Consider the following 113,630-nt stretch of genomic DNA (forward strand, 5'->3'; position numbering starts at 1 on the left):
GATGAAAAACGAGATCGCCCGCCACGGCAGGGAGAGCGTTGAGCAAAATATGGCGAAAATATGGGAGACCATGAGAAACGCCATTAACCGGGGGATGAATACGGAAGGTATTTTACCGGGGCCGCTGAAGGTACCGCGCCGCGCTTCTGCGCTGCACCGCGTACTGGCGCCGCAGAGCCAGTCGATTACGCCGCTGAGCGCGATGGATTGGGTCAATATGTTCGCCATGGCGGTCGGAGAAGAGAACGCGGCAGGTGGGCGAGTTGTGACCGCTCCGACCAACGGCGCCTGCGGCATTGTCCCGGCGGTGCTGGCCTATTACGATCGTTTTATCAAAGAGGTGACGCCGGAAATCTCTATGCGCTATTTCCTGACGGCGGGCGCGATAGGCATTCTGTACAAGATGAATGCCTCCATTTCCGGGGCAGAGGTCGGTTGCCAGGGCGAAGTGGGCGTGGCCTGCTCGATGGCGTCTGCCGGACTGGCCGAGCTGCTGGGGGGCAGTCCGGAGAAGGTGTGCATCGCCGCTGAGATCGGTATGGAGCATAACCTCGGCCTGACCTGCGATCCGGTGGCCGGCCAGGTGCAGGTGCCGTGCATCGAGCGTAACGCGATTGCGGCGGTGAAGGCGATAAACTCGGCCAGTATGGCGATGTACCGTACCAGCGATCCGAAAGTCTCACTGGATAAAGTTATCGAAACGATGTTTGAGACGGGCAAAGACATGAACGCCAAATACCGTGAAACCGCCCGCGGCGGTCTGGCGATTAAAGTCGCGGTGTGTGAATCCTGAGTCCCATAAAAAACGCCTGTTTAACGACAGGCGTTTTTTCTTTCCCCGGCGGTGCAGGCCCTACAGTTTAGGGCTTTTTTTTCTCTCCGTCAGGCGGCTGGAAAGACCATACCACGCTGTTAGAAGCCGATGAGGTGTACCATTCGTTAATGGTGGCGTTTGACTCGCTGGTCTGCGCCGCGGCGGCCTGCTTCTCTTTTGGCTGATGCGTTTTTTTCCGAATGCGGATACGGGAAGGGGCCCCGGAATTGATCTGCGCTTTAAAGGTGCGCATATGTGAATCGAATAAAATCGACTCCAGTTGATGTAGTCGGTCGAGGCCGCGCAAAATACCAATCAGCGTACTGAGAGTGACGGACTCACCTAGTTCAACGCGTTTAATGGTTGCCGCGCCGACCTGCGCGCGTTCGGCAAGCTCAATCTGTGATAGCCCCAGTTGTATACGCGTTTCTTTAATTCTTCGGCACAGTTCAGAAATAATTTCACTGTCAGGCATAGTACTGAAACGCATCTTAATTCCTCTACTGCGTAATAAATCCTGACTAATTATTTAGCAAGCCAATTTATAAATAAAGCGAATAATTTCTCTTTTGCGATAGCGGCGACAATGTTTTTTGCCAATGCCATCAAAGAGTTGGGTAGACGCTCGTTCCTGAGAATCCCACGGTTTCAGGCGCCAAATAAAGAGACTTCGGATCAATCGCCTGGGGCGATGCTCCGTGGCGCAGGGATGAGTCTCCGTCTCTGCCATAATGCAATTACGGCGAATTATGGTTATATATATCCCTTTCTGCGGCCCGGTTTCGCCGCAGCCACTCTTACGGATGATAACGATACGCCATGAATCTTCGTGAAAATATTGTGAGCCAATTCAGCCTGCTGTCGCCCGAACTCCAGCGCGCGGCGGAATTTTCCCTGCAAAATGCCAACCAACTGGTGGTGCAATCAATGCGCGCCTTCGCCGCGGAAGCCGGCGTTAAGCCTGCCACGCTGCTACGCCTGGCGCAGCGTCTGGGCTATAACGGTTGGCGGGAGCTGAAAAGTGCATTTATCGACGATCTCGGCTTAGGAAATGATACATATGTATCTAAGGCTGAAAAATTGATCGCGAAAGGAACGCAGCCCGCGCTGTACGAAGAGGTGTTCCTCGCGCATCAGGCCAATCTGGCATTCACTCAGGCAGAGAATCAACACGCTATGCAGCAAGCGGTTAGGTTGCTGGATGAAGCGAAGCAGGTCTATATTTGCGGCTTCCGCGCCAGCTTTCCTATCGCCTGGTCGTTGTTTTATGTCTATCGATTGTTCAATCGCCAGGTGTCGCTGATTGACGGGCTGGCAAGCAATATCGAAGTCTTCACCCGTGAGATCAACGCGGAAGACTGCCTGCTATTGACCAGCTTTTCTCCCTATTCCCGCGAATCTCTCGACGTTCTCAATGCTGCCAGGCAGGCCGGGGCACGGATTATCGCCATCACCGACTCACCGGTTTCGCCGCTGGCGCAAACGGCGGACTGCACGCTGCTGTTTTCCCTCAGCAGCCCGTCTTTTTTCCCTTCGATAGTGTCCGGTATGGGCGTTGCCGAGTGTTTGCTGGCGATGCTGGTTGCCCGCCACGGTAGGGAGGCGGTGAATAAAATTGAGAGCGCAGAACGTTATCTGCAACGCTCCGGGGCGTATGTGATGCCCGATAAATCCTGATAAATGATTCATTTGCTTTTATCATAAGAAAATTAAATACATTTGAATCATTATTGAATTGACGAGATTCAAATGGATCCTGCATGATGCTTTCAACTTACGCGAAAGCGATTTCTAAAGCAGGATAAAAGCATGAGTCAAATCATTCACCGCAGCCTACGTACCACCCCGGCAGTGGCAGTCAGTGCCCAGGGCGCTTACATCACCGATGCCAGTGGTCAACGCTATCTGGACGCCTGCGGCGGGGCGGCGGTTTCTTGTCTGGGTCACGCCCATCCGGATGTGCTGGCGGCGATGCACCGGCAGATCGATCGGTTGGCCTATGCCCACACCAGTTTTTTCACCAGCGATACGGTGGAACAACTGGCAGAGCAGCTTGTCCGCACCGCGCCCGGTTCCCTGAACTATGCCTATTTCGTCTCCGGCGGATCGGAAGCGGTTGAAACGGCGCTGAAGCTGGCGCGCCAGTATTTTGTGGAGATCGGGCAGCCGGATCGCACGCTATTTATTGCCCGTAAACAAAGCTACCACGGCAATACGCTGGGTGCGCTGGCCGTTGGCGGTAACGAGTGGCGCCGCCGCCAGTTCGCGCCGCTGCTGATGGATGTGGTGCGCGTGTCGGCCTGTAATGAGTACCGCGACCGTGAGGCGGGTGAAAGCCAGCAGCAATATACCGAGCGCTTACTTGGCGAACTCGAAGCGGCAATTCTGGACGCCGGGCCGGAAAAAATTATCGGCTTTATCGCCGAAACGGTGGTTGGCGCAACCACCGGCGCAATGCCGCCTACGCCGGGTTATCTGCAAGGCGTTCGTCGGCTGTGTGATAAATACGGCATTCTGTATATCGCCGATGAGGTGATGTGCGGCATGGGCCGTACCGGCACGTTGCACGCCTTTGAACAGGATGGCGTTGTCCCTGACATCGTGACCATCGCAAAAGGTTTAGGCGGGGGTTATCAGCCTATTGGCGCAGTGCTGGCCAGTGAGCAAATCGTCGCCGCGCTGCAAGCCGGTAGCGGAATGTTCCAGCATGGTCACACCTACATCTGTCACCCGACCGCCGCAGCGGCTGCGCTGGCCGTACAGCAGGTTATCGAGCGAGATCGTTTGCTCGAGCAGGTGCAGCAGCAGGGCGCGTATTTGCAGCAGGCGCTGCATGATGTGCTGGGCGGATTACCGTATGTTGGTGATACGCGCGGCCGCGGTTTATTCGCCGGCGTGGAGCTGGTATGCGATAAAGAGCGCAAAACGGCATTCGATCCGCTGCTGAAGCTACATGCCGCTATTAAAGCGCAGTGCATGGGGCACGGGCTGCTGGTCTATCCGATGGGCGGAACCATTGATGGCCAGCGGGGCGATCATATCCTGATTGCGCCGCCGTTTATTGTCAGCCGGTCCGAACTCGATTTTGTAGTAGATACCCTGCACAAAGTCATCAGCGAAGAGACGCATAAACTGATGAGACATCAGCCATGAATCGTTTACCTGCGCTGACAGAACAGCAGTGGAGCGATGAACAACGCCAGCTTGCGGAGGAGATTATCAACGGGCCGCGCGGCGCGCTGCTGCCGCCGTTTGAACCGTTGTTGCGCAGCCCGGAACTGATGGCTCATGCGCAGCGAATGGGGGAGTATCTGCGCTACCGTAGCGCGCTGGGGCAGCGGTTGTCGGAACTGGCCATCCTGCTGACCGCGCGTCACTGGTCGCAGCCGGTTGAATGGGCCATTCATGCGCCAATAGCCAGGGAAAAAGGGATCCCGGCACAGGCGGTGCAGGCAATTAATGAACAGCGTCAACCAGAGTCGCTGGAGGCTGATGAATGGGTGGTTTACCATTTTTGCCAGCAGCTGCATCAGCATAAAAAAGTCAGCGATGATATCTGGCAACAGGCAATCGATCTCTGGGGGGAAAAGGGCGTTGTCGATCTGATAGGCATCAACGGTTATTACAGCTTTCTTTCAATGATTATGAACGGCGCGCAGACGCCAGTACCCGACACCAGGGATTTTATTCTTCCCGCATAAATAATTGGCACGCCTTGATTTTTATATTGCGTGCGAATGTAGGGATACTGTTTTTATTCTCAATGCCAATATCAGTTTTAGGGTATTGCGCGAAAACTTCTGTCTGCTGTCTTAATTACGCTGAGGATTATTATGTCTGCATTATTGAAAAAATTAAAGATTACCCTGGCACTGGTTGCCTGTTCGGCGAGTTTTGCCGTCATGGCACAAGATAAAATATTAGTCGGTGTGGATACCGCCTTCGTACCCTTTGAATTTAAGCAAGGCAATAAATATGTTGGTTTTGATATCGATTTATGGCAAGCCATTGCGAAGAAAATGAATGTCAGTTACGAATTACGTCCTATGGATTTCAGCGGTTTAATTCCTGGGCTGCAGTCGCGTAATTTAGATGTGGCAATGGCCGGGATCACCATTACCGATGCCCGCAAACAGGTCGTTGATTTCAGCGACGGTTACTACGATGCGGATCTCTTAATGGCGGTGAAAAGTGGTGATGATTCCATCACCAAATTCAGCGAGCTGGCCGGTAAAAAAGTGGGGCTGAAGCAGGGCACCGCCGCGGCCAGTTTTATGAAATCCAAATATAAAGCCAACTATGTCGAATTCCCTAATATTGATAACGCCTATCTCGACCTGCAGGCCGGCAACCTGGACGCGGTCGTTCACGACTCCCCAAACGTGCTCTACTATGTGAAAACCGCAGGTGGCGGTAAGGTAAAATCGACCGGGGAAACGGACAGCATTCTGCCGCAGAAATACGGTTTTGCCCTGCAGAAAAACAGCAGCCTGACGCCGAAGGTCGATGCCGCGTTAAACGCATTACGCGCGGATGGCACCTACGACAAGATTTATTTCAAATGGTTTAACAAGCAACCTAAATAACCCCCGCCGGGCCGGGTAGCCCCGGCCAGAACCGAGAGTAATAGACCGCATTATGAATTTCGAAACGAAATATATATGGGAATCGCTGCCGCTATTATTACAGGGGCTGCAGCTGACAATATTGATCTCTATGGTCGGTTTGGCGGGCGGCTTTATCATCGGTCTGCTGGCGGGAGTTTGTCGTGCACTGGGAGGCGGCATCGCGAAAACGTTATCATTAATTTTTGTCGAACTTATTCGCGGTACGCCAATTATGGTACAGGTGATGTTTATCTATTTTGCCTTGCCAATGATTCTGCCTGTTCGTATCGACCCCATCACGGCCGCGATGGTCACCATTATTATTAACTCCGGCGCGTATATTGCGGAAATTACGCGCGGCGCAATTTTGTCCATCAATAGAGGATTTAAAGAAGCCAGTCTGGCGATGGGATTATCGCAGCGCGCAACGCTATGGCACGTGATTATGCCGCTGGCCCTGCGCCGCATGATCCCGGCGTTGGGCAACCAGTGGATTATCAGCATTAAAGACACCTCGCTGTTCATTGTTATCGGCGTCGCGGAATTAACGCGCCAGGGGCAGGAGATCATCGCCGGGAACTTCCGTGCCCTTGAGGTCTGGACAGCGGTTGCCCTGATTTATCTTGCCGTCACCCTGTGCCTGAGCTTCCTGCTGAAGCAACTGGAGAAAAGGATCCATATTTTATGAGCATGGTTGAATTTAGCGCGGTCGCTAAACATTTCGGCACCACCCAGGTGCTGCACGATATCAATCTGAAAATTGATGCCGGTGAAGTGGTCGTGATTATCGGTCCTTCAGGTTCAGGTAAATCGACGCTGCTGCGTTGTATCAACAAGCTGGAAGCGATCTCCTCCGGCACCTTGCTGGTTGCCGGGATGCACTTGACCGATCCCCACGTCAACGAGTGCGAAATCCGCCGCGAAGCGGGGATGGTATTCCAGCAATTTCATCTGTTTCCGCATCTGACGGCGCTGGAAAATGTGATGTTTGGGCCTATTCGCGTACGCAAAATGAGTCAAGCGGCAGCCCGCGAACAGGCGCTGGCGCTGCTGGAACGTGTCGGCCTACGCGAACGGGCCGAGCACTATCCGTCGGAGCTTTCTGGCGGCCAGCAGCAGCGCGTGGCTATCGCCCGCGCGCTGGCGGTGAAACCGAAAATGATGCTGTTTGATGAGCCAACCTCTGCGCTCGATCCGGAGTTGCGCCATGAAGTATTAAAAGTGATGCGTTCACTGGCGGATGAAGGGATGACCATGATTATAGTGACGCACGAGATTGGCTTTGCACGCGATGTGGCCTCTCGATTGATTTTTATCGATGGTGGAACCATTGCTGAAGATGGCCCACCTGATATCCTGCTGAATGCCAGTAGCAATCCGCGCCTGAAAGAATTTTTACAGCACGTTTCCTGAACATAAGTGAATCCATCACATGAAGAAAATCGACATCAGTGGTTCCCCGTTTGAGATTGGCCTGCGCCTTGGCGAGCTTGGCCGTGAAGCATGGCATCAGAAACTGAGGCTCACGTCATTGTGGCAAACGGTGATGGCCCTGCAGGCATCCCCTGAGACCCGGTTAATGCGCGCCGAGGTGCAGCGGCATTACCCGCACATCTGGCAGGAGTTGGAGGGGTTGGCGCAGGGGCTGGAGGCCACTGTTGATCAGGTCTTTGCCTGGAACTGCCGTGGCGATCTGGTGCGCTCAACGTCGGATGGCTGTACGACGGTGGCCGGGGTAAACGCCGCAGGCGAGCGGATTATCGCGCACAATGAAGACGGTTTTCCTCAGTTACGGGATGAATGCTTGCTGGCTACCATTACTCCGAGTCGCGGACTGAGCTTTACGAGTTTTGCCTATCCGGGGTCGATTTGCGGCCACACCTTTGCGGTGAATGAAAAAGGTATCGTTAACACGGTGAATAACATCCGTGCAGTGCATCGTCCGCAGGGATTACCGCGTCAGATCCTGGCTCGCGCCTCTCTGAATGCGAACACCCTCGACGAGGCAATCACTATACTTACCGGCCAGCCGCGATCCGGGGCGTTTCACCATACGCTCGGGCAACTGGGCGATGCGCGGCTGTTCAGCGTTGAGGCCACCGGTCAAGGCTGTTCCGTTCTACCCCTGACGACGGTAACCGGGCATGCCAACCATCTGGTGCATGCGGCACTGGCTGGCGTTGAGCAGATCGTTACCGACAGCTCAGCGTCGCGGCAGTTACGCCTCGTGCAGTGGCGGGAAACACAACCTCCGTTTGACGCCGCGGCGGCAAAAGCCATTCTCTCAGATACCCATGACGCCAAACTGCCAATTTACCGGCTGGCTGCCGACGATCCGGATGAGGAGAACACCCTCGCCACGGCAGTCTTCACCCTCGATGCCAACCACGTCAGGTGGCAAATTTTCGACATTAACCGCGACGATGTTAAATTTCAGGGAGAAGTGCGTGGGTGAGATAGCCGGTCGTCAGTCATAAAGGGCAGGGTAGTACCGTTGCCCCGGCGTTCAATAGTACCGTCCGGATACTGCCCGCTATCGGCGTCTTGAGCGATGTCCTGAAGCGCGGTGTCCGGAGTATTCAGGTTTGCGTCTCTATACGATTCGGGCCATCGCCGTTTCTCATCTGCCTCGTGCGCGCCGATGCATACTCTCGCGGACATACTTTCCGAGGCCTTAAATGTTGCATGACATTCCTCGATGTCATTATCAAACATATATTTTATGGCCGATTTTTTTAATGTTTCCCAGTTACTATAATAATGATAGATGTGGCTCCTGGAAATATTAAGCTTTTGTGTAAGATCGCGGGTGGAGACATTGTTGAATCCTTTTTCTCTAAAAAGCTGCAGAGCGGCTATCTTTATTAATTCCGAAAAATTTGATGCTTTCAAAATTTAACCTTCATAGTGCGTAAAATTATCGTGTCGCAGAAAACGCTCTATCATTGCTCTGCACCTAATCAACAGCCAAATTTACTACACAGTCATGGCCAGATGCAATGACTGGGTTTTACACAGGACGGTGAACGTTACTATCATGGCGTGGCGGTTTCTTACATCTGCGATTGTTCCCTGAACGATTTCCGAGAGGCGTTCGTAGGTAGAGCAGGGAAGCCAGCATGGTCAATAGCGCGTCGAAAGAAGGGATATTCGCCGCCGTGACCAGCCTGAAGCGGGTTGCATAATCTTTGGCCGCTTCGTAGTCGAGGAACATGGCATCGAGCGTGCCAATAAATTTTTAGCTTGATAGGATTTTGATGTTATGCTATGGAAAAGAATTATTTACAGGTCTGGAGGTAATTTATATGACGCCAAAAGAAATACTTTGCCAATGGGTTGACGCATTTAATAATGCAGATGTAGAAATTATTTCAGAATTATATGATGATAATGCAATAAACCATCAGGTAGCCAATGAGCCAGTTATTGGGAAAGAGGCTATAAAGAAAATGTTTGAACAAGATTTTTCTATTCCAGAAATGGTTTGTATCGTTGAAAACATTTTCGAAGATGGACAATGGACAATTTTAGAGTGGCGTGCCCCATCAGGTTTAAGAGGTTGCGGTTTTTTTCAAATAGTAAATAATAAAATTATATTTCAAAGAGGCTATTGGGATAAGCTATCTTTCTTAAAACTGCACAATTTACCTATTGAATAAAATTCATATATACTTTTTATGAGTAGTTTGCAAATTGCTTAAAGTGTGCATTAAGGGAAGCATAATAACTTCCCTTAACCAATCTGTGGAATCTTTACGCCATCGTATAATGTGATACTGCTTTTCCAGGTAGCCCCGGATGGCCTCAAAATAGGTGAATGTCGATTCCGATTTTACAAATCGAAGCTGCATCAGGTGGCTCGTCGCGTTGTCGACGTAGACCAGTGCGATACAGGCGGGTGCACGGTTCTCGAACCAGTGATGGGCGCAGCCACCAATCTGGATCAACTCGCCACAACAGGCAAGACGATAGCGTGGCTGCTGAATTTTCGGCGCACGTTGTTTGCGAGGGATACAGAGACCGGCTTTGACAATGAGTGAACGGACAGTTTCTTGGGACAGGTGAACATCGTGCAGTTCTGCGAGTTTCACGCATGTAAGCGTCGGCACAAAGTCGGTATGGCGATCTCGGATGTAATGTGCAAGACCATCAGGCAGTTGGTTATTGCTGGGGTTCCCTCGACGGCGGTCAGCCATACCAGGCGGGCCAGATTCGCGGTAACGCGACAGAAGACGTCGGCACTGACGAGCGAAGATACCCAGGCGCTGCGCGGCCATCTGCGTTGTCAGGTGCCGGTCGACAACATGGGTTAATTTCATCCAAAGTAAAAAACTGCGCTGAATGGGCCATGAGCAGAATCCCGGGATGGTTAACTGAGTTCTGATCAAAATCGCGTAATCTTGCTTCCTCTATCTTGGTGCGCATAATGTATATTATGTTAAATTGAATTTGGGAGGCCGTGTTGCCACAATTCGCCCCAGTACCCATATCGCCCACCGAACCGGGATTATTCAAATCATTCCAGTCTCTAAAGAACTAACACCATCTTGTCATCCACCTGCCGCCGCAACGCCTGGATATAGCCCCTCCCATCACGCGCAGTTTCACTCGGATCAGCACCGTGCAATAACGCATCACAAATTTTGTTGCTCCCTGTGAAAGTATGCCCGTCTTAGTTCCACGCACTTTTTTGAGAGTCTGGGTTAATCCAGTAACTTCATTTCCAGAGCCCGACTCATGGCTTGCGTACGACTACTGACTTTGAGCTTGGCGTAGATGTTCTTGATGTGCCATTTCACCGTCTCAGTAGAGATAGTCAAGGAGCGAGCGATTTCTTTGTTCATCTGACCGTCAGCAATGAGCTGCAATATCTGCTGCTCTCGCTCACTGAGATCCAGGTTAACATCAAGATTTTCACGCTGAATCCGCTTGCCTTCAGACTGGCTTCCTTTGCCGGGCCAAAGAGCATCCCCTTCGCTGGCTGCCGAGGTTTCGCGTACACGGACAAGCAGAGGCTGCAATGTCTCGCCAGCATCAAGAAAAATTCGTTTGAGATGCTGTTGTGCCGCTAATTGCTGGGCGGGCTGCAATGCAGCCACGGCAGCCGCGTTTTCGCCACTATTCCACAAGGATAATGACCATAGCGTACGAAGACGCGCTGCGGATAGCCGGTCGCCCCGACGCTCCTGCTCAGTCACGAGTTCACCCAGTAAAAGGCTGGCTTGTGGGGCCTGGCCTGACGCCAGAAGAAGGCGGCTGCGGCTGACGATTGCATACTGAGCTATTGCGCGTTGACAAGGATTTTCGGCATCAATTGTGGCACGGGCCGCCAGTTGTTCAAGTTGCCGTTGCAGCTGCTCTGCGCCTGGATAATTCGCGCGCTGCAGGCGCACCCTCGCCTGCTCTGCTAACAATAAAGCCTGCGGCCGTTGCCATCCGCGAGACACCGCAAGTCGCTGCGCGTGTTCCAGCAGCCGTTCTGCCTCATGCGGCATATCGTCATTCAAGGCCTGACGCGCAAGATAGGTATAGCAGCGACTTAGGGCGTCGGGCGGACCAAACCGATCGATGAATTCGAGTCTATCTGCTAACAGCGTATTTAAGGAGTCCAGGTTCTTACGCTCGTAAGCCATTTCCGCCAGCAGCGGCGCAAGCGTCGCGCCGCTGGTCGACTGGGGGCCGGTATAACGCTCAGCCTGGCGCAAGGCATTCTCTGCATGCCCCCAGGCGTTCTCCAGGTCCCCCTGACCAAGATGGCACTGAGCAATGATAAAAGCGCGATAAACCGAGACAAACAGATTGTCTAATGGACTTTCCGGGCAAGGCATATGCCGCTGAACCTCAAGAGCGTCGGTATAGCGCTGATTAACCACGTGGCAGTAGCTCAGAATATTGCAAATGAGACCATCGACCCATGTGTCTCCGCAGGGCACTTTAGCCAGCAACGGCTCCACAATCGCCAGGCTTTCCGGGATTTTCTCGGCAAAAGCTTCGCAAATTGCGCGCACGACACGTAATTTGAGCCAGGCGTTGGGGGCTATATCATCACGATGATTAACGACCATTTGGTCAAGATTATCCAGCAACTGCCTCGATTCATCGAAGCGGAAATAGTGCGCCAGCGCCCAGGCCAGATTGATTTGCAGGTCAATGCGCGAAGGGTCAGTACTCGCAGGTAAGTGACGCATCCAGGAAACCAGGGTGTCTATATCCCCTTCTTCCGCCAGTGACTGCGCGCCCGCGCCATCCTGCCCGGGGTTATGGATCGGCTTGCCCGCTGCAAGTGCGTGGCGTACCGCCTCGGACCACAATCTCTGTTCAACAAACCAATGACTGGCTAATTCATGTAAATGCTTGAGGTTGATATCGTTGTTCTGCTGCAATATCGTTCGCAGGGTTTCCTGCAAAAGAGGATGGTAGCGAAACCAGCAGCCTTGTTCGTCCAGGGCTGACAAAAAAAGATTGTGCCGCTCAATCCATGCCAGTATCGCTTCACTATCATCACGCCCAGTAACCCTATTACATAACCCGGCATTTAAACGATTAAGAAACGATGTTTTGACAAGAAAATCAAAAACTTCCGCTGGCAATGGGTCAAGTACCACCTCTTTCAGATAACGGGCGATGGCGCGGGTTCCACCACGGATATTGCGCAGCAGATGTTCTGGATCATTGAGCAATTCTGGGGACAACGAAGCGATTTTCATGCCGGCGATCCACCCCTCTGTCGCGGAAAGCAGCCGCTGTACATGCTGATTACTGAGTGGTACGTCAATCGTCTGGCTGAAATAGTTTCTGGTTTCTTCGAGCGTGAATTGCAGGTCTCGATCGTAGATCTCCACCAATTGGTCCTGCGCCTGAAGCAGGCTCAGGGACAAACTGGGGTGGAAACGGCTGCCAATGATCAGATGCAAGGCGGCAGGAGCATGCTTGAGCAAATATCCCAGGGCTTCATATACGCCGGCATCATTAATCATATGGAAGTCATCAACGATCAAATACAGATCGTGCGGACAGTAATGCAGTTGGTTAATCAACCCGGCCAGCAGCTGTTGCGAGCTGGAGGGCGTCTGTTCTTCTATGTTGCGCCAAAAGTCGGCGTCCCAATCGCCATAGAGCGGCCGCAATGCTTGCAGCAGATAAGGAATGAACTGCCATACGCCATCATCCTCATCATCGAGGCTAAGCCAGGCAACGCGTTCGCCCTGGGCAATCATGTGCTGATACCACTGCGCCAACAGCGTGGTTTTGCCAAATCCAGCGCCCGCGCAAACCACGCCCAGACGGCGTTGCTGCATGCGATCGAGGAGTAAAAGAAGCCGTGAGCGCTGTAGCAGCCGAATCGAAGAGCGTGGCGGGACGAATTTGGTCAGGATTAGCGGCAAATCTCTGGTCAGCCGCAGTGCTCCGGAGACCAGTGAAGTTGCCTGACGACTTTTAACATCCGATGGCTTCATCCGTGGTTATCTACCCGTATTCTTTTTTTATCAATTGTACGCCAGAGCCCGGGACGACATGGAACCGCCCCTCTCGATAGATACATAAAATTTATAAAGTTTGACCTCAAGCATGTAAACCCCCTCCTACCCCCCCATGAAGGTGGCTTCGCACCTCCTCGTCGCACTCGTAGATTCATTGCATCGGCGTGGTTAAGGGGCTTCCAGCCTGCCCGCCTGACGACCTTTACTGAGGAGAATTAAGTGATGCTTAACAAACAGGCTTTACTCCAGGCTTACCGTAAGATGCGCGAAATCCGGACGTTTGAGGAGCGTTTGCATCAGGAAAACACCAGCGGTGATATTCCAGGCTTCATTCACCTTTATACCGGTGAGGAAGCCATTGCGGTGGGGGTCTGCGAAAATCTGACTAACGCTGATTTCATTGGGTCCACGCACCGTGGACATGGCCACTGTATTGCCAAAGGCTGCGATATTCACGGCATGATGGCTGAAATATTCGGTAAGGACAGCGGATTATGCCGGGGCAAGGGGGGCTCTATGCATATTGCCGATCTGTCGAAAGGTATGCTGGGTGCGAACGCTATCGTGGGTGGCGCCCCTCCGTTAGCCATCGGCGCTGCGCTGACGGCCAAAACCCTTAAGACCGGTAACGTTGGGGTCTCTTTTACCGGTGACGGCGGTTCTAACCAGGGCCTGGTATTTGAAGCCATCAACATGGCAGTCGTGCTGCAACTCCCTGCCATCTTTATTTTCGAGAACAACGGTTATGGCGAAGGAACGGGCCATGACTACGCCGTCGGTGGTCGTGATATCGCTGGGCGCGCCGCGGGCTTCGGTTTACCGGCAGTGACGGTTGATGGCACCGATTTCTTTGCCGTTTACGATGCCACCGCAGAGGCAGTCAAGCGCGCCCGAGAAGGTGGAGGCCCAAGCGTGATTGAGGCCAAAGCTTTCCGCTGGCACGGTCACTTTGAGGGCGATCCGGCGCTTTACCGTGCTGAGGGCGAAGTTCAACGTCTGCGCGAACAACATGATCCGCTGAAGATTTTCACCGCCAGGGTCAAACAACACATCTCCCTTGAGGAACTGGCGGCGATCGACGCGGAGGTTGAAGCACTTGTCGATGATGCTGTATTCAAAGCCCGCGCTGCTGCCTACCCGGCACCGGAAGACCTGCTTACAGACGTTTACGTCTCATACTGAGGGTGATAACAATGCCTATAAAAACCTATCGAGAAGCGGTCAAGGAAGCCCTGGCCCAGGAAATGGAGCACGACGAACGCGTCGTTCTGATTGGTGAAGACTTGCGTGGCGGTCACGGCGGAAATGCGCCCGAAGAAGCAAGGATAGAGGCTTTTGGCGGTGTGCTCGGAGTCACTAAAGGGCTGTGGACGCAGTTCGGCTCCGAGCGGGTGATCGACACCCCCATTACGGAGTCGGCGATCGTCGGCATGGCTGCCGGCGCCGCAGCAACGGGTCTGCGGCCGGTGGCGGAGCTGATGTTTATGGATTTTTTCGGTGTTAGCCATGATGCGCTGTACAACCAGGCAGCAAAGTTCCGCTATATGTTTGGCGGCAAGGCTAAGGCACCGCTGGTGATGCGGGGCATGATCGGCGCTGGTTTTTCTGCCGCAGCCCAGCATTCGCAGTCACCCTATAATATTTTTGCTACCACACCGGGGCTCAAGGTGGTCGTGCCATCGACGCCTTATGATGTCAAAGGGCTGCTGATCCAGTCGATACGCGACGACGATCCGGTGGTGTTCTGCGAGCATAAAATGCTTTATGACCTCAAGGGCGAGGTACCTGACGAGATTTATACCATTCCCCTGGGCGTCGCCAACTATACCCGTGAAGGTGAGGATGTCACCATCATCGCGTTGTCGGCAATGGTACATAAAGCAAACCAGGTCGCCGACAAACTGGCCAGGGAGGGGATCTCGGTGGAGGTGGTCGATCCACGTACAATCTCGCCTCTGGACGAAGAAGGTATTCTGGAATCCGTGGCTTCTACGGGCCGCGTGGTCATTGTCGACGAGTCAGCCGCGCGTTTTGGCTTTGCTCATGATGTCGCCGCGCTGATTGCTTCCCAGGCATTCCATTTCCTCAAAGCGCCTATTGTTCTGGTGACACCACCACACACCCCGGTACCGTTCTCCCCTGCTCTCGAAAAACTCTGGATCCCTGGCGTTGAACGTATCGAAGCTGCCGTCCGTCAAGTGCTGGAGGATTAAGCTATGAGCGATATCAGGACACTTGAAATGCCGAAGTGGGGTCTTTCAATGGAGGAAGGCGTGCTCGCGCGGTGGGCCATCCAGGAGGGTGACCGCTTCGCCAAAGGGCAGGAAATCTGTGAAATTGAGACCAGCAAAATCGTCAATGTTCTGGAGGCCCCCTTCGCCGGTACGCTACGGCGGATAATCGCCCGAGTGGGAGATACCCTCCCGGTCGGCGCTGTTTTGGCGCTGGTCGCTGACTCTGCGGTAAGCGATGCTGAACTGGATGCCTTCGCTGCCAGTCTAGCCGCGGCGCAGCCAGCAGCTCCTGTCACGCAGACTACCGAGCCTGCTGTAGCGACCGCGGCGCCCTCCTTTGTACCGGCCCCCGCCAATAAGCCTGCGGCATCCATTGGGCAGACCGAGGTACCCATCAGCCTGCAAGGCAAAACCGATCCGACTCAGGTGAATGCCACTCCCCATGCGTTACGGCTGTCTGCGCGGTTGGGCGTTGACTTGAAAAAGGTCCACGGTAGCGGGCGCGGCGAGCGTATCTCCGTGGCTGACCTGGAGAGCGCGATCGTTGCCGCAGGCGGCCGCGTCGCCTCTCCGCCGCCGCCAGTGCGTTCCGGCAAAGCGCCGCGATCGCATACCGATGATAGCCAGGTCTCGGCAACCCCGTTGGCGCGCCGTCTGGCCAACAAACTGGGGATCAACCTGCACGACTGCCGCAAAAGCGGTTCACTTGGACGGGTGAGTCGCGATGATGTGCTGGCGGCCGCTTTGCTGCTTGATGGGCTACCCCAGGCCGGGGCTCCACAAGCCACGTCAGCGACAGCCTTTGAGACGTTGCCGATGTCCAGTATGCGGCGAGCGATCGCTGGCCGTTTGCAAATGTCCAAGCAACATGCACCCCATTTCCGTTTGACCGTCGATCTCGACCTGGACCGACTCTTAGCATTGCGTAAGGAAATCAACAGCGAAGTACCCGGCGTCAAGATTTCGGTTAACGATATGCTGGTTAAGGCCTGCGCCATGGCGCTGATAGCCGTGCCGGACGTCAACATACAGTTTGATGAGGCGACCCAGAGCATCCGCCGTTTTGCCGATGCCGACATTTCCGTGGCCGTTGCGCTGCCGGATGGGTTAATTACCCCTATCGTACGTTCGGCCAACAGCAGGTCGATAAGCGACATATCAAACGAAGTTCATTCTCTGATAACCAAAGCCCGGGCGGGCATGCTCAAGCCCGAAGAGTTCCAGGGCGGCACCTTTAGCGTGTCAAACCTGGGCATGCTCGGAGTACGGCAGTTTGACGCCATCATAAACCCACCCCAGGGCGCGATCCTTGCGATTGGCGCAGGCGAGCCCCGAGCGGTAGTTCGCGACGGACAGATCGTCGTCCGCCATCAACTGACCGTATCGCTGTCCTGCGATCACCGGGTCATCGATGGGGCGTCAGGCGCGGCGTTTCTCCAGGCGCTCAAGCGGCTGGTTGAAACACCGACGCTGTTGTTTATCGGGGAGACGAGCTATGCACGACAAATATGATGTACTGATAATAGGTGGCGGGCCTGGGGGGTATGTCGCCGCCATTCGTGCCGGCCAGCTAGGGCTTCGTACCGCATTGGTGGAAAAGCAGCATTTAGGGGGCATCTGCCTGAACTGGGGATGCATTCCAACCAAGGCGCTGCTGCATGGCGCAGAGGTGGCGCACACTATTGCGCATGCCGATCGGCTGGGTTTTAGTCTCAGCGAGGTGAGTTTCGATCTGCAGAAACTGGTGCAGTTTAGCCGCGCCGTGTCGCAACAGCTGACCGGAGGTGTCGAGTACCTGTTGAAGAAAAATGGCGTGACGGTCATAGCCGGCACCGCCCGGCTGTGCGGTAAGGGGCAAGTCACGGTCGCCGATCCCCAGGGGGAAGAGCGAGACTATCGCGCTGATCATGTGATCCTTGCGACTGGCGCCCGGCCGCGAGCGTTGCCAGGAGTCGAGCCAGATGGCGAGCGAATCTGGACCTATTTCGAGGCCCTGCAGCCTGAGCGCTTACCGGAGTCTCTATTAATCATCGGTTCAGGGGCCATCGGAGTGGAGTTCGCCAGCCTTTATAACGATCTTGGCAGCAACGTAACGCTGGTCGAACAAGCCGCGCAGATTCTGCCCGTTGAAGACGCCGAAGTATCCGCTACCGTGCGTAAATCGTTCGAACGACGCGGTATACACGTCCATAGCCAAACGCTGCTGACGCAGGTAAAGCGCACCGATACGGGCGTGCGCTGCGCCTTGAAAACCACCGGCGCCGAACAGACACTGGAAGTCGAACGTGTGCTGTTGGCAGCGGGCGTGCAGCCTAATGTGGAAGGCCTGGGGCTGGAAGCGCTAGGAGTTGAGTTGGACCGCGGGTTTATCAAGACGGATGCAGCTTGCCGAACCAACGTATTTGGCCTCTATGCTATCGGCGATGTGGCTGGCCCGCCGTGTCTGGCGCACAAAGCCAGCCACGAAGGCGTGATCTGCGTCGAGACGCTGGCTGGCGTCGAAGGCGTACGCCCTCTTAACTGCGACTATGTGCCCGGTTGTACCTATGCCCGGCCACAGGTTGCCAGCCTGGGCTTGACAGAGGCGAAGGCTCGCGAGACGGGACGGCCAATCAAGGTCGGTAAGTTCGCATATCAGGGGAATGGTAAGGCGCTGGCCAGCGGTGAGACGGAGGGTTTTGTAAAGACTATTTTCGACGCCGAAACCGGCGAATTACTGGGCGCGCATATGGTTGGTGAGCAGGTCACTGAACAGATCCAGGGTTTTGGTATCGCGCATCATCTGGAGGCTACAGATGAGAGTCTCTTATCGATGATCTTTGCTCATCCAACGCTTTCTGAAGCCATGCATGAATCCATCCTTGCCGCCAGCGGTCAGCCGCTGCATCAATAATGACAATATAAACCCGGCATTCAACGCCGGGTTTACCTGTACGCTAAGGCCGTCTGAATAGCGCAATGCTGCGCCCGGCCAGAACAAAATCAATCGCTTCCGTAATGGTGACGCCGTCACTTTTCACTTCAGCGGTCGACAGCTCAAGAACCCAGCCGCCTTCGCCGAACTGCGGTATCTGGAACGCAACATCGCCCTCAAACGGATTGAACAGCATCAGAACGTCGTGCCAGATCCCCTCCTCCTCTTCGAGATCGGGTCGACTGATGGCAAGGCCTAACGTTGACCCTTCATCCCACTGCTCAGATTGCTGCAAACCGCCGCCGGCGTTAAACCAGCGTATCTCGAGCCCATCGCGCCAGCTTTCACGGCGTAAAAGCGGTTGTTGCGCGCGCAGCGCGATCAGGCGCTGGGTGAAATGGCGTAATGCGTGGTCATCTTCGGACAGCGCTTCCCAGTTGATCCATGAAATCTCGCTGTCCTGACAGTAGCCATTATTATTTCCCTGCTGCGTACGGCCAAATTCGTCCCCGGCCAGCAGCATCGGGGTGCCGTGGGAGAAAAATAGCGTGGTGAGGAAGTTACGCTTCTGGCGTTCACGGACCGCGACGATAGCCTGATTTTCTGTCGGCCCTTCCTCGCCATAATTGCAGGAACGGTTATCATTGTGCCCGTCGTTATTATCCTCACCGTTGGCTTCATTATGTTTCTCGTTATACGAAACCAGATCGTTTAACGTGAAGCCGTCATGAGCGGTAATAAAATTGACGCTGGCCCACGGACGACGGCCGCGTAAATCGTACAGATCCCCCGACCCCAGCAAACGGGCGGCAAAATCGGTAGACACGTTATCCCCCTTCCAGTATTCCCGCACCGTATCGCGGTATTTGTCGTTCCACTCTCCCCAGCCCGGCGGAAAACCGCCAACCTGATAGCCGCCGGGGCCGATATCCCAGGGCTCGCCGATCAGTTTAAGTTTTGCCAGCACGGGATCCTGGGTAATGGCGTCAAAAAAACCGCCTCGCGGATCGAACCCCTCTGGTTCACGGCCGAGAATGGTTCCAAGATCAAAACGAAAGCCGTCAACGTGCATGGACTGAGCCCAGTAGCGTAGCGAATCCATCACCATCTGCAGCACCCGGGGATGGGACGTATTCACCGTATTTCCCGTCCCGGTATCATTGATGTAATAGCGATGCCGATCCGGCATCGTCCGGTAATAGGAGAAATTATCGATGCCCTTAAATGAGAGCGTCGGGCCCAGCTCATTCCCTTCAGCGGTATGGTTGTAAACCACGTCAAGGATCACCTCAATACCGGCGTCATGAAAAGCGCGCACCATATTGCGGAACCCGGCAATACCCGCGGGCCCGTAGTAACGGGACGCGGGGGCGAAGAAGCCCAGCGTATTGTAACCCCAGAAGTTTTTTAGTCCACGGTCAAGCAGATGCTGGTCGTCGGGAAACCAATGTACGGGCAGCAGCTCAACGGAAGTGATGCCGAGGCTTTTGATATACTCGACGGAGGCCTGATGCCCAAGCCCCTCGAATGTGCCGCGCAGCTCGGGGGGGAGCGCCGGATTAAGCTGGGTAAACCCTTTCACATGCGTTTCGTAAATCACCGTATTCGGCCAGCGAATGTCGGGGCGATTTTCCCCCTGCCAGTCGCACGCATCCGGGTCGACAACCTTGCATTTCGGCGTAAAAGGCGCGCTATCGCGGGTATCAAAGCTGAGGTCTTTCTCCTCATGCCCCAGCTCATAGCCAAAATGGGCGTCGTTCCACGCGATATCGCCTGCCAGCTCCCGCGCGTAGGGGTCGATAAGCAATTTATGCGGATTAAAACGATGCCCGTTTTCCGGATCGTAAGGGCCGTAGACGCGATAACCGTATAACGCCCCAGGCTGAAGATCGGGCACGTAGCCGTGCCAGATTTCGTGCGTATATTCCGGCAGTTCCAGCCGGGCTATTTCCTTTTTCCCCGAAGGATCAAACAGGCACAGCTCAACCCGTTCAGCGTGCGCGGAGAAGAGCGCGAAGTTAACGCCTTTTCCGTCAAAATGAGCCCCCAACTGCTGGCTGTCGCCGGGCCGTATTGCAAAAGCTTTTTCCTTGCGCATCGTTATTCTCCCCGTAGCTCAGCGCTAATAAGCGTCAACAACCACCCGGATGTTGACGCCAGTTCGAGCGACGTTTCCACCAGACGGCTCTCGCCGCTAAACACATCGCGAAAACGTTTCCCGGCCAGATCGTCTGGTATGGTTACCACAGTATTGCCCCATAGCCTTGCGGAAGATTCCGCCAATCCGTGCGCCGCAACGTCAAACGCCAGGCGAGGCACCACCACGATCAGGGCCTCCTCTCCGCTGATGCGCGCGTAGGCAATAAGATTATCTTCCCTCTCCCCGGAGACTTTTAATGGTACCCAGTCACCATAATGGAAGAGCGCTGAATGCCGCTGTCTTAATCGGAGAAAAGAAGCGGTAACGTACTGTTTCAGGCGCCCGTCTCGCCAGGCGGGTTCGCGGGTGAACAGGTCCGCATTCCCGGTATGAAGGTTTTGCGCAAGGACGGCGAAATCGGGTTCACGTCGGTTATCCGGATCGACAAGACTGAAGTTCAGCGCCTCGCTCCCCTGATAAATGTCCGGCACGCCGGGCGCAGTCAGTTTTATCACCGTCTGGCTGAGGCTGTTTACCAGTCCGGCACGGATAAAGGGCTGCAAGGCAATGTGAAAATCGTTGAGAAAGCGCGAATTATCCGCAGAAAATAGCTGCTGCACATAATTAAGCACCACGCTCTCATAGCTTTCATTGCTGTCGATCCAGTCGGTTCTCTGCTTGGCCTCGCGCAGCGCTTTTTCCATAAAAGCGAGAAAACGCGTTTCGAGCGATTTCAGCCCTTCGGCATCGTCCGGCAGCAGCGTTGCAGGCCACGCGCCCGCCAGCGCCTGATAGATCATCCACGTATCCGCCGCGTTCGGCGCCGTGCCGTCGTTCAAAAAACGCACATGGGTTTGATTCATCTGACGCCAGCGCGCAAGGTTTTCCGCCCACAGCTGCGGGGCTTCCGTTAAGGTGTAAAGCCGGGCCCGCGCATCTTCCCCGCGTTTCGTATCGTGCGTCGACGTCCCCAGCAGCGCATCGGGCTGGCGCGCAAGACGGATGCGCATCTCCTGATGAAAGCGAGACAATGAGAAGGCGCGAGGCGTAGGATCGGCCCCAACTTCATTCAGCGCCAGGTCGAGGTTATGACGAAAGAACAGCGTATCCTCGACCGATTTCGCCATTAACGGCCCGGTGAGCTGCTGAAAACGGGTCCTGAAGAGTGAAGCGATGTCGAGGCTGCTCGCCTGCAGATTGCCGGTCAGGATAGCGATAATGACGTTAAGCGCGTTGGCATCGGGTCGGTTTTCTTCGGCGTTCACCTGGTCAACCACCCGGTTTAACAGCGTAATATCGCCTGCGGTCAGCCCTTCGGCGGTGCCGTAGGTACGATAGACCGGGAAGGCCAGCAGCAGTTCGCGCAGGGCGTGGCGCAGCGCGTCACTCTCGACCGCCATGCCGTTACGCTGCGCCAGTTCGCGGGCCAGCTTCAATAAAGTGGTAAATTCACCCTCAAAATTGCGATCCGCCATCAGGCCTTTCGCCTCGCGCAGCGCTTTGTGGCGATCCACCATTCCGCCGAGCGCGTCGTCATGCACCTGCTGCAGCTGGTCGAGGTTATTGTCATCCACCAGCACTTCCGCCAGCGAAGCGATAAACTCATACCCTGTGGTGCCGGACACCGGCCAGTCTGCGGGCAGCTGTTCGCCCTTCGCGAGGATTTTTTCCACCGTAATGTAGCACTCTGGCCCGGTGGCCTGGCGCAGGCGCTGCAGATACCCCAGCGGGTCGGCAAGGCCATCGATATGGTCAATACGCAGACCATCGACGATGCCGGAATGCACCAGTTCAAGGATAAGTCGATGGGTGTCGTCAAACACCGCCGGGTCTTCAACCCTGACGCCAATCAGGCCGGTAATTTCAAAAAAACGCCGCCAGGAGAGCTGCCTGGGCGCTTCCCGCCAGGACATAAGGCGCCAGCTTTGCGCCTCGTGCAGCGCCAGAATGGCGTCGCGATCCGGGTATGTTAGTCGTTGCTCACCTGTCGCCAGGGTTTGAGGATTCAGGGGCCAGACCTGGTCATAATAGATGAACGCCGGTTTCCCGGTTGCAGGGTCGCGTTTCAGTTCGAGCGCCCCGCTCTCCAGTTCCGCCTCAAAGGTATCCCCCAGAAACGGCAGCGTAACGGGACGCGTCCAGTCAATATCGAAATAATTCGCCCAGCGGCTGTTCTTGCCCTGCTCGATAACGTCCCGCCACCAGCGATTCTCCAGCGAGGTCGCCATATGGTTAGGCACAATATCCAGGATCAGGCCAATTTGCGCGTTTCGCAGCGCCTTCACCATCCGATCAAACCCTTCGCGGCCCCCGATGGCCGGGTCGATCTCGTTAGGATCGGTAATATCATAGCCATGGGTGGAGCCGGTGGTCGCCGTAAATATCGGCGAGGCGTAAAGATGGCTGATACCGAGCCCCTGAAGATAGGGGGCCAGCGCCGCCGCGCGATCGAAGGTCATGCCGTTACGGAACTGAATGCGATAAGTCGCGGAAGGGATCATACTGAGGCTTCTCCATGTGCAAAACGGACAACAATACTGTCTGGCGTTAACGCCTCCTGCTGTTCCGGCCAGCTAAAAATGACCTCGCCAGGTATTTCCGGCATCGCAAGCGGTTCCTCGCCGATATTCAGCGCCACAGAGAGCGTCCCGCCGGCAAATTGCCAGCTCACCGCCAGCGCCTGCGGCTCCGTGTGCAGGATCTTGCCCTCGACGCCGCCCCCTGCCGCCAGCAGCGGGACGATATAGCGATGGCGCAGCAAGATGAGGTTGCGCGTGAAGCGCAGCCAGGATTTCCCCTCCTCGCTTGCCGCCTTCTGCCAGTCGAGCTTAGAACGAATAAAGGTCAGGGGATCGTTCGGGTCCGGGACGGATTCGTCGTGCCCCGCGTGTCCGGCAAACTCTTTTGCCCGTCCTTCCCGCACCGCCTTCGCGAGGGAACCCTGAAAATCGGTAAAGAACAAAAAGGGATTGCTCTCGCCGAACTCCTCTCCCATAAACAGCAAAGGAATATGCGGCGACAGAAGCAAAGCGGCGAGCAAAACGCGCGTTTTCCCGGCGCCGGCAAGGGAGATCAACCTTTCCCCCTGCGCACGGTTTCCGGTCTGATCGTGATTCTGAATAAAGTCGACAAAAAACTGCGGCGGCTGAGCGGCGCAGGCCACGCCGCGGGGCTTCCCGGTTTGCGCAGAAAGCTCACCCTGGTAGACAAATCCCTCGGCCAGCGCCCTTGCGAACTTACTGGCAGGCTGATGCGCAAAATCCTGATAATAGGCGTGCGTCTCGCCGGTGGCGAAAACGTGGGCGGCGTTATGAAAATCATCATTCCACTCGGCGGTAAACAGCGGGGTTTGTCCATCCTCATCGCGCGGATGGAGGAAAATGACGTTCCGGCTGTCTTCGGTGGTGAGGTGGATATGGCGGTCGGGGATGGCTTTGCGGATATTTTCGGCGATCTCTATCAGCACATGCCTGGCGGAGCGATCTTCAATCTGATCGATGGCATCAAAGCGCAGCCCATCAAGATGGTACTCGGTAAGCCAGAACAGCGGCGCCTCGGTAATATACTGCCGCACAGCCTCGGTTTCATAGGCGATAGCGTTACCCCAGGGGGTCATTCGGTTTTGATGAAAAAAGCCCGGCGACAGCAAAGAGAGATAGTTGCCTTCCGGGCCAAAATGGTTGAGAACGATATCGAGAACCACCGAAAGCCCTAACCCGTGGGCGGCGTCAATAAAGGCGTGAAAATCCCCCGGCGAGCCGTACGCGGCGTGCGGTGCGTAAAGTAATACGCCGTCATAACCCCAGCCGCGGGAACCGCCAAACTGGGCAACGGGCATAATCTCGACCTGGGTGATCCCCAGCTCTGCCAGATAAGGCAGCTTATCGATGGCGGCCAGAAAGGTGCCTTCTGGCGTAAAGGTGCCCGGATGGAGTTCATAGATGACGGTTTCTTCCCATGGCCGCCCTTTCCAGACGCGGTTAACCGGCTGAAAAAGCCTGGGGTCGATAACTACCGAGGGACCGTTAACATCATCGCGCTGCGCGCGCGTGGCCGGATCGGGAATACGCCTGCCATCGGCTAAAAGGAGCATATATTCATCGCCATGCTTTACGCCAGGGACGTCAATCTGGAACCAGCCCCCACCCGCGGCTTCCATCGGAATATCCCGCGTCTTCAGGCTCAGCGTCATTGTCTTTTGACCTTCTGCCCAGACGCGAAAACGGACAGTATCAGCGGCAATAAACTCCGCCCCCCAATGCTTGTGAAACGATATGGATTCCATTCAATGTCCTCAGGCGACTTATTCAGATAACGCGGCATGAAATATAAGATTAGACCAGGATGAGCCAAGTGTGCTGGCGGCGTTGGGTCTGTTATTTATAAAGACCTTGGCTGTAATACATATAGGCTGAAAAGTCAGGTAAATAATTCCTGGTTTTAAGCAGTTAATTATTCCTGGTTTACCTTTCTTTTATCCCCCATGCGCAATAATTGACTAATCTTAAATTTCATTTATTAAGGAGGCCGGTATGACAACAGGAAATAATTCAACGCTACACTATCCACTTCCGCCGTTTGTCGAGCAGCCGCAGCAACCCCCGGGGCTGGCATCGGAAATGAAGCCCCTTCCCGACCACGGCGAAACCAGCTACATCGGTTCCGGGAAGCTTGTGGGGAAAAAAGCGCTGATTACCGGCGGTGATTCGGGTATTGGCCGGGCAGTTGCTATCGCCTTCGCGCGCGAAGGCGCGGATGTCGCGATCGGCTACCTGCCGGAGGAGGAATCCGACGCGGCTGCCGTTATCGCGCTGATACAGGCCGAGGGCAGAAAAGCCGTCGCCATTCCCGGCGATATTCGGGTTGAATCATTTTGCGATACCCTGGTCGAAAAGGCGGTCGCGGAGCTTGGCGGGCTGGATATTGTGGTTAACAACGCCGGCAGGCAGCAATATTGCGAATCCATCGAAGAGTTGAGTACCGCCGCCTTTGACGCGACCTTTAAAACCAACGTTTATGCGCCATTCTGGATAACCAAAGCCGCGCTTCGCCATCTGTCTGAGGGCGCGGCTATCATCAACACCTCTTCCGTCCAGGCGTTTAAACCCAGCGAGATCCTGCTGGATTACGCCCAGACCAAAGCCTGCAATGTTGCGTTTACGAAATCGCTGGCAAAGCAGCTGGGTCCGCGCGGTATCCGCGTTAATGCCGTGGCGCCGGGCCCGTACTGGACGCCTCTGCAGTCAAGCGGCGGCCAGCCGCAGGAGAAGGTTCAGCAGTTTGGCGAGGATACGCCGCTCGGCAGACCGGGACAGCCGGTTGAGATAGCGCCCCTTTACGTACTCCTGGCTTCCGACGCGTGCTCCTACGCTTCTGGCCAGGTCTGGTGCTCTGATGGCGGCACCGGGGTAGCATAAGAGAGATCGTCGCTGTGGCGCGCTCTATTCGCGCGCCGCAGCGACGAACGCTAGTAGCGTAAAAGGAACTGGATGAGGGTTATCAGCAAATAAAAACCGCAGACGATTTGCACACCTCTCCAGCCCCACCTGAAATAACGCCACTGATAACGCTCTCTGGCATTCGCCTGCGCAATGGCGGGCTCGAGGCTCTGCTTTTTCTGCTTACTTCTCAGTAGGCTCCAGCCCCACCAGACAATGACCATGATGACGATAACTTTATACAGGATGATGTTGCCCATGCCGCCGCCATTTTACGATTGGATAAAACTGCCTGCGAGTGTAGCGCACTTCCCGCCTCGTTACCTGCATACCTTATTGACGTTTAAACATGTTTACGCTGGAACGCTCTTGTTCTGTCAGCGCGGCTGATGTAGCGATATCGTAGAATAATCTTATATATGTCAAAAAGGTGAATTGCGACTTTTCTCTTTATTAAATATGTAGTATCAAGGCGCTGGTAATATTAGCAGTCTTATTATTCAAAAAGTTAAAATTTGCAAAACCAGACGTAACCGCTAAAATAACCATGAGCTAACTCACTAAGCAGGGAGATATTATGGGTTTTTGGCGAATTGTGTTGACGATTATTCTACCGCCACTCGGCGTGCTGCTGGGTAAAGGGTTTGGCTGGGCCTTCATTCTCAATATTATTTTAACCATCCTCGGTTATATTCCAGGGCTTATTCACGCGTTTTGGGTTCAAACCAAAAACACCTAATCAGAAATATCTTACAGTTTGACTCGCCGGCTTATCCCCGGACATTAAACGGAAGCAGAAAGTTCGCAGGAGCAATACCATGCTTAAACAATTAACCGCTATCGTTTTGCTGGCTGCAGCAACCAATGCCATGGCGCAAGACGATATGACGCTGGACAGTCTGGTCAAAAAGGAACCGGCAGCCTTTAGTAAAATGGTAAAAGGTCACCCTCTGCCCGCCTGGGTAAAGACGGGCGGAACCGCCTCGCCTGCCAGAACGGTGAAGCTTGGCGCAGAGACTTATCAGGTACTCAGCGTCTGTAAACCCCACGATTGCGCGACGGAACGCTTCGCCGTGCTGTGGTCTGAAAAGTCCAGACAGATGACCGGGCTTTTCTCTACCGTTGATGAAAAAACCGCCCAGGAGAAACTGACCTGGCTTAACGTTAGCGACGATCTTTCCATCGATGGTAAAACGGTGCTCTTTGCCGCCCTGAGCGGCAGCCTGGAAAACCATCCCGACGCATTTAACTTTCAGCAGTAGCCCGTAGCCAAAAATTGACGCCTGTGGCCGGAACGGTAATCCGGTCATCCCCATTCTGCCGCTCTGACCCGGGGTCTGGACGGCAGAATAACGTCCCTTTCCGGCTACAACGAGATGCCGGCGAATGACATAAACCCCAGCGACATTAGCCCGGCGGTAATAAATACGCTGCCTAACCCGCGCAACCCCTTCGGCATGTTGGCGTATTTCAGCTTTTCGCGTATGCCGGCCAGCGCCACGATCGCCAGCGCCCAGCCAATACCGCACCCGGTACCGTAAGTGAGTGACTCAAAGAAGCTGTATTCACGCTGCACCATAAAAATGGTCGCGCCGAAAATGGCGCAGTGAATGGTTAATAACGGCAGAAACGGGCCTAAAGCGTGGTTTAACGCATGAAAGTATTTATCGATGACCATCTCGAGGATCTGCACCAGCGCCGCGAGAACGCCGATAAAAGTGATAAAATCGAGAAAGCTCAGATCGACCCCTTCGATCAGGGCGTTCTCTTTCAGCAGATGATTGTAAATCAGGTTGTTTATCGGCGTCGCTATCGCCAGCAGCGCTGTTACCGTCACGCCGAGACGAAATGCGACATCGATTTTTTTCGAGATAGCGAGAAAAGTACACATGCCGAGGAAAAAATTAAGCGCCATATTCTCGACAAAAACCGCGCGGATAAAAATATTGAGGTGAGATTCGAACAAGACAACCTCCATGTTGTTGAGTTGTTTCTCAATCATGCCAAACTTTCAGGTGAAACAGGCAATAACGGCTCGGTTTTGCCGAGTCGATCACCTTTTAATTTCCTGAGTTTTGATAAGGCGGGACAGCCGCCTTTACTCGCCCTCTCTGCGCTGGAGAAACGTGTGCGGAAGCATCTCAATAAATTCATCAACCGGCACCGGTTTTGAAAAGTAGTAGCCCTGGTAGAGGGTAATGCCCATATTTTTGAGCATCTCAAGCTGCTCTTTATCCTCAACGCCCTCGGCAATAATCTGGCAATGAAATTTTTTCGCCAGATTGACCATATTCATCACCACCAGCGCTGAAGCGTTATTGGTCCCAATGTTGAAGGTAAAGACTTTATCGATTTTAATAATCTCCGGATTAAACTGCTGGATGTAGCTGTAGTTTGCATACCCGGTACCAAAATCATCCAGCGAAAACTGCACGCCAATACGCCTGAGTTGGTCCGTCACCGCTGACGTCTGCAGGGTATTTGCAATCGACTCCCGCTCGGTTATCTCCAGGACAAGGCGTACTTTTGCCGCTTTCATCTGTTGGGTAAACGTCTGGCACAGGGTCACAATTTCGTCGTCCTGAAAGTTTACCGAGCTGGTGTTAAAGCAGATAAACAGCCCCGCGGGAATGACGGACTGCTGTCGCCGGAGCTGGCGACTCACCTCAGCAAAGCAAATCGCCGTCACTTCTTTGATAAGACCGGTCTGTTCGGCGACGGAGATAAATTTATCCGGCGCAATAAACCCCTGTTTTGGATGCTCCCAGCGCACCAGCACTTCGCCGCCGACGATCTGACCGGTGTCGCTGCCGATAATCGGCTGAATATAGGGTTTGAGCTGTTTGAGTTCGATAGCCTGCCTGAGCTGATACTCAATCGTATTCCGGTAGCGGAGGTAGTTTCTGAACAAAAATGTCAGCAGCAGGGAGGCCAGAATAATGGCGATAAGGGTGTGTTGTTCATAACGGATAAATGCGCCGGGGCCGGACGCGTAATGGCGGTCGGCAATAACCGAATAGTGAAACTGCTCTGATTCCATGCGTACGGGAACGCGAATACCCGGGCTCGTTGTCACTTCCCCCTTATGGGTCATTACCCGGTCGCCAACCTGAAGATACAGATGAGCGTCGCCGTCGAGAACGTTTAAAATGTTGTATAAATAATAGCCATCCACGCCCACCAGAATCGTATTTCCCCGGTCGTCCTGTTCGCTGTAAACCATCAATGGATGGAGCGGCGTGATTTCACTGCCGCTCAGCAGACGTAAAGCGCCATGCGTATATTGGCGGCGATCGAACTGAAATTTCCGTCCGCCATAAACCGAGGTGCAGTATATTTCATTATCCTTACCTAAATTCACCGTGCGCACATCGGGAATAGTGGCCACCAGCGTGCGTAGCTCCGTCAGGACATTCTCATTACAGCTTTTCCCATAGAACGGTTCAGCCATATTAGCGGCCTGCTCCGCATGAGAAACGGTCACATCAAGGCTGGCTATCGCCTGCTGAAGCCGCGCATGAATATCGTTATCCACTTTTTTTTGCATTTGCCAGTAACAAAGCCCTGTACCGAAGCTCAGCACCGCAATTAAAAATAAGAATATCCACAGACGATGGCGTGATAAGGAGTCGTTCATTGTGCTAATCCAGTTTGACGCGCCGCAGCGGGCCGACGGCCAATAGTTTGACCAAATTTTAATAAATCCTGTTTATACTCGCCCTGAACCGATCAAGTTTTAATGCATATCAATGATATATCATGGCAAACCGTTGCGTGATGCGAGAGTCGTTTTCTTCGCCTGAGGTTTGCGTGCTTTTGCTGCTGCACCCGTAGCTAAACTATTGACTTAAAGTCGAATAATATGAAAATGACTCTTTTGTGCGCTGACCAGAAAAGCTGGCAAATATCATGACGATCCGCTCCTGTAAGTTTCTCCTGAACAAGGTGAAAATATCCGCCGTAGCAATAGCTGCTGCACTGCTGTTGGCCCACTGCGGCAGCAAACCGCCCGTTTCTCTCGTCACACCCATGCCGCCCGCGACCAGGCAGCCGACGTTACCCAAAAGTCATGAGCCGGTACGCGGCGTGTGGCTGACAACCGTTTCGCGCCTTGACTGGCCGCCGCTGGAATCGGTGAATGGCGGCATTACGGCCGACCGACGTATCGCCCTCCAGCAGCAGGCGCTGACTGCCAAGCTGGATAATTTAAAGAGCCTCGGCATTAACACCGTCTTCTTCCAGGTGAAACCGGATGGCACAGCGCTCTGGCCATCGAAGATCTTGCCGTGGTCCGATATGCTGACCGGAAAAATCGGCGAGGATCCGGGCTACGATCCGCTTAAGTTCATGCTGGACGAGGCCCATAAGCGCGGTATGCGCGTTCATGCCTGGTTTAACCCCTATCGCGTTTCGGTCAACACCCGGCCGAAAACCGTCACCGAGCTTAACGGTACGCTATCGCAGGTTCCCGCCAGCGTATACGTTCTGCACCCCGAGTGGATACGCACCTCCGGCGATCGCTTCGTGCTCGATCCGGGCATCCCGGAAGTGCGCGACTGGATAACCAGTATCGTGGCGGAAGTCGTGGAACATTATCCTGTTGACGGCGTCCAGTTCGACGACTATTTCTACACCGAATCGCCGGGATCGGCGCTGAACGACAGCCGGACGTTCCAGCAGTACGGTCAGGGATTTGCCGTGAAGGCGGACTGGCGGCGGCATAATACCCAACTGCTGATCGAGCAGGTTTCCCGTACCATCAAGCAGCTGAACCCCGAGGTTGAATTCGGCGTCAGTCCGGCAGGCGTCTGGCGCAACCGCTCCCACGATCCGGCCGGTTCCGACACCCGCGGCGCGGCGGCCTACGATGAGTCCTATGCCGATACCCGTCTCTGGGTGCAGCAGGGATGGCTGGACTATATCGCGCCGCAGATTTATTGGCCCTTCGCCCGCGACGCGGCCCGCTACGACGTGCTGGCAAAGTGGTGGGCTGACGTGGTGAAACCCACCCATACCCGCCTCTATATCGGCGTGGCGCTGTACAAGGTGGGCGAACCGTCGAAGAACGAACCCGACTGGATGATTAACGGCGGCGTGCCGGAATTGAAAAAGCAGCTTGATCTGAATGAATCCATGCCGCAAATTCAGGGCACGATTTTGTTCAGAGAGAATTACCTCAATCAGCCGCAAACCCAGCAGGCCGTTAACTACCTGAAAAGCCGCTGGGGAGGTTGATTCCCACACCTGCCCCAACCGGAGAATGTTATGTTGAAAAAATCGATTGTCGCCTTTTCCTTGTTCTGCGCTCTGACGCCCGCCGTTTTTGCGGGCAACAGTGAAAATGAACAGCTGAATAAAAAGAATGTCATTGATTTTTATAATAAAGCGTTAAATGACAAAGACTTTGCCGCCGCCAGACCCTATCTCGGAGACCGCTACATACAGCATAACCCGATGGCGAAAGACGGCGTGGAAGGCTTTCAGCAGTTTATCGCCTTCCTGAAGAACAAATATCCCGACTCCCACAGTGAAATTAAGCAGGCGTTTGTTGATGGCGATCATGTGATCCTGCACGTTGAGGTCACCGGTCGCGAGCCGGGCGTGACGCGGGCGATTATTGATATCTTCCGCCTCGACAAGCAGCATAAAATCATTGAGCACTGGGACGTTACCCAGAACGTTCCGCAAAAAACCGCCAGCGGCAACAGCATGTTCTAAAACCCGGCCAGGAGCCTTCTGCTAACACTCTCGCTTTCCCTTTTTTCATTCGTACAGACTATCGCTTGTTTAAACATTTTATTTACTTTACTGTAAAGTAAATAAACAAACGAGATCAGACTGATGTTCAACGAAAGAAAATGGGGAAAGCTTTTTTATTTCATTGCATTAGCCATTTTCCCCGGCGCGGTGAACGCCGCTTTACCCAGCCTACCCGCGCAGGGCGCCTCGCTCTATGACGCCTGCTCCCACCTACAAGAACCCGCCGAGGCCTGGCGCTGTCGCGCCCTGCTCATTAGCCAGCGCGTGGAACAGCGGCAGCGCTATCTGCACTTTTTACTTCAGCAGAATATTTTCAGCATTCAAACCTACGACTATCTGTGGAGTGAATACCAGCGTGCGACGTCATGTTCTGAGATCGGCGCCTTCTTGATGAGCAAAGTTCACGATGAGGCATTCCATGGGCTGCCCTTTACCCCGCTTCCGCCCGATGATGCGATAAGCGCGCCGCCTGCGGTGTTTACCCTGCAAGACGCCATTAACTGACCTGAGGTGCGTAACAATGCTGGCCCGCTTTTTTGTCTTTCGCCCCGTTTTTGCCGCCGTCATCGCCATCTGCATTATGGCGGCCGGCGCCCTTGCCCTGCTGACGCTGCCGGTAGAACAGTATCCGGATATCGCCCCTCCTGCCGTCAACGTCACGGCGAACTATACCGGCGCTTCAGCGGAAACCGTCGAGGATAGCGTTACCCAGGTGCTGGAGCAGCAGATTAAAGGCATCGATGGGCTGATCTATTTATCCTCAAGCAGCAGTTCGGCTGGGCAGGCGCGGATTAGCCTTAGCTTCGATCAGGGCGTAAACCCTGATATGGCGCAGGTACAGGTACAAAATGCGGTAAACCAGGCGATTACCCGCTTACCGCAGGAGGTACAGCAGCAAGGCATTACCGTTACCAAATCCCAGGGCGACAGCCTGATGGTGGTTGCCCTGTATGACAAAAGCGAGCAATTAACCAGCCTTGATATCAGCGATTTCCTCGTCAGTTCCCTGCAGGAGCCATTGAGCCGGGTTGAAGGCGTGGGTGAAACCACCGTTTTTGGCGCGCAGTACGCCATGCGCATCTGGCTTAATCCGCTCCAGCTGACCAGCTACGGTTTGATGCCCTCGGACGTGCAGGCCGCCATTGAAGCGCAGAGTTCGCAGGTTACCAGCGGTGAAATTGGCTCGCTGCCGACGCTTGAGGGACAGTATCTGAACGCCACGGTGGCGACGCAGTCTCGGCTTGAACGTCCTGAGCAATTTGAGAATATTATTCTGCGCACGAATAGCGACGGCTCGGTGGTGTACCTGCGCGATGTGGCCCGCGTGGAGATCGGCGCGGAAAACTATCAAAACCAAACTACGCTCAATGGTTACCCCTCCGCCGGGATCTCGATTCAACTGGCCTCGGGAGCCAACGCGCTGGAAACGGCGGAAAAAGTTCGGGCCGAAGTCGAACGCCTCTCTTCCCGCTTTCCGCAAGGCGTGGTCGCCGCCTATCCGCGCGACAGCACACCGTTTGTGACGGTATCGATCGAAAGCGTGGTGCATACGCTGATTGAAGCGATCCTCTTTGTCGTGGCCGTCATGTATCTTTTTCTGCAGAGCTGGCGGGCGACGCTGATCCCGACCCTTACGGTTCCGGTAGTTCTGCTGGGTACTTTCGGTATTCTCAGCCTGCTCGGTTACAGCATTAATACGCTCACCCTGTTTGCGATGGTGCTGGCAATCGGCCTGCTGGTTGATGACGCTATCGTGGTAGTGGAAAACGTTGAGCGTTTGATGGCAGAGGAAGACCTCACCCCGCTGGAGGCCACGCTGCGCTCGATGAATGAGATAACCGGGGCACTAATCGGTATTGCGTTGGTTCTCTCCGCCGTTTTTATTCCGATGGCGCTCTTTGGCGGCTCGGTCGGGATTATCTATCGCCAGTTTACCGTGACTATTGTCTCAGCCATGGCGCTGTCCGCGCTGGTCGCTCTGACGCTGACGCCAACGCTATGCGCCCACCTGCTCAAGCCAGGACACATGAAAAAAGGGCGTTTTTTCACCCTTTTCAATCGCGGCGTGACGATAAGTCAGAACCGCTACCTGGCCACGCTCCAACGAATAACCGCCCGTCCGTTTCGTTTTGTCTGCCTGGCCCTGATCCTGACCTTTTTGATGCTCTGGCAATATCAGAAGCTCGCTAGCGGATTTCTGCCCGAGGAGGATCAGGGCGCGGTCATGGTTCAATACACGCTGCCGTCTGGCTCGCCGATGTCAATGACCGAGGAGGTTGGCGCTGATATTGCCCGCTATTTTATGACCGAGGAGGAAGATAACCTCAACGTTATCTTTATGGTCACCGGGAGAAACAATGCCGGCAGTGGGCAGAACGTCGGCATGGCATTCGCTGAGTTAAAGCACTGGGACCTGCGTCCTGGTGAGAAAAACAGCGCCCAGGCCATTATTTCCCGCGCGAACCAGTACTTTAATAAAAACGCCCGGCAGGCCAACATCAGCGTGATGTCGCCCCCGACCGTGCGCGGGCTTGGGCAATCCAGCGGCTTTGAGCTATGGCTGCAGGACAGCGCGGAAAATGGCAGCGCTGCGCTTATGCAGGCGCAAACCACCCTGCTCAATGCCGCCAGAGAAAATCCCGCTCTGGACGCGGTACGAATTAATAGTCTGGAAGAAAAAGCGCAGCTGCAGGTCAACGTCGACAGACAAAAAGCGCAGGCTCAGGGCCTGGATCAGGCTGATATCAACAATACGCTCTCAGCGGCCTGGGGGGGCGTATATGTTAACGACTTTATCGACCGTGGGCGGGTTAAACGCGTGTATATGCAAGGAGATGCGGCCTGGCGTTCGACGCCGGAAAATTTATCCGCCTGGTTTGTGCGCGGCGACAGCAACAACATGGCCTCCTTCGACAGCTTCTCATCCCTGCGCTGGACCACCGGACCGCAGATGCTTCAGCGGTTTAACGGTCTGTCGGCCGTGCAGTTTCAGGGAGGCGCGGCGCCGGGCGTCAGTTCCGGCGCCGCGATGGCGGAGATGTCCGACCTGGTCAGCTTGATGAACGGGTTTGATCTGCAATGGAGCGGTTTGTCCTGGCAGGAGCAGTCATCTTCGGTGCAAACGCTGTGGGTCTACCTGGCGTCGCTGGCCTTTATGTTTTTATGCCTGGCCGCCTTATATGAGAGCTGGTCGGTTCCCATTGCCGTAATGCTGATTATCCCGTTGGGCATTATTGGCGCCATCAGCGCTTCGTTGCTCGCCGGTTATGAAAACGATATCTACTTCCAGGTGGGGATGTTGACGACAATGGGCCTCTCGTCCAAAAACGCGATTCTGATCGTTGAATTCGCCCTGGCGCAGTTCCAGCAAGGGAAAAACCTGTCGGAAGCCACCCTCGAAGGCGCGCGCCTGCGCTTGCGCCCCATCGTGATGACCTCACTCGCATTTGTTGTTGGCGTAATCCCTCTGGTACTCTCTACCGGCGCGGGGGCTTCCAGCCAACGAGAGATAGGCACCGCGGTCATCGGCGGCATGCTCACCGGGACGCTGCTGACCTTGTTTTTCGCGCCATTATTTTTCCTGCTGGTGCAGCAAGGAATGATGCGGCTAAAAAGACGCAAACCGTAAGGACTCAACTGATGGGAAATCAACGCGGGCGGCCGATGAAAGCCCGCCCACGCATTTTACAAACCGCCCGGGCGCTGTTTCTGCAGCACGGGCTTGATGTGTCTCTGGATACCATCGCCGCCGAAGCGGGAACCACGCGCCCGACGCTGTACAGCCATTTCCCCGGCGGAAAAGACGCGCTGCTGCTGGAGACGTTCGCCTTTCTCAACGACGCTATGCAGCCGCCCCTGCAACAGCTTCTACAGGACAGCCAGCAGGATCTGCCGGCGCTGCTGCGGGGATTCGCCAGGGTTGTCCAGCACCATTTTTATGCACCGGAAAACATCCACTTTCAACGCCTGCTCATCCAGGTGCTGGTGCAAAAACCGGAGCTGTACGTCACGCTAGAGCAGCGCCCCTCGGGACGCGTGTTGCAGGCGCTCAGCGATATCCTCGCGAAGAAACGAGATCAGGGCCAGCTGACCCTCAGCGACCCGCAGCTCCAGGCGACGGCGTTTCTCGGCGCGATTATGGGCTATCCGCTGCCGGGAGCCTTAATTGCGCAAAATGCGCTAACGGCAGAAACGCTGGAGCCGCTCGCCGAATGCGCGATTAGCGTGTTCCTCACGGCCTGGGGCTATAAGCCATCATCATCCGGCGCCCTGTGAACGGGGCCGGAATACGCCTAACCGGCGAGGAGCTCATCGTACAGGCTACGCAGGCGGGTGCGAAGGTAGAGAACGGCTTTATGCTTACGCGAGAGCAGCGCCTGCTCGCTGACGCCGGACTCTTCGGCCAGCTCCCGGTAGCTATAGCCCTGCAGTTCGGTTTTCTCAAATGCCTCACGCTGGGCGGGCGGCAGCTCCGAAAGCGCCTGGTTTAGCTCCTCCCAGAGCAGCGCTTTCAGATACTCATCCTCCGGCGTTTGCGGCACGCCAAACAGCGTCTCGGCCAGCTCGTCCTCAGGAAAATCGCCCTCCTCCTCCTCGCTGAAGCCGCCCGCCAGCGGCAGCTCGCGTTTTTTCCTCGCCCTGTCGGTCATTTCGTTACGCGCCGCCCGAAACAGCCAGGCGGCGATATTCTCCACCGGCTGCTCGACGCGAATGAGCTGATACGTCACTTCCTGCAGGATATCGTCCGCCTCATCGCGCAGCGGGGTCCGTCCGCGGATAAAAGCCTTCAGCCGCGACCGGCAGGCGTTGAGGGCGGAAACAAGCCGTGACTCCGCCACGGTGCCGTTTTTCATTGTGTTCACTCGGGATCCGCGTTTTTAGCTGGACTCTCCTGCTGCGGCCCATGCTCGCCTCGGCGGTCACGCCAGCCGCAGGGGCCGTGATGCCCGCGGCGGCCGAAGCGCTGAGCAAACTCCTCGCGCTGCTCGGGGCTCATGTTCATCCAGCGTTCATGCATCCGCCGCCGGGCGTGCCCCATGCCAAACATGCCCGGCCGAAAACCGAGGCCGCCGAACAGGATCCGCGACAGCGCCAGAATCCCTAACGCCTGCCAGAAACCGATGCTCTTCACGCCAAGAATTGCCGGCAGCAGCGCATTCCACAGCGACATCACCACCAGCCCAAGCACGGCGATTAACGCCACGCCGATAATAAGCGGTTTTGCCATTCTGTGACGACCAAAGCGCTGATGGTGATGCTGACCGTGCATATCGAAATCTCTCATCTTCTGTTTACCTCATAATGCTCGTGAATATTAGCCTGTGCAGAGGTAGACGAATGAGCGGACAAAATATTGCTGAGAAAATTTAAAAATCGACACACTTTATTTGTATGACAAATTTTAATGTGTGATCTTCATCACCTTCTATCGCGCGCGGCGGCGGTAAGGTTCCCCGATGATTCATTGAAAAAAGAGGAACTTATGAACGCAGTAAAATCACTAAAAGCGGACTGGGCGATTATTACGTTGATGATTGTTGTCGCGGTCGTGATGTATGGCTATCTGATCCCTAAATACTGGTAATCGAAGTACGCCCCATCGCTCAGGGCGGCCTGCCGGCACTATCGCTTATCGTTCAGCGTCTTAATCAGAAACGGCACCGAGTCGCGTAAAGACGGGTTAACCGTACCGCTATGATCCAGGCCGGCATAAATATGAACCTCCGCCCGGGTTCCCGCGCTTTTTACCGCATCGGCAAAGCGTTTTTGCATTGCCGTCGGCACGTTGATATCCGCGCCGCCAATACCGATAAACACCGGGTGATCGATTTTCAGGGTCGGATAAAGCATGCTGCCCACGCTGGCGTTTAACAGGGAGTCTATTCCCGGCTTAAGTGAGTTAGCGGCATTAAGACCGGCCTTCATGACCTCATCGTTTAACGGCGTAATGCATAAATTGCTCGCCTCTTTCAGCAGCGGCAGCGCGTTATCCTGGAAATAATCAGCCGGATTAAGCTGCGGGTTGCTGTCGGCGGCAGACAGATAAATATAGAAAATATAGGGTATTTTCGGGTCGCCTCCGGTCGGCGCTTTGCCGGCTGCCGGTGGAAGCACATCGGCGGCGGTGGTTCCTTTCTCAAAATAAGGCGTACCGGTCAGCACCGTCGCGCGAACGTTCAGCTCCGGCGCATATTCCGGCTGATATCCCGCGCTGGCGAACGCGGCGTGCGCACCCTGCGACTGCCCTACCAGAATAAGCTCATTCTTAAGCGGAAACTGCTTCAGGGCGGCGCGAACGCCATCAAGAACGCTCCACGCTTCGCCGCGGGCGTTAAGATAATGGTGCAGGCCAGCAGAGCCCAGCCCGGCATAATCCGGCGCGACCACCGCGTAGCCCAGCGACAGCCAGGTATTCAGATACTGCTTATCGCGATCGCTGCGCGGGTTTAACGACGGCGCGCAGTGGTTCGCCACGCCCACGGTACCGTGAGCCCAGACCACCACAGGCCACCCCCCTTCCGGCGTCGCGCCAAAGGGAATAAATACCGCGGCGGTATCTTCGCGGGCGGTTTTACCGTCAACGCCGCTGCGGGAGGGATAATGCAGGAGGTACTGCTTTGCCGCTTCGCTTAAGCCATTCGCGGCGTTGAGCGGAGAGACGGCATCGGTGCTGTCGCCAGCGGCGCTAGCCGGTACCGCGCTCATTGAAAGCAGCAGCAGCACAGAGGTGGCGGCGAGGAATTTTCTCGAGAGTGAATAGGTCATGGCATCCTGTTCCATTATTAGTGATGCACTTAGTGTAGTCCCCGCCGCCTGAATATCAGCTCAATGAAGCAGACGCTTCGCCATTTTTTTATAAACCCTGAGTGGCTTCGCTTTTTGCCCGCGCAAATAATGATAGATTTTTATCAATAACCTCAAAGGAAGAGACCGATGTCAGCGAAAAAAGTGACCATGACCGACATAGCCAGAGACGCCGGAGTGGGTATTGCGACGGTAGACAGAGTGCTCAATAAACGGGCCGCCGTCAAAGAGAGCACCGAACGTAAAGTACTCGAGTCCGCGCGGCGATTAGGCTTCGCGCTTGAGCAATCCCACTATCGGCTGGCTGCCGGCCAGTCGGCGATAGCCCTCAGAATGGGGTTTATCCTGCTGCAGCCGTCACACTCGTTTTATCAACAGCTGGCGCAGGCGCTTGAACAGGCGGCACTCGCGTGGCATAGCCCGACGCAGGCCCCCGTTTTTCTGCATTATGATATTAACGCCATCGACGATATGGCCGCCGCGATCGGCCGCCTGAGCGCTGAAGTGGATGTTATCGGCATTGTGGCGCTGGATAATCCGCTTATCCGCCATGCCCTCATTCAGGCGATTGATAAAGGGGTGCACGTCTTCACCCTGCTCTCCGATATGAGCATTCCCCAGCGTACCGGCTATATCGGGCTGGATAACCAGAAAGCGGGCCGCACCGCCGGCTGGGCGGTGGACAGGCTCTGTCACGGCGACGGCGAAATTGGGATTATCGTCGGCGATAATCGGTTTATTTGTCAGGAAAGCTGCGAGATAAGTTTCCGCTCCTACCTGCGCGAACAGGGCAAAGGCGATCGTGTGCTTGAACCGGTGCGCAGCCACGAACGTGCCGATGTCGCGTGCCAGGTGACGGAAGAGATGCTGCAACAGTACCCGGATCTGAAGGCCATTTACGCGCCCTGCGGCGGCGTGGAAGGTATTGTCGACGCCCTGCGCGCGCGTCAACGCCAGCACCAGGTCACCCTGATTTGCCATGGCCCGGTAGACAACGGCGAGCTGGCGTTAATCGACGGCACCGTCGATCTTATGCTTGCGCACCGGCTTAGCGAGTTCGCTGCGGCGACAATTAACGCCTTTATCCAGGCAGTCAGCCAGCCGCGGGCGACGTTTATCAACGCTCTGCAGCCGTTTGACCTCCTCACCAAAGAAAACCTCTGATTGACGCAGGCGCGGATAAAGCCGCCGCGCTCCGCTTCAGCGCTATATTTGATAAAAATCTATCATTTACGCTATCAAAATAAATCTTGAATCCCATCAAAGAATTTAAGTTTCATCATTGTTGAATATGAAATTTTCATTCAATACTGGTCATGTTTTCTCCTCATCTGAAAAGGAAGCCATCATGACCATACATATTGCCAACGCGCCGTGCAGCTGGGGCGTCGATGATCCCAAAAACCCTTACCTGCCGCCGTGGCCCAAGGTGCTGGAAGAAGCGGCGACGGCCGGTTATAAAAGCATTGAACTGGGCCCGTGGAGCTATCTGCCGACCCGGGCCGATGAACTTAGCGCCGCGCTGAATAAACAGGGGCTGTCGCTGGTTGCCGGAACGATCTTCGACGATCTGGTCAGCGAAGAGAACTTCGCGAATATTGTCGAACTGACGCATAACCTCTGCCGCAATCTGTCGCAGGTACCGGCCGCGGAAAAGACGCCGGGTAACCCCTTCCAGCCGCCTTATCTGGTCATTATTGATTTCGGCAATCCGCAGCGGGCGAAATATGCCGGACGCGGCGAGCTGGCCCCCCGTCTGTCACCCGCCGACTGGCAGCGGATGATCGACCACATTATCACTATCAGCAAACTGGCGTGGCAGGAGTACGGCGTGCGTCCGGTTATCCATCCTCACGCCGGCGGCTGCATCGAGTTTGCCGATGAAATCGACCTGCTGGCGACGCAGATTCCCCATGAGGTGGCCGGTTTGTGTCTCGACACTGGCCACCTCTACTATTCGTCGGGCATGGACCCCATCAGCTGGCTGGATCGCCATTTTGACCGCCTTGATTACCTGCATTTTAAAGATGTTGACCCGCAGGTGTTCGCTAGCGTGATTTCCCGCGGCATCGACTTCTTCTCGGCCTGTGCGGAGGGGGTGATGTGCCCGCTTGGCAGCGGCGCCATTGACTATCCGGCGGTGCGCGCCTTTCTCGACAAGCGCGGCTATCAGGGCTGGATCACCATTGAGCAAGAGCGCGATCCGCGCAACGTCGAGGGCAGCCTGCAGGCGGTCACGGAAAGCCTGCGCTACCTGCGATCCGTTGGGTTTTAATCGGGAGAAAACAGATGATTAACGGTATTAAACCTGTAGGCCGCTCCTTACACTGGGGCATGGTGGGCGGCGGCGGAAGCAGCCAGATTGGCTATATTCACCGCTCCGCGGCGCTGCGCGACGGATCGTTTACCCTGCTGGCCGGGGCTTTTGATATTGATGCAGAGCGCGGGCGCGAGTTTGGCCAGCAGCTGGGCGTGGACGTCGGGCGCTGTTACCCCGACTACGAAACCTTGTTTCGCGAAGAAGCGGCGCGGGAAGACGGCATTGAAGCGGTTTCTATCGCCACGCCGAATAACACCCACTACGCCATTTGTCGCGCGGCGCTTGAGGCCGGACTGCATGTGGTCTGCGAAAAACCGCTCTGTTTTACCGGCGAAGAGGCCGATACGCTGGTGGCCCTGAGCGAAAAACAGCGCAAAATCATCGGCGTCACCTACGGATACGCCGGGCATCAGTTGATTCTGCAGGCTCGGCAGATGATTGAACAGGGGCTGCTGGGCGAGATCCGCATCATCAATATGCAGTTCGCCCACGGTTTCCATAACCAGCCGGTAGAGCAGGATAACCCCAGCACCCGCTGGCGGGTGGACCCGAAATTTGTTGGTCCCAGCTACGTGCTAGGCGATCTGGCCACCCACCCGCTGTTCCTGGCGGAGACCATGGCGCCGAAGCTTAATATCACTCGCCTGATGTGCTCCCGCCAGAGTTTTGTCAAAAGCCGCGCACCGCTGGAGGATAACGCGCATGTGCTGATGGAGTACGACAACGGCGCCGTAGGGTCGATGTGGTGCTCGGCGGTCAACAGCGGCTCAATGCACGGACAGAAAGTCCGCATCGTCGGGGAGAAAGCTAGCCTGGAGTGGTGGGATGAACAGCCGAACCAGCTGCGCTACGAAATTCAGGGCGAGCCGGTGCGCATCCTCGAACGCGGTATGCCCTATCTTGACCCGCTGGCCCTGCAGGACGACCGGATTGGCGGCGGCCATCCCGAAGGGCTGTTTGAGGCCTGGTCGAATCTGTATCGCCGCTTTGCCATTGCCATGGATGCAACCGACCGTCGCGATTCGGCCTTGCTGGAAAACTTCTGGTATCCGGATGCCAAAGCCGGGGCGCTCGGCGTGCATTGGGTAGAGAGCTGCGTACGTTCAGCAGACAACGGGGCCAGTTGGGTAGCGTTTCACTGATCCTCTGATAATACGCGCCCGGTAAGGCGTCAGCCGCCACCGGGCGCAAACGATGCGCAATAGCCATTTCTTGAGATATTTAAAAGTGACAACGTCACCTATCCCCGGCAAATTCACAGCATTGTAATCAAAAAGGGAATGTCGTATAACAGGGGCCAAACCGAGGGGTGTCCCGTGAGGGCTGAGATGGCGTAAGCCGAACCCTTTGAACCTGATCTGGGTCATGCCAGCGAAGGGACGGGTCGGCATTTCCGCCAGTTTTGCGCCATTGCCTGTTCACACTTCATTCAGCACGCCCGGATCTCCCTTGTTTCAGGAGGTCCTGTGATTCTTCCCGCGTTTACCCAGGGTATTTATGGCCGCCTGCGTCAGCAGGCCGGCGCCGACTGGCAGCACTACGTCGCCCACCCCTTCCTGCGCCAGCTCGCCGATGGCACCCTGCCCGAATCCGCCTTCCGCCGCTATCTGACGCAGGATTACCTGTTTCTGATCCATTTCGCCCGCAGCTACGCGCTGCTGGTCAGCAAGCTGCGTACCCTGGCGGAAATGCGCGTCGCCGCCGCGTCGATGAACGCCATTATTGACGAGCTGCCGCTGCACGTCGGCTACTGCAGGGAATGGGGACTGGATGAAGCGACGATGGCCGCCGATGCGGAAGCCGTGGAAACCGTTAACTATACCCGCTACGTGCTGGACATCGGCCACTCCGGCGACGCCCTGGATCTGCTGGCGGCGTTGATGCCCTGCGTTGCCGGCTACGCGGAAATCGGCCTCGGCCTGCTGCACGATCCGGCGACCCGGCTGACCGCCAATCCTTATGCCTCCTGGATCCGCAACTACGGCGATGAGGGTTACCTGAACGGCGTCAATAACGCCATCGGTCTGCTGGAAACCCTCTGGCAGCAGCGCGGCGGCGAGGCGCGTTTCGCCGAACTCAGCGCTATTTTCACCACCGCAACGCGTCTGGAGGCTAACTTCTGGCAGATGGGCCTCAACGCCGTCGCGGAGCGCCCGGCGTGACGGCGCCCGGTATCCAGGTGCGCGGTCTGAGCCTGCGCTTTGGCGCGCGGCGGATATTCGACAATCTGACGTTCGCTATCCCCGGCGGCCAGTGGGTTTCGCTGCTGGGTGCCAGCGGCGCTGGAAAGACCAGCCTGTTGCGCATTATCGCCGGGCTGGCAAAAGCTACCGCCGGTGACGTTCGCGCCAGCGACGGGCAGCCAATAGATAAACGGCTGGCGTGGATGGGACAAAAAGATCTGCTTTATCCATGGTTAAGCGTGCGCGACAACGTCTCGCTTGGCGCGCGTCTGCGCGGAGAGCGCGTAGACCATCGGCGGGTTGCCGCGCTGTTACAGCAGGTTGGTCTTGAACACTGCGCCGGCGACCGCCCGGCCGCCCTCTCAGGCGGCATGCGCCAGCGTGCGGCGCTGGCGCGCACGCTCTATGAAGACCGCCCCATTGTGCTGATGGACGAACCTTTTTCCGCGCTCGATACCCTGACCCGGACGCGCATTCAGACCCTGGCCGCGGAACTCCTGGTGAACCGCACCGTCGTGCTGATTACCCACGACCCGATGGAAGCCTGCCGCCTGAGCCATCGTCTGCTGGTCCTTTCCCCCGCTCCCGGCGGGATTGACGACGCGCATCGCCTGTCCGGCATGCCGCCGCGCGCGCCGGACGATCCGGAGCTGTTGGCCAGCCAGGCGGAGCTGCTGCAACAGCTGATAAGGGCTAACGGATGAGCGCAAAACTGTTTCGCGCCGCCGTGGTGTTCTGCGGCCTGCTGCTGCTCTGGTGGCTGGCGAGCCGCAGCGGCATTCCCGCCTTTCTGCTGCCTTCACCCTCGGCGGTGGCAAGCGCTCTGTGGGTCAACCGCTCGTACCTCGGCGAACACACGCTGATCACGTTGAGCGAGATCCTCAGCGGCCTCGTGCTTGGCGCCCTACTCGGCGTGACGCTGGCGCTGTGCATGATTGTCTCGCCGCGCCTTCAGCGCTGGCTGATGCCGCTGGTGCTGACCAGCCAGGCGATCCCGGTCTTTGCCCTCGCCCCGCTGCTGGTGCTGTGGTTCGGTTTTGGCATGGGCGCCAAGGTGATGATGGCGGTGCTGGTGATTTTCTTTCCCGTCTCCTCGGCGTTTTTTGACGGCCTGCGCCGGGTTAACCGCGACTATCTCGATCTGGCGCGCACCATGGGGGCCTCTTTTGGCGCACAGCTGCGCCACGTTCGCATGATGGCCGCCCTTCCGGCCCTTGGTTCCGGCCTGCGGATGGCCGCCGCCGTTGCCCCCATCGGGGCGATTATCGGCGAATGGGTCGGTTCAGCCGAAGGCCTGGGCTACGTGATGCTTAACGCCAACGCCCGCCTGCAAACCGATATCTGCTTCGCGGCCCTGTTTATTTTGGTGGTGCTGACCGTCCTGCTCTGGCTGGCGGTGGATGCTTTTTTACACCGGCTGATCGACTGGACGCCGGAATAACGATTTTAAACAGAAGGAATAACCATGCGTAAACATCTTTATAGCGGAATGGCCCTTGGCGTGCTGTTCAGCGGTCAGGCGCTGGCCAACGAGAAACTCACCCTGGTGCTGGACTGGTATATCAACCCCGATCATGCGCCGATCGTGGTGGCCGAACAGATCGGCGCCTTTAAAGAGGCGGGCCTGGACGTCAAAATCGTGCCGCCGTCCGACCCGGCGCTGCCGCCGCGCTTAGTCGCCGCCCGCCAGGCGGACCTGGCGATTACCTACCAGCCGCAGGTCCATTTTTTTGCTGATGAAGGGCTGCCGCTGGTCCGCGTCGGCACCCTGATTAATTCACCGCTGAACACGGTGATCGCGCTGGATAAAAGCATCAAATCCCCCGCCGATCTGCAAGGCAAAAAAGTGGGTTACTCGGTGAGCGGTATCGAACAGGCGACGCTGGCCACCATGGCGCAGCACGCGCACATCGACCCCAAAAGCATCAAGCTCATCAACGTGAACTTCCAGCTGACCAGCGCCCTGCTGGCCGGCCAGGTCGATGCGGTCATCGGCGGCTATCGTAATATCGAAGCGCTGGAGCTGAAGCTACAGGGGAAAGATCCGCAGGTGATGAACGTCGAGGATTACGGCGTACCGGCCTACGACGAGCTGGTGATTGTCGCGAATCGTGATGAAGCAAACGCGGCGAAGATTAAGGCGTTCCTCAAGGCGCTGCAAAAAGGCGTCGCTTACCTGCGCGCCCATCCTCAGGAGACCTGGCAGGCGTTTGCCGCCGCGCATCCCGAGCTCAATACCGAACTGAACAAGCAGGCATGGCTGAAAACCCTTCCTCTGTTTGCCAGCGATCCGGCGGCGCTGGATAAACCTCGCTATGAAGCTTATGAACAGTTTTTATATAACAATAAGTTGGTGAAAAAAGTCACACCTTTAACGAATTATGCGGTTGAGCTGCATTGAGTCATGCCATTGCTGGCGGAAACTTTTCGCCAGCAATATCCGCGTAACGTTAATAAAAATCGAGAAACTTCCTCACTAATAATTACAATTTTAAAGGTCTTTCACCCCTTAAAATATTCATTTTAAATCAATCAATTAGGTTGATTTTCGCCAGTGTAAAAATAACGTAAATATACCTTAATCAATAAAACGTTGAATGCGTATCTAAAAAGCCATATATTGTGCCCGCTTTAATGCATGGCGATTCAATTTCTTACACCAATTTATTCAACCAGCGCTCAACCGTAACGCTGGTTGTGGGAGTGATATGATGACGGATAAAGTCCGTATTGATACTTTAGGCGCAGATTTATTAGATGCAAACAACGATACCTTTTTGGCCCGTCAGGCTGAATTCGAATCGAATGTCAGGAGCTACCCGCGCAAGCTGCCCCTTGCGATTACCAAAGCGGAAGGCGTCTGGCTGACCGATGCGGATAACAAACAGTATCTGGACTGCCTTGCCGGCGCCGGTACTCTGGCACTCGGCCACAACCATCCTGACGTGCTGCAGAGCATCCAAAGTGTCATTACCAGCGGCTTGCCGTTACATACTCTCGATCTGACGACACCGTTAAAAGATCGCTTCTCTGAATACCTGCTTTCCCTGCTGCCGGGCGAAGGCAAAGAATACTGCCTGCAGTTCACCGGTCCGTCCGGCGCTGATGCCGTTGAAGCGGCGCTGAAGCTGGCGAAAAAATACACCGGTCGCTCTTCCGTGATCAGCTTCTCCGGCGGTTACCACGGCATGACCCACGGCGCGCTGTCCGTCACCGGCAACCTGTCGCCAAAAGCGGCGGTTAACGGCATGATGCCGGAAGTGCAGTTTATGCCTTACCCGCACCAGTACCGCTGCCCGCTGGGTATCGGCGGCGAAGCCGGCGTGAAAGCGCTGACCTACTACTTCGAAAACCTGATCAACGACGTCGAAAGCGGCGTGCGTAAACCGGCGGCGGTGATCCTTGAAGCCGTTCAGGGTGAAGGCGGCGTGAACCCGGCTCCGGTCGAATGGCTGCAGCGCATCCGTAAAGTGACGCAGGAGCACGGCATTCTGCTGATCATCGATGAAGTTCAGGCTGGCTTTGCCCGTACCGGTAAATTCTTCGCCTTTGAACACGCTGGCATTGAGCCGGACATTATCGTGATGTCGAAAGCCGTTGGCGGCGGTCTGCCGCTGGCCGTTCTCGGTATCAAAAAGCAGTTCGACGCCTGGGAACCGGGTCACCACACCGGCACCTTCCGCGGCAACCAGCTGGCGATGGCCACCGGCCTGACCACCCTGCGCCACCTGAAAGATAATAAGATTGCGGATAAAACCGCCGCTCAGGGCGAATGGCTGAAAGGCAAGCTGGCCGAGATGCAGAAACGCTATCCGGTTATCGGCCACGTTCGCGGTCTGGGCCTGATGATCGGCATCGAGATCGTTAAACCGAACGAAGCGCCGGACCACATGGGCTGCTACCCGGCGGATGGCGAACTCTCCGCGCTGCTGCAGAAGAAATGCTTCGAAGCGGGTCTGATCCTCGAGCGCGGCGGCCGCCACGGCTGCGTGCTGCGCCTGCTGCCGTCCCTGCTGATCAGCAACGCTGAGCTGGAAATTTTCTTCGACAAATTTGAACAGGCCCTGCTGGCCGCCGGCGTAAAACCGGTCTGAGTGGAGTAAGTGACCGCAATGTCCAAATTGAATCCGATTCTTGCTGGTTCCGCGCAAAGTATTGATGCCTACCAGCAAGCGATCGCCCAGACCAGCCAGGCGGTAGCGCAGTGGTTGCAGCAGCCTGAAATGTATCAGGGGAAAAGCGTTGATGAACTGCGTGAGCGCATCACCCTTGATTTCAACGAACAGGGTCTGGGCAACCAGGCGGCGATTGAACGTGCGATCGAGTACTTCCTGAAAGACAGCCTGTCGGTACATCACCCGCAGTGCGTGGCGCATCTGCACTGCCCGAGCCTGGTGATTAGCCAGGCGGCGGAAGTGCTGATTAACGCCACCAACCAGAGTATGGACTCCTGGGACCAAAGCCCGTCAGCGACCATCATCGAGATCAAGCTGATTGAATGGCTGCGCGCCCAGGTCGGCTACGGCGCTGGCGATGCCGGCGTCTTCACCAGCGGCGGCACCCAGAGCAACATGATGGGCCTGATGCTGGCGCGCGATGCCTTCTTCGCCCGCCGGGGGCACTCCATCCAGCAGGATGGTCTGCCGGGCGATATTCGTCAGTACAAAGTGCTGTGTTCAGAAAACGCCCACTTCTCGGTGCAGAAGAATATGGCGCTGATGGGCCTCGGCTACCGCTCCGTGACGCTAGTGAAAACCGACGAATTCGCGCGGATGGACGTGGCGGATCTGAAAGCGAAAATCGCCGAGGCGCAGGCTAACGGCGAGCAGATTATGGCGATCGTCGCCACCGCCGGCACCACCGACGCGGGGGCGATTGACCCGCTGCGCGAGATTGCGGCCGTCGCGGCAGAGCACCAGATCTGGCTGCACGTCGACGCGGCCTGGGGCGGCGCGCTGCTGATGTCCGAAAAGTATCGCGACCGTCTGGACGGCATTGAGCTAGTGGACTCCATCACCCTGGATTTCCACAAGCAGTTCTTCCAGACCATCAGCTGCGGCGCGTTTCTGTTAAAAGAAGCCCGCCACTATGAGCTGATGCGCTATCAGGCGGCCTATCTGAACTCCGAGTTCGATGAAGAGCACGGCGTACCGAATCTGGTGTCCAAATCGCTGCAGACCACCCGCCGCTTCGACGCGCTGAAGCTATGGATGGGTCTGGAAGCGCTGGGCCAGAAGCAGTACGCGGAAATCATCGATCACGGCGTGACGATGGCGCTGAACGTGGCGGATTACGTCGCAACGCAGCCGACGCTGGAGCTGGTCATGCAGCCGCAGCTGGCGAGCGTGTTGTTCCGTTCGCGTCCGCAGCAGATGGCGGGCAGCGACGATGCCGCGATCGCCCTGCTCAACCAGCGGGTTGGCGATGCGCTGCTGGCTTCCGGCCGCGCTAACGTCGGCGTGACCGAGCACAACGGCGTCACCTGCCTGAAGCTGACGCTGCTGAACCCGATCGTGACGTTAGAGGACGTGAAGGTGCTGCTGAGCCTGGTCGAGCGTACCGCCCAGGAGCTGCTGGCGCAGTAAGTTCGTTCTCGCACTAACCTTGAAAGCCGATAACTCACCTTATCGGCTTTTTTTATTGGGTTTCGTCCTGAATTTGTGACGTTGTCACTGTATTTCCCGGAGGTGGTGCTGCGCACCTGTCGGGCTACAGGTTCACAGCCATCATCAGGCCGATAGCCCGGACAGGCGCCCCTGGCGCCGCCTCCGGGATGTACTTGTATTCGAAATGCGCGCCATAAGCGTGTATCGACTCTCCTTTCCGATACACGGTAATACAAACAGCCGATCACCCCAGATAACGCGCCGCCGGTTCAGATTGCGCAAAGCCGGGCAGCATGGCCTGACGCGTCGCGTTAAGCGCCTGCCACTGCGTTTCATCATGCAGCGGCGGAATAGTCACCGATTCGCGGCGGTCGAACCCCACCAGGGCGGCATCGACCAGTTTATCCACCTCCATGACGCCGGGAATGGTATCCACATCTTTGCCGCTGTGCTGCCAAATCTCGGTGCGCGTCGCCGCCGGCAGTACCGCCTGGACGTATACGCCTTTCGCGCTCAGCTCAACATCGAGCCCCTGCGAGAGAAACAGCACAAAGGCTTTCGTGGCGCCGTAGACGGTCAACCCCATTTCCGGACCCAGCCCAACGACCGACGCGATGTTGACAATCGCCCCCTCTCCGGCTTCGGCCAGACGCGGCGCGATGGCGTTCGCCAGGCGAGCCACTGAGGTCACGTTGAGGGTAATCAGGCGAGTGATATCGTCGCTGCTCTGGTGGAGGAAATCACCGGGAATCGAGGTACCGGCATTATTGACCAGAATCCCAATACGCGCGTCTTCCCGCAGGCGCTGCTCCACGGCGATGATGTCGCTATCCTGGGTTAAATCGGCCTGCAGGATGTCGACCTGAACACCGGTTTCACCGCGCAGTCGCTCGGCCAGCGCCGTCAGACGCTCGCGGTTACGCGCGACCAGCACCAGGTCGTGGCCGCGGCGGGCAAAACGTTCGGCATAGACTGCGCCAATTCCGGTCGATGCGCCGGTTACCAGTACCGCTGATTTGCTGCTCATAGATGTACTCCTGAATTTATACATGATGATCGTCATGTATAATGGCACGGGTTGGGTATACTGTAAATAATGTTATATGATGGTCATCATAAATAATTTCGCAGCAGGACGACGCCATGAGAGTGAGCAGAAAACAGGTTGAAGAGAATAAGCAGACAATCCTGACCGCCGCCGGACGCTTGTTTCGCGAGCGGGGTTTTGACGCGGTCACGGTCACCGATATTATGAAATCAGCCGGTCTGACCCACGGCGGATTTTATGGCTACTTTAAATCGAAGGATGACCTGATCGCCCAAACCCTCGCGGAACTGAAGATCGAAAGCGAGACGACGGAAAACGACTTCGCGTCGCGCGTTGAACGCTATCTCTCCCCCGAACACCGGGATAATTTTGCCAACGGCTGCCCGCTGGCGGCGCTGGCGGCGGAGACCATCCGCCAGTCCGAACCCGCGCGCGATGAAATGACCGCCCGGCTGCGGCAGCACATAGACCAGCTCAGTGAAGCGATGGATGATCAAGACGCTGAAGCCCGCCGTCGCGCGGCGATTGGCAGCTGGTCGGCCATGGTCGGCGCGTTAATTCTGGCGCGGATGACCGCGGATTCGGCGTTTTCCGACGAAATCCTGGCTGAAACGGCGGCCTGGCTCGCGGAAAAACAGCGCTAACGTTAAGCCAGGTTCAGATCCGGCTGCAGGTAGCCTGCGACAAAGCGGGTCAAAATCGCCGAGGCCACCGGGCTCTCCGCAACGTCACGACTCAGCCTGTCCGGGTCAACCCCCTCGTTGCGCAGCGCCGACTGACGGAACGCGATCAGCGAGCGGGCAATCGCCGGGGTGATCTCCGGATGAAACTGCGTAGATACGGCATGCGCGCCGTAGCGCACAATCTGGTGCGGATCGTGCTGCGACGAGGCCAGCACCGTCGCCCCCGGCGGTAATCGGGTGACCGTTTGCATATGCGTGAGGTGCGCGCTGAACGGCGCCGGGTGGTCAGCCAGCAGACGATCAGCCAGGCCGTGTGCGGACAGTGAAATGGTTTTACTTCCCGCTTCGCGTCCGGCTGGATGGTAGTCCACCTCGCCGCCCAGCGCGTGCGCCATTAGCTGATGCCCGTAGCAGACGCCAAACAGCGGCATCTCTATCGCCATCGCCTCGCGGATCCATGCGGCGGTCATTTCGCTCCACGGCAGGCGCTCCGTGACCATATCCCAGGAGCCGGTAATCACCGCCACGGTATTATTGTCCGGCGCGGGAAGCGGCTCGCCGGCATACACCCGCGCCACGCTGATTTTATTGCGCCACGGCGCCAGCAGATTGCCAAACCAGAGGGGAAGATCGCCGTGGTCGGAGACGATTTCATCCGGCGGAGTCCCGGTCTGGACAAGAAGAAGGGTATTTCGGCTTAACGACATCAGAGCGCCTTTTTCACAGCAACACAGAACGCTACTATGCGCAAAAGCGCCGGCGGCGGCAAATAACCAATCCGCCAACGCTTATGCTCTCCGCGAATAACCGCTACTGCGCGTCGGCGCTCTCCACCTGCGGCACCGTCGAGGCCGCGCCCTGTACCGCCGGCGCGTTGGCCGGGTCGAAGATATGGTCGAGGATGGCGCGCGCCGTCGGTCCCGCTACCACGCCATCGCCGCCGCCGTTCTCCAGAATCAGCGCCATCGCCACCTTCGGATGCTGATACGGCGCAAACAGGGTGTAGAAGATATGGTCGCGCAGGCGCACCGGGATCATTTTCGCGTTATAGGTCTGGTTCTCCTTCAGGCTGAACACCTGGGACGTCCCGGACTTGGCGGCGATCTGGTACGGCGCGGTATGGAACAGCTTATAGCCGGTGCCGTTTGGCAGGTTCGCCATGCCGTACATGCCGTTGCGCACCACGCCCCAGTAAGGCGAGCGCGGATCGCCAACCTGCGGCAGATCCTGCGGCGGCTGATAGCGCTCAACCTTATTCCCCTGTTTCATGGAGTAAAGCAGATGCGGGTTTTGCACTTTGCCGTTGTTAATCAGGGTCGTCAGCGCCTTGACCATCTGGATCGGCGTGGCAATCCAGTAGCCCTGGCCGATACCGACGGAAATGGTATCGCCCTGATACCACGGTTTTTTATGCACCCGCTGTTTCCACTCCCGGCTCGGCAGCACCCCGGCATACTCTTCGTTAAGATCGATGCCGGTTGACTGACCGTAACCGAACTTGCTGAGCCACTCGTGAATACGGTCGATACCCATCTCAAACGCTACCTGATAGAAGAAGGTGTCCGCCGATTCTTCTATCGCTTTGGTGACGTTAAGCATGCCGTGGCCGCTCTTCAGCCAGTCGCGGTAGCGGCGCTGGGTTCCCGGCAGCGTCCAGGTCGGCGCGCCGAAGAAGGAGGTGGTTGGCGTGATAACGCCCGCTGATAGCGCCGACAGCGCCATGTAGGGTTTCACCGTCGACGCGGGCGGATAGAGACCCTGGGTGACCCGGTTAATCAGCGGCCGGTCCGGGTTATCGAGCAGCGAACGGTAGGCCTGATAGCCGATGCCCCTGACAAAGGGATTGGGATCGTAGCTGGGGCTCGACACCATGGCCAGCACGCCGCCATCGCGCGGATCGACGGCCACCACCGCCGCGCGCTGCCCCTTCAGTACCGACTCGATATACTGCTGCAGGTGCAGATCCAGCGTCAGGTAGATGTTCTTCCCGGCCACCGGCGGCACCTCTTTCAGCAGGCGCACCACCCGCCCGTGGTTATCCACCTCGACCTCCTGATATCCGGTGGTACCGTGCAGCGCTTTCTCGTAGTAGCCTTCGATACCCTGCTTGCCGATATTATGGTCGGCGGCGTAGTTCTCCTCTTCCCCCGCTTTGGCCAGCTTTTGCAGATCGCTGTCGTTGATTTTCGATACGTAGCCAACCACGTGCGCCAGTTCGGCCCCGTAGGGGTATGCGCGCTGCTGGTAGCTCTCCACCGTGACGCCGGGGAAATGAAACTCATTGACCGCAAAACGCGCCACTTCAACATCGCTCAGGTCCGCTTTTAAGGTCACCTCTTTGTAGCGGCTGTTGTGGTGCATATCGTCGCGAAAATCGGCGATATCCTGCGGGGTTAAATCGACGATTGGCGTCAGCTGCTGCAGCAGCGCCGTCATATCGGCGATTTTGCTCGGGATCACCTGCAAACGGTAGAGGGTAATATTTTGTACCAGCGGGATACCGTTGCGGTCGAAAATCAGCCCCCGGCTCGGCGCGATGGGCAGCATTTTAATGTCGTTCTGGTTTGAACGCGTCTGATAAAAATCGTGCTGATCGACCTGCAAACGGTAAAGATTAAGGATCAGGATGGCAAAGCAGACCACCACCAGTAGAAACGCAATGACGGCTCGGCGGATAAATAGCATCTCTTCCGCTGAATGGTCGCGAATTTCATCTCTCATTAGGGACATTAGCGGTCATATACCTGGGTTACAAAGGGCCTGAAAAAGGAAAAGCGGGGAAGAATAGCGTTATCGCAGCGGGAGCCCTATCGAAAGGTTGCTAATGATTTGGCAGAAATGTTTCAGCATGTTAGAAACGTGACGTCGTCACAAAAATCACCTCCCTCGGGGCTTCGACGGAGGTGATGATGTCCTAGCGCGCCAGCCAGGCGCGCCAGCCGCCGTAGGCGGTAATCTCCGTGGCTTCGCCTAATCCTTCGGCTTCGCAAATAAAGCCCGTTAACCGGCGTCCGTCGGCAAGCTCAACTTTCCCTAAGCCCAGCGGCGCGGGAATGGCCGCCAGCAGCGAACCGACCTCCGCGCTGGGTAGCTCCCACACTTCAACCGCAATCGCCGCCCCGCCGCTCTCATCGCGAACCATTGCCGGGCGCTTACCGTCCGCGAGGGCGTACAAACGATAGTGCGGCGCGCTGCGGGTTTCCTGCAGCAGCTGGCCGCCCCGCGCCAGCAGCTGATCGTTTAGCGGCAGGCCGGCAAGATGCGCGCCGCAAACAACCAGCGCCATCCGGTCATGACCGGCGGCGCGTTCGGGCGGCGGGGTTTCCAGCCGCGTCCCGCCGGCCAGCGGCAGCCGCTCCGCTCGCTGAAACGCGTCGGCCAGGCTGAGCAAATACTGGTCGGTAAATGCCCGGCCAAACAGGGTAACGCCGGAGGGCAAGCCGTCCGGCATAAATCCGCACGGCACGCTCACCGCGGCGTAGTCCAGCAGGTTCATAAAGTTGGTGTAATACCCGAGATCGGCGTTGCGCGCGATCGGTTCCGCTTGCAGCTCGTCGAGCGTCACCGGACGCGGATAGGTTGGCGTCAGCACGCAGTCGAGGGTCTCGAGGATCGCGTCGCACCGGGCTTTGTACTGCTGTAGCTGATAGATCGCCTTAAAGGTCGCCGTGGCGTCGGTATCCGGCGCTTTCGCCAGCACCTCGCGAATGACCGGCAGCACCGCCTCCGGCTGCCGCGCCATCAGCGGGCCGACTACCGCGTAACGTTCGGCGACCCACGGTCCGTCATACAGCAGTCGGGCTGCCGCCAGAAACGGCGCGAATTCGATCTCAACCGCCACCCCACCCAGCGCCGTCAGCCGCTGCCGGGCCTGGGTAAACAGACGCTCGCTTGCGCTGCAGCTGAGGAAATTCAGCTCGCGCGGAACGCCAAAACGAAAACCGGCTGCCGGCCTGCCGAACGCCTGACGGCTGTTCCACTGCGGATTATGGCGGCTCCAGGCATCCAGCGGATCGTACTGCGCGACCAGCGCCAGCAGCTGGCTCGCCTCGTCGGCGGTGGCGCTGAAAAAGGTCACACAGTCTAACGTACGGCAGGCGGGCACGACCCCAGCGGTGGAGATCAGCCCTTTCGTGGCCTTCAGACCCACCAGGTTATTCAGCCCCGCCGGGACGCGGCCGCTGCCGGCGGTGTCCGTTCCCAGCGAGAAGCTGGCGACGCCCAGCGCCACCGCCAGCGCGGAACCGGCGCTGGAGCCCCCGGATGGGTAATCTGCAAGATAGCCGTTGCGGCAAGCGCCGTACGGCGAGCGGGTACCGTTCAGGCCGGTGGCGAACTGATCGAGATTGGTTTTACCGACCGGCACCGCCCCCAGCGCGATCAGATGAGCGACAATCGTCGCGCTCTGCTCCGCCCGGTAAGCAAACGCCGGGCAGGCGGCGGTGGTGATAATCTCCGCCAAATCGATATTGTCTTTGATGGCGAACGGCACGCCGTATAGCGGCAGCTCGGTCGGCGAGAGGCCTTCCAGCGCCGCCAGAAACGGCTCCTGCTCCTCTTCGCTCAGGATATGGATAAATAAGCGGAATTCGGGGTTCAGCGCCTGCGCCCGCTGGCGCACTTCCGCCAGCAGACGGCGCGGGGTTGTTTTGCCGTTGCGATAGTCTGCCGCCAGGGTCGCCAGGCGTAAATCAAACGTCTGCTGCATCATGCCTTCTCCTCAATAATCACCGCCACCCGCTGCCCGGCGCGCACCGCGCTGCCCGGCTGCACGTGAACCTGTTGAATAACGCCGTCGCAGGGGGCCAGCAGCGGGATCTCCATCTTCATCGACTCCAGAACGACCAGCACATCCCCCGCGCGAACCCGACTGCCTGCCGCGGTTTGTACCTGCCATAAGTTGCCGGAAATCGGGCTCTCCACCCCCTGCTCGCCCTGACGCAGCGGCGCGTCGCCGCCCTCATCCACGGCGCCCTCCTGGCTGTCGAAATGGGCCTGGCCGCTGGCTATCCAGCGATCGCGTTCGGCGTTAAACGCCCGCTGCTGATGCTCGCGAAACGCGCCGATGCTGTGCGCTTCGCGGTGGAGAAACTGCTGGTATTCCGCCAGCCGCAGCGTGCTGTTCTCAATGCGCAGCGGGTAGCGTCCGAGCGGAAAATCGCGGCGAATTTTCAGCAGCTCTTCGGCCGAAACCGGATAGAAACGCAATTGGTCGAAGAAACGCAGCAGCCAGGGTTTGCCGGCAAAATCCGCCACGTCGTGGTAGCGATTCCACATTTGCAAGGTCCGGCCAACGAACTGATAGCCGCCGGGTCCCTCCATGCCGTAGACGCACAGATAGGCCCCGCCGATGCCGACCGAGTTTTCCGCCGTCCAGGTGCGCGCCGGGTTGTACTTGGTAGTGACCAGGCGATGGCGCGGGTCGAGCGGCGTCGCCACCGGCGCGCCGAGATAAACATCGCCCAGCCCCATGACCAGATAGCTGGCGTCAAACACCGTATTCCATACCGCCTGCTCGTCAGGCAGATCGTTAATCCGGCGGATAAACTCAAGGTTGCTCGGGCACCACGGCGCGTCCTGGCGCACGGTGGTCATGTATTTATCGATCGCCTTGCGGCAGGCCGGGTCGTCCCAGGAGAGCGGCAGATGCACCACGCGCGTCGGCACCTGCAGATCGTCGCTCAGGCAAACCGTGGACCACTCGCCGCGCACCCGGGCCAGCAGCGTCTCCAGGGGCAGGGTTTCCGGCTGGAAATGGATTTGCAGCGAGCGGATCCCCGGCGTGATATCAATCACGCCTTCTGCGGATTGCGCCTCCAGGGCCTGCATCAGGGCATGAATGCGGAAACGCAGCACCAGATCCAGCTCCGGCTCCCCGGCTTCCAGCAGCAGGTGGGTATCGCCGGAAAGGCGCGCCACCAGGCGTTTATCCGCCTCGCCGCAGGTCATGACGACAGGCGACGTCAGGGGCGCGGGCTGCCAGGCTATCGCCTGGTGACTTAGGGTCGCCAGCTCGGCGCGCCGCCCTTGCGCCAGCCGCCGGGCGGTGGGTAAATCCACCGCCACGAAACGCACTTTGTCCCCGGCCTTGAGCTGGCCTAATTGCCAGAGGTCGGCTTCAATAACGGTGACCGGACAGACGAAACCGCCGAGGCTCGGCCCGTCCGGCCCGAGGATCACCGGCATATCGCCGGTAAAATCGACCGCGCCCACCGCGTAAGGATTATCGTGAATATTCGACGGATGCAGTCCCGCTTCGCCGCCGCTGTCGCGGGCCCACAGCGGCTTGGGTCCAATCAGGCGCACGCCGGTGCGGCTGGAGTTAAAATGAACCTCCCAGTCGGTGGCGAAAAAAGTCGCGATATACGCCGGCGTAAAAAACTCCGGCGCGCCGTGGGGGCCATAAATCACCCGCAGCGTTCGCACCTGCGCAAGCGCCGTGCGTAGCGCATCGGGCAGTTGAGCCCCGACCCCGGCGGCGCGCGGCGCCAGATGCAGCACGTCGCCGCCGCGCAGCGCCCGTCCGCCGTGGCCGCCAAACTGGCCGAGGGTAAAGGTGCTTTTACTGCCCAAATAGTCCGGCACCTGAATACCGCCGCTCAGGCAGAGATAGCTTCTGACCCCCGCGCCGTTTATCGCGCCCAGCTTCAGCGTCGCCCCCGCCGGAATGGTAAAAACGCGGTCCAGCGCCTGGTCAACGCCATCGAGCGTCACCGCCAGCGACGCGCCGCACACCACCGCCTGAACGTCGGTATTAAATTTCAGGGTCGGCCCGTTGAGGGTGATTTCCAGCGCGGCCTCTCCCTCGGCATTACCCAGCAGACGGTTGCCGAGACGCAGGGCGCGATCGTCCATCGGCCCCGACGGCGGTACGCCCACCGCCCAGTACCCGAGACGTCCCGGATAGTCCTGCACGCTGGTCTGGGTCCCGGCGCTCAGCACCTCCACGGTGGCCGCCCGGTAGCGCAGCTGCTCAAGGCAGCGGGTCCAGGGCTCGCCTTCGGTAAACGGCGCAAAGCCAAGAATTTGCAGCAGGTACAGGCGGTTGGTTTCTACGCCGTACAGGCGGGTCTCCGCCAGCGCCTGCGCCAGGCCGGCGATAGCCTCATCGCGGCTGGGGCGCCAGGCGATCGTTTTCGCCAGCATCGGGTCGAAAAACGGCGGCACTTCGCAGCCGGCTTCCACCCAGCGGTCGATACGCAGGGCGGCGCCGTCCGCCGGTGGAAAGATGGCTTCCGTTAGCAGTCCGGGAGACGGCTGAAACTGCCGTCCCGGATCCTCGGCGTAAAGCCGCGCCTGAATAGCATGCCCCTGGGGCCGTAACCCGGCGGCCAGCACGTCTAGCGGGGGTAAATCGCCCGCCGCCAGCTCAATCATCCAGCGCACCAGATCAACGCCCCACACCTGCTCGGTGACGCCGTGTTCAACCTGAAGCCGGGTATTCACTTCGAGGAAATAAAACTGCCGCGCCGTGCTGTCATAGACGAACTCCACCGTGCCGGCGCTGCGGTAGCTCACCGCTTTACCCAGCGCGATAGCCGCCGCGCATAGCGCCTGCGCGGTGCCTTCCGGCAGATTCGGCGCGGGCGTCTCTTCAATCACTTTCTGGTTACGCCGCTGTACCGAACAGTCGCGCACCCCGAGGGCGATAACGTCCCCCCGCCCGTCGCCGAAGATTTGCACCTCCAGGTGGCGGGCGCGTTCGATATATTTTTCGAGAAATACGCCGGCGTCGCTGAAGTTGTTTTGCCCCAGCCGCTGCACCGTGGCGAACGCCTCCGTCAGCTCACGAGCGTCGCGGCAGACGCGCATGCCGATCCCGCCGCCGCCGGCGGTGCTTTTAAGCATCACCGGATAGCCCACCGCCTCAGCCGCCCGGCAGGCTTCGTCGCTGTCGGCCAGCAGTTCGCTGCCCTCCAGCAGCGGCACGCCCTCGGCTTTGGCTAAGGCGCGGGCGGTATGCTTCAGGCCGAAGACGCGCAGCTGCCGCGGGGTTGGGCCGACAAAGGCCAGCCCCGCCGCTTCGCAGGCCTCGGCGAAGGCCGCGTTCTCCGACAGAAAGCCGTAGCCGGGGTGGATCGCCCGGGCGCCGCTCTGCTGCGCGGCGGCAATGATCTTCTCCGTGGCCAGATAGGTTTGCGCCGCCGGGCCGTCGCCGAGGCTGAGGGCTTCATCGGCGTCGCGGATATGCAGACTGCTCAGGTCGGCTTCGGAATAAACGGCGACGCCCTTCACCTGCATCGCGCGCAGGGTGCGCAGAATGCGGCAGGCAATCGCGCCGCGGTTGGCAATCAGTAAGGTATCAAACATAAGCGGAACTCACAGGGTCGCGGGTCGTCCCGCAAAAATTCGATGTTCCCCTGAGGTCGTCCCCGGGGTGAACCGGCGCTTAAGGTTTGCGCGTCGGCGTACTGTTAAGGCGATCGGCGCGGACGGCGAAGAGCCGAAAGGCCAACAGGCGCCAGCGCTGCCAGCGGGTCAGTTCCATACCAGCACCTCGGCGGGCGTGGGGTTCCAGCCGTTGCAGGGATTGTTCAACTGCGGACAGTTGGAAATCAGCACCACGGCGCTGCACTCGGCGCGCAGCTCAACGTATTTCCCCGCCGCCGATATGCCGTCCTCAAAGGTCAGACCGCCTTCCGGGGTGACCGGGACGTTCATAAAAAAGTTGATGTTGGCGCCGATATCGCGCTTGTGCAGGCGACCATCGTGCAGGCAGGCGCAAAGGAAATTATCCCGGCAGCTGTGCATATAGCGTTTATCCTGGGCGTAGCGCACGGTGTTGCTCTCCTGGGCGCAGGCGCCGCCGAGGGTATCGTGGCGACCGCAGGTATCAGCAACGATGGTCAGCAGCGGATTGCCCAGATTGGAATAGAGCACGCTGCCGGTGGTCAGATAGGCATTGCCCTGACGGCGCAGCGTGCGCTGCGGATCGTAGCGTTCGCGGGGGTTATCGGCGTTGTAAAACAGAGTATCGATGGCCTGGTTGCCTTCGAGGTCTAGCAGGCGCAGGGTTTGCCCTTTTTGTACCTCAAACAGCCAGGGTTCCCCTGCCGGGATCACATGGCGATAGACGGCATCTTCAGGACGACGGTTACTGGTGATAAGACGCATCGCAGCCTCCTTACAGGGCAAAAAGTTGGGTGTTGAGGAACGCGCGCTGGTTTTCATCGCGAGTAAAGAGCGCTTCCGCGGTCGCCTGCGCATCGTCGGCCTGGTACCAGCTGAGCTGAATCGGCCGCGGGGCGTATTCCGCGTCCGGGTCCTGGGGATGCGGCAGCGCGGTCAGTACCATGAGGACATCCATCGGCGCAAACAGCTCAACGTAATCTCCGGCGCGGCTGTTGCCGGGGATAAAGCGGAAACCGCCGTCCTCATCGACGGTCACTTTGCTGAAGAAGTTAACCACCATCAGCAGGTCTTCCAGGCCCAGATCCCACTTGCCCATCTCGACCAGCAGGTTATCGACGCCGTTGCGATAGAAGCCGTTGCGCAGCTCCTGGTAGCGTCCTGCGCCATATTTTTCACGCGTCTCATCGGCGTTGAGCACCCCGCCGAACGGGTCGTGCCAGCCGCAGCTGTCGGCAACGATCCCGGCCAGGACGCGCCCCATATCGGAGTAGAAACAGTGCCCGGCGGTCAGGCGCGCGGTATGCTGGCCCTTGAGGGTGTCCGGCAGATTCAGACGCTCGCTCTTCTCGTGGGGATTAAGCATCATCATGCTGACGTTGGCCCCGCCGTCGATATCGGTCAGGCGCAGAATTTGCCCTTTGCGCAAAATTAACGAGGTGTGCGCCCCGCCGGGGAGCCGCTCTTCGCGCAGGCTGGGGGAGGAGTGAAAAAGTGCGGTCATCAAACTATCTCCTTAATGCGTAAACGTTATTGTCGCTGCCGGTCGTCAGCTGCGACATCCGCGCTTCATTGAGCGGGATATCGTAGGTAATGCGCGCCCCCCAGGCGTTGGGCGCCTGCGGATCAATGCGCACTTTGTCGAAAACCAGCAGCCGGGTGCCAAGGTTGAAGCCTTCCGCAAGGTCGTGGGTGACCATAAAAACCGTCATCCGGGTTTCGCTCCATAGCTGGAGCAGCAGCCCGTGCATATCCTTGCGGATCCCAGGGTCCAGCGCGCCGAAGGGTTCATCGAGCAGCAGCACACGCGGCTGCATCACGAACGCCTGGGCAATCGCCAGCCTCTGCTGCATCCCGCCGGAGAGCTGCGCCGGGTATTTATCCAGCGCGTGCCCCAGCCCGACTTTCTCCAGCATCCGCCGCGCCCGTTCGCGGGCGTCGCGTTTCCTGCCGGCAAACAGCCGGCCAAACAGCGGTGACGCCGGAAGTTCAAGACCTATGGCGACGTTATCCAGCACGTTGAGATGCGGGAAAACCGAATAACGCTGAAACACCACGCCGCGGCTGCGGTCCGGCTCCGCCGCCAGCGGCTGGCCGTCGAGAGTGATTTCGCCGCGAGTCGGCTTTTCCTGGCCGAGCAGCAGACGTAAAAAGGTTGATTTGCCGCAGCCGGACGCGCCGACCATCGAACAGAACTCACCCTCTTTCACCTGCAAATTGATGCGCTCCAGCACCACGTGATCGCCATACTCTTGCCAGATATTTTTGATGTCGATAAAACTCATGCCCGACCTCCTTCCGCCCACGGGAAACAGGCTTTGTGCAGCTGGCGCAGAGCCAGATCCATCAGCCACGCCAGCAGCGTTATCCAGATGACGTAAGGAATAATCACGTCCATCGCCATATAGCGGCGAACGAGGAATATGCGATAGCCGAGCCCGGCGGTGGCGGAGATGGCCTCGGCGGAGATCAAAAACAGCCACGCGGAGCCCAGCAGCAGGCGCAGGGAGGTGATCAGCCGCGATAGCAGCTGCGGCAGCACCACCCGCAGCACCACCGTCCAGCTATTGGCGCCGAGGGTTTGCGCTTTGATAAACAGCTCCGCCGGAATTTCCCGCGCCCGCTGTTCAAGGTCGCGCGCCAGCATCGGCGTAATGCCGATGACGATGAGCATCACTTTTGACAGCTCATCCAGGCCGAAGACAATAAACAGCACCGGCAGGATCGCCAGCGGCGGGATCATCGATACCACGGTCATCAGCGGCGACAGCGCCGCGCGGTACATCGGGAACACGCCGGCGGCGATGCCGATGCCCAGGCCAATCAGCGAAGAGAACGTCAGGCCAATCAGAAGGCGGCCCAGGCTAATCAGCGTATCGGCCCACAGCAGATACTCACCGCTGCGTTTATCCGGCGTGAACGCCATCCGGTCAATGGCCGCGATCATCTGCGACAGGCCGGGCAGCAGCTTATCCTGCGGATTGGCTTCCAGCCGCACCGCCGAGCCGATAAACCAGGCGGCGACCAGCAGGACAAAGGGCAACAGCATCAGCGTCAGGCGCATACCCTGCCGGGGATAGCGGTTAATGTGGCGCATGGAGTGGACTCCCGGAGTCAATCATTACAGCTTGCCCGCCGCGGCCAGCTTCAGATAGCTGTCGTCAAAGCGCAGCTTGCTGTTCGCGGTATCGCCGACGGTGACGCCGCCGGGGAAGGTCATGCCGATAAAGTCGGCGCTCTGCGCGCCCTCGCCCAGCAGCCCTTTATCAAAGGAGAACTGCGCCACCCGCTGCATGGTTTTGGCCAGCTCCGGCGAGGAGATAAACGTCAGGGTGTCGGCAGGCGTCCAGAACAGATGGGTCGTTTTTAGCTGCGCCTGGTAACCGGCGAGATCGGTGCCGGAGTCGGCGGCCATCGCGTTTAGCGCCTCGGTATCGCCGGCCCGCATTTTGGTCATCATCTCGAACCAGGCGCCGGTCAGGGCTTTGCCCAGCGCCGGGTTATCTTTCAGCGTCTGAGTATTCACCACCATCATGTCGATCAGCTCGCCGGGAACCTGCGAAGAGCTAAAGACTTCCGTGGTTTGCGGCGTCTTTTTGATAACCGAAAGCTGCGGATTCCAGGCCACCGCCGCGCGTACGCCGCTGGTGCCAAAGGCCGAGACGATATCCGCATCCGAGGTATTGACCACTTTGACGTCTTTTTCCTGCAGTCCGGCTTTTTCCAGGCCGCGAACCAGCAGGTAGTGCGATACCGAAAGCTCCGGGAGATACACCGCCATCCCTTTCAGATCGCTGAGCTTTTTATTCGCCCCCTTCAGTACCACGCCGTCGTTGCCGTCGGAGTAGCTGCCGGTAATCAGCGCCGTCGTGTCAACGCCGCCCGCCGCCGGAATGGTCAGGGCATCCATGTTGGTCATGGTGCAGCCGTCAAACTGGCCCGCGGTATACTGGTTGATGGACTCGATGTAGTCGTTTAGCTGAACGATATTGATTTTGATGCCGTATTTACTGGCCCACTTATCGATGATTTTTTCGTTGCTGATGGTACCCCAGGGCATCCATCCGGCGTAGATAGTCCAGCAGACGTTGAACTCTTTTTTGACGGCGGCAAACGATGGGACGCTGGCCAGCAGCGCCAGCGACAGAATTAGAGAGCGGAGGAGCGGCGGTGTCTTCATGGTGGACCTCTGGTTAGCACGGGAAACGGGGGCAGCGCGACACCCAACGGTGCTGCTGTCTCCCGGGCTTTTGTCCCGCCGTGTAACCTCGCAGAGGTCGCCAGCTCTCGGACCAGACGTTCACCTGAGTGAACCGGAACCCTAGCCAGCTATTGTGTTATCTCAATTGTCTGTTGCGCTGCCTTCTGACGAGGAGTTTGCAAGGTCTATGCCAGGCGCGCAGAGCGCGTAAACTCAGCCATGCGACGACAGGCGTCGCCGCGATTCCCAATAATGGGGAGTGATGATGGGGCATTGCATGGATTTGGTGCGCTCGCCGTGAAGGAGGAGCGCGGTCGGGATAATACTAACGCGCTTTTTCGCTGACCGTCATAGTGAACCGCGTGACCGCATCCCCGGCGTTAGCGTAGCTATGCGGGGCGTCGGTGCGCGCCACGGCGGAATCTCCGGCGACAATCACATAGCTCGCGTCGTTGACCGTCAGGGTTAAGGCGCCCTCGGTCACGAAAAGCAGTTCTGTCGTGCCATCGCCGTGCCCCGGCGAGGTAAAAATCTCACCGGGATAGAGACTCCATTGCCAGAGCTCCACCATATCCGGTCCGCTGGTACCGGCAAGCAGCCGTGCATGACCGCCCCGCTCGCCCTGCCATAGGGTGGGAATATCGCTTGCGGCCATCACCTTGACCGGCGGCGCGGCGGCGACGTTGACAAAATCGGCTACGGATACGCCCAGCGCCGAGGCCAGACGGCACAACAGCGCGATGCTCGGATTGGCCCGGCAGGCTTCAATGTCTACCAGCATGCCTTTACTGACCCCCGCGCGTCGCGACAGTTCATCAAGGGAGATCTTCTTTTCCGCCCGGTAGCGTTTAAGGCGCGCCGCAACGGCTTCATTGATCATGGCGGCATCGGCGCCCGCATCGGTCGTTATATTGACTTTATTGGTCATCGGTCGATATTATGCTTTAAAATGGTCGTTACAGGATTATCCAATGAATAGCGTATTACCGTCAATCAGCCTGCAGGTCTCCGCGCTGGCCCCCGGCTTTCGCGCCCTGAGCATTGATGTTGTTTCCGCCGCCGTACGCGCTCCCCAGGTCGGGTCCGATGCGCTCCGCTCCGCCTGCAAAGCGGTTCTCGTCGGCGAGCCGCAGTGGGCGGAGGCGCACCTGCAGGCCTGGAGCGAAGTATTCCGCGCCTTTGGCGCAAAACCTAAAAGGACCCCCTGCTCGGCTGAAGCCTTGCGCAAACGGGTGCTGCGCGATGGCGAGATGGCCGCGCTCGATCCTATCGTCGATCTCTATAACGCGGTAAGCCTGCGCTACGCCGTGCCGGTCGGCGGCGAAAACCTGGCGGCGTATGTTGGCGTGCCGCAGCTCAAGATCGCGGACGGCAGCGAGCCGTTCGATACCGTTAAAGAAGGACAGACGGTCGACGAATACCCCGACGCGGGAGAAGTGGTCTGGGGCGACGATCGCGGCGTGACCTGTCGACGCTGGAACTGGAGGCAGGGAGTCCGTACTCGCCTGAGCGTGGAGAGTCCGCGGATGTGGTTTATTCTTGAAAGCCTGCCGGAAATGCCGCTTAGCGCGCTGCAGGAGGCGGGAGAGATGCTGTGCAACGGTCTGCTGGAGATGATGCCGGAAGCCACGATCCGCTCGCGGCTGATTGGCCCGGGGGCTTAATCCCCTTCCGCTGCGCCCGGCAGCGCTATGCTACCGGGCAGAGCGATTACTTCCGCGCTTCGAAGGCAATTTTCACCGCCATCCCCGCCAGTACCGTCGCCATCAGCCAGCGCTGAAACTGCTGCCAAAACGGACGCCCCGCGAGAAACAGCGACACCTGCCCGGCCATCATCACAATCAGCGCGTTAACCGCCACGCTAATTATCGCCTGGGTAAATCCCAGTACCAGCGACTGCGCAAGGATGCTGCCGTGTCCGGGAGAGATAAACTGCGGCAGCAATGAGAGGTACATAATAGCGATTTTAGGGTTCGCCAGATTAGTGATAAAGCCCATCAAAAACAGCTTACGGCCGCTATCGGCGGGCAGATCCCGCACCGCAAAAACCGAGCGCCCGCCGGGCCTCACCGCCTGCCAGGCCAGATAAAGCAGATAGACAACGCCGCTGATGCGCAAGACGTCATAAGCATAGGGCACGGCGAAGATCAGCGCGGTAATACCGAACGCCGCGCACAGCATATAAAAGACAAACCCCAGCGCCACCCCGCCGAGGGAGACCAGCCCGGCCCTTCTTCCCTGGCAAAGTGAGCGCGAAATCAGATAGATCATATTCGGCCCCGGGGTCAGCACCAGGCCAAGGGCCACCAGAGCGAAGGTCAGCAGCGACGAAATCTCAGGCATAGCGTATCTCCATACAGTGAAGTGACGCCCAGGCGCGCGGCGGCGGCAACCATGCTCCCCGACAGTGATCTGTCTAAAGCGCCAGTCACATGGTGACGAACAGTATGGCCGCGGTTGGCGATGCGCGACAACTCACCTGAACAGGTGGGCGGTCTATCGCTTCTCTGCGGCTTTTGCCGCCGTGCCGGAGCGATAAATAAAGAACAGCGCCAGCCCCAGACAAACGATCGCCCCCAGCCGCCCCGGCGAAAAGGTAATGGCGTCATTACCCAGCCAGCCAAAGTTATCGATTAGCAAGCTCATGGCCAGTTGGCCAAAAATCACCGCCACCGTGGCCGCCGCGGTACCAATACGCTGCACCGCCACCACCATAATCACGATATAGGGGACGCCGCAAAATGCCCCCAGCAGCTGCCATTTCGGCACATCCAGCAGCGTCGTCGTCTGGTGGGGCGCAAAGTAGAAAATCAGCAGCGCGGTGATCAACGCGCCCACGGAGAAAGTGAGAAACGCGCTACGAAATACGCCTACCTGACTGCCCAAACGACCGTTAATCGCCGCCTGCATGCTCAACATCGCGCCGCCGGCCAGCGCCAGCAAAATCATTATGCTACTCATCTTAACTCCTCAGCTTGTGGCGATCAGAATCAGGGCGACGACGATAAACAGCAGCGCGATAAGCCGCCGACCGTCGATTTTACGTTTTGGCGAACCAAACAGGCCGTAATGGTCAATCAACAGGCTTTTGCAGACCTGGCCGGCAAGAATGCCGATCATCGTCATGGCGATACCGATAACCGGCACGGCGATGGTTAAGATGACGACATAGATGGGGCCCAGGATGCCCCCGGTAAGCTGCCAGCCCGGCAAAGAGAAGAACGAGGGGCTTTGTCTCTGGCCAAACAGCAGCATCAGCAGAAACGTCAGCGCGCTGCCGACGCTGAAAATGCTGAAGGTGGCCCACAGGTCCCCTACCTGACCGGCCAGCGGCCCGAGTAGTCCGGCTTCCACGGATAATCCCATGCCGCCGGCAATCACAAGAAAAATCAGTAATAACTGCATCGTTGATATCCGATTATTAATGAGGTGTCAGAGCATAAAACAGCGGAGTGATGTGAAAAACGATACAATCAAGGAAACACTTTTGCGGATATTGCATTAATGAGCGATGCGGGTAATGTGAATTTTCGGGCGCTGCAGCTGTTTATCGCCGTTTACGACAGCCAGAGCTTTTCCACAGTGGCGCGACGAGAAGGCGTTTCTCCCTCAATGGTATCGCGCACCATTCACCAGCTTGAGGACGCGCTCGGCCAGCAGCTGTTTTATCGTAATACCCGGGCCGTGGTGCCTACCGAAGCAGGACGCCTGTTTGCCGCTCATGCCAGAGGCATCAGCGAACAGTTCAGCGCCGCGCGACGCGATTTGCAGGACCGGAGCCTTGAGCCGGGCGGGCTGGTGCGCATCAACGCCCCGGTCTATTTTGGCCAGCGCCATATCGCGCCCTGGCTGCCGGGGCTAACGGCGCGCTATCCGCAGATGCAGATTGAGCTGGCGCTGACCGATGATTTCATCGATCCGCACCGCGATGCGACCGATGTGATTTTTCGCATCGGTAGCCTGCCGGATTCCAGCGTTCACGCCAGGGTACTGGGTATGCAGCATCACTATCTGGTCGCCGCTCCGGCGTATCTGCAACGCCGCGGCATTCCGGAGACGCCGGAAGATCTTCGCCAGCACAGCACGCTGGTCTACAGCGGCTCAAACGGGCCCAACCGCTGGCTGTTCCGTCTTGCGCAAGGGGAATGGGTGCACTATCCGCAAACGCCGCAGCTCACTTCAAATAACGCCGATGCGCTGCTGACCGCTGCGCTGGGGGGGATGGGGATGGTCCTCTTTCCCGACTGGATGGTTAATGAAGCGACTGGAGAAGGAAAGCTGATTAAGCTGATGCCCCGCTACGCTGCGGCAATCGGCAATACCCCCTCGCCGGTCTCGGCGATTTACCCTCACGCCCGGCATCCGTCACTTAACGTACGGGCGGTAATTGACTATTTTATCGACGTTTTTGGTACGCCTTTATACTGGCAGCGCTAAGCTTGTTTACGCACTAAAATTGTCATAACGCAAATAATGGGGTCTTCGCTGGCGGAGATGATGCCTTAACGATTCCTTTACGCTGATGTTACGACTATGGTGGTGAGGTCATTGTTGAAAACCAGCCCTTCAACAATGATATATATTCGGTTTTTACAAGAGCATTGAACGGAAATAACTATTAAATCCGTAGACTCATTCAAATATCGCTTATTGGTAGCAGTGTATATCGTAATGGCATTCACAAAAGCAAACGGAGCCTGATATGAGCACGTCAAACGATCCTTCGAATACCCCGTCGGCAGGGAAATGCCCTTTCCACGCCGAAACGTCGACGCCCACGCAGAGCGCGGGCGGTGGCACCGGCAACCGCGACTGGTGGCCTAATCAACTACGTGTGGATCTGCTGAATCAGCACTCCAATCGTTCAAACCCGCTGGGCGAAAACTTTAACTACCGCGAAGAGTTTAAGAAACTCGACTATTCGGCCCTGAAAGCCGATCTGCGCGCCCTGCTCACCGACTCTCAGGAGTGGTGGCCGGCGGACTGGGGTAGCTATATCGGGCTGTTTATTCGTATGGCATGGCACGGCGCCGGTACCTATCGTACCGTTGACGGTCGCGGCGGCGCGGGCCGCGGGCAGCAGCGTTTCGCTCCGCTCAACTCCTGGCCGGATAACGTCAGCCTCGACAAAGCCCGTCGCCTGCTGTGGCCGGTCAAACAGAAATACGGCCAGAAAATCTCCTGGGCTGACCTTTATATGCTCGCGGGCAACGTGGCGCTGGAAAACGCCGGTTTCCGCACGTTTGGCTTCGGGGCCGGTCGTGAAGACGTATGGGAACCGGATCTGGACGTTGACTGGGGTAATGAAACCGAATGGCTGGCCCATCGTCATCCGGAAAGCCTGAATCAGCAGGCGATCGGCGCCACCGAAATGGGGCTGATTTACGTCAACCCTGAAGGCCCTAACGCCAGCGGCGACCCGCTCTCCGCGGCCTCCGCAATTCGCGCGACATTCGGCAATATGGCGATGAATGATGAAGAGATCGTCGCGCTGATCGCCGGCGGCCATACGCTGGGCAAAACCCACGGTTCCGCGGTGACCAGCCACGTTGGCGCAGAGCCGGAAGCGGCGCCGATCGAAGCGCAGGGCCTCGGCTGGGCGAACAGCTACGGCAGCGGCGCTGGCGCCGATGCGATCACCTCCGGTCTGGAAGTGGTGTGGACGCAAACGCCAACCCAGTGGAGCAACTACTTCTTCGAAAACCTGTACAAATATGAGTGGGTGCAGACCCGCAGCCCGGCAGGCGCGATTCAGTTCGAAGCGAAAGACGCCCCTGAAATCATTCCTGACCCGTTTAACCCAGAGAAAAAACGCAAGCCGACCATGCTGGTCACCGACCTGACGCTGCGCTTTGACCCGGAATTCGACAAGATTTCCCGCCGCTTCCTGAACGACCCGCAGGCCTTTAACGAAGCTTTCGCCCGCGCGTGGTTTAAACTGATCCACCGCGATATGGGGCCGAAGTCCCGCTACATGGGCCCGGAAGTGCCGAAAGAAGATCTGATCTGGCAAGACCCGCTACCGGCGGCGATCCACGCCCCGACCGCAGAGGATATCGCGACGCTGAAAACCGCCATTGCCGACGCCGGCCTTTCGGTCAGCGAGCTGGTTTCCGTGGCCTGGGCATCCGCATCCACCTTCCGCGGCGGCGATAAACGCGGCGGCGCCAACGGCGCGCGTCTGGCGCTCGAGCCGCAGAAATCGTGGCCGGTCAACGCCATCGCCTCCCGCGTGCTGCCGACCCTGCAGGCGATTCAGCAGGCATCCGGTAAAGCGTCGCTGGCCGATATCATCGTCCTCGCCGGCGTGGTGGGCATTGAGCAGGCTGCCGCGGCGGCAGGTGTTCAGGTCAGCGTACCCTTCGCCCCTGGCCGCGTCGATGCGCGTCAGGATCAGACCGATGTCGAAGCGATGGATCTGCTGCAGCCGCTGGCCGATGGTTTCCGCAACTATCGCCGCGTGGGCGGCGGCATCTCCACCGAAACGCTGCTGATTGATAAAGCGCAGCAGTTAACGCTGACGGCGCCGGAAATGACGGTCCTGGTAGGCGGTCTGCGCGTGCTGGGCGCTAACTTTGACGGCAGCCGCCACGGCGTATTTACCGACCGCGTTGGCGTATTGAGCAACGATTTCTTCGCTAACCTGCTCGATATGGGTACCGTCTGGAAAGCCGCTGACGAGCACGCTGAGCTGTTTATCGGCCGCGATCGTAAGAGCGGCGAAGAGAAATACACCGCGACCCGCGTCGATCTGGTGTTTGGCTCCAACTCCGTCCTGCGCGCCCTGGCCGAAGTGTATGCCTGCAGCGATGCGCGGCAGAAGTTCGTCAGCGACTTTGTCGCCGCCTGGACCAAGGTGATGAACCTCGACCGCTTCGATCTGTAATCTTTTCTCCGGCAGAAATGCTCATCCCGGGCCAGTGGCCCGGGATCCTCTTATCTAATCCAGATAGTCAGCAAAATAATGATGGCCGCAATCAGCGCCGCATGAATAAAGACTTTGTCCAGCGAACCTTTGCGCATCGCGCCCCCTTATTCAGAACAGGATTTGCCAGATAGCCAACAGCAGCACCAGCAGACCCATCAGGAAAAATATCAGCGCGATGATAGTGTCCGGAGAACGATTCATCTCTGCGCCTCCTTATTATCAGAACCACTGACCGAAACGTTTGATATAGAAACGCTTCATGCCCTGCGCGACCACGCAGTAGCTGAGCAGCGTCGCGACCAGCCACGGGAAGTAGCTCAGCGGCAGCGGCTCCAGCCCGACCATCGCTCCCAGCGGAGAGAACGGAATGTAGATGCCCATCGCCATAATCAATGCGGTGGTGAGCAGCACCGGCAGCGTCGCGCGGCTCTGGATAAACGGAATTTTCTGCGTTCTCAGCATATGTACGACCAGCGTCTGCGACAGCAGTCCTTCAATAAACCATCCGGACTGAAACAGCGCCTGGGCTTCGACGTTGTTCGCCGCGAACACGTACCACATCAGCGCGAAGGTGGTGATATCAAAAATGGACGACGTCGGGCCAATCCACAGCATAAAGCGGCCGATGTTTTTCGCATCCCACTTGCGCGGTTTGCGCAGGAACTCTTTGTCCATCTTGTCCCACGGCAGCGAGAGCTGGGAGAGATCGTACATCAGGTTCTGGATCAGCAGATGAATCGCCAGCATCGGCAGGAACGGAATAAACGCGCTGGCCACCAGTACCGAAAAGACGTTGCCGAAGTTAGAGCTGGCGGTCATATTCAGATACTTGATGATGTTGCCGAAGGTCTCACGCCCTTTGATCACCCCTTCTTCCAGCACCATCAAATCCTTTTCCAGCAGGATAATATCGGATGCCTCTTTGGCGATATCCGCCGCGCTGTCAACCGAAATACCGACGTCCGCATCGCGCAGCGCCGGCGCATCGTTGATGCCATCGCCGAGGAAGCCGACGGTGTGGCCGTTTTTCTGCAGCGTTTTCAGGATCCGCGACTTCTGCAGCGGCGTCAGTTTGGCGAACACCGCGCGCGTTTCCACTTCGCGCTCCAGTTCGTTATCCGTCATCGCCTCAATCTGCGGCCCGGTCAGGATACCGTGGGCATCGATGCCCACTTCCAGGCAAATCCGCGCCGTGACGACCGGGTTATCGCCGGTTAACACTTTCACTGCCACCCCGTTGTCGCGCAGCGCGGTAATCGCTTTTCCCGCGCTCTCTTTCGGCGGGTCGAGGAAGGTCAGCATTCCTTCGACCGTTAGCCCCTGCTCATCGTCGGCGCACAGCGGGGCTGTCAGAGCGGAATCATCCAGCTTGCGGGTCGCAACCAGCAGCACGCGGAAGCCCTGGGCATTGTAATCCTGCGTTTTGGCTAACAGCAGATCGCGTCGGGTGTCATCCAGCGCAACCACGCGGTCGCCTTCGCGAAGATGCGTGGCCACCGTCAGCATCTCTTCGACCGCGCCTTTGCAGATCAGGCTTTTATCGCCGTGGCGGACATCTTCCACCGACACCGACACCCGACGGCGAACAAAATCAAACGGCAGTTCATCAAGCTTCACGAAGCGCTCTTTGGTCGCTGGCGCAATCCGCCCCTCGCCAAAGCGCAGCACCGCCCGGTCCATCAGATTACGCGCCCCGCTCTGGCTGCTGCTGTTAAGCCACGCCAGCGTCAGCACCCGGTCGCTCTCGCTGCCGCTGACGTCAAGATGATGCTCAAGAATGATATTGTCCTGGGTCAGCGTGCCGGTTTTATCGGTGCACAGCACGTCCATGGCGCCGAAGTTCTGAATCGCGTTCAGCCGCTTGACGATCACTTTGCGCCGCGACATGGCGATAGCGCCTTTCGCCAGGTTTGAGCTGACGATCATCGGCAGCATTTCCGGCGTCAGGCCGACGGCGACCGCGAGAGCAAACAGCGATGCTTCAACCCAGTCGCCTTTGCTGAAACCGTTAATCAGCAGCACAATCGGCACCATCACCAGCATAAAGCGGATCAGCAGCCAGCTGACGCTGTTTACTCCGCGATCGAACGCCGTCTGGGTACGCGTGCCGACAATAGACTTCGCCAGCGAACCAAACCAGGTGCGGTTTCCGGTGGCCACCACCACCGCCTGCGCCCTGCCGCTGGTGACGTTGGTGCCCATCAGACAGATATTGCCCATCTCCAGCAGACTCTTGTCCTTGTTCGGCTCGGGCAGCCTGTCGCACCCTTTGCCGGACACGCTGGCCAGAACATCATACTTTTCAACCGGCAGCGATTCACCGCTGAGTATCGACTGGCTAACGAACAGGTCGCGGGACTCCAGCAGGCGGACATCCGCCGGAACCAGATCCCCCGCCGCCAGGAAGATGATGTCACCGGGCACCAGCTCCTCAATGGCAATTTCCTCCTGCGTCGGCCCCATGTTACCCGGACCGCGACGCAGCACCGTCGCCGTGGTGCGGACCATTGATTTCAGCGCCTGCGCCGCTTTGTTAGTGCGAAACTCCTGCCAGAAACGCAATAACCCGCTCAGGCTGACCATCGTGACGATAATGATAATCCCGGTCAGATCGGTCTCTTCGCCGTTACGCAGCGGCAGCCAGTAATCGGTCACGAAGCTGACGGCGGCCAGCGCCATCAGGACATAGATAAACGGGTTATTGAATGCCTGCAAAAGCTGAATTAGCGCCGGCGGCGCCTGCTCATGCGCAACCTCATTGCGGCCGTATTCATCCAGCCGTTCAAGGGCATCTTCGGTGGTGAGCCCCTGGCGGCTGCTGTTGAGCCGCGCCAGCGTATGATCCGGGCTGTTAAATGCCTCGGTTTCAATGGCGAAGCTTTTTTTATGCTGCTTATCATTTTCTGACGCAGACCGGTTGAGTTTCCGGTTTTCTATTTTCATGTCAGTCATGATTTATCCTCAAATTAAAAACGTGGTTATCCCTGCATAATTGGCTTATGCATAATTTATTTTTACGCTATTAAACGCTTCTTACTTTAATTGCCTGGGAACATTCATCATTCCCTCCTTATGCAAACTCTTGCCCGAAGGTTAACTTCCCTCAATGGCCCAGCGGACTGACGTAATATTTTCGTGACCGCCAATTTTTTCCATAATAAGGTCTCGCGCCTTGCGATAATCGGCATTGCCGACCAGCTCGATGCGAATTTCTTTATGCCCTTGTTCTTGCGCGGTTATGGATGCCAGCCCCAACAGGCTGAGCCTCATCTCTTTGCTGATAGCGAGTAGTTGCTGACGAATCGCGTTTTCATGTTCGCTATGACAGATAATATTCAGGACATAGCATTTCTCTTCTTCTGTCGCGCCGGGAATATGATTAATTCGCTGCGCCGCTTCGCGCAGTAAAATATTCGCGCAGAGGATGATCAGCGTTGCCGCCGCGGCTTGCCAGAACTGGCCTAACCCGCACAGGACGCCAATCGCCGCCGAGCACCACAGCGTGGCGGCGGTATTAAGGCCGCGCACGTTCATGCCTTCGCGCATGATAACGCCCGCGCCGAGGAAGCCAATCCCGGAGACCACCTGCGCCGCAATACGGCCCGGGCTATCCGGGGAAGCGGCAACGGAGCTGAGAATAAACACCGCCGCGCCGGTGGCGACCAGCGCATTAGTGCGCAGGCCGGCCATCCGCTGCCGCCACTGTCTTTCGGCGCCAATCAGCGCGCCCAACAGCATCGCGGCGAGTAAATTTGCGATATAAGGAAACATCAACATAGTTTCCTCCATTTTTGCTGGAAGAATTAACTATGTGCTTTATTAAGCACACGACAAATTGTCGCCGGAGAGGCGATTAACGTCGCGTTGACGGTGGAGGGAATAATGTATTTTTAAACAGGAACATGACGATTATCCTCGCAGCCTGGCTGCGTTATTTTTTATGGGATGCAATCGTCTGGATCAGGAGGATTGCTGCCCGCCGGTTGGCAAGCAGCGCAGAAAAAATAGCGTCAGCTTGCCTTGATGTTTAAGTAAGGGTGACTGTCCAACATATTTCTCCTGTATGAATTTGTGCTCATTATAGTCATTCAATTATTTGAGTAAAGGTAAAATCTCGCTTTAGTGACGATTTGTTTAGAATGACCTTAATGCGCTAAATCGGTGCTGATAAAACTAACCCCGGCACTAACCGGGGTTAATTCACTAATCAAAAACGCCATTAATTATCGACGTCACGATCGCCGTACTTAGCGCGATCAGCACTAAATCCTGACCCACCACCCGCCATTCATAGCCTGGATAGTAAGGCAGTTCATTGAGCATCGATGCCGGAACCGCTTTTTTGGCAATCCCCGGAGGTAATGGTTTGCCGCGAGCCAGGTTTTTGGCGATTCCCGGCGGCAGCGACTGGTAGCCGGTTAAACCGTAGTTTACCGCCAGCGAACGCGCTCTGGAAAAGCTGATATCGGCAGAGACATGATCGGGTTTGCCGTAATTTTTTCTCTGCCCCTGATTACCCTGTTTGTGACCCTGATTGCCCTTGTCTGCGTTGTTTTTACCGCTATTGCCGTTGTTGCCATGGTTACCGCTATTACCATGGCTACTGCCGCCGTTGCCGTTGCCGTTGCCAGGATTGGCGAAGACCGGCGTTGCCATCATTGACAGCGAAAGCGCCGCCGCCAGCGCTGCCTGTAGGACTTTCTTACTGGACATGATTTTTTTCCTGAGTGGTCGTACTCGCTTTGAATGTAGGTGAATAACCAGAGCGCAACAATCTCTCGTTATCTTAAATTTAATCCAGATCAAACTCAGCGGTGTGATGGTGAATTCCTTCAGGCTGCGGGCGGATGAAGCGCTAAAACCAGCATACAACTCTACTCGGATAGCATTGTCGCTATTTTATTCTGCAAATGCGATTTCACCGATGTGATTAAAAATTTAAAACCATTAACAATCAAATAACATTAGCAGGCAAACATTTTATCTGAGGAAAATAACAATATGTCTACCACCCAGGTTCTGGGCGACGCCGCGTTCGCCTCCCCAGGACATCCGCACTCCAGTCTGACCGCCCGCATCGATGCGCTGCCCGCTTCCGTTGGCCTGTGGTCTTTTATCACCCTCCTGGCGCTGGGCGGCTTCTTCGAGCTGTACGATCTTTTTCAGACCGGCTATATCAGCACCGGGCTGCTGGCAGAGAATATTTTCCATACCGGCGAACAGGGTATCTTCGGCATTTCCGACCAGGCCGCCTTCGCCTCGTCCACCTTTATGGGGCTGTTTATTGGCGCCAGCCTGCTTGCGCCGCTGGCGGATAAACTGGGCCGCCGCCTGACGTTTATGTTCGCCCTTGCCTGGTATGGCGTATTTTCGCTGATGATGGCCCTGCAAAGCAGCGCCGAAGGAGTTATCTTCTGCCGCTTTCTGGTGGGCGTCGGTCTCGGCATTGAGCTGGTAACGATCGACACTTATTTAAGCGAATGGGTACCGACGCATCTGCGCAATAAAGCCTTTGCTTTCGCCTTCTTTATTCAGTTTTTATCGGTTCCCGCCGTGGCGCTGATGTCGTGGATGCTGGTGCCGATCGCCCTTTTCGGCCTGACCGGCTGGCGCTGGGTGATTATCTTCGGCGCGCTCTGTTCGCTGATCATCTGGGTTATCCGCAAGAAGCTGCCGGAGTCGGCGCGCTGGCTGGAGGAAAAAGGTCGCCACGAGGAAGCCCACAAGGTGATGTGCGAAATGGAACAGCGCTGCGGCGTTTCTCCCTCGCCGCGCCACCGGATTGAGATGCAACATAACCGCCGCAGGCTGGGAAGCTTTAAAGCGATCTGGGCGCCGCAGTACCGCAAACGCACGATCATGCTGATGGTGATGAACTTCTTCCAGGCCATTGGCTTCTTTGGCTTCGGCAACTGGCTGCCCGCCCTGCTTTCCGGTCAGGGGGCGAGCATTACCCACAGCCTGCTGTACGCGTTCTTTATTACCCTCGCCTATCCGATTGGCTGCCTGTTCTGCACCCGCTTCGTCCATCGTTTTGAAAATAAATGGCAAATTGTGCTTTCGGCGCTGATGACGGTGGTGTTTGGCACCCTGTTTGCCCTACAGAACAGTCCGGTGCTGCTGGTGATTTGCGGGTTTATGATCACCTGGTCAAACGCCTGGCTGACCATTAGCTATCACGCCTACCAGGCGGAGGTCTTCCCGACCCACATTCGCGCGCGGGCGGTTGGCTTCTGCTACTCCTTTAGCCGGCTGTCAACGGCGATCACCAGCATTTTGATCGGCGTTATTTTGCAATACGCCGGAACCCCAGGGGTGATTAGCTTTATCGTCGCCAGCATGCTGATGGTGATGCTGTCGGTGGGTATCTTTGGTCCGAAAACCCGCGGGATCAGCCTGGAGAATATTTGACGCTAGCCGCCGCCGGGTTAGCCGGCGGCGCGCGTGGCTAATCTTTTCTCCTGAACCCGCAGCAGCCACGGCAGCGGCAATGCGCTCAGGGCGCAGAGCAGCAATATCCCCTGCATCGCCCGTTCGCCGCCCCCGTCAACCGAGAGCAACCACGACGAAAGCAGAAAGGCCGCCGCCGTGCTTAATGACATCAGGGTATTCTGTAAAAGCGTAAACCCGGCCCTGGCGCTATCCGCTGGAAAACGCATCGCCACCGCCGATGAGGCCACCAGGCGGCAGTAGGCGGCAGCCAGAAACAGCAGCATAAACAGTGCGCCGCCGTGGTTGAAGATAAAAGCAATGCTCAGGCTCAGTATAAACAGCAGACTGCCCAGCAGGCTGATGCGGTAGCCGCTATAACGCTGACACAGCCTGCCGGTCAATTTAGTGGCGCACAGCCCTGCCGCTCCGCCGGCGAAAAAGAGCCACGGCAATTCGTCGCCGCTGGCCCCCAGCTTAGTCGTAAGTAGCGGTACCAACAGCGGAATGATTAACATTGGACTGAACTGCGCGAGGGCGTTGCCGGAGGCATGAAACAGCAGCGAGGATGACCATCGCAAGCCCGCCTGAGGACTCGCCTCGATGGACTGTTCCGGCAGCGCAAGGACTATCAGCGGTAAAGCGATTATACAGAGTCCGCCGATCGTCGCGGGGGCACTCTGCCAGCCGATTTTTTCACTGAGAAATAGCATCGTCGGCATGCCGACAATGCTGACCAGCGAGAATGCGGCAATCGTTGAGGCCAATGCCCGAGGGCGCAGCTGCGGCGGCATAATGTTGACCAGCAGACTACTGGCCACGCCCATCGTGGTCCCGCCGACCACCCCGGCAAGGAAACGCCAGAATAACAATACGTCAAAACGGGTGGTGGTTAGCGTCATCGCCGTTAATCCCCCCAACAGGGCCATGTTGCAGAGCAAGAAACGCCTTGGTTTAAGCTGACCGACCCATCGCCATACGCCGATCCCCGAAATGACTGAAGCCAGCGTATAGATACCGGTGACGTAACCCGCCTGGCTTACCGGGACCTGAAACGTCGGCGCCATCCAGGTAAATAAGGGATTAAAAATCATATATTCAAGCGCGTTGATGAACTGAACGAAAGCGATAATCAACGTTGCGCGTACCAGATAACCGGGCATGTAAAGCTCCTTACAATGGAATGCGCAGAGTCTAGCCGCTGGTAAATCCGCGCATAAGCCGGTAAAAGTGGCGTTGTTAATTATCAAAATCGGGATAATCAAGAGTGAAAAGAGTGGATCTCAACGCGCTGCGGGTCTTCGTCACCGTGGCGGAAAATGGCTCATTCAGCGCCGGAGCAAAAGCGCTGCAGATGCCCTCATCGAACGTAAGCCGACAGATTTCACAGCTTGAGGAGAGCCTTCAACTGCGTTTGATACAGCGCAGTACCCGGCATATGAAGCTGACCTCTGCCGGGCAGACGCTGCTCGCCAGTATGCGGCCGCTGCTGGAGCAACTTGCCGCGACGGAAGCCGAGCTGACTCAGCAGCAGGCCGAACCCGAAGGGCCGCTGCGTCTGTGCCTGCCGAACGAGATTGGCCCCTCGCTGTTTGCGCCGCTCATGGCGCAATTCGCCCTGCGCTACCCGAAAATAACCGTGAGCTGTACCACGAATCTGGCGGGCACGGAGGTGTTAAAAGAGGATGTGGATATTGCGGTGATCATCACCCGCGGCAAAATGGAAGACGCCAGCGTGATTGCGCGCCCGCTCTTTTCGTTTCCCTGCTGCGTGGTCGCTTCTCCGCAGCTGATTGCCAGAACGGGTATGCCGACAAACAGCGAGCAATTAACCACGCTGCCCTGTATTACCACCGTTAGCGCCCTGGCGGGGCAAGCCTGGCAGTTCGCCGCGGCGGACGGTAGCTTCAAAAAGGTTAGCGTCAACGGCCACTATCGCGTCAACAGTGGCGAAATGGCCCTGCACGCCGCGCTTGCCGGCGTCGGCTTCGCGATTCTGGGGGAGAAACCCTGCCGCCCGTTTATCGAACGCGGTGAACTCCAGGAAGTCACGCTGGAGCTGCCGCCGGCGCCGTTACAGCTCTCCGCCCTCTATCGTGAGCGCCACTTTATGCCCGCCAGAACGCGCGTCTGGCTTGAATTTATCCAGTCGCAGATGGCCGACGTTCGCTAAAAATCACCTGCGCATCGGTAAAACATTTTTCCGCCAGCGACGACACCGGCTCTTTATTACGCATGATCAGCGCCAGCGTCGAGTCGACCTCCGTCTCGGCGATTGGTCTGATGTCGAGATTATCGCTCAGCGCTTCCAGACCGTTGTTCAGCGGCATAATCGCGCAGCAGATCCCGGCCTGCACCGCCTGGATAATCTGAAACGTGGAGTCGCTTTCGAAAACGTATTTTGGCGCCAGCCCCTTGGCCTTAAAGCTCATCTCAATCGATTCGCGGTAGTACATGCCCTTGGTCAAAAAGCCCAGCGGCAACGAGGCCAGCGTCTCCCAACCGGGGATCGCGTCAGCAAACTGGAAATGGCGCTTATCGTGCAGCAAACCCATCCGGGTGTTCGGCAGCCACACCACGTTGAACAGCTGGCTATCGACGTGATGCAGATAGCAGATCCCCAGATCCAGCTGGTTGCGGCTGACGCCGTCGATAATCTGTTCCGAGGTCATGGACAGCAGACTGAACTGCAACTCCGGGTATTTATCCGCCAGCGGTTTGATCAGCTGCATCGGATTCAGGCTGGCTAAGGGCACCATTCCCACTCTGAGCTGGCCGACCATCTGCCCGCGGCAGATAGCCGCCTCCGCCTCCAGCCCGTCGTGCGCCGCCAGCAGCGCTCGCGCCCAGGCCAGAATACGCTCGCCTTCCGGGGTAAACCCTTCAAACCGCTGCCCGCGCTGAATCAGAGTCAGATTAAGTTCTTCTTCAAGATTGCGGATCCGCATTGATAGCGTAGGCTGGGTGATATGGCAGGCCGCCGCGGCCTGGCCGAAATGTCGTGTTCTGTCGAGCGCAATCAGGTACTTAAGCTGTTTGATATCCATTAATGATCCACTGTTTGCGCAATCTGCTGCCCGCGCCGCAGGCAAAATGTTAGCTAAATGTTATGTTCAGCGTTGATGAAATTCAAGCGCCGGTCGACCGTTGCTCCTCCCGCGCGCCTGAGGCTACACTCATGCTATGCCCCGGCAGGAGAAACCGTTGAAAACTCGCCTTCATCACGTTCAGCAGCACCGGATAGCCATGCCGGGGCTGGAAGCCATATCGTTAGTCACGGAACAGAGCTTTTCGCGCCATTCCCACGATCGGTTCGGCATCGGGATTTTCACTCAGGGCGCGCAGCGTTCGTGGAGCCATCTGGGCAAAGTTGAAGCCGCCGCCGGAAATATCATTATGGTTAATCCGGGCGAGATGCACGACGGTATCCCGCTGGAGGGCCCACGCAGCTGGCGGATGGTCTATCTCGATCCTGAGCGCGTTGTCGACGAACTGCAGGGAGAGATGAAGGCCGAAGAGATCCTCCTGCGTCCGGTCGTCGACGACCCGCAGCTGCGCGGGCAAATGCAGCGGCTGTTTCGCGAGATCGTCGCCAGCGCGCCCGACGATACCGCCGTGGAAGAGGCGCTGCTGCTCTGCCTGATGCAGGTGAGCCAATATCATCTTTGCGCCAGGCGGCCCGGCAAAATCGGCACTCCCGCCATTGCGCTGGCCAGGCAATATCTCGACGACGCCCCGGAAGAAAAAATTTCTCTCGACGCGCTGGCTACCCTCTGCGGTCTCAGCCGCTTTCAGCTGATCCGCGGCTTCGCCCGTGAAACCGGCATTACGCCGCACGCCTACCTGGTACAGGCCCGCGTACGCCTGGCTCGCCGTCTGCTGGCGGAAGGCTACTCCCCCGCCGATACCGCGTTCATGGCCGGTTTTGCCGATCAGAGCCATCTGACCCGCGCGTTTCAAAAACAGTTTGCCGTCACGCCGGGCAGCTATCAGGCGCTCGTTCAGGCGAGTCGCTAGCCGATGTTGTGCAATTTTGTTCAATACCGGCGCGCGGCTTTGCGAAATACTCAGGGCCTCGATTCACAACATCAGGAATAACATCATGGCGCTCATCAGCCCTGAGTTTCTTTTGACTTCGCTTATTGTGGTTATCGCTCCCGGCACCGGGACGCTGTACACCATTGCCACCGGTCTGGCGGCGGGCAGACGAATGAGTTTTGCCGCGGCCTTCGGCTGCACCCTGGGCATTATTCCGCATATGCTGGCGGCGATAACCGGGCTGGCGGCCATCCTCCACAGCACGCCCGGCGCATTCGAACTGGTGAAGTACGCCGGCGTCGCCTGGCTGCTGTACCTCGCCTGGGCCACGCTGACCCAGCGCGGCAGCCTGAGCGTGGAAGGCGTCGGGCAACGCAACCCGCGGCAGGTCATCAGCCACGCCATTCTGATCAATTTGCTTAACCCCAAGCTGCCGCTCTTCTTTCTCGCCTTTCTGCCGCAGTTTATGCAGCGCGGCTCGGCTTCGCCGGTCCGGGAAATGCTGATCCTGAGCGCCATGTTTATGCTGATGACGCTGCTGGTTTTTATGCTCTATGGCGCCTTTGCGGCGGCGATGCGCGGGTACGTGCTGACTCGCCCCAGGGTTTTACAGGGGCTGAGAGTCAGCTTTGCCGCCGGTTTTGTCGGGCTGGGGATTAAGCTGATTCTGGCGCAAAGGTAGCCGTTCGCCCGCGTCGCTATCCGCGCCGTGGGCGAAACGGCGGCTTAGCGCAGCCCCGCCAGCGGGCGGATCTCTTTCGAGCGCAGGGTTAAACGGACGGGCGCCGATTTATACGACGGCGTGCCGCTCTCTTTATCGAGATAATCGAGAGGGACCAGCACGTTCGCTTCGGGGTAGTAGGCAGCAACGGTGCCCGGCGCGATGCTGTAGGCGACCAGCGTGATATCTTCCAGCCGCTGCTGGTGGCCCGGCAGCGCGGAGCTGATATCGACCCGATCGCCATGCTCGAATCCCTGCTCCGCCATGTCCTGCTCGTTCATAAACAGCACGTCGCGACGGCCAAACACCCCGCGGTAGCGATCGTCCATGGCATAAATGGTGGTGTTGTACTGATCGTGGCTGCGCAGCGTCACCAGCCGCATCACATCGTTACCTTCCACCTGTAGGTTTTCGCGCACGCCGTGGAAAACCGAGAACATCGCTTTACCGGTCGGCGTCGGCCAGATACGCTCCGTCGGCGGCAGCGGCATACGAAAACCGCCGGGATGGCGAATACGCTGATTGTACTGGTCAAAACCGGGAACGGTCTGCTCAATCAGATCGCGGATCCGATCGTAGTCGGCGACCAGCCACTGCCAGTCGATTTTGCTCTCCGGCAGCGTCGCCGTTGCCATTGCGGCGACAATCGCCGGTTCCGAGCGCAGCTCAGGCGAGCCGGGCTTCAGCTTGCCTGATGACGCGTGCACCATCGACATCGAATCTTCGACGGTGATCGACTGGCGTCCGGTCTCCTGAATATCGAGTTCGGTTCTCCCAAGGCACGGCAGGATAAAGGTCTCTTTCGCCACCAGAAGATGCGAGCGGTTAAGCTTAGTGCCAATATGGACGCTCAGATCCAGCCCCCGCATCGCCGGAAAAGCCCGTTCGCTATCCGGCATGGCCACCGCGAAGTTACCGCCAAGGCAGATGAGCGCTTTCGATTCACCGTCAATCATCGCCTGCAGCGCTTTTACCGCATCATGGCCGTGCTCCTGCGGCGGCGTAAAACCACACACCCGCTGCAGGTTGGCGAGAAACTGGGCGCTCGGTTTTTCGGTGATGCCGACGGTACGGTTGCCCTGGACGTTGGAGTGGCCGCGCAGCGGGCAGATCCCGGCTCCCGGCTTGCCAATATTCCCGCGCATTAGCAGCAGGTCAGCTATCAGGCGTACGTTGGAAGTGCCCTTGTTATGCTGGGTGATGCCCATGCCGTAAGTGATAATCGTGGCGTGAGATTTAGCGTAAGCCGCCGCCACCCGTTCAAGATCGCCGCGCGTCAGGCCCGACTCGCGTTCGATATCCGGCCACGGCGTCGCGTCGACATCCCGCGCAAAGTCGGCAAAGCCCAGGGTATGCTCATCGATAAAGGTCCGATCCAGCACCTCGCCCTGCTCCTCCTCAAGCCTTAACAGCGCCTTCGCGATCCCCTTAAGCGCCGCCGCGTCGCCGCCCGCTTTGACCTGGAAGTAGGTCGATGCAATGTTGGTTGAGCTGTAGGTCGCCATCTCAATGACGTTCTGCGGATCGGCGAATCGCTCCAGCGCCCGCTCTTTTAACGGGTTGAAGACGATAATCGGCACGCCCCGACGCGCCAGTTCGTGCAGCGTACCCATCATGCGCGGATGGTTGGTGCCGGGATTGTGGCCGATAGAGATAACCAGCTCGGTTTTGTCAAAGTCATCAAGCGAGACGGTCCCTTTACCGATGCCGATCGACTGCGGCAGGCCGACGCTGGTCGACTCGTGGCACATATTGGAGCAGTCAGGAAAGTTGTTGGTACCGTATTCGCGGGCAAACAGCTGGAACAGCCAGGCCACTTCATTAGAGGCGCGCCCGGAGGTGTAGAACTCCACTTCATTGGGCTGCAGGGTGCGAAGAACTTCGCCAATGCGGGTAAACGCCGCTTCCCATGACACCGGACGCAGGGTGTCGCTGGCCTTATTGTAGGCCAGAGGCTGGGTTAAACGCCCGTAGCCTTCCAGCTCGAAATCGCTCCGGGCCAGCAGCGACGTGACGCTGTTCGCCGCCAGAAACTCTGCCGTGACCCGCTTGCTGGTGGCCTCCCAGGTCACCGCTTTGGCGCCGTTTTCGCAGAACTGAAACGTGGATTTATGCTCTTTATCGGGCCAGGCGCAGCCGGGGCAATCAAAGCCATCCGGCTGATTGGTTCGCAGTAGCGTCGCGGGGGCATCGAGCGCATCCATTTGCGTACGAACGGCGATGGCGGTGGCTTTTAAGGCACCCCAGCCTCCCGCCGGGCCATCATACGGATGGACGCCGGGAACGACGCGTCTTTTATTACTCATGTTCACTCCTGATGCGCTTTCGGCGGCGGATAGCAGGTGAAACGCCGCGTGATTCTTATCACCCGCTACCAGCCAGCGTAACGGGCATTTTTGTTAACGAAAGCATAACAATCAGGGCCGAGACTGTATAATCAATGTTATCTATCACGCGTTAGATTTAACTTATTTAACGAATAATAAACATACAAATTAGGTCAGATTGTAGTAGCGATCCGGCTCAAGTTGCGCCGGCAAAGGATGCTGCCCGGTCATATCCAGCAGGTTGCGCTCAATGGTGTTGCACATCGCGTTCAGCGGCAAATCATTGGCCGCGGTACCGAACGGATCCTCCAGCTCTTCCGCCAGCGAATCCCATGACAGAAAGGTGTAGGAGATAAAGACCGACACGAACGGCGTCATATAGTGCATGTCGCCGACCAGGGCAAACGGCAGCAGAGTACAGAACAGGTAAACCGTGCGCTGCAAAATAAGCGTGTAGGCAAAGGGGACCGGCGTGCTGGCGAGGCGCTCGCAGCCGCCCAGCGCATGACCGAGCTCATCTAGCTTATTGTCCATCAGGCTGAAGGTGATATCGCTGAGCTTCCCCTCCGCGCGAAGACGCCCCAGCTCATCCCCCGCCAGCAGCAGAATACGATTGGTGGGCATCGAGCTGGCGAGAATGTCCGCCACGTCTGACGGCGGCAGCAAACGCGCTAAATCGGCGCTCGGGTCCGTCTTGCGCAGCTGATGCTTCAGGCTCCAGCTAAACGCGACCAGATAGCTCACCAGCCGCTGATGGGATACGCTTTCCATCGGCAGGATATTCTTCAGCTGGCGCACCAGCGTTCTCTGGGCAATCAGTACCGTTCCCCACAGATTGCGCGCTTCAACAAAGCGGTTGTACCCGGCGCTGTTTCGAAAACCGAGAAAAATGGCAATGGCAATCCCCAGCAGGCTAAACGGCGCAACGGTAAGATGGATCCCCAGTTGCTCGTACCATTGATAGCTGATGATGGCGATAATCGACATCAGCAGATTAAGCAGCAGGCGAAAGACGATTTTTGACAGCACCGAGCCGTGCCAGTCAAACAGACGAAGAAACCAGTGTTGTTCTGGCCGGATAATCATTGTATTACTTCCTGAAATTTCGCACGGGCAATAGATATTTTCTATTAGCCGATTGGCTTTTTATATTGTTTAAAAACACGACAATGCGTCAACCTGCTATTAATCAGCGATGAAAGAATAGCCGCTGAATTATGGTCCTTTTTTATTTGCCAGGCAATATTGTCCGCAGAATAATAAAATCCTTTAGGTTTCTGGGGAATAAACTACGTATTCATTGCGGCTATTTCCGCGCGACAAGGGTCGATATGAATCATCATATGCATAACGTTATGGCTATTTAGTACTCGCGAGCGCGCCGTCAGCGCAATATCGTGCCCTTGCGCAACCGATAAATTTCCCGGTACTTCAATGTGCACATCGACCAGAATGAAATCTCCGGCACGGCGGGTTTTGAGGTCATGCAGCGCCGCAACGCCGGGCGTCGCCAGAATGGTGGCGGTTATCTGCTGCTCGGTATCGCGGTCCACTGAGCGATCCATTAAGTCATGCAGGGCGTCAGACGAAAAGGTATAGCCCATGCGGGTGACCAGCGCGCCGACGACCAGCGCGGCGACCGGGTCAAGCCACGCGAAACCGGCCAGATTACCGATGATGCCGACCGCAACGACTACCGAAGACGCGGCGTCTGAGCGGGCGTGCCACGCGTTGGCAATCAGCATTGAAGAGTGGATTTGCTTAGCCGCCCTTAGCATATAACGGAATAAAATCTCTTTGGCGACCAGCGCGGCGAGCGCCACCCACAGCGCGGTAATATGCACATTCTGGATAGACTCCGGATGCCACAGCTTGCCGCAGGCGGACCACAGCATCCCCGCGCCAACCAGTAACAGCAGCGCGCCAATCGCCAGGGAAGCGCCGTTTTCATAGCGCCAGTGCCCGTAGGGGTGATCGTCATCAGAAGGCTGGCGGCTTTTTTTATTCGCCAGCAGCACGACAAAATCGGCGACTAAATCGGAAAGAGAATGGATACCATCGGCAATGAGTCCTTGCGATCCGCAAAACACGCCCGCCAGCACCTGAGCGCTGGATAAAAAAAGGTTGACCACCACGCTGACCAGCGTCGTTTTACGCGCAACCTGAGAACGCCGATTCTCATCAGTCATCCCGCTCATGTTCGCTTCTCCGTAAAAAAATAAATAACGTACGCGCTTCGGCTTAATTTTTCCTGAATAATTCGCCGCCGTTAAGAGAAGATTTAATTATTTTTACCATCGCTAAATATATAAATGAGAATAGTTTGTTTTTAAAAAATATAGCCATGACAATAATAGCCATGGCTATATTCCCGGGTAAAACGCAGCCTGAATAATTAAAATTGATTCATCCGGCGCATGGCGCAGTGATAAGCGCCGTTGCGCACCGACGCGCGCAGTACGCGAGCGACGCCGTGCACCGCTATCCGCGCGCTGTGGCGCTGCGTTGCGCTCAGCGGTAAATTGAGCATCTCCTGCGCCCACGGCGGCAGCAGATCAATTCCGGCGCACATCATCATTCGCCCAACCGGCTGGCTCAGGCGACCGGGCAGGCGGGTCGACAGCAGTACGTCGGCCACTTCCTGCGTTCGCTCATCGCAGCGCAGCACCGGGCGCATATCCTGCAGATAGTCGGCAACCTGCCGCGGCGTCACCGGGATATCCCGAGCGCCAAGGCGGCGGGCAATTTCGGCGGCTTCCTGATAATACTGCTCCTGGCGGGCGGGGCTCACCACGGTACGTTTATAGCGCAGATGCGAGGCCATAAAGCTGCTGCATTCGGCGACGTGGACCCAGGTCAGCAAGTGCGGATCGCTGGCCTGATACGGCGTGCCGTCTTTATCCCGGCCGCTGACCCGCAGGTGGATCCCCTGCACTTTTGCGATCAGCCGTTCGGCGTCGGCGGTGGTACCAAAGGTGGTGGCGGAAATAAACTGGCTGGTGCGGCGCAGGCGGCCGAAGATATCCTCACGGAAGTTTGAGTGATCCCAGACCCCCGCCAACGCCAGAGGATGCAGCATCTGTAACAGCAGCGCGCTGACGCCGCCGCAGAGCATGGAGGTAAAATCGCCGTGAACCTGCCAGATCGCCGATTGCGGGCCAAATAGCCCCGGTTCCCCTTTGGGATGCTCAAAATCGATCTCTTTTAGCGCTATCCCGGTTAAGCCCAGAACCTGAGCCTCAATGGTTTTACGTATGCCGATCATTACCCTACCTGCTCTTTTCCGTGAGCGGCAAAGATAGCATTAATTCACGCCGGGGGCATTTGCCAACGATGGCTTTCAAGGCAGGAGCGCCCGCCGACGGCGGGCGCCAGTGAGATTAAGGATTAAGCTGGTAGTCGAGGCTTATCTCTGCGTTCAGGACCTGCGACACCGGGCAACCGGCTTTGGCTTTTTGAATGATCCCGTCAAACGCATCGGCTTCGATGCCTGGCAGCACGATTTTGCTCTGCAGCGCGATTTGGGTGATGGCAAAGCCGCCGCCGGATTTATCCAGCGTCACCACCGCCACGGTATCAATGGAGGTGGCGGTGTAGCCCTCTTCGCTCAGCATCAGCGATAGCGCCATGGAGAAACAGGCGGCATGTGCGGCCCCGATCAGCTCTTCCGGGTTGGTCCCCTTCACGCCTTCGAAACGGGTGTTAAAACCATAAGGCTGCTGGTTCAGCGCGCCGCTCTCGGTAGAGACGGTTCCTTTACCGCTTTTCAGATCCCCTTCCCAATGCGCCTGACCTTTCTTATGGATTGCCATAATATCGCTCCTTTTTGACATTAAAGGGTTAAGTATAGAACCCCCTTACGCATTTGGGCGGCGCGCGGCGTTTTTCAGATCAATCCGTCGGGATATTTTTACTCATATTAACGCCGGTCACGCGGAAACCCGCGGCGTCGTAGAGATGGCGGGCGCGCGGGTTATCCCCGGCGACGCGCAGCTTAACTTGGCTGATGCCCTGGCTTTTCAGCGCATGCTCAAAAGCCGCCATTGCTTGTTTACCCAACCCTTGCCCCTGCAATGCCGGATAAATATAAAAATCGCAGATAAAGGCGGAGCGCATTTCTTCATCCGGCTTGTACCAGAGATAGCCGACCCGCTTTTCTGCTCCGTCGCTGTCATCGAATAAGCAGCATAAAACCTGGCCGCAGGTATTGACGCCGTCAGGCAGATCCGCGGCGATTTCGCGCTGCGCCTGGGCTAAAGCGGCCGCCGGCGAAAGCGCATAATTGGCCGAGATTTCCGCCGCGTAGTCGGGGATAAAATAGTCGAGATAAGCGGGATACTCTTCATTACGCATGGGGCGAAGCACTATCATCATAGGTTTCCTTTTATATCGTGAGTTTGCGCCAGTAGCTGCTGAATCTCGCCAAGAAACAGCGGCAGCGCGCTCGGCTGGTAGTCCCTGGAGAGGTAAATCCCATACACGCTTAACGGTTTTGGCCGCCAGGCCGGCAACACCTGTTTCAGCGCCCCGCCGTTAAGCGCCCGCTGCGCCTCCAGCTCCGGCAGCATCGCGATGCCGCAGCCGGCGACCGCCGCCTCCATTAGCAGCGAAGAGATCCCGGCGCTAAGGTTGCCGGAAACCGCCACCGCTACGCTTTCGCCGTCGGGGTCGCTAAACTGCCACGTCTGGCTGGCAAAATGGCTGTAGTGCAGACAGTTGTGGCGGGCGAGATCTTCTGGCGATTGCAGAGGGCCGTTCTGCTGCAGCCAGCGCGGCGAAGCGCAGAGCACCGAACGGCATACGCCAAGGCGGCGGGCGATAGCCCCCGGTTCCGGGTTATCGGTGATCCGTATCGCCACGTCGATACGCTCGCTAATCAGGCTCACCGGGTGATTATTGATATCCAGCTCCAGGCGCAGCTGCGGATAGCGGGCGAGAAAATCGGGTAACAGCGGAGAAATAAGCTGCATGGCGGTGAAGTGCGCGCAGGCGACGCGCAGGGTCCCGCTGGGGATCGCGCGCTCGCTTTGCCCGGCGATCTCATCCGAGAGCTGCGTCAGGGTGCGCGTTTTTTGCAGCACCTTTTCACCGGCGGCCGTTAAGGTCAGTTTGCGGGTGGAACGGTGGACCAGTCGAGTACCGGCCCACTGCTCCATCTGCTCCAGATAGCGGCTGACCATCGGGCGCGACATCCCCAGCGCGCGCGCGGCGGCGCTTAAACTCCCCAGTTCACAAATGCGCATATACACCTGCGCGGCGATTACCCGATCCATAACTGATTTCCATCTGCACGTTTTATGAAACTCAGCATCTCTTTTTTCAGGAATTTTCGCAAATCAGGAAATCCGTAAAATAGCGCTCATTCACCTGACCAAGAGAAAATGAATATGAAATTATCTGCCCTGGCTATCGCGACCGCGCTGTTCAGTACTTCCGTTCTGGCCGCCCCTTTAACGCTGCAAACCTACAACCCGCAGGAAAACGCCATTTTCGCAGTGAACTCCACCCTCGCCTCCGGCCCGCATGAAGCGGTGCTTTTCGATGCCCAGTTCAGCGTTAAAGATGGCGAGAAGCTGGTTGAAATGATTCAGAAAAGCGGTAAAAAACTGACCCGCATCGTGATCACTTCCGGCGATCCGGATTTCTACTTCGGCCTCGAGCCGCTGGTGAAGGCCTTCCCGGACGCCAAAGTGGTGGCGACCGCGGAAGTGGTTAAACATATTAACGCCACCAAGGAGGCCAAATTGGCCTACTGGGGCCCGCAGATGAAGGACGGCGCGCCGAAGCAGGTTTACGTCCCGCAAGCGCTGACGACCAATACCTTCTCCATCGACGGCGAAAAAGTGGAGATCCGCCAGCCGCAAAATTACGCCGCCTATGTGTGGATCCCGGCGAATAAAGCCATTCTTGGCGGCACCGGCGTGGCGTGGGGGATGCACGTCTGGACCGCGGACACCCAGAGCGTCGAAAGCCGCCAGCAGTGGATCAATACGCTCGATGAGATGTCCGCGCTGCATCCGCAGCAGGTGATCCCCGGCCATTACCTGGGTACGCCGCCCGCAGGCGACCGCGCGATTACCTTTACTCGCGACTATCTGACCCAATTTGAGCAGGCGCTCAACGCGCACAAAGATTCCGCCGGCGTGATCAAGGCGATGAAACAGCGCTGGCCGGGACTGGCGGAAGAGAGTTCGCTGGATCTAAGCGCCAGGGTGAATACCGGCGAAATGAAGTGGTAATTCCGGCTATCGCGCGGGTATGTCGGCCGGATGGCGGCTGAGGCCTTATCCGGCCGACAAACCGCGGTCCGCTGAAGAGACTGTTCTTAATCTGCCGCCGCAACGTTGCTAATCCCGGCAAAATGGGCCACGCTGATTATCGCCGCGCTAAAAATGAGCGGCGTACTTAAGGGTTAAATTTCGTCCGACACCCGTCGGGCTTGTCCTTGAAACCGACACAGGATAAAGGAGTAAGAATGAAATCGAACCAACAGGCACGTCATCTTCTCGGTCTGAACTACAAGCTTTCTCAGCAGAAAAAAGTGCTGCTGGAGGGCGATGCGGAAACCACGGTTAACCATGTTCGCGCCACCGGCCGCAAACGCCGCGGTGGCTAACTTTTCAGCTGAATGATGATAAAAACACCGTCCTTTCCACAGGATGGTGTTTTTTTAACGCTATCGTCCTCTTGTTTACTCTCCTTTGATGCCATCTGCCTTATACTCTGCACGCTGCCATTCCCTGCCAGCCCCCCGCCTGTCGCCGCGCCCGGGCTGAAGCGATTATCAAGGAGTTAGTGCGATGCAATTCACCCATAAGAAAAACCGCTCTCTTTACATCCCTTACGCCGGCCCCGTGCTGCTTGAATTTCCGCTGCTCAACAAAGGTAGCGCCTTCAGCATGGAAGAGCGCAGCAGCTTCAACCTGCTGGGTCTGCTGCCGGAAGTGGTCGAAACCATTGAAGAGCAGGCCGAACGCGCGTGGATCCAGTACCAGGGATTTAAAACCGAGATCGACAAACACATTTATCTGCGCAACATCCAGGATACTAACGAAACGCTGTTCTACCGTCTGGTCGGCAACCATCTCGAAGAGATGATGCCGGTTATCTATACCCCGACCGTCGGCGCCGCCTGTGAACGCTTTTCTGAGATCTATCGTCGCGCCCGCGGCGTGTTTATCTCTTATCAGAACCGCAATAACCTCGACGATATTCTGCAAAACGTGCCGAACCACAACGTCAAGGTGATCGTGATGACCGACGGCGAACGTATTCTCGGCCTCGGTGACCAGGGTATCGGCGGGATGGGCATTCCGATCGGTAAACTGTCGCTGTATACCACCTGCGGCGGTATCAGCCCGGCCTACACGCTGCCGGTAGTGCTGGACGTCGGTACCAACAACCAGCAGCTGCTGGACGATCCGCTGTATATGGGCTGGCGTCACCCGCGTATTACCGACGACGAGTACTATCAGTTTGTCGACGACGTTATCCAGGCGATTAAAGCCCGCTGGCCGGACGTGCTGCTGCAGTTCGAAGACTTCGCGCAGAAAAACGCCATGCCGCTGCTCAACCGCTATCGCCACGAGGTATGCTCTTTTAACGATGATATCCAGGGCACCGCTTCGGTCACCGTCGGTACGCTGATCGCCGCCAGCCGCGGCGCGGGCAGCCAGCTGAGCGAGCAGAAAATTGTCTTCCTCGGCGCCGGCTCCGCGGGCTGCGGTATCGCCGAGCAGATCGTCGCCCAGATCCAGCGCGAAGGGTTAAGCGAAGAGGAAGCCCGCAAGCGCGTGTTTATGGTTGACCGTTTCGGCCTGCTGACCGACGCCATGCCGAACCTGCTGCCGTTCCAGAGCAAACTGGTGCAAAAGCGTGAGCATCTGCAAGCGTGGGACACCACGAATGATGTGCTGTCGCTACTTGACGTGGTACGCAACGTCAAACCGGACATCCTGATCGGCGTTTCCGGCCAGCCGGGTCTGTTCACCGAAGAGATTATCCGCGAGATGCATAAGCACTGCCCGCGGCCAATCGTCATGCCGCTGTCCAACCCGACCTCCCGGGTGGAAGCCACGCCGCAAAATATCCTCAGCTGGACCGACGGCGCGGCGCTGGTTGCTACCGGCAGCCCGTTCGCCCCGGTCACGCTCAAAGGCAAACAGTACGTTATCGCCCAGTGCAATAACTCCTATATCTTCCCGGGAATTGGCCTCGGCGTGATCGCTTCGGGCGCGTCGCGCGTGACCGATGAGATGCTGATGGCCGCCAGCGAAACCCTGGCGAAACACTCGCCGCTGGTGAATAACGGTGAAGGCCCGGTCCTGCCGGAGCTGAAGGATATCCAGACCGTCTCGCGGGCGATTGCCTTCGCGGTCGGTAAGGTGGCGCAGGAACAAGGCGTGGCGGTGAAAACCTCAGCTGAAGCGCTGCTGCAGGCGATTGCCGATAACTTCTGGCAGCCGGAGTACCGCAGCTACCGCCGGACGTCGATTTAACCGGAAAATCAGCTGTATAACGGGCCTGCTTTGCAGGCCTTTTTCTGTTCTTCAGCTAGCCAAAACGCTCTTCTCCCTCTACACTGCCAGCACCCATCAACTAACTGAATAGAAAAGGAGGATCCCATGTCGTACTGTGAAATGTTTTTTTCACGTGCATTTGGCGATCGCACCAGCTCAAGCGTTATCGGTATCGTACTGCGATAACTTCAGCTTGAGCGAAGAAACCAAAGACTAACTCCCTTCCCTCGGGCTTACCGGGTTATCGTCAGCGATGTTTGACGAGGCATTCACATGCCTGTAACTCTTGAGTAAGTTCCCAATGAGCACATTACTAACTGCACAATCTCTTCATGTTGATACGGCGTTTGGCCCGCTGTTCACAAACCTCTCCTTTACCCTGAAAAAAGGCGACCGTATTGGCCTGATTGGCTACAACGGCTGCGGAAAAAGTACTCTGCTACAGGTGCTGGACGGCACGATCGTGCCCAATTCAGGTAGCGTGGCGTTGGCCAATCACTGTCTGATGGCGCGAGTGGAACAGCATCTACCCAATACGCTGTTAGCGCAGCCTCTGCTGCAGGCGGTATTGGCGAAACTTCCGGTGCTTGAGCGTGAGAGCCAGCGCTGGCAAGCGGAAAGGCTGCTGGCGGAGATGGGTTTTACGCCAGATGAGGTCCTGCAGCGGGCGTCGACGCTTAGCGGCGGTCAGCACACCCGGCTGCTGCTTGCCAGAGCGCTGATCCAGCAACCGGATCTCCTGCTGCTGGATGAGCCGGGAAACCACCTCGACCTGCCGACCCTCCTGTGGCTGGAAAGCTTCTTGCAGACCTGGCAGGGGAGCTTCGTTCTGGTGTCGCATGATAATATCCTATTGGATGCTGTAACTAATGCCAGTTGGATCCTGCGCGACAGAACCCTGCACGCCTTCTCCCTGCCCTGCAGCGCCGCCCGTCAGGCGCTGGAAGCCCAGGACGCCAGCGACGCGCTGCGCCATAAAGCGGAGCAAAAGGAGATCGACCGGGTCGCCGCCAGCGCTAAACGGCTGGCCATCTGGGGCCGGACGTATGATAACGAAGATCTCTCGCGCAAAGCCAAGCAGATGGAAAAGCAGGTTCAGCGCCTGAAGGAGAGCCAAACCGAGCTCACCGATGGAACGCCCTGGCGGCTGGCGCTGCGCGGCGACATGCTGCGGGCTGACCGATTGCTGGAGATGGAACAGCTCCCCGTTCCGCCCGCGCCGGGTCTGCCGGCCCTGTTCACCGCGGGCCTGGCGCGCCTGAAAAGCGGCGATCGGGTGGCGGTGATGGGGCGTAACGGCTGCGGCAAGTCTTCGCTGCTGCGTCTGCTGTGGCGGCAAATGCAGCAGCAAACGACGGATCCCGGTCTGCGTTTGCATCCGCGGCTGAAGCCCGGTTACTACGACCAGACCCTGCATCAGCTGGCGGATGGCGACACCCTTCTCGACGCGCTGGAGCCCTTTGAACCAGCGGCGGAAACGCGCCGGCGGGCGCTGATCTCCGCCGGATTTATCTGGGCGCGTCACGGGCAAAAGGTCGCCACCTTAAGCGGCGGCGAGCGTTCGCGCCTGCTGTTCGTCGGCCTGTCTCTGGCCCGCTATAGCCTGCTGCTGCTGGATGAGCCCACCAACCATTTAGATATGGATGGCAAAACGGCGCTGGCGGCGACGCTGAACGACTACCCCGGCGGCCTGCTGCTGGTCAGCCACGATCGCGAGCTCATCAACCACAGCTGCAATCGCTTCTGGCTTATCGACGAGCGCGGGCTGAGCGAATGGCAAAGCGCCGACGAGGTGTATGACGTTTTACGCGCCGCCGTTCGCCGTCCGCTCATCGAGGAAACAACGGTGAACAGCCGCGAAGCAGAGGACGATCATGATGCGCTGCTGGAGCGGTTAATCACGCTTGAGCAGCTGCTGGCCGACGATCTGGCGCGCAAGCCAAAACATCAAAAACCGCAGCTGCAGGCGCAGTGGCGTAAGGAGATGACGACGATCAATACGAAATTAAGCTAAATGCTGTTCTCCCGGCGCGGCGATTCGCGCCGGGAGATTATTCAGCGCGGGCCTGCTGCCGGCTAAACTGCTGCTCGGTCATCATCCGCCCCCACTGATCCCCCTGCCACTCTTTATGCAGCGTGAAGCCGAAGGATTCATATAGCCTGCGGGCGGCGTTCAGCCCGCTGAAGGTCCACAGCTGCACCGCAGCAAAACCCTGGCTATCGCAAAAAGCCAACGCTTCATTCAGCAGACGGCGGCCAATACCGCTTCCCCGACAGCTATCGTCGAGAATAAACCAGCGCAGATGCGCTTGATTGTTACCGAGATCTTCGCCGTCAATCGCCACCGACCCGACAATCTGCTCGCCCTGCACGGCAAGCCAAACCTGATTGCGCGGTTTATCAAGACGGCCGGAAAACTCCGCCAGCCCGCTGGCCACTTTGCTCTCGAAAAAGTGACCAAATCCGTAGTGCTTCGCATAGTACTCGCCGTGCATCTGCGCAATGCGGCCAATCATTCCCGGACGATAGCCGGTAACGATAGCAATCGCCTGTTTCGCGGCGGTCGCCTCAACGTCGCGACATTTTTCCAGCGCCCAGGCCCAGTCGGTGAGGCCCTGAGCAACACCTTGTTTCTGCTCGTCGCTCAGGTGCGCCAGCGCGTTGACCACCCGCATTGCGCCATAGGCGTTAACTTTTGCCACCGTCGCCGCGCCTTTGGCCGTTAACGCAAGCTGCTTAAAACGCCCGTCGCCGGCGGAGGGTATTTCCTGGAGCTCGCCGGCGGTAACCAGGCGGGCGAGCATTCGGCTAACGCTCGATTTTTCGAGCCCCAGAATCTGCACCAGCTGCGCGGCGGTCATCGCCCCGCGCAGCGATATTTCCAGTAAGGTGTGTACGGCGGAAGGTGAATAGTCCGTGGCGGCCAGCGTCGCGCGCATAAAGCCAAGCTCCCGCACCATCAGGCGCGACGCGGTACGAATTTCATCAATAAGCGGGGATGAGGTCATGGTCAGTCAGCCTGGTCGCAAATGGTTGCATAATACAACCATCTTCAGGACATACGTGTCAATGCCCTGGACTTTCCGGTCATCCGCCCGCGTTAGCATCAAATCGGGGGTCATCGGCGCTTTCGTAGCGTATTGCCTCGTTCTGCGGACAATAAGGCGAAGAAAAAGCGACAGGCACCGGGCGATGCCTGTTTTTACGCTTATTGCGCATTATTTGCTTTCCAGGCATCCCATGCCGCTTTAATTTCCTGCTTCGCGGCGGCGGCATCATTAAAGCCGTTCAGCTCCACTTTTTTACGCCCTTCCGGCAGCTGTTTGTAAACGCGGAAGAAAGCCTGCAAACGCTCCTGCTCAATTTTCGGCAGATCGCCGATCGTGTTGATCTCATCGTAGGTTGGGTCGATTTTGCTGGCCGGAACGGCAATGATTTTGTCGTCCTTCTCGCCGCCATCAATCATCTTCAGCACGCCAATCGCGCGCAGCTTAATCAGCGTTCCCGGCGCCATCGGCGCACGGGTGTAAAACACCACGTCCAGCGGATCGCCATCCCCTGCCAGGGATTGGGTCAGCGAGCCGTAGTTAGCCGGATAGGCCACCGGCATTGACTGAAAACGATCGGCGATAAGAAAGCCGGTTTTGGCGTCGGTTTCATATTTGATAATCCCGCCAGCGGGAATTTCGGTCACCGCATAAAACTCTTCAGGATTGTTTTTCGGCTGCGGGAAATCCAGCACGTTCTGCGCCTCGGCGGTAGCGGAAAGCAGAAGGCCTGCGGCAAGGAGTGTTTTCACCAGATGCATTGTCGTGTCGCTCTTTCGTTATAAGAATTGAAAAACAGAACGATAGAGGCCGCAAATGAAGCGTGCATGACGTAACGATGACGGTAATGTGATGAGAATTTCATTAATAAATCTGATTAAAAAAACGGCACATAAAACTCCCCCCAGCAAGGAACAGCAATTATCCCCTTGATTTTGTGAGGATTTAAGCTAAACCTTAACATGCGTAAAAAACAAAACTGTGTTAATACGCTTATGTTCAATAAGGAGAACAGAATGAAAGCTGCTGTCGTCACGCAAGATCATCAGGTCAATGTTACGGAAAAAACGCTTCGTCCACTGCAATATGGCGAAGCCCTATTAAAAATGGATTGCTGCGGCGTATGCCACACCGACCTGCACGTTAAAAACGGCGATTTTGGCGATAAAACCGGGGTCATTCTGGGCCATGAAGGCGTGGGCGTCGTACAGCAGGTCGGCCCCGGCGTGCATTCTCTGAAACCGGGCGATCGCGCCAGCGTCGCATGGTTCTTCGAAGGCTGCGGGCATTGTGAATATTGTAACAGCGGCAATGAAACGCTGTGTCGCTCGGTGAAAAACGCCGGCTATACCGTCGATGGCGGTATGGCGGAAGAGTGCATCGTCATGGCCGATTATGCGGTCAAAGTGCCGGACGGGCTGGATTCAGCGGCGGCCAGCAGCATCACCTGCGCGGGCGTGACGACCTATAAAGCGGTAAAAGTCTCCCATATCAAACCCGGACAGTGGATCGCCATCTATGGCCTCGGCGGCCTCGGCAACCTGGCGCTGCAGTACGCCAAAAACGTGTTTAACGCCAAAGTGATCGCCCTTGACGTTAACGATGAACAGCTGAAGCTGGCCGCGGAAATGGGCGCGGACCTGACCATCAACTCACGCAGCGAAGACGCGGCCAAAATCATTCACGAGAAAACCGGCGGCGCGCATGCCGCAGTGGTCACCGCCGTCGCGAAAGCGGCGTTCAACTCAGCGGTAGACGCGGTTCGCGCCGGTGGACGCGTGGTGGCGGTAGGCTTGCCCCCGGAAGCAATGAGCCTGGACATTCCGCGTCTGGTCCTCGACGGTATCGAAGTGGTCGGTTCACTGGTCGGCACCCGTCAGGATCTGACCGAAGCCTTCCAGTTCGCCGCGGAAGGTAAAGTCGTACCAAAAGTCACCCTGCGCCCGCTGGGCGATATCAACGCGATCTTTAAAGAGATGGAACAGGGGCAGATTCGCGGTCGTATGGTCATTGATTTCCGCCGCTAATCGTCGGACCTCTCCCCGCAGCGGGAGAGGTTTATTTCCCCTTTACACGCACGGCCCCGTCGCGCAACCGTACATCATCACCAGCGGAAATAGCGGTACCAGCGGAATCAGGGCGATCGTCCCCAGCGTGCTAATGGTCTGCGTGTTGTCATTAATTGACACCACCACCGGGCTGGCAAGCCGATAAGCGTCATCCAGCTCATTGGGATCCACGGTTGACCAGAAACCGGTCGCTTTAAACAGCACGCCAAGATGCTCGTTATCCAGCGCCGTCGCTTTATATTGGTTGGTTAATACAGTTTGTTGGCTGGCATCCAGCCTGCGCTTGTCAAGCACCACCAGATATTCCGCAACAACCTCATGCTGTTTCACGACAAAATTCACCCGTACGCCGGATGCGACCTTATTGAAGCGTTCGTAGAAAGTATTATAACGCTGGTACTCCTGCGGCACCCCTTTACGGAAGAATCGATAGCTGTATTTATTCGAATTGGCAATGATGCCCGACTCAATAGGTTTAACCTTAATAATGGTATCGGTAGAGGGCAAATTGGGTGCGCTGGTACAGCCCGCCAGCACCGTCACCGCCAACATCAGTAAATACTTCAGCATCGTCGCTACCCCTTTATTACGCTGACTATCTCTCAGTCATTAAATTATCCAGTTTGAGTCTCAGCTGAAACGCATATGAATACCAGCCCCCAAAAATCGAACCGGGTATAAATGCTTTTTATGCAAATGCTTAGCGCAAATCCTCACTTCCTTTGTTAAAACGCGCGCCCGATGATGGCCAAACAATAGATAACAAAGGAATTCACCATGCACACCCGTTTTCGCCTGCCCGCGCTGGCGGCACTTTTTTTCAGCGGCGCCTTTTCCGCGTGGGCCGCCGATGCGCCGGTTAAAGGCGGCACGTTAATTTATCTGGAGCAGCAGGCGCATACTAATCTTTATCCACCGGCCGGCGGGTTCTATCCCAACGGCGGGATTCTGAATCAAATAACCGATAAGTTAACCTGGCAAAATCCCGCAACTCTACAAGTCGAACCCTGGATTGCCGAAAGCTGGAGCGTTAACGCCGATAAAACAGAATATATCTTTAAGATTCGCCCTGGCGTCACCTTCTCGGATGGAACCCCGCTTGACGCCAATGCGGTTGCCAAAAACTTTGATACCTACGGGCTTGGGAATAAAGCGCGCCGCCTGCCCGTTTCCGAGGTGATTAATAATTACGATCGCAGCGAAGTCATCGATCCGCTGACGGTAAAATTCTACTTTAAAAAGCCCTCGCCGGGATTTCTGCAGGGCACCGCGACCATCGGCTCCGGGCTGGTTTCCCTCAGCACCCTGGCGCGTAATTTTGAAGAGCTGGGCGACGCCCGCCATATTATTGGTTCTGGCCCTTTTACGGTTAAAGATGAAAAACCGGGGCGTGAACTCACGCTGGTCGCGCGTAAAGATTATCAATGGGGGCCAAAAAGCCTCGCCCAGCAGGGACCGGCCAATCTCGACGGCATAACCTATATCGTCACCCCGGAGGATGGCGTGCGTATTGGCGCGCTGCTGGCGGGCCAGGCCGATTTTATCCGCCAGGTGCAGGCCTACGATGAAAAGCAGGCCACCGATGCAGGCTTTAAAATCTATGCTGCTCCGACGCGCGGCGTCAACGACAGCCTCAGCTTCCGCCCCGATAACCCGCTGGTTGCCGACCTGCGCGTCCGCCAGGCGCTACTGCACGCCACCGACGCGAAACAGGTGGTCGAAACCCTGTTCTCCGCCAACTATCCGCAGGCCACCTCCGTCGTCGCCAGTAGCGCGGCCGGATACGTTAACCTCAGCGACAGGCTGGCTTTCGATCCGGCCAAAGCGAAACAGCTGCTGGATGAGGCGGGCTGGAAACCGGCCGCCGACGGTATACGGGTCAAAGATGGCCAGCGGCTGGCGTTAACCGTCTATGAATCCCTGCCCCAGCCGCAAAACAAAGAGGTGCTCCAGCTTATCGCCCAGCAGTGGCGTCAGGTCGGCGTTGCGCTGGCGGTCAAAGCCGGTGATGCCGGTAGCCGTACGCTGGATAGCCTCGACCCGTTAAAAACGCCGCTCACCGTATCGGAAGTGGGCCGCGCCGACCCGGATGTGGTTAAGAGCATGTTCTTCCCCACTAACCGCGACGCGCTGCTGCAAAAAGGCGGCTCCAGCGACAAAGTGCAAAGCTTCCGCGACGATAAGCTCAACGCGCTGCTGACCGCGATTTCAGCCGAAGTTGAACCGCAAAAACGCCTCCAGCTAACCGGCGACGCCCAGCGCTATCTGCTGGATAACGCCTACGTAATCCCGATTTTTGAAGAACCGCAGGTCTTTGCCGGCGCGCCGTGGGTTAAGGGCGTTAGTTTTGAAGCGGTAGGCCGCCCGTCGTTCTACGGCGCGTGGCTGGAAAAGCACTAAGGAGTCTGCGATGAGCCACTATCTTCTGCGGCGCTCCGGCCAGGGACTACTGGTGCTGTGGGCAGCGTTTACTCTCTCCTTCGCGCTATTGCAGGTGCTCCCCGGCGATGCCGTACTGATCAAGTTTCAGAACCCGGATCTGGGACTGAGCCCCGAGCAGATCGCCGAAATGCGCCTCGCCTACGGGGCCGATAGCCCGCTGTGGAAGCAGTATTTCCACACGCTATGGGCCATGCTGCGGGGCGATTTTGGCTATTCGCTGCAGGCCGGGCTGCCGGTCAGCGCGCTTATCGCCAGCAACCTGCCGGAGACATTAAGCCTGGCGCTGCCCGCCTTTGCGCTGGCGGTGGCGCTGGCGTTCACCCTCGCCCTCGCCTCACGGCTACCGGGTCTGCGCTGGCTGAGCAACGCGCTGCAATCGCTGCCGGTGCTGTTTATCTCGCTGCCAACGTTCTGGCTCGGTATCGCCCTGATTCAGCTGTTCTCCTTTCAGCTGCGCTGGATCCCGGTGATCAACCCGGGACCGGTTGAGGGCTTGATTTTGCCCATTATTGCCGTCGCGGTGCCGATTTCCGCCCCGCTGGCGCAAATCCTGATGCGCAGTCTGGATCAGGTCGCCGCGCAGCCGTTTGTCGCCGTTGCCCGCGCCAAAGGCCTGAGCGAAACCGGCGTTCTGTGGCGGCACGTTACCGGCAACGCCCTGCTGCCGGTGCTCAATATTGCCGGTCTGCTGCTGGGGGAACTGATCGCCGGAGCGCTGATTACCGAAACCGTGTTTGGTCGCGGCGGTCTGGGACTGCTGACGCAGCAGGCCGTCAATAATCAGGATATCGCGGTACTGCAGGCGGTGGTGATGATCTCCGCCCTCGGTTTCGTACTGATTAACCTGCTGGTTGACCTGCTGATGCCGCTGTTCGACCCGCGCCTGAAAACCGTTATCGGAGGTGCCGTATGAGCCTGGTAGATTACGCAATCGCCGCGCGACGCCGCAGGGTAAACTGGCGTACGCTGCGCGTTCAGCCCGGCCTGCTGCTGGCATGGACGGTAACGATCGTTGCCGCGCTGATGGCGATCGCCCCGCAGCTGTTTACCGCGTATAACCCGCTGGAGGGCCTTCCCGGCGCCCAGCGGCTGGCGCCGCAGGCCGGCCACTGGCTGGGTACCGACCAGCTGGGTCGCGATCTGTGGAGCCGCATTGTTTACGGCGCCGTACATTCCCTCTCCGCCGCGCTGGCGGCGGTGGCGATCGGCCTGTTCATCGGTACCGCGCTGGGCACCCTGGCCGGTGCGCTGGCGGGACGCGTGGAGTCGGCGATCATGCGGCTGGTTGACGTGCTGCTGGCGATCCCCTCTTTATTGTTGTCGCTGACGGTCATCATCCTGCTCGGTTTCGGCACCCTTAACGCCGCCGTCGCGGTCGGCGTCGCGGCAATAGCCAGCTTTGCCCGCCTGGCGCGAGCGGAAGTGGTTCGCGTGCGCCACAGCGACTTCGTCGAAGCGGCGTACGGCAGCGGCGGCACCTTTTTCGCCGTTTTCTGGCGGCATATTCTGCCCAATTCGCTCACCGCGGTACTGGCTTTTGCCACCCTCCAGTTCGGCCAGGCCATTCTGGCGCTCTCAACCCTGAGTTTTCTCGGCTACGGCACGCCGCCGCCGGTTCCGGAGTGGGGGCTGCTGATCGCCGAGGGCCGTAACTATCTCTCCACCGCCTGGTGGCTCACCACCCTTCCCGGCCTTGCGGTGATCGCGGTGGTGCTCGCCGCCAACCGCATCAGCCGTCAATTTAGCGGAGAACGCCCATGAATGTTTTGACCGTCGAGAATCTGCGCATCAGCTATCGTTCGCAGCGCGAATGGCGCGAAGTGGTGCACGACGTCAGTTTTGCGGTAAAACGCGGCGAAATGCTGGCGTTCGTCGGCGAATCCGGTTCAGGTAAAACCACCACCGCGCAGGCGATTATTGGCCTGCTGGCCGATAACGCGCGCCGTGACAGCGGGCGCATCTTGATTAACGGCGAAGAGATCAGCGGCTGGTCCGCCAAACGCCTCGACGGCCTTCGCGGCGCGCGGATTAGTCTGGTGCCTCAGGATCCGGGCAACTCCCTGAATCCGGTAAAAACCATCGGCGCGCAGGTGGGCGAAATCCTGCGCCTGCATCAGCAAAGCAGCGCCGCAGAGCGTAAAGCGCAGGTACTGGCGCTGCTGGCGAAGGTTGGGCTGAGCCACCCGGAACAGCGCATCGATCAATATCCCCACCAGCTTTCAGGCGGTATGAAGCAGCGGGTGCTGATCGCTATCGCCATCGCCCTGAAACCCGACTTAATCATTGCCGATGAGCCCACCAGCGCCCTCGACGTGACGGTACAAAAACGGATCCTCGACCTGCTGGATACGCTGCGCCGGGAGTCCGGCACGGCGGTGCTGTTCGTGACCCACGATCTGGCGCTGGCGGCGGAACGCGCCGACCGACTGCTGGTCTTTCGCCACGGTGAAATTCAGGAACAGGGCGCGACCGGCGATGTGGTGCGCACGCCGCAGCACGCCTATACCCGCCAACTGCTCAGCGATCTCCAGGGTTCGACGCTGACCATTGCCCCGGCCAGCGGGCGCGTGCTGGCGACCCCGGCGATCCGCGTAGAGGGCATCAGCAAACGTTTTTCGCTCGGCCGCGCGCATTTACAGGCGCTGGACGCCGTGAGCTTCGAGGTGAAACGGGGCAGCACCCACGCGCTGGTCGGCGAGTCCGGCTCCGGCAAAACCACCCTTGCGCGGATCCTGCTGGGATTCGAAAAGGCCGATGTTGGCCATATCGCTATTGACGGTATCGATGCCGGGCATCTCAGCCGCGAGGCGCTCCGCCAGCTGCGGCGTAAAATCCAGTTCGTCTACCAGAACCCCTTTGCGTCCCTGGATCCGCGGCAAACGCTGTTTGAGATTATCGAAGAGCCGTTAAAAAACTTTGACCGCCTCAACGCCGAGACAAGACGCCAGCGCGTGGAAACGGTCGCTGCCCGCGTGGCGCTCGCGCCGGAGCTGCTGTCGCGAACCGCCCGCGAGCTATCCGGCGGCCAGCGGCAGCGGGTGGCCATCGCCCGCGCCCTCATCCTTGAGCCAACGATCCTGGTGCTGGATGAAGCGACCTCAGCGCTGGACGTCACGGTGCAGGCGCAAATTCTCGCCCTGCTGCAGCAGCTTCAGCAGCAGCTCGGGCTGAGCTATCTGTTTATCACTCACGATTTGGCGACGGTGCGCCGTATCGCCCACAGCGTGACGGTGCTGCGGGCGGGCCAGGTGGTTGAACACGGCGACGTCAGCCGGCTGTTCAGCGCCCCGCAGCATGACTATACCCGCGAGCTTATCGCCGCGATTCCCCACTTTTCATCCCCGAGCAAGGAGGTTGCATGACGCGTAAACGACTGGGCTTTTTCACCCGCCTGCTGGACCACGCCACGCCCAAAGAGCGCTATCGGCTGGCCACCGAGCAAATTCGCCACGCCGAACGCCTGGGGTTCGACAGCGCGTGGATTGCGCAGCACCATTTTCATGAGCACGAAGGCGGCCTGCCGTCGCCGCTGGTTTTTCTCGCCCATGCGGCAGCGCACACCGAACGCATTCGTCTGGGAACCGCCATTATCACCCTGCCGATGGAAAACCCGCTACGGGTGGCGGAGGATGCGGCGGTGCTGGATCTGCTCGCCGATGGACGGCTGGAGGTAGGCTTCGGCTCCGGCGGCACCCCCACCTCGTTTTTACCCTTCGGCCTGACGATTGACCAGCGCAGCGCGATATTCGCCGAGCATCTGCATCTGATTCAAAGCGCCTGGCGCGGGGATTCGCTCGCCCATCCGGATAATCATCTTTACCCTCAGGCGCCGCAGCTGGCGGAACGTATCTGGATTGCCACATTTTCCGTCGACGGCGCGGTCCGCGCCGCGCAGGCCGGACACGGATTGATGCTCTCGCGCACTCAGCCGCGTCCGGCCGGGCAACCGACGCTGCCGCTCGACGCGATTCAGAATCCGATTATCGACGCCTATCTCGCCGCGCTGCCCGCGGGCGTCGAGGCAAGGATCCTTGCCTCGCGTACCGCCTTCGTCGCCGACAGCCAGGAGTACGCGCTACAGGTCGCCGAACCCGGTTTACGCAGACAGGCAGCCCAGCATCGCGCCGCCGGCTATGAAATTATTGGTGACACTGTCACCGAATTTCTACCGCAGCTTGACGCTCACGTCGGCGACCCCGCGCACGTCGCCGCCTCGCTGGCGCGCGATAGCGTGCTGCGGCGGGTGACCGATATTTCGTTTCAGGTGCACTCCGTTGAACCATCGCACCGGGACACGCTGCGTTCCCTTGAGCTGATCGCTCAGCACATTGCCCCTCAGTTACGATAAGGAGTCACCATGACGCTAAGTCAGGATATATTGGCCGAACTGGCAGAGATCGCCCCCGATTCCGCTTTAGCCGCGGCGCGCGCCGTGCGCGAGGCGGCCACCCGCCACGCGCAGGGAAGCTATGAAACGCTGTTTGGTCAGCAGGATAACGACTTTCCGCTCGATGAGCGTTTTGCCGTTGCCGCCAGGGTGGCTAAGCTGCATGACAGCGATGCGCTGGCGGCCCACTATGCCGGTTTTGGTATTGCCGACCCCACATCCCCGCGGCTGGCCCCGGCGCTGGCCTTTGCCCGACTGTTAACCTTTACGCCTGTGGAGGCTACGCCATCGCCGCTGGACGCCTTAATCCGCGCCGGATGGACCCTGCGCGGCATTGTCACCCTCGCCCAGCTTATCGCCTTTGTCAGCTTCCAGAGTCGGCTGGTCACCGGGCTGCGCCTGCTTAACGGCAAAAGCATTACTGTCGCACAAACCCCGGTCGCGGCCGGATTCTGGCATACCTCGCCGCAAACCCTCAGCGGTAAGCGCGCGCCGGTGCGCTTTACCCGCGACGAACTGCACTGGGAGCCCTGGCTGGCGGCTAAACCGCTGGCGGAATTCTCCCCCGATGAGCAGGCGCTGCTGACGAAGTTCGGCCACAGCGATTCCCCCTATTTCCGCCTGCTGGCGCGTAACCAGCCGATACTGGAGCAGCGTACGTTAACCGACAAAGGCATTTTTTATACTCCCGGCGGCCTGCCCCGCGCCGAACGCGAGCTGGCGGCGACGGTAGCGAGCAAAGTTAACGGCTGTATTTATTGCGCATCGGTGCATGCGCGTAAGGCCGCGCAGCTGGCGAAGGATGAAACGGCGGTAGAGACGCTGCTGGCGGTGACGCCCGGAGAGAACCTGAGCGACGGGCAGACGCCGGGCTGGCAGGCGCAAATCGATTTCGCCGCCGCGATTTCCGTTACCCCGCCCGCCCTGGCCGCCGGCCACCTTGCCGCGGTCGAACAGCAGGGCCTGGATACGCTCGCTCAGCTGGATTTACTGCAATCGGCAGCGTTCTTCGCCTGGGCCAACCGTTTAATGTTAACCCTCGGCGAACCCTGGCAGGAGTAAATGAATCAGGCCAGACGCTGCTGATAGCGGGCATAAATCAGCAGCGAACTGAGGGCAAGAAACGAGAGCAGCGCGGCCGGTAAGGTAACGGAACGCCAGCCAAAATCGGCCGTAATCATCATTCCGCCAAACAGCGCGCCGATGGCGCTACCGAGATTAAAGGCGATCTGGCCGCCCGCCGCGCCCAGCATCTCGCCGCCTTTGGCGTTTTGCAGCAGCAGAATTTGCAGCGGCGCCGACAGGGCGAACAGCGCCGCGCAGCAAATAAACGCCAGGGTTAATGAGGCGGCTTTATGCTCAGCCAGCAGAAAAATCAATAATAAGGTCACCACAATAACGCCATCGGTAACGGCGGCAATACGCAGCGGGCTGTAGCGAACAGAAACTTTACCACTAAAGAGATTTCCGAGAACCATTCCGAGGCCCACCAGCATCATAATGAATATCATGGCGCTCTCACCGAAACCGGAGACGTTAATCATAAACGGCTTAATATAGCTGAACCACGCGAATACGCCGGCATTGCCGAACATCGTGGCGGCAAAAATTAACCACGGCGCGGGCAATTTTAAAAAATGAAACTGCGAGCGCAGGCGCGCCGTGGATTTATCAAACAGCGTGGGCACCCACCAGGCGATGGAGACCAGCACCGCGATATCAAATACCGCAATCGCCAGAAAAGTATAGCGCCAGCTAAACTGATGGCCGAGCCAGGTCCCGGCGGGCACCCCCAGCAAATTGGCGACCGTCATCCCGGCGATCATCCCCGCCACCGCCGCCGTCACCTTTCCTGGCGGGGCGATTTTTGACAGGATAATCGCCCCCACGCCAAAGAATGCGCCGTGCGGGAAGCCGGAGATCAGACGGCCCAGCGCCAGCATCGAATAGCTGGAAGATAAAGTGAAGATGGCATTGCCGATAACGCACAGCGCCACGAGAAACAGCATAACCGACTTTAACGAAAAGCGGCTGGAGAACAGCGCCATCACCGGCGCGCCGATCACCACGCCAAACGCATAATATGAGATCATATTGCCTGCGGCGGGAATCGATATCCCGACATCATGAGCGATTTCAGGTAATACGCCCATAATGCCAAATTCCGCCATCCCGAGACCAAAGGTGCCAAGCGCTAACGAAAAAATAGTCTTTTTCATACAACTAATCACTTGTTATAAAATAAACCGACGGCATTATTGTGCATTATCCAGCGGCAAACCAGATAAAAACGCCGGGTGACATTTTTATCCATATAACGGCGCGGTTATTTCATAAGCTTATTCGCAGATTGGAAAAAAGAATAAAGCCATTTCGCGCCCCGCCGCTGCCCAGTAGCCAGCAACGGCATAGCGATAACAATTCACAACCGCGGTTCCATTAAAATTTCATCATTTCATGCCGTTGCTTTTCAATGGAACCCGTCTCGCAAATGCGACTTAACCAGGGCAATCGGTATTGTTTTTTAAAGTAGTAGACTGATAATGGCGACATTAACCACACGGAGGCAGGATAATGAAAGAATACACAGCGGAAGATAGCTTCCAGTCGGCGGCATCAACGAGTAAAAAGTGCCATTTATCCTCGATACCCACAGCTAAAAGTCAGTCAATGCATCCCCGTAACGAATTGTTCCGGTTAATGAATGAATTCGTCGACGAGCATGGGTCTATCACCGATGATGAATACTTCAGGGTGCTCTGATGCTTAAGCAATTCGACGTTTATCGGAACCCTTCTTCGCAAACGAAGAACCCTCTACCCTATTTTATGATTGTGCAAAATGATTTTTATGAAGACCTACCCACCAGGGTAATTATTCCCCTGATGCGTAATGCTCATCTGCCACTATGGCAGCATCCTTTAGTTCCTGAGGTCAATATTGAATTTGAAACGTTTATGCTTTGTTCGCCGATGATGACGAACCTTAACAATAAGCTGATCAAGCGCGAAGATTTTATCGGTAGCTTAAAAAGCGCCAGAGGCGAAGTGATTTCCGCCATTGACGCCCTTATCACCAATACCTGACCCGCTCCGGGTTTAACCGGAGCGGGTTTACGACGCAGAACTTATTTCAGTCCTTCGCAGCTCTCTTTCTTCGCTTCCTGACGCTCCACCTCGCGATACCAGCGCGGATGATGCTTCTTCGCCCAGCGGCGACTCACCTTCCCCTCAACCATTCCCTTAATCGATCCTTTAACCCAGAACGCCATATACATATGAATAAGAATCGCGTGAATAAGAATAATCGCCGAGGTCGCGTGAATCAGCAGACTATAGCGAATCACCTGAATCGGAAAATAGTGGGCAAAATAAGGCCGCCAGATAATCCCCCCGGTCACCAGCAGCACAAAAATCATGCTCATAATGGTCCAGAACATCATTTTCTGCCCGGCGTTATATTTCCCTACCCGCGCCACTTTATGCTCGTTGCCTTTCAGCACCTCAATAATCCCCTTGAGCCAGGGAATATCCTGCCTGTCAGGAATATTGTGGTGGACAAAGCGTACAAACATAAACATCAGGGCCACGAAAATCAGCACGCCGAAGAACGGATGCAGAATACGCCCCATCTGCGGCGTACCGAAGGTTTCGGTCAGCCACTGCAGCGTCGGGAAGAAAAATGAGATCCCCGAGAGCGCCACCAGGAAGAAGCTGATGACGACCGTCCAGTGACAGGCGCGGCCAATAAACTTCGTGCGCACAATCATTTTCGATTTACTCATCGTGATCCTCCTCATCGTCATCCGCTTCTTTGTTCGGCCCAATCCCAATGTAGTGATAAATCAGCCCGGCAAAGGTGGCGATAAACCCGACCGCCGAGAGCGGCTTCAGCGCCCCTTTCCACAGGTTGATCGCGGTATCGATCTGCGGTTCTTTCGCCAGGTTATGGTATAGCTCCGGTTGGTCGGCATGATGCAGCACGTACATCACGTGCGTGCCGCCGACGCCCGGCGGGTTATACACCCCGGCATGGGAATAGCCGCGCTTCTTCAGTTTTTCCACCCGCTCGTTGGCCACCTCGAGCATCTCTTGCTTGCTGCCGAAATGAATCGCGCCGGTTGGGCAGGTTTTCACGCAGGCCGGCTCCTGGCCGACGCTGACCCGGTCAACGCACAGGGTGCACTTATAAACCCGGTTATCCTCTTTATTGAGGCGCGGGACGTTAAAGGGGCACCCGGCGATGCAATAGCCGCAGCCGATGCAGTTCTCCTGCTGAAAATCGACGATGCCGTTGGCGTACTGAATAATCGCCCCGGCGGACGGGCACGCTTTCAGGCAGCCCGGGTCCTCGCAGTGCATACAGCCGTCTTTGCGTATCAGCCACTCCAGCTTGCCGTTCTGTTCGGTTTCGCTAAAACGCATCACCGTCCAGGATTTGGCGCTCAGATCGGCGGGATTGTCGTACACGCCGACGCAGTGCCCCACGTCATCGCGAATATCGTTCCACTCGGAACAGGCCACCTGGCAGGCTTTACAGCCCACGCAGGAGGAGACATCAATCAGCTTTGCCACTTCCGCCTTAAAATCCCGCGCGCGCGGCGCGGGAGTTATCGGGTTGGTGGCGGAGCGTTTAATGATGTCCTGGGTTTCCATCGCCATTGATTCGCTCCTTACGCTTTCTCGATGTTGACCAGAAACGCCTTATACTCCGGCGTTTGCGAGTTGGAATCCCCGACGTTCGGCGTCAGGGTGTTGGCGATGTAACCTTTGCGGGCTACCCCTTCAAAACCCCAGTGCAGCGGGATACCGACGGTTTCCACCTGCTGACCGTTAACGTTGAGCGTGTGCAGACGACGCGTCACCACCGCCACCGCGCGAATAAAGCCGCGCTTGCTGCTGACCGTGACCCGATCGCCGTTGGCAATCCCCTTCGCTCGCGCAAGGCCTTCGCTGATTTCAACAAACTGCTCCGGCTGCGCGATGGCGTTGAGCAGCGCATGCTTGGTCCAGGTGTGGAAATGCTCGGTCAGACGATAGGTGGTACCGACGTAGGGGAATTGCTCCTTCTTGCCTAAGCGCAGGGCATCCTCTTCGTACAGTCGCACCACCGGGCTGGAGACCACGTTCGGGTGCAGCGGGTTGGTGCCAAGGGGCGTTTCCATCGGCTCGTAGTGTTCCGGGAACGGGCCTTCCGCCAGCTTATTCAGCGCAAACAGTCGTCCCATCCCCTCTTGCTGCATAATAAACGGCCCGGTTTTGCTGCCCGGCGGGGCGTTATTAAAGTCCGCAATATCGTTGCCGACCCACTTGCTGCCGTTCCAGCGGATCAGCATCCGCTTCGCATCCCACGGCTTGCCGTTGATATCCGCCGACGCGCGGTTATACAGCACCCGCCGGTTGAGCGGCCACGCCCACGCCCAGCCGAGCGTATTGCCAAGACCTGACGGATCGGCGTTATCGCGGTTGGCCATCTGGTTGCCCTGCTCGGTCCAGCTGCCGGTATAGATCCAACAGGATGAAGCGGTGGTGCCGTCATCGCGCAGCAGCGCAAAGCTGTTCAGCAACTGGCCCTTCTTCGCCAGCAGCGCGCCGTTTGCGTCGTAGAGATCGTCCAGCGCGTAGCCGTTGTTCTCTTTGGCCACCTCTTCCGATTGCGGATGATCCGGCTGCTTATAGCGCCAGCCCATCTTCAGCAACGGCTCGGCGCCTTTGCCGCCCTCGGTGCGATACATCTCGCGCAGACGGTGGTAAATCCCGGCAAGGATTTCGCCGTCGTTGCGCGCTTCCCCCGGCGCGTCCTGACCTTTCCAGTGCCACTGCAGCCAGCGCCCGGAGTTGGCGATCGAACCATCCTCTTCGGCGAAGCAGGTAGACGGCAGGCGGAAAACTTCGGTCTGAATCGCCGCCGGATCGACATCGTTCGACTCACCGTGGTTTTGCCAGAAGGTCGACGTTTCCGTCACCAGCGGGTCGATCACCACCATGTACTTCAGCTTGCTCAGGCTGCGGACCACCTTGTTTTTATCCGGGAACGAAGCCACCGGATTGAAGCCCTGGCAGAGATATCCCGTCACCTTGCCGTTATCCATCATATTGAAGTACTTGATGACGTCGTAAGCCTGGTCCCACTTCGGCAGCCAGTTAAAGCCCCAGTCGTTCTCTTTTTGCGCCGCATCGCCGTAGAACGATTTCATCAGGCTGACGAAGAATTTCGGATAGTTGCTCCAGTAGTTCACCTGGTCCGCCAGCAGCGCTTTCGGCGTATTCGCCGTCAGATAGCTTTGCAGATCGGTCTGTTGTTCCGACGGCAGCGTCAGGTAGCCCGGCAGGCTGGTCGACAGCAGCCCTAAATCGGTAAGCCCCTGAATGTTGGAGTGCCCGCGCAGCGCATTCACGCCGCCGCCCGCCATCCCCATATTACCGAGCAGCAGCTGGATCATCGCCATGGTGCGGATGTTCTGCGCCCCGACGGTGTGCTGCGTCCAGCCCAGCGCGTAAAGGAAGGTGGTGGTCCGGTCCGCCGCGCTGGTTGAGGCCAGCACTGCGCACACCTTGAGGAAATCGGCCTTCGGCGTGCCGCAGATATTCTCCACCACCTCCGGCGTATAGCGAGAAACGTGCTGCCGGAGCAGATTCCATACGCAGCGCGGATGCTGCAGGGTTTCATCGCGCAGGGCGTAGCCGTTTTCGTCGAACTGATAGTTCCACGACGATTTATCGTACTGACGCTTTTCAGCATCGTAGCCGCTGAACAGGCCGTCTTCGAAGGCAAAATCGTCGCGCACCAGCAGGCTGGCGTTGGTGTAGTGCTTCACGTACTCGGCGTTGATTTTGTTGTTTTCGATCAGGTACAGCAGTACGCCCGACAGAAAGGTAATGTCGGTGCCGGAACGAATCGGCGCATAGATATCGGCCACCGACGCCGTACGCGTAAAGCGCGGATCGACGACAATCAACGTCGCATCGTTGTTGTTTTTCGCTTCCATCGCCCAGCGGAATCCCACCGGATGGGCTTCGGCGGCGTTACCGCCCATCACTACCACGACGTTGGCGTTTTTGATATCCACCCAGTGGTTGGTCATCGCACCGCGACCAAATGTTGGAGCAAGACTTGCTACCGTTGGTCCGTGTCAGACGCGCGCCTGGTTGTCTACCGCCAGCATACCGAGGGAACGCACAAACTTCTGCGTCAGCATGCCGGTCTCGTTGCTGGCCGCCGAGGCGCACAGCATCCCGGTGGTAAGCCAGCGGTTTACCGTGACGCCCTGCTCGTTTTTCTCCATAAAGTTGGCGTCGCGGTCGGCTTTCATCAGCCTGGCGATACGCTCAAACGCCTCATCCCAGGAGATGCGCTGCCATTTATCCGCACCCGGCGCGCGGTATTGCGGGTAGCGCAGGCGGTTATCGCTGTGGACGTAGTCCAGCAGCCCGGCCCCTTTCGGGCACAGCGCGCCGCGGCTTACCGGATGATCCGGGTCCCCCTCGATGTGATAAAGCGCTTCTTTCGCGTTCTTCGCGCCGTCGCCCAGGCTATACATTAATAGCCCGCAGCCTACGGAGCAGTATGTGCAGGTGTTGCGGATCTCTTTAGCGCGCAGCAGCTTGTAATTACGCGCCTGAGCCAGAGCCATTTTGGGCGCAAACCCCAAAGCAGCGGCTGTTGTTCCGGCCATACCGCCTGCGCAGATTTTAAAAAACTTTCTGCGGCTGACGTCCATTGTTCCCCTCCATGCGGGATGTTTATTCATCGCGGAGGGCAAAACTAACAGCAATATCCCTGTTTTATTTGCGTCAAATCAATGTCGAAAACTGACGCCCCCTTAATAGTCAGCGGCGCCAATTTTTATTACTCCGATAGTATTAAGCATGGCGGAAAATATCCCCCCGGCGGGCGTAAAAAGTGTTATAAAACCCGACTGCGTTTGAACCAACATCAGGTTAAATATGGAGAAAAAGAGAGCCACGCTCATTGGATTGGCCGCTATCGTACTCTGGAGCACCATGGTCGGGCTGATTCGTGGCGTCAGCGAAGGCCTTGGCCCGGTGGGCGGCGCGGCGATGCTCTACAGCCTGAGCGGCATGTTGCTGATCTTTACCGTCGGCTTCCCACAAATACGCCAGATCCCCCGCCCCTATTTACTGGCGGGGAGCCTGTTGTTCGTCAGCTATGAAATTTGCCTGGCGCTGTCGGTTGGCTTAGCTGGTACCCGCCAGCAGGCTATTGAAGTGGGGATGGTCAATTATCTGTGGCCCAGCCTGACGATTTTATTCGCCATTCTGTTTAACGGCCAAAAAAGCAGCTGGCTGGTTATCCCCGGTTTATTCCTCGCTATATTTGGCGTCACCTGGGTATTAGGCGGTGAGCATGGTCTGAATATAGACGAAATTATCAGCAACGTGGTCTCCAGCCCGCTGAGCTATATTTTGGCGTTTATCGGCGCGTTTATCTGGGCGGCCTACTGCACGGTCACCGCGAAATACGCCAAAGGCAAAAACGGGATTACCCTGTTTGTTCTGCTCACCGCCCTGACCCTGTGGCTGAAATTCCTGTTCAGCGAGCAGCCGCCGATGGTCTTTAGCTGGCCGGTGACGATCAAGCTGATCGCGCTGTCCGTCGCCCTGGGGTTTGGCTACGCGGCGTGGAACGTCGGGATCCTGCACGGCAACGTCAGCCTGCTGGCCGCCGCCTCTTACTTTACCCCGGTGCTCTCATCGGCGCTGGCGGCGGTACTGCTCAGCGCCGCGCTGTCGTGGTCGTTCTGGCAGGGCGCCGGGATGGTATGTATCGGCTCCCTGCTCTGCTGGCAGGCGACTCGGCGCTAACCGAGGTCGCCCCCGGCGACGGGCAACGTCACGCCGGTAATATAGCTGGCCTCATCGCTGGCGAGAAACAGGATGGCATTGGCCTGTTCCGCCAACGTACCGTAGCGATGCATCAGGCTGCTCGCCACCGTCTGATCCACCACCTGCTGATACCACTTCTGCTCTTGCGCCGTCGGCTGCTCTTCATTACGCGGCGTCAGGCGCGCAGGCGCCTCGGTTCCCCCCGGTGCCACGGCATTAATACGGATCCCGTTTGCGCTATATTCCAGGGCCAGCGAACGGGTCAGCGCGTTAACGCCGCCTTTCGCTGCGGAATAAGGTACCCGGTTCACTCCCGCCGTCGCCACGGACGAAATATTGACGATGCTTCCCTTTCCCTGCCTGAGCATCCACGGTAGCGCAGCCCGACAGCCCCACAGGGTCGGGAACAGCGAGCGGCGAATCTCCTTCTCAATCTGCTGCGGCTGATATTCGGCAAACGGCCGCGCCCAGATGGTGCCGCCGACGTTGTTAATCAGCACGTCAAGGCGACCAAAATGAGCCACCCCTTCGGCAAACGCCCGCTCGGTGCTTTCCCATTGCTCAAGATCGGCCTCCAGCGCCAGCGCTTCGCTGCCGGAGTCGTTCAGCGCCGCCGCCAGTTCGTGAACATAACGAGAACGGTCAATCAACAGCAGCCGGGCGCCCTCACGCGCCGCCTGCTCAGCCGTCTGTCGGCCTATCCCCTGCGCGGCGCCGGTAATGGCCACGACTTTATTGCTAAATCGCATCGTTGCTCCTTATGCCGCCGCGCTCTGGCTGGCGATAAATTTTTCATACCAGAAACCCGCCGGCGAAACGCCTCTCTCGCGCAGCGCCGTGGCTACCGCATTGACCATCGGCGGCGGCCCGCACAGATAGATATCCACATCGCCATCGTTGAGTATCGCGTCATCGAGATGTTCGGTCACAAAACCGCGCTGCGGGCATCCGCTTTGCGCGTCGGCAACCACCGGCAGCCAGCGATAGGCCGGAAGCTGGCCGGTAAATGCTTCGAGCGCATCAGTTTTCACCAGGTCGCAGTCGCGGGTCACGCCATAGAGCAAGGTGACGGGCCGGGTGCTGCGCTGCATAACCAGCGTTTGCAGCATCGAGAGCAGCGGCGCTAAGCCGGTGCCCCCCGCGAGCAGCAACAGTGGACGCTCGCCGCCGCGCAGATAAAAGCTGCCCATCGGACCGCTTAGCGTCAGACGATCGCCGGGGCTGGCCCGCTGCGTCAGCCACTGACTCATCAAGCCGCCGGGCACGTTACGGATCAGAAAGCTCCCCTCACGCGA

Annotated in this window: 101 protein-coding genes, 2 pseudogenes and 3 riboswitches (2 of these 106 only partly in view); of the genes and pseudogenes, 52 read left to right on the forward strand and 51 right to left on the reverse strand. The window is 57.6% G+C overall.

Annotated features, from left to right (window positions below; genetic code table 11):
• Window positions 1–793 carry the 3' portion of an L-serine ammonia-lyase gene (locus ACE3MN_RS13190; protein ID WP_049085481.1) on the forward strand. 575 nt of this gene lie to the left of the window's left edge, so the window shows 793 of its 1,368 coding nt (coding positions 576–1,368); its start codon lies off the left edge, out of view; its stop codon occupies window positions 791–793.
• A 67-nt stretch (window positions 794–860) separates the two neighbouring features.
• On the opposite strand, the gene ACE3MN_RS13195 is transcribed toward ACE3MN_RS13190, so the two are convergent.
• A complete protein-coding gene (locus tag ACE3MN_RS13195) occupies window positions 861–1,304 on the reverse strand; it encodes a helix-turn-helix domain-containing protein (RefSeq protein ID WP_004120375.1) in 444 nt (147 codons plus the stop codon).
• A gap of 329 nt (window positions 1,305–1,633) precedes the next feature.
• Here ACE3MN_RS13195 and ACE3MN_RS13200 point away from each other — a divergent pair, with 329 nt between their 5' ends.
• From ACE3MN_RS13200 to ACE3MN_RS13230, 7 genes are all read left to right on the forward strand, one after another.
• Window positions 1,634–2,491: a MurR/RpiR family transcriptional regulator gene (locus ACE3MN_RS13200; RefSeq protein WP_004137030.1), complete on the forward strand. Its 858-nt coding sequence runs from the start codon at window positions 1,634–1,636 to the stop codon at window positions 2,489–2,491.
• 132 nt (window positions 2,492–2,623) lie between these two features.
• Window positions 2,624–3,967 carry an aspartate aminotransferase family protein gene (locus ACE3MN_RS13205; protein WP_004137032.1) on the forward strand — a complete coding sequence of 448 codons (1,344 nt, stop codon included), beginning with the start codon at window positions 2,624–2,626 and terminating at the stop codon, window positions 3,965–3,967.
• Window positions 3,964–4,515 (forward strand): carboxymuconolactone decarboxylase family protein, encoded by a 552-nt coding sequence (locus tag ACE3MN_RS13210; protein ID WP_024358157.1) that lies wholly within the window; start codon window positions 3,964–3,966, stop codon window positions 4,513–4,515. The genes ACE3MN_RS13205 and ACE3MN_RS13210 overlap by 4 nt, the downstream gene beginning before the upstream one ends.
• A gap of 132 nt (window positions 4,516–4,647) precedes the next feature.
• Window positions 4,648–5,400, forward strand: a complete 753-nt coding sequence (gene glnH / locus ACE3MN_RS13215) for a glutamine ABC transporter substrate-binding protein GlnH (protein ID WP_024358158.1) — start codon at window positions 4,648–4,650, stop codon at window positions 5,398–5,400.
• A 52-nt stretch (window positions 5,401–5,452) separates the two neighbouring features.
• The gene (gene glnP / locus ACE3MN_RS13220) at window positions 5,453–6,109 is read left to right on the forward strand and encodes a glutamine ABC transporter permease GlnP (RefSeq protein WP_004137039.1); all 657 of its coding nucleotides are present in this window, start codon (window positions 5,453–5,455) and stop codon (window positions 6,107–6,109) included.
• Window positions 6,110–6,111: 2 nt separating this feature from the next.
• Window positions 6,112–6,834, forward strand: a complete 723-nt coding sequence (gene glnQ / locus ACE3MN_RS13225) for a glutamine ABC transporter ATP-binding protein GlnQ (protein WP_024358159.1) — start codon at window positions 6,112–6,114, stop codon at window positions 6,832–6,834.
• Window positions 6,835–6,853: 19 nt separating this feature from the next.
• Window positions 6,854–7,876, forward strand: a complete 1,023-nt coding sequence (locus ACE3MN_RS13230; protein WP_004137043.1) for a C45 family autoproteolytic acyltransferase/hydolase — start codon at window positions 6,854–6,856, stop codon at window positions 7,874–7,876.
• Here ACE3MN_RS13230 and ACE3MN_RS13235 read toward each other — a convergent pair.
• Together ACE3MN_RS13235 and ACE3MN_RS13240 are read right to left on the reverse strand one after the other, a co-directional pair.
• Window positions 7,855–8,313 carry a TetR/AcrR family transcriptional regulator gene (locus tag ACE3MN_RS13235; protein WP_077258689.1) on the reverse strand — a complete coding sequence of 153 codons (459 nt, stop codon included), beginning with the start codon at window positions 8,311–8,313 and terminating at the stop codon, window positions 7,855–7,857. The two genes, ACE3MN_RS13230 and ACE3MN_RS13235, sit on opposite strands and share 22 nt — an antisense overlap.
• Window positions 8,314–8,551: 238 nt before the next feature.
• Window positions 8,552–8,650: pseudogene (locus ACE3MN_RS13240) on the reverse strand (amino acid ABC transporter substrate-binding protein); the annotation flags it as partial.
• A 76-nt stretch (window positions 8,651–8,726) separates the two neighbouring features.
• Between ACE3MN_RS13240 and ACE3MN_RS13245 the strand changes: the two are divergent.
• Window positions 8,727–9,080: an ester cyclase gene (locus tag ACE3MN_RS13245; RefSeq protein WP_049131245.1), complete on the forward strand. Its 354-nt coding sequence runs from the start codon at window positions 8,727–8,729 to the stop codon at window positions 9,078–9,080.
• Between the two features lie 120 nt (window positions 9,081–9,200).
• On the opposite strand, the pseudogene ACE3MN_RS13250 reads toward ACE3MN_RS13245, so the two are convergent.
• Both ACE3MN_RS13250 and ACE3MN_RS13255 read right to left on the reverse strand, forming a co-directional pair.
• Window positions 9,201–9,771 (reverse strand): annotated as a pseudogene (locus ACE3MN_RS13250) (ISNCY family transposase); the annotation flags it as partial.
• 353 nt (window positions 9,772–10,124) lie between these two features.
• Window positions 10,125–12,878 (reverse strand): LuxR C-terminal-related transcriptional regulator, encoded by a 2,754-nt coding sequence (locus ACE3MN_RS13255; protein WP_102649806.1) that lies wholly within the window; start codon window positions 12,876–12,878, stop codon window positions 10,125–10,127.
• Between the two features lie 246 nt (window positions 12,879–13,124).
• On the opposite strand from ACE3MN_RS13255, the gene ACE3MN_RS13260 reads away from it, so the two are divergent.
• Genes ACE3MN_RS13260 through lpdA form a run of 4 tightly spaced genes read left to right on the forward strand, consistent with a single transcriptional unit; the run spans window position 13,125 to window position 18,029 of the window.
• Window positions 13,125–14,084 carry a thiamine pyrophosphate-dependent dehydrogenase E1 component subunit alpha gene (locus ACE3MN_RS13260; RefSeq protein ID WP_004137130.1) on the forward strand — a complete coding sequence of 320 codons (960 nt, stop codon included), beginning with the start codon at window positions 13,125–13,127 and terminating at the stop codon, window positions 14,082–14,084.
• Window positions 14,085–14,095: 11 nt separating this feature from the next.
• Window positions 14,096–15,115, forward strand: a complete 1,020-nt coding sequence (locus tag ACE3MN_RS13265; RefSeq protein WP_102649807.1) for an alpha-ketoacid dehydrogenase subunit beta — start codon at window positions 14,096–14,098, stop codon at window positions 15,113–15,115.
• A gap of 3 nt (window positions 15,116–15,118) precedes the next feature.
• Window positions 15,119–16,648: a 2-oxo acid dehydrogenase subunit E2 gene (locus ACE3MN_RS13270; protein WP_024358167.1), complete on the forward strand. Its 1,530-nt coding sequence runs from the start codon at window positions 15,119–15,121 to the stop codon at window positions 16,646–16,648.
• Window positions 16,632–18,029 carry a dihydrolipoyl dehydrogenase gene (lpdA, locus tag ACE3MN_RS13275; protein WP_131930010.1) on the forward strand — a complete coding sequence of 466 codons (1,398 nt, stop codon included), beginning with the start codon at window positions 16,632–16,634 and terminating at the stop codon, window positions 18,027–18,029. Before ACE3MN_RS13270 ends, lpdA begins: the two co-directional genes overlap by 17 nt.
• A gap of 43 nt (window positions 18,030–18,072) precedes the next feature.
• Here the strand turns inward: lpdA and glgX are convergent, their stop codons facing one another.
• Genes glgX through treZ form a run of 3 tightly spaced genes read right to left on the reverse strand, consistent with a single transcriptional unit; the run spans window position 18,073 to window position 24,475 of the window.
• On the reverse strand, window positions 18,073–20,148 hold the full coding sequence (gene glgX / locus ACE3MN_RS13280) for a glycogen debranching protein GlgX (protein WP_049085290.1): 2,076 nt from the start codon (window positions 20,146–20,148) through the stop codon (window positions 18,073–18,075).
• Window positions 20,149–20,150: 2 nt separating this feature from the next.
• Complete coding sequence (gene treY / locus ACE3MN_RS13285) at window positions 20,151–22,691, reverse strand: malto-oligosyltrehalose synthase (RefSeq protein ID WP_224250726.1); 2,541 nt, start codon at window positions 22,689–22,691, stop codon at window positions 20,151–20,153.
• Window positions 22,688–24,475 carry a malto-oligosyltrehalose trehalohydrolase gene (treZ, locus tag ACE3MN_RS13290; RefSeq protein WP_064410683.1) on the reverse strand — a complete coding sequence of 596 codons (1,788 nt, stop codon included), beginning with the start codon at window positions 24,473–24,475 and terminating at the stop codon, window positions 22,688–22,690. Before treZ ends, treY begins: the two co-directional genes overlap by 4 nt.
• A 247-nt stretch (window positions 24,476–24,722) precedes the next feature.
• Between treZ and ACE3MN_RS13295 the strand changes: the two genes are divergently transcribed.
• Window positions 24,723–25,607 (forward strand): SDR family oxidoreductase, encoded by an 885-nt coding sequence (locus tag ACE3MN_RS13295; RefSeq protein ID WP_024358172.1) that lies wholly within the window; start codon window positions 24,723–24,725, stop codon window positions 25,605–25,607.
• Between the two features lie 50 nt (window positions 25,608–25,657).
• Here ACE3MN_RS13295 and ACE3MN_RS13300 read toward each other — a convergent pair whose 3' ends face one another.
• On the reverse strand, window positions 25,658–25,888 hold the full coding sequence (locus ACE3MN_RS13300; protein WP_024358173.1) for a hypothetical protein: 231 nt from the start codon (window positions 25,886–25,888) through the stop codon (window positions 25,658–25,660).
• A 317-nt stretch (window positions 25,889–26,205) separates the two neighbouring features.
• Between ACE3MN_RS13300 and ACE3MN_RS13305 the strand changes: the two genes are divergently transcribed.
• Window positions 26,206–26,367: a YqaE/Pmp3 family membrane protein gene (locus ACE3MN_RS13305; protein ID WP_004120471.1), complete on the forward strand. Its 162-nt coding sequence runs from the start codon at window positions 26,206–26,208 to the stop codon at window positions 26,365–26,367.
• A gap of 79 nt (window positions 26,368–26,446) precedes the next feature.
• Complete coding sequence (gene ivy, locus ACE3MN_RS13310; protein ID WP_102649810.1) at window positions 26,447–26,890, forward strand: Ivy family C-type lysozyme inhibitor; 444 nt, start codon at window positions 26,447–26,449, stop codon at window positions 26,888–26,890.
• A gap of 104 nt (window positions 26,891–26,994) precedes the next feature.
• Here ivy and nqrE read toward each other — a convergent pair whose 3' ends face one another.
• Window positions 26,995–27,606 carry an NADH:ubiquinone reductase (Na(+)-transporting) subunit E gene (gene nqrE / locus ACE3MN_RS13315; RefSeq protein WP_032711060.1) on the reverse strand — a complete coding sequence of 204 codons (612 nt, stop codon included), beginning with the start codon at window positions 27,604–27,606 and terminating at the stop codon, window positions 26,995–26,997.
• Between the two features lie 120 nt (window positions 27,607–27,726).
• Window positions 27,727–29,265, reverse strand: coding sequence for a cyclic diguanylate phosphodiesterase (locus ACE3MN_RS13320; protein ID WP_082237161.1), 1,539 nt, complete (start codon window positions 29,263–29,265; stop codon window positions 27,727–27,729).
• 272 nt (window positions 29,266–29,537) lie between these two features.
• On the opposite strand from ACE3MN_RS13320, the gene ACE3MN_RS13325 reads away from it, so the two are divergent.
• The 5 genes from ACE3MN_RS13325 to ACE3MN_RS13345 all read left to right on the forward strand — a co-directional run bounded on the left by ACE3MN_RS13325 (window position 29,538) and on the right by ACE3MN_RS13345 (window position 35,663).
• A complete protein-coding gene (locus ACE3MN_RS13325) occupies window positions 29,538–30,863 on the forward strand; it encodes a glycoside hydrolase family 10 protein (RefSeq protein WP_101868421.1) in 1,326 nt (441 codons plus the stop codon).
• 30 nt (window positions 30,864–30,893) lie between these two features.
• Window positions 30,894–31,346 carry an ester cyclase gene (locus tag ACE3MN_RS13330; protein WP_102649812.1) on the forward strand — a complete coding sequence of 151 codons (453 nt, stop codon included), beginning with the start codon at window positions 30,894–30,896 and terminating at the stop codon, window positions 31,344–31,346.
• A gap of 123 nt (window positions 31,347–31,469) precedes the next feature.
• Complete coding sequence (locus tag ACE3MN_RS13335; RefSeq protein ID WP_024358179.1) at window positions 31,470–31,892, forward strand: hypothetical protein; 423 nt, start codon at window positions 31,470–31,472, stop codon at window positions 31,890–31,892.
• Window positions 31,893–31,908: 16 nt separating this feature from the next.
• Window positions 31,909–35,016, forward strand: a complete 3,108-nt coding sequence (locus ACE3MN_RS13340; protein WP_102649813.1) for a multidrug efflux RND transporter permease subunit — start codon at window positions 31,909–31,911, stop codon at window positions 35,014–35,016.
• Between the two features lie 11 nt (window positions 35,017–35,027).
• Window positions 35,028–35,663 (forward strand): TetR/AcrR family transcriptional regulator, encoded by a 636-nt coding sequence (locus tag ACE3MN_RS13345; protein ID WP_049090388.1) that lies wholly within the window; start codon window positions 35,028–35,030, stop codon window positions 35,661–35,663.
• 17 nt (window positions 35,664–35,680) lie between these two features.
• Here ACE3MN_RS13345 and ACE3MN_RS13350 read toward each other — a convergent pair whose 3' ends face one another.
• Both ACE3MN_RS13350 and ACE3MN_RS13355 read right to left on the reverse strand, forming a co-directional pair.
• Window positions 35,681–36,241: an RNA polymerase sigma factor gene (locus tag ACE3MN_RS13350; protein ID WP_004137158.1), complete on the reverse strand. Its 561-nt coding sequence runs from the start codon at window positions 36,239–36,241 to the stop codon at window positions 35,681–35,683.
• Window positions 36,242–36,246: 5 nt separating this feature from the next.
• Window positions 36,247–36,672, reverse strand: a complete 426-nt coding sequence (locus tag ACE3MN_RS13355; RefSeq protein WP_004120488.1) for a hypothetical protein — start codon at window positions 36,670–36,672, stop codon at window positions 36,247–36,249.
• Window positions 36,673–36,870: 198 nt separating this feature from the next.
• Here ACE3MN_RS13355 and ykgR point away from each other — a divergent pair, with 198 nt between their 5' ends.
• A complete protein-coding gene (gene ykgR / locus ACE3MN_RS13360; protein WP_004137159.1) occupies window positions 36,871–36,972 on the forward strand; it encodes a small membrane protein YkgR in 102 nt (33 codons plus the stop codon).
• A 38-nt stretch (window positions 36,973–37,010) separates the two neighbouring features.
• Here ykgR and ACE3MN_RS13365 read toward each other — a convergent pair whose 3' ends face one another.
• Window positions 37,011–38,153 (reverse strand): alpha/beta hydrolase, encoded by a 1,143-nt coding sequence (locus ACE3MN_RS13365; RefSeq protein ID WP_102649874.1) that lies wholly within the window; start codon window positions 38,151–38,153, stop codon window positions 37,011–37,013.
• Window positions 38,154–38,321: 168 nt separating this feature from the next.
• On the opposite strand from ACE3MN_RS13365, the gene ACE3MN_RS13370 reads away from it, so the two are divergent.
• The 9 genes from ACE3MN_RS13370 (at window position 38,322) to ACE3MN_RS13410 (ending at window position 48,280) form a co-directional block, all read left to right on the forward strand.
• Window positions 38,322–39,356: a LacI family DNA-binding transcriptional regulator gene (locus ACE3MN_RS13370; RefSeq protein WP_102649814.1), complete on the forward strand. Its 1,035-nt coding sequence runs from the start codon at window positions 38,322–38,324 to the stop codon at window positions 39,354–39,356.
• Between the two features lie 184 nt (window positions 39,357–39,540).
• On the forward strand, window positions 39,541–40,467 hold the full coding sequence (locus tag ACE3MN_RS13375; protein WP_102649815.1) for a sugar phosphate isomerase/epimerase: 927 nt from the start codon (window positions 39,541–39,543) through the stop codon (window positions 40,465–40,467).
• Window positions 40,468–40,481: 14 nt separating this feature from the next.
• Window positions 40,482–41,654, forward strand: coding sequence for a Gfo/Idh/MocA family protein (locus ACE3MN_RS13380; protein ID WP_102649816.1), 1,173 nt, complete (start codon window positions 40,482–40,484; stop codon window positions 41,652–41,654).
• A gap of 153 nt (window positions 41,655–41,807) precedes the next feature.
• Window positions 41,808–41,909, forward strand: a riboswitch (TPP riboswitch).
• Window positions 41,910–41,978: 69 nt separating this feature from the next.
• Window positions 41,979–42,674, forward strand: a complete 696-nt coding sequence (locus ACE3MN_RS13385; protein ID WP_102649817.1) for a TenA family protein — start codon at window positions 41,979–41,981, stop codon at window positions 42,672–42,674.
• The gene (locus ACE3MN_RS13390; RefSeq protein ID WP_375364384.1) at window positions 42,671–43,399 is read left to right on the forward strand and encodes an ABC transporter ATP-binding protein; all 729 of its coding nucleotides are present in this window, start codon (window positions 42,671–42,673) and stop codon (window positions 43,397–43,399) included. The genes ACE3MN_RS13385 and ACE3MN_RS13390 overlap by 4 nt, the downstream gene beginning before the upstream one ends.
• Window positions 43,396–44,136: an ABC transporter permease gene (locus tag ACE3MN_RS13395; RefSeq protein WP_049130674.1), complete on the forward strand. Its 741-nt coding sequence runs from the start codon at window positions 43,396–43,398 to the stop codon at window positions 44,134–44,136. The genes ACE3MN_RS13390 and ACE3MN_RS13395 overlap by 4 nt, the downstream gene beginning before the upstream one ends.
• A gap of 24 nt (window positions 44,137–44,160) precedes the next feature.
• The gene (locus tag ACE3MN_RS13400; RefSeq protein WP_102649818.1) at window positions 44,161–45,096 is read left to right on the forward strand and encodes an ABC transporter substrate-binding protein; all 936 of its coding nucleotides are present in this window, start codon (window positions 44,161–44,163) and stop codon (window positions 45,094–45,096) included.
• Between the two features lie 307 nt (window positions 45,097–45,403).
• The gene (locus tag ACE3MN_RS13405; protein ID WP_024358191.1) at window positions 45,404–46,789 is read left to right on the forward strand and encodes a diaminobutyrate--2-oxoglutarate transaminase; all 1,386 of its coding nucleotides are present in this window, start codon (window positions 45,404–45,406) and stop codon (window positions 46,787–46,789) included.
• 9 nt (window positions 46,790–46,798) lie between these two features.
• Window positions 46,799–48,280 carry an aspartate aminotransferase family protein gene (locus tag ACE3MN_RS13410; RefSeq protein ID WP_162626001.1) on the forward strand — a complete coding sequence of 494 codons (1,482 nt, stop codon included), beginning with the start codon at window positions 46,799–46,801 and terminating at the stop codon, window positions 48,278–48,280.
• Between the two features lie 265 nt (window positions 48,281–48,545).
• On the opposite strand, the gene ACE3MN_RS13415 is transcribed toward ACE3MN_RS13410, so the two are convergent.
• Entirely contained in the window at window positions 48,546–49,328 is a 783-nt protein-coding gene (locus tag ACE3MN_RS13415; RefSeq protein ID WP_024358192.1) for an SDR family NAD(P)-dependent oxidoreductase, read from the reverse strand.
• Window positions 49,329–49,444: 116 nt separating this feature from the next.
• Here ACE3MN_RS13415 and ACE3MN_RS13420 point away from each other — a divergent pair, with 116 nt between their 5' ends.
• Complete coding sequence (locus ACE3MN_RS13420) at window positions 49,445–49,993, forward strand: TetR/AcrR family transcriptional regulator (protein ID WP_004137999.1); 549 nt, start codon at window positions 49,445–49,447, stop codon at window positions 49,991–49,993.
• A 2-nt stretch (window positions 49,994–49,995) separates the two neighbouring features.
• Here the strand turns inward: ACE3MN_RS13420 and ACE3MN_RS13425 are convergent, their stop codons facing one another.
• From ACE3MN_RS13425 to ACE3MN_RS13470, 10 genes are all read right to left on the reverse strand, one after another.
• Window positions 49,996–50,739, reverse strand: a complete 744-nt coding sequence (locus tag ACE3MN_RS13425; protein WP_098362682.1) for a glutamine amidotransferase — start codon at window positions 50,737–50,739, stop codon at window positions 49,996–49,998.
• Window positions 50,740–50,842: 103 nt separating this feature from the next.
• Entirely contained in the window at window positions 50,843–52,762 is a 1,920-nt protein-coding gene (gene mrdA / locus ACE3MN_RS13430; protein WP_049090384.1) for a penicillin-binding protein 2, read from the reverse strand.
• Window positions 52,763–52,946: 184 nt separating this feature from the next.
• On the reverse strand, window positions 52,947–54,743 hold the full coding sequence (atzF, locus tag ACE3MN_RS13435) for an allophanate hydrolase (protein ID WP_375364385.1): 1,797 nt from the start codon (window positions 54,741–54,743) through the stop codon (window positions 52,947–52,949).
• Window positions 54,740–58,342 (reverse strand): urea carboxylase, encoded by a 3,603-nt coding sequence (gene uca / locus ACE3MN_RS13440; RefSeq protein ID WP_154925381.1) that lies wholly within the window; start codon window positions 58,340–58,342, stop codon window positions 54,740–54,742. Before uca ends, atzF begins: the two co-directional genes overlap by 4 nt.
• A 168-nt stretch (window positions 58,343–58,510) precedes the next feature.
• On the reverse strand, window positions 58,511–59,146 hold the full coding sequence (locus ACE3MN_RS13445; protein ID WP_004138008.1) for an urea amidolyase associated protein UAAP2: 636 nt from the start codon (window positions 59,144–59,146) through the stop codon (window positions 58,511–58,513).
• Between the two features lie 10 nt (window positions 59,147–59,156).
• Complete coding sequence (locus ACE3MN_RS13450; RefSeq protein WP_024358198.1) at window positions 59,157–59,885, reverse strand: urea amidolyase associated protein UAAP1; 729 nt, start codon at window positions 59,883–59,885, stop codon at window positions 59,157–59,159.
• Window positions 59,886–59,889: 4 nt separating this feature from the next.
• On the reverse strand, window positions 59,890–60,666 hold the full coding sequence (locus ACE3MN_RS13455; protein WP_004138010.1) for an ABC transporter ATP-binding protein: 777 nt from the start codon (window positions 60,664–60,666) through the stop codon (window positions 59,890–59,892).
• On the reverse strand, window positions 60,663–61,478 hold the full coding sequence (locus tag ACE3MN_RS13460; protein WP_102649822.1) for an ABC transporter permease: 816 nt from the start codon (window positions 61,476–61,478) through the stop codon (window positions 60,663–60,665). Before ACE3MN_RS13460 ends, ACE3MN_RS13455 begins: the two co-directional genes overlap by 4 nt.
• 24 nt (window positions 61,479–61,502) lie before the next feature.
• A complete protein-coding gene (locus ACE3MN_RS13465) occupies window positions 61,503–62,561 on the reverse strand; it encodes a putative urea ABC transporter substrate-binding protein (RefSeq protein ID WP_004138013.1) in 1,059 nt (352 codons plus the stop codon).
• A 57-nt stretch (window positions 62,562–62,618) separates the two neighbouring features.
• A riboswitch (guanidine-I (ykkC/yxkD leader) is annotated at window positions 62,619–62,717 on the reverse strand.
• Window positions 62,718–62,907: 190 nt separating this feature from the next.
• On the reverse strand, window positions 62,908–63,510 hold the full coding sequence (locus tag ACE3MN_RS13470) for a helix-turn-helix domain-containing protein (RefSeq protein WP_064342650.1): 603 nt from the start codon (window positions 63,508–63,510) through the stop codon (window positions 62,908–62,910).
• A gap of 43 nt (window positions 63,511–63,553) precedes the next feature.
• Here ACE3MN_RS13470 and ACE3MN_RS13475 point away from each other — a divergent pair, with 43 nt between their 5' ends.
• Window positions 63,554–64,246, forward strand: a complete 693-nt coding sequence (locus tag ACE3MN_RS13475; protein WP_102649823.1) for a B3/4 domain-containing protein — start codon at window positions 63,554–63,556, stop codon at window positions 64,244–64,246.
• Window positions 64,247–64,292: 46 nt separating this feature from the next.
• Here the strand turns inward: ACE3MN_RS13475 and ACE3MN_RS13480 are convergent, their stop codons facing one another.
• The 3 genes from ACE3MN_RS13480 to ACE3MN_RS13490 form a co-directional block, all read right to left on the reverse strand.
• Complete coding sequence (locus ACE3MN_RS13480; protein ID WP_064410672.1) at window positions 64,293–64,925, reverse strand: LysE family translocator; 633 nt, start codon at window positions 64,923–64,925, stop codon at window positions 64,293–64,295.
• A gap of 19 nt (window positions 64,926–64,944) precedes the next feature.
• Window positions 64,945–65,024: riboswitch (ZMP/ZTP riboswitch) on the reverse strand.
• Window positions 65,025–65,078: 54 nt separating this feature from the next.
• Window positions 65,079–65,543 (reverse strand): DMT family transporter, encoded by a 465-nt coding sequence (locus ACE3MN_RS13485; RefSeq protein WP_024358203.1) that lies wholly within the window; start codon window positions 65,541–65,543, stop codon window positions 65,079–65,081.
• Between the two features lie 9 nt (window positions 65,544–65,552).
• On the reverse strand, window positions 65,553–65,987 hold the full coding sequence (locus ACE3MN_RS13490; RefSeq protein WP_004138020.1) for a DMT family transporter: 435 nt from the start codon (window positions 65,985–65,987) through the stop codon (window positions 65,553–65,555).
• 99 nt (window positions 65,988–66,086) lie between these two features.
• Here ACE3MN_RS13490 and ACE3MN_RS13495 point away from each other — a divergent pair, with 99 nt between their 5' ends.
• Both ACE3MN_RS13495 and katG read left to right on the forward strand, forming a co-directional pair.
• Window positions 66,087–67,019 carry a LysR family transcriptional regulator gene (locus ACE3MN_RS13495; protein WP_004138021.1) on the forward strand — a complete coding sequence of 311 codons (933 nt, stop codon included), beginning with the start codon at window positions 66,087–66,089 and terminating at the stop codon, window positions 67,017–67,019.
• 265 nt (window positions 67,020–67,284) lie between these two features.
• Window positions 67,285–69,468, forward strand: a complete 2,184-nt coding sequence (katG, locus tag ACE3MN_RS13500; RefSeq protein WP_004138022.1) for a catalase/peroxidase HPI — start codon at window positions 67,285–67,287, stop codon at window positions 69,466–69,468.
• A 50-nt stretch (window positions 69,469–69,518) separates the two neighbouring features.
• On the opposite strand, the gene mgtU is transcribed toward katG, so the two are convergent.
• The 5 genes from mgtU to ACE3MN_RS13525 all read right to left on the reverse strand — a co-directional run bounded on the left by mgtU (window position 69,519) and on the right by ACE3MN_RS13525 (window position 74,223).
• The gene (mgtU, locus tag ACE3MN_RS13505) at window positions 69,519–69,605 is read right to left on the reverse strand and encodes a magnesium transporter protection protein MgtU (RefSeq protein WP_253075166.1); all 87 of its coding nucleotides are present in this window, start codon (window positions 69,603–69,605) and stop codon (window positions 69,519–69,521) included.
• A gap of 13 nt (window positions 69,606–69,618) precedes the next feature.
• Window positions 69,619–69,711, reverse strand: a complete 93-nt coding sequence (gene mgtR / locus ACE3MN_RS13510) for a protein MgtR (RefSeq protein WP_004101989.1) — start codon at window positions 69,709–69,711, stop codon at window positions 69,619–69,621.
• A gap of 18 nt (window positions 69,712–69,729) precedes the next feature.
• Window positions 69,730–72,462, reverse strand: coding sequence for a magnesium-translocating P-type ATPase (gene mgtA, locus ACE3MN_RS13515; protein ID WP_049132019.1), 2,733 nt, complete (start codon window positions 72,460–72,462; stop codon window positions 69,730–69,732).
• Between the two features lie 141 nt (window positions 72,463–72,603).
• The gene (locus ACE3MN_RS13520; protein ID WP_004138035.1) at window positions 72,604–73,299 is read right to left on the reverse strand and encodes an MgtC family protein; all 696 of its coding nucleotides are present in this window, start codon (window positions 73,297–73,299) and stop codon (window positions 72,604–72,606) included.
• Window positions 73,300–73,713: 414 nt separating this feature from the next.
• Window positions 73,714–74,223 (reverse strand): anti-virulence regulator CigR family protein, encoded by a 510-nt coding sequence (locus ACE3MN_RS13525; protein ID WP_024358206.1) that lies wholly within the window; start codon window positions 74,221–74,223, stop codon window positions 73,714–73,716.
• A 288-nt stretch (window positions 74,224–74,511) separates the two neighbouring features.
• Between ACE3MN_RS13525 and ACE3MN_RS13530 the strand changes: the two genes are divergently transcribed.
• Window positions 74,512–75,921: an MFS transporter gene (locus ACE3MN_RS13530; protein ID WP_024358207.1), complete on the forward strand. Its 1,410-nt coding sequence runs from the start codon at window positions 74,512–74,514 to the stop codon at window positions 75,919–75,921.
• Between the two features lie 17 nt (window positions 75,922–75,938).
• Here ACE3MN_RS13530 and ACE3MN_RS13535 read toward each other — a convergent pair whose 3' ends face one another.
• Window positions 75,939–77,102, reverse strand: coding sequence for an MFS transporter (locus ACE3MN_RS13535; RefSeq protein WP_116943678.1), 1,164 nt, complete (start codon window positions 77,100–77,102; stop codon window positions 75,939–75,941).
• 104 nt (window positions 77,103–77,206) lie between these two features.
• Between ACE3MN_RS13535 and ACE3MN_RS13540 the strand changes: the two genes are divergently transcribed.
• Window positions 77,207–78,112 carry a LysR family transcriptional regulator gene (locus ACE3MN_RS13540; protein WP_024358208.1) on the forward strand — a complete coding sequence of 302 codons (906 nt, stop codon included), beginning with the start codon at window positions 77,207–77,209 and terminating at the stop codon, window positions 78,110–78,112.
• Here ACE3MN_RS13540 and ACE3MN_RS13545 read toward each other — a convergent pair.
• On the reverse strand, window positions 78,081–78,986 hold the full coding sequence (locus ACE3MN_RS13545; protein ID WP_004138046.1) for a LysR family transcriptional regulator: 906 nt from the start codon (window positions 78,984–78,986) through the stop codon (window positions 78,081–78,083). The two genes, ACE3MN_RS13540 and ACE3MN_RS13545, sit on opposite strands and share 32 nt — an antisense overlap.
• Before the next feature lie 157 nt (window positions 78,987–79,143).
• On the opposite strand from ACE3MN_RS13545, the gene ACE3MN_RS13550 reads away from it, so the two are divergent.
• Window positions 79,144–79,956, forward strand: a complete 813-nt coding sequence (locus tag ACE3MN_RS13550) for an AraC family transcriptional regulator (RefSeq protein WP_049090377.1) — start codon at window positions 79,144–79,146, stop codon at window positions 79,954–79,956.
• Window positions 79,957–80,041: 85 nt separating this feature from the next.
• Entirely contained in the window at window positions 80,042–80,659 is a 618-nt protein-coding gene (locus ACE3MN_RS13555; RefSeq protein WP_049090376.1) for a LysE family translocator, read from the forward strand.
• 44 nt (window positions 80,660–80,703) lie between these two features.
• Here ACE3MN_RS13555 and ACE3MN_RS13560 read toward each other — a convergent pair whose 3' ends face one another.
• From ACE3MN_RS13560 to ACE3MN_RS13590, 7 genes are all read right to left on the reverse strand, one after another.
• The gene (locus tag ACE3MN_RS13560; protein WP_049090375.1) at window positions 80,704–83,004 is read right to left on the reverse strand and encodes an FdhF/YdeP family oxidoreductase; all 2,301 of its coding nucleotides are present in this window, start codon (window positions 83,002–83,004) and stop codon (window positions 80,704–80,706) included.
• A 189-nt stretch (window positions 83,005–83,193) separates the two neighbouring features.
• Complete coding sequence (locus ACE3MN_RS13565) at window positions 83,194–84,111, reverse strand: bestrophin family protein (protein ID WP_375364073.1); 918 nt, start codon at window positions 84,109–84,111, stop codon at window positions 83,194–83,196.
• Between the two features lie 203 nt (window positions 84,112–84,314).
• Window positions 84,315–85,223 (reverse strand): cation diffusion facilitator family transporter, encoded by a 909-nt coding sequence (locus ACE3MN_RS13570; RefSeq protein WP_024358213.1) that lies wholly within the window; start codon window positions 85,221–85,223, stop codon window positions 84,315–84,317.
• Window positions 85,224–85,420: 197 nt separating this feature from the next.
• Window positions 85,421–86,290: an oxygenase MpaB family protein gene (locus tag ACE3MN_RS13575; protein WP_160183577.1), complete on the reverse strand. Its 870-nt coding sequence runs from the start codon at window positions 86,288–86,290 to the stop codon at window positions 85,421–85,423.
• Between the two features lie 115 nt (window positions 86,291–86,405).
• Window positions 86,406–86,837: an OsmC family protein gene (locus tag ACE3MN_RS13580; protein ID WP_004138064.1), complete on the reverse strand. Its 432-nt coding sequence runs from the start codon at window positions 86,835–86,837 to the stop codon at window positions 86,406–86,408.
• 79 nt (window positions 86,838–86,916) lie between these two features.
• A complete protein-coding gene (locus tag ACE3MN_RS13585; RefSeq protein WP_004138066.1) occupies window positions 86,917–87,396 on the reverse strand; it encodes a GNAT family N-acetyltransferase in 480 nt (159 codons plus the stop codon).
• Window positions 87,396–88,298, reverse strand: a complete 903-nt coding sequence (locus ACE3MN_RS13590; protein WP_004138067.1) for a LysR family transcriptional regulator — start codon at window positions 88,296–88,298, stop codon at window positions 87,396–87,398. Before ACE3MN_RS13590 ends, ACE3MN_RS13585 begins: the two co-directional genes overlap by 1 nt.
• 114 nt (window positions 88,299–88,412) lie before the next feature.
• Here ACE3MN_RS13590 and ACE3MN_RS13595 point away from each other — a divergent pair, with 114 nt between their 5' ends.
• The 4 genes from ACE3MN_RS13595 to ACE3MN_RS13610 all read left to right on the forward strand — a co-directional run bounded on the left by ACE3MN_RS13595 (window position 88,413) and on the right by ACE3MN_RS13610 (window position 93,558).
• On the forward strand, window positions 88,413–89,264 hold the full coding sequence (locus tag ACE3MN_RS13595; RefSeq protein WP_375364075.1) for a Vmh family MBL fold metallo-hydrolase: 852 nt from the start codon (window positions 88,413–88,415) through the stop codon (window positions 89,262–89,264).
• Between the two features lie 236 nt (window positions 89,265–89,500).
• Window positions 89,501–89,641 carry a stationary-phase-induced ribosome-associated protein gene (sra, locus tag ACE3MN_RS13600; protein ID WP_004101955.1) on the forward strand — a complete coding sequence of 47 codons (141 nt, stop codon included), beginning with the start codon at window positions 89,501–89,503 and terminating at the stop codon, window positions 89,639–89,641.
• A gap of 184 nt (window positions 89,642–89,825) precedes the next feature.
• Entirely contained in the window at window positions 89,826–91,523 is a 1,698-nt protein-coding gene (locus ACE3MN_RS13605) for an NAD-dependent malic enzyme (protein ID WP_004138070.1), read from the forward strand.
• A 322-nt stretch (window positions 91,524–91,845) separates the two neighbouring features.
• The gene (locus ACE3MN_RS13610) at window positions 91,846–93,558 is read left to right on the forward strand and encodes an ABC-F family ATP-binding cassette domain-containing protein (RefSeq protein ID WP_375364076.1); all 1,713 of its coding nucleotides are present in this window, start codon (window positions 91,846–91,848) and stop codon (window positions 93,556–93,558) included.
• Window positions 93,559–93,595: 37 nt separating this feature from the next.
• Here the strand turns inward: ACE3MN_RS13610 and ACE3MN_RS13615 are convergent, their stop codons facing one another.
• Window positions 93,596–94,552, reverse strand: coding sequence for a bifunctional helix-turn-helix transcriptional regulator/GNAT family N-acetyltransferase (locus tag ACE3MN_RS13615; RefSeq protein WP_049086267.1), 957 nt, complete (start codon window positions 94,550–94,552; stop codon window positions 93,596–93,598).
• Between the two features lie 200 nt (window positions 94,553–94,752).
• Window positions 94,753–95,352: an inorganic diphosphatase gene (locus ACE3MN_RS13620; RefSeq protein WP_142476770.1), complete on the reverse strand. Its 600-nt coding sequence runs from the start codon at window positions 95,350–95,352 to the stop codon at window positions 94,753–94,755.
• Between the two features lie 255 nt (window positions 95,353–95,607).
• On the opposite strand from ACE3MN_RS13620, the gene adhP reads away from it, so the two are divergent.
• Window positions 95,608–96,618, forward strand: a complete 1,011-nt coding sequence (gene adhP / locus ACE3MN_RS13625; RefSeq protein WP_004138079.1) for an alcohol dehydrogenase AdhP — start codon at window positions 95,608–95,610, stop codon at window positions 96,616–96,618.
• Between the two features lie 42 nt (window positions 96,619–96,660).
• Here the strand turns inward: adhP and ACE3MN_RS13630 are convergent, their stop codons facing one another.
• Complete coding sequence (locus ACE3MN_RS13630) at window positions 96,661–97,230, reverse strand: hypothetical protein (RefSeq protein ID WP_049086336.1); 570 nt, start codon at window positions 97,228–97,230, stop codon at window positions 96,661–96,663.
• A gap of 207 nt (window positions 97,231–97,437) precedes the next feature.
• Between ACE3MN_RS13630 and ACE3MN_RS13635 the strand changes: the two genes are divergently transcribed.
• Genes ACE3MN_RS13635 through ACE3MN_RS13660 form a run of 6 tightly spaced genes read left to right on the forward strand, consistent with a single transcriptional unit; the run spans window position 97,438 to window position 104,551 of the window.
• Window positions 97,438–99,060: a TIGR04028 family ABC transporter substrate-binding protein gene (locus tag ACE3MN_RS13635; RefSeq protein WP_375364077.1), complete on the forward strand. Its 1,623-nt coding sequence runs from the start codon at window positions 97,438–97,440 to the stop codon at window positions 99,058–99,060.
• Between the two features lie 10 nt (window positions 99,061–99,070).
• Window positions 99,071–100,015, forward strand: coding sequence for an ABC transporter permease (locus tag ACE3MN_RS13640; protein WP_024358222.1), 945 nt, complete (start codon window positions 99,071–99,073; stop codon window positions 100,013–100,015).
• Window positions 100,012–100,863, forward strand: a complete 852-nt coding sequence (locus ACE3MN_RS13645; RefSeq protein WP_049090366.1) for an ABC transporter permease — start codon at window positions 100,012–100,014, stop codon at window positions 100,861–100,863. The genes ACE3MN_RS13640 and ACE3MN_RS13645 overlap by 4 nt, the downstream gene beginning before the upstream one ends.
• A complete protein-coding gene (locus tag ACE3MN_RS13650; RefSeq protein WP_064371753.1) occupies window positions 100,860–102,464 on the forward strand; it encodes a dipeptide ABC transporter ATP-binding protein in 1,605 nt (534 codons plus the stop codon). The genes ACE3MN_RS13645 and ACE3MN_RS13650 overlap by 4 nt, the downstream gene beginning before the upstream one ends.
• Window positions 102,461–103,450, forward strand: a complete 990-nt coding sequence (locus tag ACE3MN_RS13655; protein ID WP_049086863.1) for a putative FMN-dependent luciferase-like monooxygenase — start codon at window positions 102,461–102,463, stop codon at window positions 103,448–103,450. Before ACE3MN_RS13650 ends, ACE3MN_RS13655 begins: the two co-directional genes overlap by 4 nt.
• A 9-nt stretch (window positions 103,451–103,459) precedes the next feature.
• On the forward strand, window positions 103,460–104,551 hold the full coding sequence (locus ACE3MN_RS13660) for an alkylhydroperoxidase domain protein (RefSeq protein ID WP_375364078.1): 1,092 nt from the start codon (window positions 103,460–103,462) through the stop codon (window positions 104,549–104,551).
• A gap of 5 nt (window positions 104,552–104,556) precedes the next feature.
• On the opposite strand, the gene araJ is transcribed toward ACE3MN_RS13660, so the two are convergent.
• A complete protein-coding gene (gene araJ, locus ACE3MN_RS13665; RefSeq protein ID WP_004138087.1) occupies window positions 104,557–105,708 on the reverse strand; it encodes an MFS transporter AraJ in 1,152 nt (383 codons plus the stop codon).
• Window positions 105,709–106,251: 543 nt separating this feature from the next.
• Between araJ and ACE3MN_RS13670 the strand changes: the two genes are divergently transcribed.
• Window positions 106,252–106,575, forward strand: a complete 324-nt coding sequence (locus tag ACE3MN_RS13670; protein ID WP_116943688.1) for a CcdB family protein — start codon at window positions 106,252–106,254, stop codon at window positions 106,573–106,575.
• A gap of 41 nt (window positions 106,576–106,616) precedes the next feature.
• Here the strand turns inward: ACE3MN_RS13670 and fdnI are convergent, their stop codons facing one another.
• From fdnI to fdnG, 3 genes are read right to left on the reverse strand one after another with little or no spacing between them, the layout of a single operon-like run.
• On the reverse strand, window positions 106,617–107,273 hold the full coding sequence (gene fdnI / locus ACE3MN_RS13675) for a formate dehydrogenase-N subunit gamma (RefSeq protein WP_375364079.1): 657 nt from the start codon (window positions 107,271–107,273) through the stop codon (window positions 106,617–106,619).
• Window positions 107,266–108,150, reverse strand: coding sequence for a formate dehydrogenase subunit beta (gene fdxH / locus ACE3MN_RS13680; RefSeq protein WP_024358231.1), 885 nt, complete (start codon window positions 108,148–108,150; stop codon window positions 107,266–107,268). The genes fdnI and fdxH overlap by 8 nt, the downstream gene beginning before the upstream one ends.
• Window positions 108,151–108,161: 11 nt before the next feature.
• Entirely contained in the window at window positions 108,162–111,209 is a 3,048-nt protein-coding gene (gene fdnG, locus ACE3MN_RS13685) for a formate dehydrogenase-N subunit alpha (protein ID WP_102649835.1), read from the reverse strand.
• A gap of 226 nt (window positions 111,210–111,435) precedes the next feature.
• Between fdnG and yddG the strand changes: the two genes are divergently transcribed.
• On the forward strand, window positions 111,436–112,314 hold the full coding sequence (gene yddG, locus ACE3MN_RS13690) for an aromatic amino acid DMT transporter YddG (RefSeq protein ID WP_004138101.1): 879 nt from the start codon (window positions 111,436–111,438) through the stop codon (window positions 112,312–112,314).
• Here yddG and benD read toward each other — a convergent pair.
• Together benD and benC are read right to left on the reverse strand one after the other, a co-directional pair.
• On the reverse strand, window positions 112,311–113,084 hold the full coding sequence (benD, locus tag ACE3MN_RS13695; protein WP_004138104.1) for a benzoate diol dehydrogenase BenD: 774 nt from the start codon (window positions 113,082–113,084) through the stop codon (window positions 112,311–112,313). The two genes, yddG and benD, sit on opposite strands and share 4 nt — an antisense overlap.
• 9 nt (window positions 113,085–113,093) lie before the next feature.
• A protein-coding gene (gene benC / locus ACE3MN_RS13700) for a benzoate 1,2-dioxygenase electron transfer component BenC (RefSeq protein WP_004138105.1) crosses the window boundary here: on the reverse strand, window positions 113,094–113,630 show its 3' portion. It continues 480 nt past the right edge of the window; only the last 537 of its 1,017 coding nucleotides appear in the window; the start codon falls outside the window, past its right edge; its stop codon occupies window positions 113,094–113,096.

The sequence above is a fragment of the Klebsiella grimontii genome, from assembly GCF_042137965.1.
Lineage (GTDB): Bacteria > Pseudomonadota > Gammaproteobacteria > Enterobacterales > Enterobacteriaceae > Klebsiella > Klebsiella grimontii.

Bases quoted from the DNA above. Each gene is read 5' to 3' on its own strand.
- ACE3MN_RS13195 (WP_004120375.1), bottom strand. From the start codon at position 1,304: ATGCGTTTCAGTACTATGCCTGACAGTGAAATTATTTCTGAACTGTGC.
- ACE3MN_RS13200 (WP_004137030.1), top strand. From the start codon at position 1,634: ATGAATCTTCGTGAAAATATTGTGAGCCAATTCAGCCTGCTGTCGCCC.
- ACE3MN_RS13205 (WP_004137032.1), top strand. From the start codon at position 2,624: ATGAGTCAAATCATTCACCGCAGCCTACGTACCACCCCGGCAGTGGCA.
- ACE3MN_RS13210 (WP_024358157.1), top strand. From the start codon at position 3,964: ATGAATCGTTTACCTGCGCTGACAGAACAGCAGTGGAGCGATGAACAA.
- glnH (WP_024358158.1), top strand. From the start codon at position 4,648: ATGTCTGCATTATTGAAAAAATTAAAGATTACCCTGGCACTGGTTGCC.
- glnP (WP_004137039.1), top strand. From the start codon at position 5,453: ATGAATTTCGAAACGAAATATATATGGGAATCGCTGCCGCTATTATTA.
- glnQ (WP_024358159.1), top strand. From the start codon at position 6,112: ATGGTTGAATTTAGCGCGGTCGCTAAACATTTCGGCACCACCCAGGTG.
- ACE3MN_RS13230 (WP_004137043.1), top strand. From the start codon at position 6,854: ATGAAGAAAATCGACATCAGTGGTTCCCCGTTTGAGATTGGCCTGCGC.
- ACE3MN_RS13245 (WP_049131245.1), top strand. From the start codon at position 8,727: ATGACGCCAAAAGAAATACTTTGCCAATGGGTTGACGCATTTAATAAT.
- ACE3MN_RS13255 (WP_102649806.1), bottom strand. From the start codon at position 12,878: ATGAAGCCATCGGATGTTAAAAGTCGTCAGGCAACTTCACTGGTCTCC.
- ACE3MN_RS13260 (WP_004137130.1), top strand. From the start codon at position 13,125: ATGCTTAACAAACAGGCTTTACTCCAGGCTTACCGTAAGATGCGCGAA.
- ACE3MN_RS13265 (WP_102649807.1), top strand. From the start codon at position 14,096: ATGCCTATAAAAACCTATCGAGAAGCGGTCAAGGAAGCCCTGGCCCAG.
- ACE3MN_RS13270 (WP_024358167.1), top strand. From the start codon at position 15,119: ATGAGCGATATCAGGACACTTGAAATGCCGAAGTGGGGTCTTTCAATG.
- lpdA (WP_131930010.1), top strand. From the start codon at position 16,632: ATGCACGACAAATATGATGTACTGATAATAGGTGGCGGGCCTGGGGGG.
- glgX (WP_049085290.1), bottom strand. From the start codon at position 20,148: ATGCGCAAGGAAAAAGCTTTTGCAATACGGCCCGGCGACAGCCAGCAG.
- treY (WP_224250726.1), bottom strand. From the start codon at position 22,691: ATGATCCCTTCCGCGACTTATCGCATTCAGTTCCGTAACGGCATGACC.
- treZ (WP_064410683.1), bottom strand. From the start codon at position 24,475: ATGGAATCCATATCGTTTCACAAGCATTGGGGGGCGGAGTTTATTGCC.
- ACE3MN_RS13295 (WP_024358172.1), top strand. From the start codon at position 24,723: ATGACAACAGGAAATAATTCAACGCTACACTATCCACTTCCGCCGTTT.
- ACE3MN_RS13300 (WP_024358173.1), bottom strand. From the start codon at position 25,888: ATGGGCAACATCATCCTGTATAAAGTTATCGTCATCATGGTCATTGTC.
- ACE3MN_RS13305 (WP_004120471.1), top strand. From the start codon at position 26,206: ATGGGTTTTTGGCGAATTGTGTTGACGATTATTCTACCGCCACTCGGC.
- ivy (WP_102649810.1), top strand. From the start codon at position 26,447: ATGCTTAAACAATTAACCGCTATCGTTTTGCTGGCTGCAGCAACCAAT.
- nqrE (WP_032711060.1), bottom strand. From the start codon at position 27,606: ATGGAGGTTGTCTTGTTCGAATCTCACCTCAATATTTTTATCCGCGCG.
- ACE3MN_RS13320 (WP_082237161.1), bottom strand. From the start codon at position 29,265: ATGAACGACTCCTTATCACGCCATCGTCTGTGGATATTCTTATTTTTA.
- ACE3MN_RS13325 (WP_101868421.1), top strand. From the start codon at position 29,538: ATGACGATCCGCTCCTGTAAGTTTCTCCTGAACAAGGTGAAAATATCC.
- ACE3MN_RS13330 (WP_102649812.1), top strand. From the start codon at position 30,894: ATGTTGAAAAAATCGATTGTCGCCTTTTCCTTGTTCTGCGCTCTGACG.
- ACE3MN_RS13335 (WP_024358179.1), top strand. From the start codon at position 31,470: ATGTTCAACGAAAGAAAATGGGGAAAGCTTTTTTATTTCATTGCATTA.
- ACE3MN_RS13340 (WP_102649813.1), top strand. From the start codon at position 31,909: ATGCTGGCCCGCTTTTTTGTCTTTCGCCCCGTTTTTGCCGCCGTCATC.
- ACE3MN_RS13345 (WP_049090388.1), top strand. From the start codon at position 35,028: ATGGGAAATCAACGCGGGCGGCCGATGAAAGCCCGCCCACGCATTTTA.
- ACE3MN_RS13350 (WP_004137158.1), bottom strand. From the start codon at position 36,241: ATGAAAAACGGCACCGTGGCGGAGTCACGGCTTGTTTCCGCCCTCAAC.
- ACE3MN_RS13355 (WP_004120488.1), bottom strand. From the start codon at position 36,672: ATGAGAGATTTCGATATGCACGGTCAGCATCACCATCAGCGCTTTGGT.
- ykgR (WP_004137159.1), top strand. From the start codon at position 36,871: ATGAACGCAGTAAAATCACTAAAAGCGGACTGGGCGATTATTACGTTG.
- ACE3MN_RS13365 (WP_102649874.1), bottom strand. From the start codon at position 38,153: ATGACCTATTCACTCTCGAGAAAATTCCTCGCCGCCACCTCTGTGCTG.
- ACE3MN_RS13370 (WP_102649814.1), top strand. From the start codon at position 38,322: ATGTCAGCGAAAAAAGTGACCATGACCGACATAGCCAGAGACGCCGGA.
- ACE3MN_RS13375 (WP_102649815.1), top strand. From the start codon at position 39,541: ATGACCATACATATTGCCAACGCGCCGTGCAGCTGGGGCGTCGATGAT.
- ACE3MN_RS13380 (WP_102649816.1), top strand. From the start codon at position 40,482: ATGATTAACGGTATTAAACCTGTAGGCCGCTCCTTACACTGGGGCATG.
- ACE3MN_RS13395 (WP_049130674.1), top strand. From the start codon at position 43,396: ATGAGCGCAAAACTGTTTCGCGCCGCCGTGGTGTTCTGCGGCCTGCTG.
- ACE3MN_RS13400 (WP_102649818.1), top strand. From the start codon at position 44,161: ATGCGTAAACATCTTTATAGCGGAATGGCCCTTGGCGTGCTGTTCAGC.
- ACE3MN_RS13405 (WP_024358191.1), top strand. From the start codon at position 45,404: ATGATGACGGATAAAGTCCGTATTGATACTTTAGGCGCAGATTTATTA.
- ACE3MN_RS13415 (WP_024358192.1), bottom strand. From the start codon at position 49,328: ATGAGCAGCAAATCAGCGGTACTGGTAACCGGCGCATCGACCGGAATT.
- ACE3MN_RS13420 (WP_004137999.1), top strand. From the start codon at position 49,445: ATGAGAGTGAGCAGAAAACAGGTTGAAGAGAATAAGCAGACAATCCTG.
- ACE3MN_RS13425 (WP_098362682.1), bottom strand. From the start codon at position 50,739: ATGTCGTTAAGCCGAAATACCCTTCTTCTTGTCCAGACCGGGACTCCG.
- mrdA (WP_049090384.1), bottom strand. From the start codon at position 52,762: ATGTCCCTAATGAGAGATGAAATTCGCGACCATTCAGCGGAAGAGATG.
- atzF (WP_375364385.1), bottom strand. From the start codon at position 54,743: ATGATGCAGCAGACGTTTGATTTACGCCTGGCGACCCTGGCGGCAGAC.
- uca (WP_154925381.1), bottom strand. From the start codon at position 58,342: ATGTTTGATACCTTACTGATTGCCAACCGCGGCGCGATTGCCTGCCGC.
- ACE3MN_RS13445 (WP_004138008.1), bottom strand. From the start codon at position 59,146: ATGCGTCTTATCACCAGTAACCGTCGTCCTGAAGATGCCGTCTATCGC.
- ACE3MN_RS13450 (WP_024358198.1), bottom strand. From the start codon at position 59,885: ATGACCGCACTTTTTCACTCCTCCCCCAGCCTGCGCGAAGAGCGGCTC.
- ACE3MN_RS13455 (WP_004138010.1), bottom strand. From the start codon at position 60,666: ATGAGTTTTATCGACATCAAAAATATCTGGCAAGAGTATGGCGATCAC.
- ACE3MN_RS13460 (WP_102649822.1), bottom strand. From the start codon at position 61,478: ATGCGCCACATTAACCGCTATCCCCGGCAGGGTATGCGCCTGACGCTG.
- ACE3MN_RS13465 (WP_004138013.1), bottom strand. From the start codon at position 62,561: ATGAAGACACCGCCGCTCCTCCGCTCTCTAATTCTGTCGCTGGCGCTG.
- ACE3MN_RS13470 (WP_064342650.1), bottom strand. From the start codon at position 63,510: ATGACCAATAAAGTCAATATAACGACCGATGCGGGCGCCGATGCCGCC.
- ACE3MN_RS13475 (WP_102649823.1), top strand. From the start codon at position 63,554: ATGAATAGCGTATTACCGTCAATCAGCCTGCAGGTCTCCGCGCTGGCC.
- ACE3MN_RS13480 (WP_064410672.1), bottom strand. From the start codon at position 64,925: ATGCCTGAGATTTCGTCGCTGCTGACCTTCGCTCTGGTGGCCCTTGGC.
- ACE3MN_RS13485 (WP_024358203.1), bottom strand. From the start codon at position 65,543: ATGAGTAGCATAATGATTTTGCTGGCGCTGGCCGGCGGCGCGATGTTG.
- ACE3MN_RS13490 (WP_004138020.1), bottom strand. From the start codon at position 65,987: ATGCAGTTATTACTGATTTTTCTTGTGATTGCCGGCGGCATGGGATTA.
- ACE3MN_RS13495 (WP_004138021.1), top strand. From the start codon at position 66,087: ATGAGCGATGCGGGTAATGTGAATTTTCGGGCGCTGCAGCTGTTTATC.
- katG (WP_004138022.1), top strand. From the start codon at position 67,285: ATGAGCACGTCAAACGATCCTTCGAATACCCCGTCGGCAGGGAAATGC.
- mgtU (WP_253075166.1), bottom strand. From the start codon at position 69,605: ATGCGCAAAGGTTCGCTGGACAAAGTCTTTATTCATGCGGCGCTGATT.
- mgtR (WP_004101989.1), bottom strand. From the start codon at position 69,711: ATGAATCGTTCTCCGGACACTATCATCGCGCTGATATTTTTCCTGATG.
- mgtA (WP_049132019.1), bottom strand. From the start codon at position 72,462: ATGACTGACATGAAAATAGAAAACCGGAAACTCAACCGGTCTGCGTCA.
- ACE3MN_RS13520 (WP_004138035.1), bottom strand. From the start codon at position 73,299: ATGGAGGAAACTATGTTGATGTTTCCTTATATCGCAAATTTACTCGCC.
- ACE3MN_RS13525 (WP_024358206.1), bottom strand. From the start codon at position 74,223: ATGTCCAGTAAGAAAGTCCTACAGGCAGCGCTGGCGGCGGCGCTTTCG.
- ACE3MN_RS13530 (WP_024358207.1), top strand. From the start codon at position 74,512: ATGTCTACCACCCAGGTTCTGGGCGACGCCGCGTTCGCCTCCCCAGGA.
- ACE3MN_RS13535 (WP_116943678.1), bottom strand. From the start codon at position 77,102: ATGCCCGGTTATCTGGTACGCGCAACGTTGATTATCGCTTTCGTTCAG.
- ACE3MN_RS13545 (WP_004138046.1), bottom strand. From the start codon at position 78,986: ATGGATATCAAACAGCTTAAGTACCTGATTGCGCTCGACAGAACACGA.
- ACE3MN_RS13555 (WP_049090376.1), top strand. From the start codon at position 80,042: ATGGCGCTCATCAGCCCTGAGTTTCTTTTGACTTCGCTTATTGTGGTT.
- ACE3MN_RS13560 (WP_049090375.1), bottom strand. From the start codon at position 83,004: ATGAGTAATAAAAGACGCGTCGTTCCCGGCGTCCATCCGTATGATGGC.
- ACE3MN_RS13565 (WP_375364073.1), bottom strand. From the start codon at position 84,111: ATGATTATCCGGCCAGAACAACACTGGTTTCTTCGTCTGTTTGACTGG.
- ACE3MN_RS13570 (WP_024358213.1), bottom strand. From the start codon at position 85,223: ATGAGCGGGATGACTGATGAGAATCGGCGTTCTCAGGTTGCGCGTAAA.
- ACE3MN_RS13575 (WP_160183577.1), bottom strand. From the start codon at position 86,290: ATGATCGGCATACGTAAAACCATTGAGGCTCAGGTTCTGGGCTTAACC.
- ACE3MN_RS13580 (WP_004138064.1), bottom strand. From the start codon at position 86,837: ATGGCAATCCATAAGAAAGGTCAGGCGCATTGGGAAGGGGATCTGAAA.
- ACE3MN_RS13585 (WP_004138066.1), bottom strand. From the start codon at position 87,396: ATGATAGTGCTTCGCCCCATGCGTAATGAAGAGTATCCCGCTTATCTC.
- ACE3MN_RS13590 (WP_004138067.1), bottom strand. From the start codon at position 88,298: ATGGATCGGGTAATCGCCGCGCAGGTGTATATGCGCATTTGTGAACTG.
- ACE3MN_RS13595 (WP_375364075.1), top strand. From the start codon at position 88,413: ATGAAATTATCTGCCCTGGCTATCGCGACCGCGCTGTTCAGTACTTCC.
- sra (WP_004101955.1), top strand. From the start codon at position 89,501: ATGAAATCGAACCAACAGGCACGTCATCTTCTCGGTCTGAACTACAAG.
- ACE3MN_RS13605 (WP_004138070.1), top strand. From the start codon at position 89,826: ATGCAATTCACCCATAAGAAAAACCGCTCTCTTTACATCCCTTACGCC.
- ACE3MN_RS13610 (WP_375364076.1), top strand. From the start codon at position 91,846: ATGAGCACATTACTAACTGCACAATCTCTTCATGTTGATACGGCGTTT.
- ACE3MN_RS13615 (WP_049086267.1), bottom strand. From the start codon at position 94,552: ATGACCTCATCCCCGCTTATTGATGAAATTCGTACCGCGTCGCGCCTG.
- ACE3MN_RS13620 (WP_142476770.1), bottom strand. From the start codon at position 95,352: ATGCATCTGGTGAAAACACTCCTTGCCGCAGGCCTTCTGCTTTCCGCT.
- adhP (WP_004138079.1), top strand. From the start codon at position 95,608: ATGAAAGCTGCTGTCGTCACGCAAGATCATCAGGTCAATGTTACGGAA.
- ACE3MN_RS13630 (WP_049086336.1), bottom strand. From the start codon at position 97,230: ATGCTGAAGTATTTACTGATGTTGGCGGTGACGGTGCTGGCGGGCTGT.
- ACE3MN_RS13635 (WP_375364077.1), top strand. From the start codon at position 97,438: ATGCACACCCGTTTTCGCCTGCCCGCGCTGGCGGCACTTTTTTTCAGC.
- ACE3MN_RS13640 (WP_024358222.1), top strand. From the start codon at position 99,071: ATGAGCCACTATCTTCTGCGGCGCTCCGGCCAGGGACTACTGGTGCTG.
- ACE3MN_RS13645 (WP_049090366.1), top strand. From the start codon at position 100,012: ATGAGCCTGGTAGATTACGCAATCGCCGCGCGACGCCGCAGGGTAAAC.
- ACE3MN_RS13650 (WP_064371753.1), top strand. From the start codon at position 100,860: ATGAATGTTTTGACCGTCGAGAATCTGCGCATCAGCTATCGTTCGCAG.
- ACE3MN_RS13655 (WP_049086863.1), top strand. From the start codon at position 102,461: ATGACGCGTAAACGACTGGGCTTTTTCACCCGCCTGCTGGACCACGCC.
- ACE3MN_RS13660 (WP_375364078.1), top strand. From the start codon at position 103,460: ATGACGCTAAGTCAGGATATATTGGCCGAACTGGCAGAGATCGCCCCC.
- araJ (WP_004138087.1), bottom strand. From the start codon at position 105,708: ATGAAAAAGACTATTTTTTCGTTAGCGCTTGGCACCTTTGGTCTCGGG.
- ACE3MN_RS13670 (WP_116943688.1), top strand. From the start codon at position 106,252: ATGCTTAAGCAATTCGACGTTTATCGGAACCCTTCTTCGCAAACGAAG.
- fdnI (WP_375364079.1), bottom strand. From the start codon at position 107,273: ATGAGTAAATCGAAAATGATTGTGCGCACGAAGTTTATTGGCCGCGCC.
- fdxH (WP_024358231.1), bottom strand. From the start codon at position 108,150: ATGGCGATGGAAACCCAGGACATCATTAAACGCTCCGCCACCAACCCG.
- yddG (WP_004138101.1), top strand. From the start codon at position 111,436: ATGGAGAAAAAGAGAGCCACGCTCATTGGATTGGCCGCTATCGTACTC.
- benD (WP_004138104.1), bottom strand. From the start codon at position 113,084: ATGCGATTTAGCAATAAAGTCGTGGCCATTACCGGCGCCGCGCAGGGG.